An 84443-nucleotide genomic window follows, 5' to 3' on the forward strand; every position below is an offset into this window, starting at 1 on the left:
CTCCTCGCCGCCGCGATGCTCACCCTGGTGCTGCCGCTCGTGCTCGGCGGGGACCTGGGCTGGCCCGGGTGGGTCCGGGCCGCCGCGGTCGCCGCCGGCGCCGCCGGGCTGCGGCTCTTCCTCGGGTACGAGGTCCGGCGCGCCCGTCGCGACGCGGCCCCGCTGCTGGACGTGACGGTGCTGCGCCACCCCGGTGTGCCGGCCGGGCTGCTCGCCTGCTGCGCGGTGATGGGCTGCTACGCGGGTTTCCTGTTCGTGCTCACCCTGCGGCTCCAGGACGGGCTGGGCTTCACGGCCCTGGCGGCGGGGCTGGCCTTCGTCCCGTACGCCGCGGGTTTCGCCCTGTGCGGCCTGGCGGTGGCGCGGCTGCCGGAGCGGATCCGGGCGGTGCTGCCGGTCGCCGGCCCGCCGGTGCTCGCGGCGGTGGTGGTGGCGGTGGCCGGTCTCTCCGCCGCGGGCTGGCCGTGGCCGCCGGGGAGCGCGCTGCTGGTGGCCGGTGGGGCGGCGCACGCGGCCGCGTTCAGCCCGCTCGTCACCCGGCTCACCGGCGTCGTGCCGGCGGGCGCGGCCGCGGCGCTCTCCGCGGTCGTCTCCACCGGCACGCTGCTCGCGGCCGTGCTCGGGGTGACGCTGGTCGGTGGCCTGCACCTCGCCCTCGCCGCGACCGGCCGGCACGGCCCGGCGCTCGCCCTGCCCCCGGCGCTCCTGACCGCCGTGCTGCTGCTGGCCGGCGCCGGCGCCGCCCGGCGGGCCATCCGGCCGGCGCCGGACCGGCGGCCGGTCCCGGGCGGCTCGGAGGTCGTCGGCTCGCGGCCGTGACGCGGGCTGCCTGACCTGCGCACGTACGATGTGGGACATGGCGCAGTCCACCGTCCCCGACCGCTCCGGCCTGGCCGGGGACGCGGTGCGCCGGATCATGCACATCGCCTCGGCCATGCGGCACTACCAGGACGAGGAGATCGCCGCGCTGGGGCTCACCCCGGCCGCCGCCCGCGCCCTGCACGAGCTGGACCCCGACCACCCGCTGCCCGCCCGGGACCTCGCCGAGCAGTTGCGCTGCGACCGCTCCAACGTCACCGCGCTGGTCGACAAGCTGGAGCAGGCGGGGCTGGTGGAGCGGCGGGTCGACCCGGCCGACCGGCGGCAGAAGACGCTGGTGGTGACCACGGAGGGCCGGCGGGTCCGGGACCGGGTCCGGCTCGTGATGTCCGACTCCCGACTCCTCGGCGGGCTCACCACCGACGAGCTGGCCACCCTGCGTGAGCTGGTCTGGAAGGTCTCCGACGGCGGCTGCCCGGAGCAGTGCGGGGAGGCCTGACCGGGGCCGGGCGGAACGTGTCCGACTGGGCGAGGTGCCCTCCGGTCGGTAATGCTGTCCGTCGTGACCACCCCGCAAGATCTCGACGACCGGTTCCGGGCGGCCCTCACCGCGCTCGGCGCCCCCGCCCAGCGGCGTGACCTGGGTGAACCGCTGCCCGGCGACGCGTCGCTGACCGGGGCGCAGGCGCTGGCCCTGTTCGACGCCCAGCTGACCAGCCGGCTGCTCGACCTGGCCGGGCGGTGGCTGCGCAGCTTCGGCGAGGGGTACTACACGATCGGTTCCGCCGGCCACGAGGGCAACGCGGCCGTGGCCGCCGCGCTGCGGCCGACCGACCCCGCCCTGCTCCACTACCGCTCCGGGGCGTTCTACTGCCTGCGTGCCGCCCAGGCGGCGGGCGGCTTCCCGGCCGGCGCGCCGGTGCCGGACGCCGGCGCGCCGGTGCCGACCGGGGAAGCCCGGGCCGCCCGGATTCCGGACCCGCGTACCCCCGCCGCCGGTGAGGTCGACGCGGACGCCGACCGGCCGGACGGATCGCCGGAGTCCGGAGAGCTGGCCGGCGACCCGGCCGCTGCCCCGGCGGCGCTGCCGCTGGACGGCCCCGCGGCGCCCGACGGCGCTGGAGCATCCGACGGCTCTGGGGCGTCCGACGGCTCTGGGGCGTCCGGCGGCGCTGCGGCGCCCGGCGGCGCTGGGGCCTCCGACGGCGCTGGGGCCTCCGACGGCACGGCGGCGCCCGACGGCGCTGGGGCGCCCACCAGCCCGGCCGAGCCCGCCGGCCCTGCGGCGCCGCCGGCCGGTGACGGGGCCGGGGCGGCGAGCTTGCCGTCCGGGGCGGGGGTGGCCGTGGACACGGTCGGCGCCGCGACAGTCGGCGTACCCGACCTGCCCCTGCCCGACCCCGACGACGCCTACGCGGAGGCGGCCCGCGACGTGCTGCGCGGGATGGTCGCCTCCGCCGCGGAGCCGATCGCCGGGGGCCGGCACAAGGTCTTCGGCCGGGCCGACCTGGCGGTCATCCCGACCACCTCCACCATCGCCTCGCACCTGCCCCGGGCCGTCGGCCTGGGCCTGGCTCTGGAACGGCTGCGCCGCGGCGGCCGGCGGGCCGACGGGGACTCCGGCGCCGCGCCCTGGCCCCCGGACGCCATCGTGGTCTGCTCGTTCGGCGACGCCTCGGTCAACCACGCCACCGCGACGGCGGCGTTCAACACCGCCGGCTGGTACGACCACACCGGGCTGCGTATCCCCGTCCTGTTCGTCTGCGAGGACAACGGGCTCGGCATCAGCGTGCGCTCGCCGCGGGGCTGGGTGGCCGAGACCCTGCGGGCCAGGCCGGGGATCCGCTACTTCGCCGCCGACGGCACCGACGTGGCCGAGGCGTACCGGGTGGCGGCGGAGGCGGCGGCCTGGGTGCGCCGGCACCGGCGGCCGGCCGTGCTGCACCTGGCCACCGTGCGGCTCATGGGGCACGCCGGGGCGGACGCGGAGACCGCGTACCGGAGCCCGGCGGAGATCGCGGCGGACGTGGCGCGGGACCCGCTGCTGGCGACCGCCCGGCGGCTGGTCGAGGCCGGCTACGCCACCGGCGAGGAGCTGCTGGCCCGGTACGACGAGCGCGGCTGGCAGGTCCGCCGGCTCGCCGAGGAGGTGCTGGACGAGCCGAAGCTCGCCTCCCCGGTCGATGTGGTGGCCGAGCTGGCCCCGCGCCGGCCGGTCCGCATCTCCCGGGCGGTCGCCGACGCGGCGGCCCGGGCGGCCGGCCCGGACTCCGGCGCCCGGGCCGAGGCGTTCGGCGGCAGGCTGCCGGAGCTGGCCGGGCCGCTCACGCTGGCGCAGAGCATCAACGCGGCCCTGGCCGACGGGATGCTCGACCACCCCGGGATGGCCGTCTTCGGCGAGGACGTGGCCGCCAAGGGCGGGGTCTACGGGGTGACCAAGGGGCTGCGGGACAGGTTCGGGGCGGCGCGGGTGTTCGACACCCTGCTCGACGAGACCTCGATCCTCGGGCTCGCGCTGGGCGCGGGGGTGGCCGGGATGCTGCCGGTGCCGGAGATCCAGTACCTGGCGTACCTGCACAACGCCGAGGACCAGCTGCGGGGCGAGGCGGCGACCATGCGGTTCTTCTCCCGCGGGGCGTTCCGCAACCCGGCGGTGGTGCGGGTGGCCGGGCTGGCCTACCAGGAGGGGTTCGGTGGGCACTTCCACAACGACAACTCGGTGGCCGTGCTCCGCGACGTGCCGGGGCTGGTCATCGCGGTGCCGGCCCGCCCGGACGACGCCGCGCCGATGCTGCGTACCTGCCTGGCCGCCGCCGCGGTGGACGGCGCCGTGAGCGTCTTCCTGGAGCCGATCGCGCTCTACCACACCCGCGACCTCTACACCGAGGGCGACGGTGAGTGGCTGGCGGAGTACGCCGAGCCCAGCGCCTGGGCCGCCCGCCACGTGCCGATCGGCCGTGCCCGGGTGTACGGGGTCGGCTCGGCCGAGGATCTCACCATCATCACTTTCGGTAACGGTGTCCGGATGTCGCTGCGCGCGGCCGCCGCCCTGGCCGACGAGGGGGTCGGCAGCCGGGTGGTCGACCTGCGCTGGCTGGCCCCGCTGCCGGTGGCGGACATCATCCGGGAGGCCTCGGCCACCGGCCGGGTGCTGGTGGTGGACGAGACCCGCCGCTCGGGCGGGGTGGGCGAGGGTGTGATCGCCGCGCTGGTCGACGCCGGGTACGTCGGCACGGCGCGGCGGGTGGCCGGACTTGACTCGTTTGTACCATTAGGTCCGGCAGCGCGTCAGGTTCTGGTCTCCGAGGAAGCCATTACCGAGGGTGCCCGTACGCTGCTGGCACGGTAAATTCCGTTCCACCCGGTGCGCCACTTGCGCGGGAAGCCACAACTGTGTGGACTGGGCGCGACGGCGTCGGACGACGCCACGAGCAGGGATGAGATGAGGAGGCACGCGACAGTGAGCGCGACCGCTGGTCAGGCCGCCGACGGGGTACGCAGCCTGGCGGACCGGTTCGGGATCGAGCCGGGGATGGTCGTCATGGAGATGGGTTACGACGATGACGTCGACCAGGATCTCCGGGACGCCCTGACCGACCGCTGTGGAGATCTGGTCGACGAGGACACCGACGAGGTGGTCGACTCGGTTCTCGTCTGGTACCGCGACGGCGACGGCGACCTCTTCGAGCTCCTCGTCGACGCCCTCGGACCGCTGGCCGACAACGGCGTGGTCTGGCTCCTGACGCCCAAGGCCGGCCGGGACGGCCACGTCGAGCCGAGCGAGGTCGCGGAGAGCGCGCAGACCGCCGGCCTCCAGCAGACCTCCACCATCAACGCGGGCCGCGACTGGAGTGGCGCCCGCCTCGTGCTCCGACGCGGGTCGAAGAGCAAGAAGTAGGCCGGGCTCCGCGCCCGGCGGCCGGTGTCGCCCGGTGTGGCAGGCTGATCATCTCCAGACCCGATCCAAGGAGCTCCCATGCCCATCGAGGTTGGCGCCGAGGCGCCGGACTTCGTGCTCAAGGACCAGAACAACCAGGAGGTCCGGCTCGCCGACTTCCGCGGCCGGCGCACCGTCCTGCTGGTCTTCTACCCGCTCGCCTTCACCGGCATCTGCCAGGGCGAGCTGTGCGAGGTGCGGGACAACCTCAACGAGTACGTCAACGACGACGTCCAGGTGCTGACGGTCAGCGTCGACTCGGTCTACGCCCACAAGATCTGGGCCGACCGGGAGGGCTACCAGTTCCCGCTGCTGGCCGACTTCTGGCCGCACGGCGCGGTCGCCCAGGCGTACGGCGTCTTCAACGACGTCGCGGGCATCGCCAACCGGGGCACCTTCGTCATCGACAAGGCCGGCGTGGTCCGGTTCGCCGAGATGAACATGCCCGGCGAGGCGCGGGACCAGCAGGGCTGGCGCAAGGCCCTCGCCGAGGCCGCCGCCGCCTGATCCCACCCGGGCACGTCGTTCGACCGGGCCGGAGGCCGGCAGGTAAGCTTGCCGCTCCGGCCCGCCGTACGGGCGTTCCGGGCGCGTAGCTCAGCGGGAGAGCACTCGCCTTACAAGCGAGGGGTCGCAGGTTCGAAACCTGCCGCGCCCACCCAGCATCACCAGCAGAAGCCGCCCCGAGAAGATCAGATCCCGGTGCGATGACAGCCGCGAGACTACGAGAGCCGACCGTCGAGCTGGCCGAGCGCCTGCCGCGTGACGTCAACGTTGGCGTGCGAGTAGATCTTGAACGTGATGTTCACGTCTGGCAGGTTCGCCACTGACCCCGGCATGGCGGCGTGGTCGTTGTCCGGGCCGCAAGGAGTCTGCCGGGGCACACAGGAGGCACAAGACACTGCGCCTCAGGTGACCGTGGCGGCGGTGAGGAAGAACGTGACTGCGTACGTGAACCGGTGTGTAACGACGGCGTCGTCGAACTGGTCTTCGAACGCACGAGCTTCGGCCGGGTCGAGTGCGCCGCGTTGAGCAGCTGTGGCAGCCCAACTGCGGAGGCCGAGGACGTTGTCGACGGCGGTCGGGTTCCGGACCAGCAACGCTCGGGGTTCGGTGGTGACGTCGACCAGGCCGTGTGCGGCGAGAAGGCCGGCATGTTGATGCGCCAGGGTGCCGTTGCGGAGGAGGACATCGGCCCGAAATCTCAGCACACGCCGGGCCAAGCTTTGGTCGGCGATGTCGAGTACCTGAGTGTCGTAGTCGGGGTCTGCGAGGACGATGCGGCCATTCGGCCGGACAACCCTGATGAGTTCCTCGATCGCGGCGTGGGGATCAGCGAGGTGTTGCAGGGTGCGATCGGCCCAGGCCCCATCGAATGAGTTGCTGAGGAACGGCAGGTGCTGGGCGTCGGCGACGGTGCTCTGGGTCAAGCCGCGGGCCTGCATGGCAGCAGCCATGGTCAGCGCGTAGTCCACGGTTGCCACGCTGACACCGTGTTCATCTTTCAACTGGGCTGCGCTTGCCCCTGTGCCAGCGCCAACATCAACGTAGCGACGGCCAGGCGCCGGATGGAGCAGCTGACGGACCCGCTGCTGGTATGCCTGGTAGAAGGGCTCCTCGGTGAGGCGGTCCAGTACGTCGACCCACGAGTCTGGGTCTGACTGGCGGTCGACGTCGGTGAACCCATGCATGACTCGACAGCCTATTTCGGCGATTGCGGCGGCGCTGCTGCCTTCGACAGCAACGCTGACGGCAACCGTGCTGGACGGTGGCGTACCAGCAAGCGCGGAGTGGGATGCTTCGCCGAGCTGACGGCCTTCCCCTGACAGGGACGGACGTGCCGCACAGAGCTTGTCAGCGAGCAGTCCGCCGGAGTCACAAGATCCAGGCAGCGGTCAACACCGGCCAACAGCGGGTCGGCCCCGATGCGCGGAGGTGCGTGTCGGACTCGGTGCTGCTCAAGCGCGGTCCACCGAGAGGTCGGAATCGTGGTTCGAGCTGGCCTGCTTAGCTGCGGACAGGGTCATCACGTGACTGATCGAGGCCAGCAGCAGCCCGAGGACCAGGCCGGTGAAGGCTATTGAGAGATCGGTGTCTGCCGCGTTGATCGGTGGATTGTCAGCCAGGGAGGTCATCGCGCTGCCGACCGCCGATCCTGCGATGTAGAGGACGATCATCGCCGGAAGTTGAGCCAGACAGCATGCGACCGCGACCGGAAGCAGCCGGATCAGGTTGACCTCTCGCGCGGCGGCCACGGCGAGCGTTGCGGCGACGGTCATGCCGATCAGGCCAATAGGCATGAGCGGCCCGGAGCTGGCAGTAGCGAACCAGGACGCCAGTGCGGCGACCCCGATGAAAGCAGCCACCCGGCGGGTGCGGACAGCGGTGAGCTGTACCGCGACAAGGCCGATCGCGGTAGCGATGAACATCGCGACCAGTCCTGCTTTGAGCATCGACAGTGCGTTCTCGACCTGGACCTGGTCTGGGTTGGTGACCGGCTCATCCCAGGGGGTCGTGACCAGCAACGTGGCAACCGCGAGTACGGCGATGACGGCAGCGGAAACATGCCGGGCGAGAGGAGGTCCACCTTGACCCGCCGAAACCCGGACAGCGACGACGGCGGTTGCCGAGAACATGGCGATACCACCGACCGCGAGCCAGGTCACGGTAGAGGCCCCGACCACGTCGATCCGGTCGAACCATATGTCCACGCCCAGCCACCCGGTCATGGCGATCGCGCCGGTCACGACGCCCCGGAGGTTCGCGCGGCAGATCAGGATCACTCCACCGAAGGCCAGCAAGATCGCCAACTGGCGGATGTCACGGGGCCAGTAGGTGTTGTTACCCCCTACCTCTGGAAAGACCTGCCCGGTGCTGCTGTCGGTCCAGAAGCCATCGGGTTGCATGAACGGCTGATAGATCGCTGTGGCTAACGCCCAGGCCACCACTCCGATGACACCCGACAGCGCACCAACGACAGTCTGCCAATTCCTCTGCATGCTGCATCCTCTCGTTCGGTCGCCGCGATGGGAAGCAGCAACCGTAGAGGCCAGCCCGCCCCGGCTTGCCGCAGACCAGGCCAGGACCGCAGACGGCAGGGAGAAAGGAGGAGCCATGCCCAGCAGCACGAAGCTGCCAAGGCCAGAGGCAGCGCCGAAGGCGCAGCAGACGACTCTTTGAGCGGCATGTTGCAGGGGCGGCCGAAATCCAGGCTGTCGACAGCGACGGTGACAGCAACCGGCCGGGACGAGAACAGCCGGCAGCGGCCCGGCGCGGATAATCGCCCGAGGTCGCGGACGCGGACGGACCCGCCGGGCGACGCGCCCAGAACTGACAAGCGAGGGGTCGCAGGTTCGAAACCTGCCGCGCCCACCACACACCACCAGCGAAAACCGCTCCGAAAAGATCACTCCCCGGCGCGCTGCTAAAGTCCGCTGTCGCCCGGCTCCGTGTCCGCCGGGCAGGACGGAGCCTGCGATGGGAAGGGTCCCGCGAATCGCCGCGGCCCTGGCGTTCAGCTTGCTCGTGCCGATGACCACCGCGGGATGCAGCCGGTTTTTCGGGTGCGCACCCCAGCCCGCCGAGGACATCACGGAGTCGGATCTGGCAGGGGTCTACACCAGTCCTGAGGGTGGACGAATCGAGCTGGGCGAAGATGGGCGCTACAGCACCAGCAATCTTCCCGGGGCCAACGAAGAGGGCACGTGGACTCTCGACCTCGATTCGGAGAGCACCGAGGATCTGAGGCTTGAGGACCTTCAGCTGTGGATTTCCGGCAGCCGAGGAAAGCCCTGGCTGTACCGATTCGACGGCGACCCCGACAATTGCGACCTCATCGAGTTCCACCGGGCCCGCTGAATCACCCGCCAGGGAGATCCGCCGGCGCTAGCGCGGGCCGAGGCCGGTGCGACCGTCGAGGAGCTCGCGCGCGGCGTCGAGGTGCCCGAGATGCCGGGCGGTCTCCTCGATCATGTGCAGAACGATCCCGCGCAGGTCGGCGACCTCGTCGTCCAGGCCATCGGGCCAGGGAGCGTCGGCCGCGAACACATGTCCGACGTGGCTCCAGCGGGTGGGCCGCGGTGGCTAGGGTGAGCCCCGTGGAGGAACGGTTGCTTCTCAGCTCGTCGTTCGGTGCGGCGGCGGCCGCGTATGCCGAGCACCGCCCGGACTACGCGCAGGCCGCGGTGCGCTGGGCACTTGAGCCCGCGCCCGGCCCGCGAGTGCTCGACCTGGGCGCCGGGACCGGCAAGTTGACCGCGACGCTGGTCGCGCTGGGCGTCGAGGTGGTCGCGGTCGAACCCGATCCGGCGATGCTGACCGAGCTACGCCGTGCGCTGCCGACCGTCCGGGCCCTGCCGGGCAGCGCCGAGGCGGTCCCGCTGCCGGACGCGTCCGTCGACGCCGTGCTGGCCGGCAACGCCCTGCACTGGTTCGACATGGCCGTGGCCGGCCCGGAGATCGCCAGGGTGCTCGCGCCCGGAGGCATCCTGGCCGGCCTGTGGAACGTCATGGACGACCGGGTCGACTGGGTGGCCGGGCTCGAACGGGTCAGCGGGAGCGCGGCGATCGGCCCGCGCGACACGCTGAGCAGTTGGCGCGCCGCGACGGCGGGCCTGTGCTCTCCGGGCAACGGCTTGGTCGCCCGGTTCGGCTCGCCGGAGCAGGCCGAGTTCCCGCACGGGCAGCGCCGGAGCGCCGAGTCCCTCGTCGCGACACTTGCGACCCGCGCGGGGATGCTGGTCATGCCAGAACCGGACCGGGAGGCCAGGCTCGACCGGATCCGCGCCTTCCTCGGGAGCCGCCCCGAAACCGCCGACGGCGAGTTCACCCTGCCGATGCTGACGGGCGTGCTGCGCGTCCGGCGGTGACGCCGCCGAGAGCGCAGCGTTGGTCAGGCGAAGCCGCCGTCGCTGTGCAGGAGCTGACCGTTGATCCAGCCCCCGTCGGTTGAGCACAGGAACGCGACGAGGTTCGCGCAGTCCTGCGGGAGCCCGAGGCGTCCGAGCGGCGTGGACCGGAGGACGGCATCCTTGACCTCTGCCGTCATCCAGCCGGTGTCGGTGGGGCCCGGATTGACGGCGTTGGCCGTCACGCCGAGGTGGGCCAGTTCCCGGGCGGCGGCCAGGGTGATCCGGTCGAGAGCGCCTTTGCTGGCTCCGTAGGGGAGGTTCCCGGCGGTGTGGTCGCTGGTCAGGCTGATGATGCGTTCGGTGCCGTGAGCCCCCTGGAACCGTTGGGCGTACTCGCGGATGAGGAGCCAGCTCGCCCGGGCGTTGACCGCGAAGTGACGGTCGAAGCTCTCGACGGTGGTGTCGAGCAGGCCCGAGTCGACACTCTCGCAGTGGGCGAGGACGAGCGCGGTGACCGGGCCCAGCTCCCGCTCCACGGTCCCGAACACCGCAGCCGCGGCGTCAGGATCACTGAGGTCCGCCTCGGTGGCGGCAGTCGCCGCCCCGTGCTCGCCGGCCCGGTCGCGGAGTTGCCTCACGGCCTCGGGATCGGCGCCCCAGGGCATCCGCTCGTCGTACGGGGTCCAGTAGGTGAACCCGACATCCCAGCCGGTCTGCGCCAGCTTCACCACCACCGACGCGGCGATGCCCGCGCTGCGGCCGGCGCCGGTCACCAGGGCGACGGGCCGCTGCTGTCGATCCCTGCCGGCCATGAACGCCATCCGTCTGGTCACGCCTGCTCGTCGTGCTGTCGGCGCACCATCTCGGCGATCCAGACGGGCGCGTACGGCGACGTGCAGCCCGGGGGAGTCGGGTAGTCCTTGAGCACCTCCAGGCGCTCGCCGATGTCGATCGCACGGGCCCGGAGCGCGGCATCCTCGATCCCGATCTGCGCCAGGCAGTGGTTCATCGCCCACTGGAGGCGATCCGGGGCGTCCTTCATCTCCGCCTCGATGACGTCGAGCAGCCCGGCGAGGTCGAGGCCCTCGGGCTTCTTCGCCACCCGTTCCGTGGTCAGCGCCCAGCCGGCGCTCGCGACCACGGGATCCGGGTCGGCGAACCAGGCCACGCGCAGCTCGTCCCCGTGCGGGTTCTTCTTCACCACGTAGTTCACGAGCCAGTCGTGCACCTTGGGGGTGCGCGCCTCGCGCAGCATGACGTCCAGCTCGTCACGCGCGAACGCCCTGGGGCGGCAGATCAGGATCGCCAGCAGTCTCGCCGCGCTGTCACCCGTCTCCCAGAGCTGGCGCGCGAGGTCCTGCTGCGTCTTCAGCCGCTTCGCGAGCGCGCGCAGCCTGCCGAGGTTCACACCGTGGTCGTCACCGTGCCGCTCGTTCACCGCGCGTGCCTTGGGGTCCTCCAGCTCGGCCAGCTCGGCCATGACCCCGGCCACCGTCGTCTCGGCCACCTCAGCCTCCCGCCCGTCAGGTGCGAGATGCAGCCTACGACGGACCGCTAGCCGGGAGGTGACGGCGACTCGGCCGGGCCGCGGATCGCGCGGACCGTGTCGGCGACGGCGACCCCGACGAGCACCGCGGCGGCGGCGACGGCGGCCACCAGCGGCGGCGCCAGGAGCATCGGGGGTACGAGCGCGCCCAGCACCAGGATGCCGATCGGCCGGTCCCGGGACACCCGGGCGAAGACGGCGTACTCGAAGGCGGCGCGACCGGCCAGGAACAGCGCGGGTCCGCCGAGGATGACGGCGACCCAGGAGGGTCGCGTGTGGCCGAGTGGATGGGTGATGGCGAGTTCGTCGCCCACCGCGGTGGCGACGATGCCCGCGAGCATCACCAGATGGGCGATCGCCGCAAACCGGGCGAGGGGATCCGGCCGGCGGGCCGCCGAAATGGCGGCGGGCAGCAGTTCCCCGGCCCGGTGCACGTAGATCCGCCAGAACATCACCGTGGCGACGAACGACACCACGAACGCCGCCGTCCGGTCGGCGGCGAAGCCGCTCGCACTAAGGGTCAACGTGCCGACCAGGATCAACTCGCCGAGCGCGATGATGAAGAGCTGCCGGTACCGCTCGGCCAGGTGCTCGGCCACGATCGGGTACTCCGCTTCGGGCGAGCGTCCCAGCCGTGGGGTCGGGAAGCGCAGGACGCCGCCCGCGAAGTCCACCGCCACCGCCAGCGTCCACAGGACGACGCGGGCCGACACCGGCGCCAGCGCCCCGACGATCCAGGGCACCGCCGACACGCCGAACCAGGTCAGCACCCGCATGCTTCGGCGCTGCAGATCCTGGCCGCGCAGGGCGAGGACCAGGAAGAGTTGACGGCCGACATGGATGGCGACGTACGCGCCCGCGAAGGCCAGGCCGCGCTCGCCGAACGCGTCCGGGAGCGCCACGACCATCACCAGGCTGCCGAGCATGGTCCCGGTGACCACCAGCTGCACCGACATCTGTTGCGGGTCGTACAGGTTGGTGGTCCAGGCGGTGATGCTCCAGACCCACCAGGCGGCCAACAGCAGCACCAGCGTCCGGAAGGCGCCTGACCAGGTGAGGTCCTGCATCAGCTCGTGCGAGAGCTGGATGAGCACCACGACGAACACCAGGTCGAAGAACAGCTCCAGGAAGTTGGCCCGGTGCGGTCCCTCGGGCATGCGCAACAGCTTGGCGCCGCTCGCCGTCCTCATCGCCTGGCCCGCACGGCGGTCTAGCCGAAGGTGAACACGTACGCCTCGGCGCCGGGCTCGAGGAACCTGATCTCCAGGGTCCGCTCCCGGACCCCGTCCCGTTGGCGGACGAGCTGGTACAGCCGGCCCTCCCGCAGCAGGCCGCTGCCGTCCTCGTCCACGTCGTAGCCGTGTGCCGGGCCCGGAGCCGCCCCGTCGAGGAGCAGGCGGAAGGGGATCGGGTCCCGCCTTCCGGCCGACAGCACGAGATGCGCGTCGCGGGCCTGGAACCGGAAGGCGAGGGTGGCGCCGGCCCGGTCGGACACGACGTACTCCGAGCCGATCGTCCACTCGCCGCCGAGCGCCCAGTGGTCGGCGGGCAGGCTCGCGGGGAGTTCGTAGGCGCGGGTGGCGTCGTAGGTGGCGTCGTCCGGTGACGCGAACTGCTCGGAGCGCGCGTAGCCGAGATACGTCTCGGGCGTACGCAGGTGGTCCCAGTCGGCGTCGGCCTCCACACCGCGCCCCTCGACGGGGACGAGGTCCCGGTCGACGCCGAGCAGCCGCTGGATCACCCGTTCGGACTGCTCGTAGCGGCCCTCGCCGAAGTGGTGGTCGCGGATGACGCCGTCCGCGTCGACGAAGTAGAGCGCCGGCCAGTAGTGGTTGTCGAAGGCGCTCCAGACCCCGTAGTCGTTGTCGAGCGCGACCGGGTAGTCGATCCCCCGTGCCGTGACCGCCTGGCGCACCCCGTCGATGTCGTGCTCGAACGAGAACTCCGGCGTGTGCACCCCGAGGACCACGAGCCCGTCGTCCCCGTAGGCCCGCGACCACGCCCGGACGTACGGCTCCTGGCGCAGCCAGTTGATGCAGGTCAGCGTCCAGAAGTTCACGACGACGGGGCGTCCCCGCAGCTCGGCGGGACCGAGTGGCTCGGTGTTGAGCCACCCGGTCGCCCCGTCGAGCGCGGGCAGGCGCAGCCGCTCGGAGACGGCCATCTAGCGAACCGACCGGAAGGCGGTGCGGAGCTCGTCGCACAGCAGTTGCGGCTGCTCCCACGCCGCGAAGTGCCCACCCCGGTCGAGCTGGTTGTAGTGGATGAGGTTCGGATAGGCCTGCTCGGCCCAGCTCCGCGGCGCCTGGTAGAGCTCGTCCGGGAAGACGCTGACGGCGGCCGGCACGGAGACGTCCTTGGCGCCGAGGAAGGAGTACTTGTTCTCCCAGTAGATGCGGGCGGAGGAGACGCCGGTGTTCGTCAACCAGGTGAGCGTGATGTTGTCGAGGATGTCGTCGCGGCTGAGGCCGCCGGGGTTCCCGGCGAACGCCCGGCAGATCAGCTCCAGGCTGGCCGCGTCGTGGTCGCACATGAAGGCCGCCAGCGCGACGGGCGAGTCCGCGAGGCCGATCAGTGTCTCGGGGCGGGTGGCCATGATCAGCGCGTAGGCGGAGTGCTTCCAGAAGAAGTCCTGCTGCTCGGTGGCCCGCCGTTCCTCGTCGGAGAGGTTGGCCGGCAGCTTCGAGAGCGCGCCGTTGATTCCGGTGATGTCGGACTGGACCAGCGCGTCGATCTCGAACGGAACCGTGCTCGGCATGTTGGTGTGGATGGCGGCCAGTTCCGGCGGCGCCTGCACGCCCATGAGGTTGGTGATCAGGGCGCCCCAGTCGCCGCCCTGGGCGACGAACCGGTCGTAGCCGAGGCGCTTCATCAGCTCGGTCCAGGCCCTCGCAACGTGATCGGGGCCCCAGCCGGGTTCGGTCGGCTTGCCCGAGAAGCCGTAGCCGGGCATCGACGGGATCACCACGTGGAAGGCGTCCGACGCGGCCCCGCCGTGGGCCGTGGGATCGGTCAGCGGCTCGATGATCTTCAGCTGTTCGATGATGGAGCCGGGCCAGCCGTGCGTGACGATGAGCGGCAGCGCGTCCTCGTGCTTGGACCGGACGTGGATGAAGTGGATGTCCAGGCCGTCGATCTCGGTGATGAAGTTCGGCAGGGAGTTCAATCTCGCCTCGACCTTGCGCCAGTCGTACTCCTTCTCCCAGTAGCGGGCGAGGGCCTGGCTTGTTTCGAGCGGCACGCCCTGCGACTGGTCGCTGACGGTCTGCTTCTCCGGCCACCGGGTGGCCGCGATGCGCCGGCGCATCTCCTGGAGGTCCGCCTCGGGGATCTCCACGGTGAACGGCTTGATGTCGGTGGCGCGTGCGAGCGTCTGGGTCCTGGCGGCCACGTCGGGCTCCCTTCCTCGTTGGTCACTCGGCTGCGTGCGGTCAGCTCTGGTTCTCGCCCCGGCGGGGCAGCTTCCAGTCGGGCCGGGGGAAGTGGCAGGTGTAGCCGCCGGGATGCTTCTCCAGGTAGTCCTGGTGCTCCGGCTCCGCCTCCCAGAAGGGGCCGGCCGGGGTGACCTCGGTGACGACCTTGCCCGGCCACAGGCCGGAGGCGTCGACGTCGGCGATGGTGTCCTCGGCGACCTTCCGCTGCTGGTCGTCGCAGTAGAAGATCGCGGACCGGTAGCTGCTGCCGACGTCGCCGCCCTGCCGGTTCTTCGTGGTCGGGTCGTGGACCTGGAAGAAGAACTCGAGAAGGTCCCGGTACGAGAGCTTGTCCGGGTCGTAGGCGATCTCGATCGCCTCGGCGTGCCCCTCGTGGTTGTAGTAGGTCGCGTTGGGCACGTCCCCGCCGGTGTAGCCGACCCGGGTGGAGACCACGCCGGGGCGTTTCCGGATGAGGTCCTGCATCCCCCAGAAGCAGCCGCCGGCCAGGACGGCCTTCTCAGTCGTGTCGGTCATCGCTTCGCCCCCCGTCCGGGTGCTCGAACAGTGCGCGGTACTCGCCGTACCCTTCCCGTTCCAGGTCGTCGCGCCGGATGAACCGGAGCGCGGCGGAGTTCATGCAGTAGCGCAGCCCGCCGGTCGCCACCGGGCCGTCGTCGAACACGTGCCCGAGGTGGCTGTCGCCGTGCGCGGACCGGACCTCGGTGCGGACCATGCCGAGGGTGGAGTCCCGCACCTCGACCACGTTCTTCGGCTCGACGGGTTTGGTGAAGGAGGGCCAGCCGGTGCCGCTGTCGTATTTGTCGGCGGACGCGAACAGTGGTTCGCCGGACACGACGTCGACGTAGATGCCCTGCTCCTTGCTGTCCCAGTACGGGTTGGCGAAGGGCGGTTCGGTCCCGCCTTCCTGGGTGACCCGGTACTGCTCGGGCGACAACCGGGAAACTGCCTCCGGGTTCTTCGTGTACTCGTGTGACACCGTCGTTCCTCTCGGCTGGGGTTCGTCGGCAAGGAAGGCCGGTTCAACGGGCTGCACAAGCAGCGCGTGTGGCTACCCGGCCTGCCGTCGACTAACCCCGCACGCGGTCGGGAGGAGTCACCGCCGCTGCCGGGACTGGGCCTCGGCATCGAGCATCTCGTTCAGCGCCAGCGCCGTGTTGATCAGCGCGAGGTGGCTGAAGGCCTGCGGGTAGTTGCCGATCTGCTCACCGGTCGAGGCGATCTCCTCGGCGTACAGGCCGAGGTGGTTGCTGAAGGTGAACATCTTCTCGAAGGTGAGCCGGGCGTCGTCCAGGCGGCCGGAGCGCGCCAGCGCCTCCGCGTACCAGAAGGTGCACATGTTGAAGGTGCCCTCGTGGCCGGGGAGCCCGTCGGGGGAGTGGACCGGGTCGTACCGGTGGACCAGGCTGTCGGAGACCAGCTCCCGCTCGATGGCGTCGAGGGTGCGGCACCACATCGGGTCCGACGGCGTCACGAAGCCGACCGCCGGCATCGAGAGCAGCGCGGCGTCCAGGACGTTCTCGCCGTAGGCCTGCACGAAGGACCCGCGGCCCCGGTGGTAACCGCGCGCCATCACCTGGTCGTAGATCAGGTTCCGCTGGCTGGTCCAGCAGGCGACGTCCCCGGGCCGGCCGGTGCGGCCGGCGAGCCGGATGGCCCGGTCCAGGGCTACCCAGGACATCACCCGGCCGAAGGTGTAGTCCCGGGGATGGTGGCGGCTCTCCCAGATGCCGGCGTCCGGCTGGTCCCAGTTGTGGCACAGCCAGTCGACGAGCCGCACGGTGCTCTTCCACACCTGGTGGGAGACCCGGATGCCCTGTTCGTCGGCGACGTGCATGGCGTAGAGCGCCTCGCCGTGGATGTCGAGCTGGAGCTGGTCGGCGGCGCCGTTGCCGATCCGGACCGGCCGGGAGCCGCGGTAGCCCTCCAGGTGGTCGAGGATCTCCTCGTGCAGGTCGGACGATCCGTCGACCCGGTACATGATCTTCAGCGGGGCCTGGTGGTCGCCGGCCTCGCGGATCCGCTCGTCGAGCCAGTCCATGTACCGGCCGACCTCCTCGGTGAAGCCGAGGCCGAGCAGCGCGTGCACCGAGAAGGACGTGTCCCGGACCCAGGTGTAGCGGTAGTCCCAGTTGCGTGTGCCGCCGACCAGTTCGGGCAACGCCGCCGTCGGCGCGGCGATCATCGCCCCGGTCGGCGCGTACGTCATCAGCTTCAACGTGATCGCCGACCGCTCCACCATCTCCCGCCACCGCCCGGTGTACCGGGACCGCTCGACCCACCGTCGCCAGTAGTCCCGGGTCCACTCGAACATGCCCTGCACCTCTTCGAGCGGGACGGCCCGGGGTTCCATCTCCGAGTTCGTCTCCAGCACCACCCCGCCGGTGTCGCCCTGGTTCAGGGTGCCGAACCCGATCAGGTCGCCGTCCCCCAGGTGCATGTCCTCCTTGGCGATGAGTTGGCGGATCGGCTGGACCGGGTTGAAGGTGAGCGACGCCGACGAGCCGCGGAAGACGAAACCGCTCCGGTGCCGCTCCAGTTGCGGCTTCTCGCGCCCGTAGTCGAACCGGGGCCGGCACTCCAGCCGGAACCGCATGCTGCCCCGGACCATGGTGACCATGCGCACCAGGCGGTGCACGTCGGTGACGCGCTCGCCGGTGACCGGCATGAAGTCCTGGACCTCGGCGACCCCGTCGGCGCTGATGAACCGCGTGATCAGGATCGGGGTGCCGGGCAGGTAGAGCTGTTTGGTGACGTAGGTGGCCTCGTGGGGGGCGATGCGGAAGTAGCCGCCCCGCTCCTTGTCGAGCAGGGCGGCGAAGATGCTGGGCGAGTCGAAACGCGGCGCGCAGAACCAGTCGATCGTCCCGTCGCAGGTCACCAGGGCGGCGGTTTGAAGATCACCGATGAGCCCGTGATCCTCGATCGGCGGATACTCGTCCACGTCGCCCCCCGGTCTCGACTGCACCCTCGGGCAGTAACCTAAAGGGCAATTTTGGCCATGTAAGTCGTATTCGTGAATGCCACCCCTCCGCGTGCTCAGCCGCGCCGCCGCGCCTCGACCGCCCGGCGGGTCTCCTCGGCGACCAGGTCGCCGTTGATGGCGGCGGCCGCCAGGGCGCCCGCCGCCGCTGCCGCGCCGACCTGCGCGGCCGGGTCGGTCACGTTGCCCGCGACCCACACCCCGGGCACCTCGGTACGCCCCGTCGGGTCGGCGGGGACGTGCTCGCCGACCCCGGCCGGATGCTCCACGGCCCGCAGACCGAGCGCCGCCAGGAACCCGGCCCGCGCCACCATCCGGGGCGCGGCGACCAGCACCTCGCGCGCGACCAGCCGGCCGTCGCGCAGGCGTACCCCGACCAGCCGGTCCGCCACGACCTCCACCGACGCGACCTCGCCCTCGACCACGGTGACGCCCCGCGCGGCCAGCTGTTCGGCCTGCTCGTCGCCGAGCGGCGGCGCGGTGTGGCGGAGGAGGACCACGTCGTCGCTCCACTGGCGGAACAGCAGCGCCTGGTGCACCGACAGCGGCCCGGTGGCCAGCACCCCGATCGGCCGGTCGCGCACCTCCCACCCGTGGCAGTACGGGCAGTGCACCACGTCCCGGCCCCACCGCTCGCGCAGTCCGGGCAGCTCGGGCAGTTCGTCGACCAGGCCGGTGGCCACCAGCAGCCGGCCGGCCCGGACCCGGCGGCCGTCGGCCAGCGCCACCGTGAACCCCGCACCGTCGCGGGTCACCGTGTCGACCTCGCCGTCCACCAGGTGCCCGCCGTACCGGCGCACCTCGTCCCGGCCGCGCGCCAGCAGCTCGGCCGGGGGCATGCCGTCACGGGCCAGCAGCCCGTGCACCCCCTCGGCCGGGGCGTTGCGCGGGCGGCCCCCGTCGATCACCAGGACCGACCGGCACGCCCGGGCCAGCATCAGCGCCCCGTTCAACCCGGCGGCGCCGCCGCCGATCACCACCACGTCGTAACCTTCGGTCACCCTGACCACCTCCTGCGGCAACGATGCGGCGGCGGTGGCCGAACCCGCAAACTTTGTTGCTGATCTGGCAAACTGGGGGGATGGACGACGACCTCGACCGGGCGCTCGACGCGGTGGGCCCCCGGCTACGCGCGCTGCGCCGCGAACGGGAGACCACCCTGGCCGACCTGTCGGCCGCCACCGGCGTCTCGGTGAGCACCCTGTCCCGGCTGGAGTCGGGCAGCCGCCGGCCCACCCTGGAGCTGCTGCTGCCCCTGGCCCGGGCGCACGGCGTGTCGCTCGACGAGCTGGTCGGCGCCCCACCCACCGGCGACCCGCGCATCCACCTGCGGCCGGTCACCCGGCACGGCATGACCATGCTGCCGCTCACCCGCCGGGCCGGCGGCATCCAGGCGTACAAGCTGGTCATCCCCGCCGGCGGGCGGCCCGCCGAGCCCACCCCGCAGACCCACGAGGGGTACGAGTGGGTCTACGTGCTCAACGGGCGGCTGCGGCTGGTCCTCGGCGAGCACGACCTGGTGCTCGCCCCCGGCGAGGCGGCCGAGTTCGACACCCGGGTGCCGCACTGGTTCGGCCGGGCCGACGACGAGGCGGTCGAGTTCCTCAGCCTCTTCGGCTCCCAGGGCGAACGCGCCCACCTCCGCGCCCGCCCCCGTCCCGCCTCTTGAAGATCTTGGTACGAACTGGCCCCCCGAGGGGCGGTTCCGTCCCAAGATCTCGGCGGTCGGTAAGTTGCGGCGGAACTCGTCACGAACTGGCGCGCCGGATGGTGCTCCACCGCCGCGGCTAGCCCGGGTGTCGGCTCCCCGCCCGCCCGATATCGGTTGACGTGATTCGGGCCGCTCCGCTTGGTTGGCGGAGTGACCGGCGTCGACACGTACCTCATCTGCGCGGTGCCCCGGACGGGCAGCTCGCTGCTCTGCGGTCTGCTGGCGTCGACCGGCGTGGCGGGCCGGCCGGAGGCGTACTTCCGGGAGCCCGACGAACCGCTGTGGGCCCGCCGCTGGGGCCTGCCGGCCGGGCAGTGGCGCTACGGCGACTACGTCCGGGCGGCCCTCGCCGCGGGCCGGACCGGCAACGGCGTGTTCGGGGCGAAGGTCATGTGGGGCACGCTGGACCGCATGGTCGACGGGCTGGCCGGCGACCACCCGGACCTTGCCGGCGCGGACGACGCGCTGCTGCGCCGGGCGTTCGGCCGGACCTCCTTCGTGCACCTGCGCCGCGACGACGTGCTCGCGCAGGCGGTCTCGTGGCTGCGCGCCGAGCAGACCGGCCGGTGGACCGACACGGGCCCGGACGCCGTCGACGCGTCCGGCCCGCCGACCGGCGAGCCGCGCTACGACCCGGACGGCATCGACGAGCTGCTGCGCACCATCGCGGAGCACCAGGGCGCCTGGGACGCGTGGTTCGCCCGGCACGGGATCACCCCGCACCGGGTGCGCTACGAGGACCTGGCGGCCGACCCGGGCGGCGTGACCCGGGGCGTCCTCGACGCGCTCGGGCTGCCGTCGGCCGGGGTCCCGGTCCGGCCCCGCCACTCGCGGCAGGCCGACGAGATCAACGCCGAATGGATCGCCCGGCACCGGGTCCGGGCGTGACCTTGGCCACCCCCGCGCCGGATCCCCGCTCAGGGGCAGGTCATCTGCCGTTACCCGGCGGTTAAGGTGGGCCTCGCGAAGTCGCTTCCCCGGACCCGGGGCGCGGCTTCGTAGTGCTTCACGGGATCCGTGGAGCCCAGCCGTCCCGACGTTCTCCGGGCCAACCGCAACGGGACGGCTGCACCCCCACCGCCCGGCCGGCGTGACCGGCTGGGCCAACCCGGAACGGAGTAAGCCACGCCATGAGCGTGACTACGCAGGATCCTGCTGCCCCGGTCGAGCCGGCGGAACCCGCCGCGCAGAGCCGCCTCGACCGCTTCTTCGAGATCACCCGCCGAGGCTCGACGGTCCGGCGCGAAGTGCTCGCCGGGCTCACCACCTTCGCGACGATGGCCTACATCGTCGTACTCAACCCCCTGATCATCGGCACCGCGCCGGACGCCGACGGCAGGACGCTGGGCATCCCGGCGGTCGCCGGGGTCACCGCCCTGGTCGCCGCGGTCATGACGATCATGATGGGCGTCGTCGGCCGGGTGCCGTTCGCGGTGGCCACCGGCCTCGGGCTGAACGCCTTCGTGGCGTACGCGGTCGCGTCCCAGATGAGCTGGGCCGAGGCCATGGGCCTGGTCGTCATCGAGGGTCTGATCATCACCGTGCTGGTGCTGACCGGTTTCCGGAAGGCCGTGTTCCGGGCCATCCCGGCCGAGCTGAAGGCGGCCATCGCGGCCGGCATCGGCCTGTTCATCGCGCTGATCGGCTTCGTCGACGGCGGTCTGGTCCGGGCGGGCACCGGCGTGCCGCTGCAGCTCGGCTCGGGCAGCAACGGGACGCTGCGGGGCTGGCCCACGGTCGTCTTCCTGATCGGCCTGCTGGTCACCGGCATCCTGGTCGCCCGCAAGGTGAAGGCCGGCGTCCTCATCGGCATCGTGGCCACCACGGCCGTCGCGGTGATCGTCAACGCGTTCGCCAAGCCCGGTCCGGCTCTCGTCGACGGCAAGCCCAACCCGGACGGGTGGCGGCTCAACGTGCCGACCCTGCCGGACCCGCTGGTCCAGAAGCCCGATCTGCACCTGCTCGGCAACGTGTCGTTCGGCGCGTTCGCCCACGTCGGCCTGATGACCGCGCTGCTGCTGGTCTTCACCCTGGTGCTGGCCGACTTCTTCGACGTCATGGGGACCACGGTCGGCCTGGCCAAGCAGGCCAACCTGGCCACCGAGGACGGTACCGACATGCCGCGGCTCGGCAAGGTGCTCTTCGTCGACGGTGTCGCCGCGGTCGCCGGCGGCGCGGGCAGCGCCTCGTCGGCCACCACGTACGTGGAGTCCTCCTCGGGCATCGCGGACGGTGGGCGGACCGGCCTGACCAGCGTGGTCACCGGCCTGCTCTTCCTGGGTGCGCTGCTGCTCACCCCGCTGGTGTCGCTGGTGCCGAGCGAGGCCGCCGGCCCGGCGCTGGTGGTGGTCGGCGCGCTGATGATCCGCCAGGTCAAGGACATCGACTTCACCGACGTGGGCGTCGCCGTCCCGGCCTTCCTGACCATGACGCTCATGCCGTTCACCTACTCGATCACCAACGGCATCGGCGCCGGCTTCGTGAGCTGGGTGGCGATCCGGGTGGCGCAGGGCAAGGCGCGGCAGATCCACCCGCTGATGTGGGCGGTGGCCGCCGCGTTCGTGATCTACTTCGCCATCAACCTGGTCAAGGCCGTCACCGGCGTCAGCTGACCGGTCCTCCGCCGCGCCCCCGTTGCCCGTTGGCCCGAGGCAACGGGGGCGCGACGTATCCGGATCATGGGCTAGAGTGCCGGTGCGCGGACACGCGACCGTCGTGGGCGCAGGGGGATGAGGCCATGGATTGCCATGAGCTTCCCCTGCCATGCCTTCTTCCGGGTCGCGCGCGCTGACCGACCGCGACCCGGGTCACTCCACGACCTTGGAGAATCGCGTTGTTCATCTCTGAACTGACCACCGAACGACTCGTGCTGCGCCCCTGGCCGGCCGAGGAGGCCGCCGCCGTCGTCGCCGGGGAGCGGCGCCCGCACTGGGCGGCGGACTTCCCCGCCGGCGGCGACCGGGTGATCGCCGGGATCATCGCCGGCGACCCGGACCGGCCGCACGGCCACCGGCTCATCGTCGAGCGGGAGACCGGCCTCACCGTGGGCGCCATCGGGCTGAAGTGGCCGCCCACCGACGGTGCGGTCGAGTTCGGCTACGGCATCGCCCCATCTCGACGCTGCCGGGGCTACACCACCGAGGCCGTCCGGGCGCTGGTCGCCTTCGCCCGCACCGTACCCGGGGTGGCCGAGGTCTTCGCCACTGTCGACCCGGCCAACGTGCCGTCCGTCCGGGTGCTGGAGAAGGCCGGCCTGCGCCGGGCCGGCACGGTCGACAGCGACGAGGGGCTGCTGCACCGGTACGTCGCCGAGTAACGCCGAGCCGGACGGCCCGGTGGCGGGGCGACCCGCCGCCGGGCCGTCCGTCGTTGAAGGGGCGTGAGCTACGCGGACGTCAACGGGCTGCGCCTGTGGTACGAGGTCCAGGGCGCGGGGAAGCCGCTCGTCCTGCTGCACGGCGGCTACGGGTCGACGGAGATGTTCGCCCCGATCCTGCCCGACCTGACCAGGCGGCGGCGGGTCGTCGCCGTCGACCTCCAGGGCCACGGCCGCACCGCCGACGTGGACCGGCCGCTGCGCTACGAGTCGATGGCCGACGACGTCGCCGCCCTGCTGCGGCACCTCGACCTGCCGCCGGCCGACGTGCTGGGCTACTCCCTCGGCGGCGGGGTGGCCCTGCGCGCCGCGATCCAGCACCCGGCCCGGGTCCGGCGCCTCGTGCTGGTCTCCACGCCGTGCCGACGGCAGGGCTGGTACCCGGAGGTGCTGGCCGCGATGGCCGCCCAGGACGAGCGGGTCGCCGAGCGGATGCGCGGCACCCCGCCGCACCAGCTCTACGAGCGGGTAGCGCCCCGCCCGCAGGACTGGCCGACCCTGTGGGCCAGGACCGGCGAGCTGCTGCGCCGGGAGTACGACTGGTCGGCCGAGGTGGCCGCCCTGCCCATGCCGGTGCTGCTGGTCTTCGCCGACGCCGACTCGATCCCGGTGCACCACGTGGCCGAGTTCTTCGGGCTGCTCGGCGGCGGCCACCGCGACGCCGGCTGGGACGGCACCGGCCGGCCCGCGTCCCGGTTGGCCGTCCTGCCCGGGCTGACCCACTACGACATCGTCGGCTCACCCGCCCTGCCCGCGGCGGTGCTGCCCTTCCTCACCCACGAGGTGCGTGCCCCCGAGTGAGCCGGCGTCGCCGCCGGAGCAGCCGCCCGGCCAGCAGGCCGCCGAGCACCAGCGCCACCGCCCCGGCCCCCCACCAGAACCGGCCGCCCGGTCCCGCCGGTGGATCCGCCGCCCGGACCCGGCCGGCGCGCACCACGGCGTCCGCCACGTCGATGGCGAGCACCTCGTCCGGCGCGGTGAGCAGCGTGGTCGGCGAGGCCGCCCCCGGGGCCAGGCCCAGCACCCGGACCGTCTGCACGTTGGGATACACGGTCCGCTGGTCCATGTCGACGGGCCCGTCGAAGCGCTCCGGCGAGTCCGGATCGGGCCGGTAGCCGACCACCAGCGCGGATCCGTCCGGCCACCAGCCCAGCAGCCGGATGGTGGTGACGCCGTCGACCGCGGGCAGCGCCAGCACGCCGAGGTCCCGGCCGCTGGCCGGGTCGATCCGGCGTAGCCGCCAGCGGGTGGTGTCCGGGTCGCGGCTCACCAGGGCCAGCGTCCCGTCCGGCAGCCAGGCCCCCTTGCCGGCCAGCCCGCTCTCCGGCGGCAGCGGGAACGACGTGATCGACTGCCCGTCGGCGCCGGTCACGAGCACCTTGTCGCCGACCTGGTAGGCCAGCCGGGACCCGTCGGCCGTGAACGCGACCGGGGTGCCGAAGACCGGCAGCTGCTCGGTTTCGAGGAGGCGTACCGCCCGGCCGGTGTCGAGCCGCACCAGGCTGAGCGTGTTGACGTATGCGCTGCCCTCCGGGTTGGCCGGCGTGGTGTCCCGGACCACCAGTGCCGTCCCGTCGGGCGCCCAGCCGGCCGGCTCGGTCCGGCGGCTGCCCTGCCGCGGGCTGGGCAGCCGCCGGACCGTCCCGTCCACCAGGTCGACCAGGTCGATCCGGGGGTGCTCCGACGACCCGCCCGGCACGGCGAGCAGCCGCCCGTCGGGGGAGAGCAGCACCTGCTCACCGGCCGGCGCCTCGTAGCCGACCGTCCAGGTCCGGTAGCGGTCGGCCTCGGCGCCGACGATGCCGACGGTGCCGTCCTCGTCGATCAGCCCGGTGAGCCCCCGCGCCTGCCCGCTGAACACCACCGACGCCGGGCCGAGCCGGGGTCGGTCGGTGGCGCGCAACGAGCCGAACGCCGGCAGCCCGATCCGGTCGGGCAGCGCGGGGCCGTCCACACCGGCCGGCGCGACGGTGGCCGGCCCGCCGCCGCGTACCGCCAGCGGCACGAGCGCCACCAGCACCAGCACCGCCGCGACCGCCGCCGCCATCCGCCGCCGGGTGCGCCGCGCGGTCCGCACCGCACGCTCGTGCACCGGGTACGCGGGCACCTCGGCCGCCGCCTCCCGCAGCGCCTCCCGCAGCCGTACGCTCATCGCCCGCTCCTCTCCGGCGTCGGCTCCCACAGGTCGGGGACAAGGTCGCGGAGCCGGCGTACGGCGTCGTGCCCGTGCCGCTTCACCGTGCCCACCGAGCAGCCGAGCACCTCGGCCACCTGCGCCTCGGTCAGGTCCTCGTAGTAGCGGAGCACCACCACGGCCCGCTGCCGCGCGGTGAGCCGGCGCAGCGCCGCCACCACGCTGAGCCGCAGCGCGGTGTCCTCGCTGTGGTCGCCGCCGCCCCGCTCGACCGGCGACGCGTCCAGCCGTTCCGCCAGCCGCCGGCGGCGCCACCACGACACCTGCTGGTGGTACATGACCCGGCGCACGTACGCCTCCGGGTCCCCGTCGCGGATCCGGCGCCAGTGCCGGTACGTCCGGGCCAGCGCGCTCTGCAACAGATCCTCGGCGTGCTGGTGGTCCCCGGTCAGCAGGTACGCGGTCCGCGACAGCGCGGGCGACCGCTGCACCACGAACTCGTGGAACGTCTCCGACATGCCCACCCCCTCGCTCCCTAGGAACGCGCGCCACCCGGCGGATGGTTGAGGCCGTCATTCGACCACGCCCCGCCGGTACGGCCCCCAGGCCACGAACCGCTCGAACAGCTCGCGCGGCGTGGGCCCGTCGTCCGGGTTGAGCCGGAACAGGTCGTGGGCTGCCTCGTGGTAGAGCCCGGACAGGTAGACCGCCAGGTCGACCGGGTGATCCGCGTACTCGACCTTGAGCAGCAGCCGGGCCTGGGCGCACGGCCACGGCGACCCGCAGGCCCGGCACAGCCACAGGGGCCGGAGCGGCAGGTGCGGCGGCCGGTCCGGCGGGTAGGCGCGCGGCCGGTCCGGGTGCGGCCCGAGCCGGGGTACGGGAAGCATGGCGCCGCTCATCACGACCTTCCTTGTCACGGAGGCTGAGGTCGGGGCCGCCCCCGGCATCGGGGGAATCGGGGGCGGCCCCGCGGCGGGCCGGACGGGAAGCGGCCCACCGGTGACAGTCTGTTGAGGACGGCACTACTCTCGGAATCCGTCGAGGCTGATCGTGGACACGTCGGGTCGGCCGATGCCGAAACGTGGCGACGCCGGGAAGGTCGCCGAGAAACCGGGGAGGAAGCGTGGAAAGCGAGCCGACCGCCGACCTGATCCGTGCCCAGCTACGGCGCTTGCGGGTGAAGGCCGAGTTGAGCCAGGAGGAGTTCGGGAAGCTGGTTCACTTCTCGGGTTCCCAGGTGTCCGCGGTCGAGCTGGGCCAACGGCCGCTTGACCGGTTCTTCCTTCAACGTGCGGACGAGGTGCTGGCCACCGGCGGCCTGCTGACGTCGCTGCTCAAGCTCGCTGACCGCGACGGCCAGCCGAGTTGGCTACGGCCCTGGCTGGAAGCGGAACGGCAGGCACAACAGCTCCGCTGTTACCAGCCGACCCTGATTCCAGGGCTGCTGCAGACGCAGAACTACGCCCGCGCCGTCATCCGCTCAGCAGACACCCTGACGGACGACGAGGTCGAGCAGCGGCTCAACGTCAGGCTGGACCGGCAGGCCATCCTCTCGCAGCCGAATCCGCCGCAGTTCATTGCGGTGATCGAGGAAGCCGTCCTGCGACGTGCCGACGAGAGTTTCAAGGGCATCATGGCCGAGCAGACGGCGCACCTGATCGCCTGCGCCGCCAAGCCGCACATCAGCGTGCAGGTCATCCCTGTGGAGGTGAGTGTGCACGTGGGACTGATCGGGCCGTTCGTCCTGGGTAGAGACGCGAACGGCGGCTGGGTCGGCCACCTGGAGACTCAGCTCGGCGGCGACGTGGTCGACAGAGATGAGGACCTGGCTATCCTGCTGTCGAGGTGGGAGAGCGTCCGCAACGAGGCGCTGTCCCGTCGCCAGTCGATCGAGCTGATGAAGGAAGCGGTGACATCGTGGAGCTGATCGGCGCGCAGTGGCGGAAGTCAAGCCGTAGCGGCCAGGGTGAGTGCGTCGAGGTGGCCGACAACCTGCCGGGCGTGGTCGGCGTCCGGGACAGCAAGGATCCGGCCGGTCCTGCCCTCGCCTTCGCCCCGGACACCTGGCGCGCCTTCCTCACCTTCGCGAAGCGAGGCTGATCCCGAAAACCGTCAGCCCAGCCGGCGGGCGAGCCAGGGAAGCAGAGCGTCGCCCTGCAACCGCTGGAACGCCCGGACCGTCGGGATGCCGGGCGGGGGCGCCTGGCGGGCGCCGTCCAGGAAGAAGCCGGTGAACCCGGCCAGCACCCCGGTCAGGTCGGCCGCGTCCACCCCGGCGGTGAGCGGCCGGGCGGCCAGCAGCGCCTCCGAGTCGTGACCGCCGTGCACCTGCACGTTGATCAGGGTCAGCAGGCTGTCCAGCCAGGCCGGCCCGCGGCAGGCCCACGGCCAGTCGACAACGGTCACCGTGCCGTCCAGGCCGAGCAGCACGTTGTCGGCCCGGATGTCGACGTGGCAGAGGGTGTCGCCGGCCAGCGCGGCCAGCCCCCGGTCGGCGGCCGCGCACAGCTCGGGCAGCCGGGCCCGCGCCCACGGGTCCAGGTCGGCCGGTGGGTCGGCGGCGAGCCGCCGCCAGCCGCCGAAGTCGTACCCCAGTTGCTCGGTCGCGGTGGTGACCACCGCGGCGGGCGCCGGGGTGAGCACCCCGGCCATCGCCTCCAGGGTGGACAGCACGGCGGACAGCTCGCCGGCGTCCCACGGGGTGACCGGGTGCCGGCCCTCGACGTCGGTGAAGACCAGCGCGATCCAGTCGCCGTCGTCGTGGCTGCCGAGCAGCCGGGGCGCCGGCGCGGCCGGCGGAAGCGCGGCGGCGATCCGCGCCTCCGCCCGGTGCAGGGTGGGGCTGCGGTCGTTCTGCGCCGGGCTGACCGCCTTGACGAAGGCCCGCCCGCCACCGGCCGTGCGGACCCGGTCGGCGGTGCCGGGGGAGAAGCCGCCGTGCTGCGACTCCGCCGCCACCACCCGGTCGCCGAGGATCTCCTCGACGGCGGCGCGGACGGTCCCGGGCAGGTCGGTCCAGCGGATCCGGCTCTTCGTCAGGCTTGTCACCGACCCACCGTGCGCGACGCCGCCCGGCCGCGGCAACCGATTACCGCGCCCCGGCGGTGTAGCGGAGGACCACCACGCCGCTGTCGAACGGCCGGGTCCCGGCCAGGGTGAACCGGGTCGGCGTGAACCCGCGGTCGGCCAGCGGGATGCCGCTGCCGACCACGATCGGGTTGAGCTTGACCACCAGCTCGTCGACCTCGTCGAGGAGCTGCCCGGCGAGCTGCCCGCCGCCGCAGAGCCAGATGTCGCCGCCGGGCTGCGCCTTCAGCTCGCGGACGAAGGCCACCGGGTCGCCGCTGACGATCTCGACCTGGGGGTCGTCGGACGCGGGCAGCGAGCGGCTGAAGACGTACTGCTTGAGGTGCGCGTAGGGGCTGGCAACGCCGAGCTTCAGCGCCGGGTCGTAGGTGGCCCGGCCCATGAGCACGGCGTCGAAGCGGCCGGCCGGCGGCGAGGCGATGCCGAGCTGGGCGTGGGCGAGCGTGGGGAAGGTCTGGGGCCACTCGGCGGTCAGGTGGGCCGCCACGTCCGGCTCCGGCACCAGCGGGAAGAAGTCGTAGGACCCGTCGGGGGCGGCGATGAAGCCGTCGAGGGTGCTGGCGACGTAGTACACGAGCTTGCGCAAACCGACTCCGATGTCCGGGCTCAACCACGACGGCTGTCGTGGTCGAGAGAGAATGTACAACACCTGTCGTGGTTATTGCTAGGGTGCTGGCATGGTCAGAAATCCGGAACGCCGTACCCTGCTCGCCGACGCCGGGCTGCGGGTGCTCGCCGCCGCCGGCGCGCGCGGGCTGACCCACCGCGCCGTGGACGCCGAGGCGGGCGTGCCGACCGGCACCGCCTCCAACTACTTCCCGTCCCGGGCCGCGCTGCTCGCCGCGCTGGGTGAACGGATCTTCGACCGGATGGCGCCCGACCCCGCGGTGCTGGCCGACCTCGGCCGGCGCGAGCCCTCGCTCGCGCTGGTCACCGACTACCTGCGCTACATCGTCGAGCGCACCACCCGCGAGCCCGACCTCACCCGGGCCCTGTTCGAACTGCGGCTGGAGGCCTCCCGCCGCCCCGAGCTGCGGGCCGCGCTCGGCGACGTGCTGCGCCGGGGGTACGCCGACGACGTCGCCTTCCACGTCGCCGCCGGGCTGCCCGGCGGCGCCTTCGAGATCGCCCTGCTGCACTACGCGGTCGACGGGCTCCTGCTCGACCTGCTCACCACCTCGATCGACGCCGGGTTCGACGCCGATCAGGTGGTGTCCGCCCTGGTCTCCCGTCTGGTCGCCGCCGGCTGACCCGCTCCCCGGCCAGGTATGTCCCCGCGACCAGCGGGAACGCTGACCGGGACGCACCTGGGGAGGAGCGACGATGACGGATGGCACCGGACTGACCATCGGTGTGCTGGGCTCGTACGGCGGTCGCAACCTCGGTGACGAGGCGATCCTCACGGGCCTCCTGGCCGACCTGCGTGAGCAGGAGCCGAACGCCCGGATCATCGTCTTCTCGCGGAACCCCGCACACACCGCCCTGGAGCACCCGGACGTGGAGGCGGTGCCCTGGGAGGGCGTGAGCCGGGTCGACTCGGCGGCGGTCCTGGCCCAGCTCGACCTGCTCGTCCTCGGCGGCGGCGGGATCCTCTACGACAAGGAGGCCCGGCGCTACCTGCGGGTGGTCCGGGTCGCCCAGGAGCGCGGGCTGCCGCTGCTCACGTACGCGGTCGGGGTCGGCCCGCTCAGCGAAGGGGTGGACACCGGGATGGTGCGGGAGACCCTGGGCAAGGCCACCGAGGTGACCGTGCGGGACCAGGAGTCCCGGATGGTGCTGGAGGAGGCCGGGCTGCTGAACCCGATCACCGTCACCGCGGACCCGGCGTTCCTGCTCACGCCCGAGGAGTTCCCGGAGAGCTGGCTGCGCGAGGAGGGCGTACCGGCCGGCAAGCAGCTGGTCGGGCTGAGCGTCCGCGAACCGGGCCGGGCGGCCGAACGCCTCGACGTCGACGGCTACCACCGCCTGCTCGCCCAGATCAGCGACTTCCTGGTGCACCGGATCGACGCGTACGTGCTCTTCGTGCCGATGGAACGCGACGACATCCGGCACTCGCACGGGGTGATGTCGCACATGGTCGCCGCCGAGCGGGGCCGGATCCTGCACAACGACTACTCGCCCCGGCAGGTGCTCGGCCTCATGAGGCACTTCGACCTCGCGGTCGGCATGCGCCTGCACTTCCTGATCTTCGCGGCCATGATGGGCACCCCGTTCCTGCCCCTGCCGTACGCCGGAAAGGTCTTCGACCTGGCCCAGCGGCTCGGGGTGCCGGCGCTGCGCGGCGTGGAGCGCGAGGTGGAAGGCCCGCTGCTGGCCGAGGTGGACCGGTTGTGGGACGAGCGCGACGCGCGGGCCGACGAGACCGCCCGGCTGGTGGCCGCCGTGTGCGAGCAGGCCCACGGCACCTCCCAGGTCACCCGCGGGGTGCTGGAGAGCATCCGGTCGCGGACGCTGACCCGGGTGACGGCCTGAGCGGCCGTCAGGCCGCCGGCCCCCGGAACGTGTAGACCCACGAGCCGTCCTGCTTGTCGTCCGACTGCAGTTCGTAGATCTGGGCGTGCGCCAGCCCCTCCGGACCGATGTGGTGGTGGGTCAGCGGCGGGCGGCCGTTGCTGTCCAGCTCGACGGTGACCACCTCGCCATCGGCCGTGCCGCCCATCAGGGGGATCTGCACCGTGGATGCCATGCGCCCATCCTGCCCCGCCGATCGTCGGCCCGCAGCGGGATGAGGGGCAGCGCGCCGGCGGGCCGGGCGACTAGGTTCCGGGAATGGCGGAACCGACGATCGACCCCACCCTCGGTCCGGTCCTTGCCCGCACGGGCGACGAACGGGCGATCCTCGAATCGTTCCTCGACTTCCACCGGGCCACGGTGCTGCGCAAGGCGCGCGGTCTCTCCGACGCCGAGGCCACCCGACGTCTGGTGCCCTCCCGCACCACCCTCGCCGGGCTGCTCAAACACCTCGCCCTGGTGGAGCGGAACTGGCTGCCCTGCCTGTTCGCCCCCGGCCCGGGCGACGTCTATCTCACGAGCGAGGCCGACGCCGAGGCCAGTTTCACGCTCGACCCGGGCGAGACGGTGGACGGGCTGGCCGCCGCCTACCGGGCCGCCTGCGCCCGGTCCCGGGCCGTCGCCGCCCGGTTCGACCTCGACCACGTGGTGCCGCACCCGCAGCTCGGCGAGGTGTCGCTGCGCTGGGTGCTCGTGCACCTCATCGAGGAGACCGCCCGGCATGCCGGGCACGCCGACATCGTGCGCGAGCTGACCGACGGCGAGACCGGGGCGATCTGACCGGGTTCAGACCTGAGGCAGCAGGCCGGCCGGATACTCCATGCCGTCGTGGGTGCAGGCGGCCGCGGCCACCCGGGCCGCGTAGCGGGCCGCGTCGAGCGGGGTGGCCCCGCGCAGCCGGGCGGCGATCAGGCCGGCGGCGAACGCGTCGCCCGCGCCGTTGGTGTCGACCACGGCTGCCGGCGGGGTGGTCGCGGGCACGTGGACCGGCGGCGAGTCCGTGCCGTGCAGGGTGGCGCCCGCCGCCCCGCCGGTCACCAGCACCGTCCGTGGCGCCAGCCCGGCCGCCACCTTGCCGGCCCGGTCGCCCAGCTGGACGTCGCTGACGAAGACCAGGTCGGCCGCGTCGGCGAAGGGCCGGTGGTAGTCGTTCTCGCCGTCCCAGTCGTGCAGGTCGGTGGAGAGCGACACCCCGGCGCCGAGGGCGGACCGCAGGGCCGGCAGCGCGTCCCGGGCCCAATCCATGATCGACACGTGCACGTGCGCGGCCTCCCGCACCAGCCCGGCCAGCTCCGCCTCCGCGAACGGCGCGGGGCCGGACCACGGGCGCGGGTCGTAGAGCGACATCCGCCGGCCCGCCGGGTCGACCATGTTCACCGAGCGGCGGGTGCCGGCCGGCGCGTCGGCCAGCACGGCGCGCACCGAGGTGCGGGCCAGCGCCGCCCGGACCACGTCACCGGCCGGGTCGGCGCCGAGCACGTCGACCAGCGCCACCCGCAGGCCGAGCGCGTGGGCGGCCAGCGCCACCCCGGCCCCGGTGTTGCCGACCCGCAACTCGATCGGAGGCACCGCCAGCGAGTCGGCGGCCGGCAACGGCAGGGCGGGCACCCGGGCGCGGATGTCCACGCCCAACCCGCCGACCACGAGCAGATCGACCATGGCGCCGACAGTAGTCCGCGCCGGCCGCCTATCCTGGCCCCGGGCGTCGTCGAGGGGGAGTGCGTGCTGGTCATCCACGGGCTGTGGCTGTCCGGGCAGGGGCTCGCCGTCTGGGCCGAGGACAGCACCTGCCCGGCGCGCGCGCCCCGCCGGCCGGGCCGCGCCCCGCGCGAGCGGCCGCACCCCTTCGCCGCCGACCACGCCACCCTGGCCGCCGCGCTCGGCGGCCCGCCGGGCGTGCCGGCCGCCGTGCTGCTGGACCTGCCCACCCGGGCCGGCTCGCCGCTGGACTCACCCGAGCTGGTCCGGGCCGCCGTCGGGGAGCCGGTCCGCGGCCCGGTCACCCGCGCCGGCTGGCGGGCCCCCGCCCTGGTGTACGCCCCGGACGCCGCATTCGCCCTGCTCCGGGCACTCGAACCGGAGGAGGCGGTGGCCGGGGCGAGCCTGCGTCACCTGGCCGAGCTGGCCGACTTCGCCGCCGACCTGGTCACCCGCGGCCGCGTCCTGCCCGGACTCGCCGATCCCACCCCGACCGTCGCCGCCGTCCGCGCCGCCGGTGGGCGACGGGGCCTGCGTGTGGTGGACGACTCGGACGTGGTGACCGCGTCGGCCGTCTGGCGTCCGCTGCTCACCGGCACGGACGCGGCCTGGGCCCGCTCGCTGGCCCTCGCCCTGCCCCCGGCCGCCCGTGCCGCCCGCGAGTGGCACCCCGTGGCCGTGGATCCGGGTGCGTCTGTTGTCGCCCGGGCGACCACAGATGCACCCACAGCGGCGGACGTCCCGCCCTCGCCGGCACCAGGCCGCGTCGAAGGGGCCGCGTCGGGGTCGGGAGCCGGGGCGCCGGCCGGGTCGACGTCCCAGCCCGCTGCCGGGGCAGCGCGGCACGGCGCGGCGGGTGGGGTCGAGCTCGGGGAACTGGTGGCCGAGGCGCTGGACGCGCTGGTCGACGCCGCGGCCCGGGCCGCTCTCGCCGACACCCGGTTGCCCCGGGGCATGCGCCCGGGCGGGCCGGTGCCGGCCTGGTTGGCCGCGCTCACCGGCCCGGAGCGTGCCTTCGCCGCCGACCCGGCCGCCCTGGACACGCTTCGGCACGAGCTGGACGCCTGGCAGCGCGACGCCGCCGGCGGTCCGGTGCGGGCCGCGTTCCGCCTGGTCGAGCCGGCCGCCGATCCGGTGGCCGAACTGGTCGAGGGCGGCGCCTGGCGGGTCGAGTTCGGCCTGCACCCGACCGACGAGCCGGGGCTGGTGGTCGACGCCGCGCACATCTGGCAGCGGCCCACGCCCGCGCTCGCCGCCCGCGGCGTCGACCCGCAGGAGACCCTGCTGGCCGAGCTGGGCCGGGCCAGCCGGCTCTGGCCGGAGCTGGACGCCGCGCTGCGGACCGCCGCGCCGGACGGGATGGAGCTGGACGCCGACGGCGCGCACCGGTTCCTCCGGGAGGGGGCGCCCGTGCTGCACGCGGCGGGCTTCGGCGTGCTGCTGCCCTCCTGGTGGCGGCGCTCCTCCGCCCGCCTCGGTGCGCGGCTGCGGGCGCGCAGCCGGACCGCGCCCGGCACGGTGGCCGTCGCCGCCGGTGGGCTCGGGATGGACGCCCTGGTCGACTACCGCTGGGAGGTGGCCCTCGGCGACCAGCCGCTGACCGCCGAGGAGCTGGCCTCGCTGGCCGACCTGAAGTCGCCGCTGGTCCGGCTGCGCGGCCGCTGGGTCGAGCTCGATCCGCAGCGGCTCGAAGCCGGGCTGCGGCTGCTCCGCTCCTCCGGCGAGCTGACCGTGGCCGACCTGCTGCGGATGGGACTGGCCGGGGCCGACCGCCCCGGCGAGCTGCCGGTGCTGGAGGTGGCCGCGGACGGCGCGCTGGGCGAGCTGCTGGCCGGGGAGGCGGAGCGGCGGCTCACCCCGGCCGACCCGCCGCCCGGGTTCGTCGGGACGCTGCGGCCGTACCAGCGGCGGGGGCTGGCCTGGCTGGGCTTCCTCCAGTCGCTCGGGCTGGGCGGGATCCTCGCCGACGACATGGGGCTGGGCAAGACCGTGCAGTTGCTCGCGCTGCTCGCCGGTGACCCGCCGGACGCCGGGCCTACGCTGCTGGTCTGTCCCATGTCGCTGGTCGGCAACTGGCAGCGGGAGGCGGCGAAGTTCGCACCGGAGCTACGGGTCCACGTGCACCACGGCGCCGAACGGGCCCGGGGCGAGGCGTTCGCGGCGGCCGTGCACGCCGCCGACCTCGTGCTGACCACCTATTCGGTGGCCGCGCGGGACGCGTACGAGCTGGCCGGGATCGACTGGCACCGGGTGGTGGTGGACGAGGCGCAGGCGATCAAGAACGCCTCCACCCGGCAGGCCGAGGCGGTGCGGTCGCTGCCCGCGCGGCACCGCGTCGCGGTCACCGGCACGCCGGTGGAGAACCGGCTCGCCGACCTCTGGTCCATCATGCAGTTCGCCAACCCGGGCCTGCTCGGGCCGGCCGCCACCTTCAAGAAGAAGTTCGCCGAGCCGATCGAGCGGCACGGCGACGCCGACGTGGCCGAGCGGCTGCGCCGGATCACCGGCCCGTTCGTGCTGCGCCGGCTCAAGACCGACCCGTCGATCATCACCGACCTGCCGGAGAAGCTGGAGATGGAGGTGCTCTGCAACCTCACCGCCGAGCAGGCGGCGCTCTACCGGGCCGTGGTCGACGACATGATGGCGAAGATCGAGTCCAGCGACGGCATCGAGCGGCGCGGGCTGGTGCTGGCCACCATGACCCGGCTCAAGCAGGTCTGCAACCATCCCGCCCAGCTGCTGCACGACGGCTCCGCGTTGCCCGGCCGTTCCGGCAAGCTGGAACGGCTGGAGGAGATCGTCGACGAGGTGCTGGCGGCGGGGGAGAAGGCCCTGCTCTTCACCCAGTACGCCGAGTTCGGCGGGATGCTGCGCGGCCACCTGTCGGCGCGTACGGGCCGGGAGGTCCTGCTCCTGCACGGTGGGGTGGGCAAGGCCGAACGGGACGCCATGGTGACCCGCTTCCAGTCCCCGGCCGGCCCGCCGCTCTTCGTGCTCTCCCTCAAGGCGGGCGGCACCGGGCTCACCCTGACCGCGGCGAACCACGTGGTGCACGTGGACCGCTGGTGGAACCCGGCCGTCGAGGACCAGGCGACCGACCGGGCGTTCCGGATCGGCCAGCGCCGCCGGGTGCAGGTCCGCAAGTTCGTCTGCGCCGGCACGGTCGAGGAGAAGGTCGCCGCGATGATCGCGGACAAGCGGAGCCTGGCCCAGCGGGTGGTGGGCAGCGGCGAGCAGTGGGTCACCGAGCTGTCCACCGACACCCTGCGTGAGCTGTTCGCGCTGGAGTCCGGGGCGGTGGTGGAGTGACCACACCGGACGGAGGATCGCGTTTCGCCGAGTTCGGCCCGCCCCGGCGGGTGGAGGGCGGGCTGAGGGCGCGCAGCACGAAGGGCGCCATCGGGCGCTCCTGGTGGTCCCGCCGCTTCCTGGAGGTGCTGGAGTCCTTCGCGCTCGGCACCCGGCTCACCCGGGGCCGGGCGTACGCGCGCCGGGGGCAGGTGCTCCGGCTCGACATCGCGCCCGGGCTGGTCACCGCCAGCGTGCAGGGGTCCCGGCCGGATCCCTACCCGGTGCGGATCGGGCTGGCCGCGTACCCGGACGGGGTGTGGGAGCGGATCGAGGCGGAGCTGGCCGGGCAGGCGTTCTTCAGCGCCCGGCTGCTCGCCGGTGACCTGCCGGCCGAGCTGGAGGAGCTGTTCGACGCGGCGGGCGCGCCGCTCTTCCCGGCCACGGTCGGCGAGCTGGGCCAGCACTGCGGCTGCCCCGACTTCGCGGTGCCGTGCAAGCACCTCGCGGCGACCTTCTACCTGCTCGCGGAGGCGTTCGACGCCGACCCGTTCCAGCTCCTGCACTGGCGGGGGCGGTCCCGGGGCGAGCTGCTCGACCGGCTGCGTACGCTCCGCGGCGCCGCCACCCCCGGCGCCGCTCCGGCCGGCCCGGCGGCGGTCCCGGACGGGCCGGTCGCGCCGGTGGACGCGGACTCCGGGCCGGCGCGGCCCGTGGCCGGTGCGGGACGGGTGCTGGTGGGCCTGCCGGCGGTCCCGCCGGACGACGAGGTCGACCGGTTCTGGGTGTCCCCGGTGGCGCTGCCGGACCGGCCGCCCGCCCTGGCCACCGGACCGGAGCTGCTGTTGCGCCAGCTCGGCCCGCCGGGCGCCGCGATCGGCGGCCCGGGCCTCGCGGAGCGGCTCCGCCGGGCGTACCGGGAGTTCGGCCGTGGTGAGGCCGGGTCGGACGACCCGGGCTGACCGTCTCCGGCGGTGTCGCGGTCATAGCCAGCGTCGGCGGAACCGCCACATGAGGCCGGCGTTGGCGAGCAGCACCACGGCGCAGATCGCGCCGGCCAGCCGCCCGGCCAGTACGGTCATCGCCGGCAGCGAGGCCCACAGCACGATCGTCAACAGCATCAGGTACCGGCCTCGGCGGCCCCGGGCCCGGTGGTCGAGCCGGGCGAAGAACTGCGGGTCACTTTCCCGTAGCTGGCGGGTGATCTGTTCGAACCTGCGCTGATCCTCTTTGCTGAGCATGGCGGTGCCTTCCCCTCACGGCTTCAGCGGTTCGGCGGCATACCCGGATCGGAGGCGGGTCACGCGCTGCTCCCACCGCTACTTTCGGCGGGGTCGGACAGGCCCGCACGCACCGCGCGGACACCTCAGCGCAGGCTTATCCGTGCCTTAAGTTTCCCTCAGTGGTTGAACGCCGCCAGCAGCGTCGCGGCGGGCGAAAACGTCACGTCCGGGCCGGGACCGCCCGGGTCGGCCCTGCTCCGGAGGTCGCCGGGCCGGGCCGGTGGCACCGGCCGCCGGGCAGCCGGCCTGAGCACCGTCTTAAGTGCCCTCGCGTTCGCCGCCGGCGCGTCTTGAGCCCCCCGAAGCGCCTGGTTACTTTCCCGTAGCAACTCCTCCGGCAACCGTCGCCGCCCCTCCGCCCACCCCCTGGGTGGCAGGCGTGCCGGCGCTCGAAGAAAACGGGAAGCTACATGGCCGACCTGAACGTGCCACCGCGTCGACCCCGGGACGACCGCGGCTGGGACGGATTCCAGCACCCCCATCCGGACGGGTACCGCGACAACGCCATGCCGTACGCCGGTCCCGCCGGTCACGCCGCCCCGGCGGCGCCGGCGTCCGGCCCGCAGTGGGTCGGGCCCGACGGCTTCGCCGGTGGCTACCCCCAGCCGTCCGGCGGGTACGCCCCGCCGCCCACCCCGGGACTGCCCAACCTGGACGACGACGAGCCGCGCCGCGGCCGGCGGCGCGCCCTCGCCGCGCTCGGCGGCGCCGCGGTGGTCGCCGGTGGCGCCGCCCTCCTGTCGCCGCAGGTCCGGGGCCTGTTCTCCGACGACCCGGTGGCCGGCGACGCGACCGGCACGGTGGCCACCGACGGCACCGCCGCCCGCCCCAGCGGCCAGCAGCCCAGCACGGTGCGCACCTACACCGAGCAGAACGAGAGCTACATGGGCTCGCGGGCCGGCGCGGCGCTCAAGCGCAACGCGCCGTCCGGTGGCCGGGTCTTCGCCAGCCCGGCGGCCGCCGCGGCGGCCACCCAGGTGACCGTCAAGACGGTGCTCGCCAAGGACCCGATCCGCCACCTGGCCAGCCGGACCACGTTCGGCCCGACGCCGAAGGTGCTCGCCGACATCAAGCGGCTCGGCATCGACGACTGGCTGCGCCAGCAGCTCCAGCCGGAGAAGATCGCGCCGACGAAGGCCGAGCTGAAGCTGGCCGAGCTGCCCACCCTCAAGCTGACCCCGACCCAGCTGCGCGACCAGCGGGACCAGCTCAACGAGCGGGGCGCCCAACCCGAGCGGGAGACGGTGGACGCCACCATCGCCCGGCAGATCTGGTCGGACCGCCAGCTCTTCGAGGTGATGGTCGACTTCTGGAACGACTTCCTGCACGTGGCGGCCGACTTCGACGGCGGCGAGATCTACCGCAACTCCTTCGACCAGGACGTGATCCGCAAGCACGCGCTGGGCAGCTACCCGGAGATGCTGGTGGCCGCCAACAAGCACCCGGCGCTGCTCATCTACCTGAACCAGACCGACTCGCGCAAGGACGCGGTCAACGAGAACCTGGCTCGGGAGAACCTGGAGCTCTACTCGGTCGGCGTCGACGGCGGCTACACCGAGAAGGACGTCCGCCAGGCCGCGATGCTGCAGACCGGACGCGGCGTGGCCGACGGGAAGTACGTCTTCCACGCCGACCGCCACTACCTCGGCAAGGTGAAGATCCTCGGGTTCAGCCACGCGAACAACTCGGCCGACCCGAAGGTCGCCGACAAGGTGATCGACCAGTACATCACCTACATCGCGATGCACGCGTCGACCGCCCGGTACGTGGCGAGCAGCCTGGCCACCCGGTTCGTCTCGGACACCCCGCCGAAGTCGCTGGTGGACCGGCTGGCCAAGGCGTACACCACCAACAAGGGGCAGATCCGGCCGGTGCTGGCCACCCTGTTCAGCTCGTCGGAGTTCTGGGCCTCGGTCGGCCAGAAGGTCCGCCGCCCGATGGAGTACCTGGTCGCCACCTACCGGTCGCTGGGCGTCGGGCCGGAGGCGTCGGCGGGCTTCGACGGCGACAAGCGGCGCACCCCGTTCGCCCAAGGGCTGCGGCAGATCCAGGACAAGATGCGCGAGCTGGGCCAGTATCCGATGGGCAAGCCCACCCCGGACGGCTACGCCGACGTCTACGTGGCCTGGACCTCCGCCGGCACCATGGTCGACGGCTGGAACGAGGCCGGCGACCTGATCGCCGCCTACCGCAAGCAGTTCACCTATGTCCGGCCGGAGAAGCTGGTGGCGAAGCCGCCGGCGACCGCCGGGGCGTACGTGGACGCGCTGGCCCTGCGGCTCGTGCACCAGAAGCTGAGCGCCAAGGAGAAGGCCCTCGTGCTCGGTGTCGCCGGCGTGTCGGCGGGCACCAAGGTCGACGCCACCTTCAACGGGGCCATCGCCGCGGTCGCGCGGACGATCCTCGCGTCCCCCCAGCACCACCTCCGGTGAGGCATTCGATGGAGATGACCGTGAACCCGTACCCCCTGCACCCCGAATGCCCCGACCTGCGGCGGCTGGCCGACAACCCGGCCGAGGCGCTGCTGCGCGCGGAGGCCGACATCGTCGCGGCCGAGAACGCCGCCGAGGCCGACCGGTACCGCCGGCTGGAGGAGGTGGAGGAGGCCCAGCAGGACGGCCGGGGCGTCACCCGGCGTACCTTCGTCGCCGGCGCCGCGGCCACCGCGACGGCCCTGGCCACCGCCCAGTTCGTCACCACCTCGGCGTCCTTCGCGGCGACGAAGACCGGCACCCTCATCCACGTCTTCCTCTACGGCGGGCTGGACGGGCTGAGCCTGGTCGCCCCGGCCGACGACCCGGTGCTCAGCAAGTCCCGCCCCGACCTGCTGCTCGGCAACGACTCGCTGGCCCTCGGTCGCGGCTTCAAGCTGACCAGCGCGTTCGCCCCGCTGGACAAGTGGCTCAAGGCCGGCCAGCTCGGCTTCGTGCCGGCGGTCTCCGACCCGCGGCTGTCGCGCAGCCACTTCCAGGCCGCCGACGCCTGCAACCTGGGCGGCCTGCCCGGTGAGACCGGCGGCCGGGGCTGGCTGGACAGCCTGGTCGACACCCTCGGCAAGGGCACCGCGTTCCGCAGCGTCGGCATCGGCAGCACGCTGCCCCGCTCGCTGGTCGGCGTGAACGGCGCGATCTCCCTCAACAACGTCGGGGAGCTGCGGCTCAACGGCGACGCCAAATACCGCGCCGCGACCGAGAAGGCGATCCGCGGCCTCTTCACCGGGATCAACCACCCGGTGGAGGAGGCGGTGAGCGAGGGGATGGGCGCGCTGGCCACCGCGCAGAAGCTGGCCGCGAAGCCGTACGCGGCCGCCGCCGGGGTGAAGTACGAGGGCGTCGGGTACGCCTTCCAGCAGCTCGCGCAGCTCATCAAGGGCGGGGCGAACGTCCGGGTGGCGACGGTCGGCATGGGCGGCTACGACACCCACGAGAACCAGGGCACCCGCGAGGGCGGCCAGCTCTGGCGCCGGCTCAACGAGCTGGCCAACGCCATGGCGGCGTTCTTCACCGACCTCGGTGACCGGGCCGCCGACGTGACGGTCATGGTGTCCAGCGAGTTCGGCCGGCGGGTCGCCTCGAACCAGGGCGGCACCGACCACGGGCACGGCGGGGTGGTCACCATCCTGTCCGGGCGCAAGCTCGCCGGCTCGCTCCTCGGCACCTGGAACGGGTTGAACGATCTCGACAGTGGAGACGTACCTGAGTACAACAACATGTTCAACGTCTACGGCTCGGTCGCGCAGGGACGGTTCGGACTGACGACCGCGCAGGTGGACAAGGTCTTCCCCCGGCAGAAATACACCCCCGTGAAGCTGTACGCGTGACATATCAGGACACCTTCGCCGCCGGCCGCCGCACCGGGGCATCCGCCCCGTACGGCGGCCGTCCGGCTGCCCCCGTACCCCCGGGCCGGCCGCGTCGCGGGCCCGGCGGGCGGCGGGTGCTGGCCGCCGCCTTCTGGCTCGGCCTGGTCGCCGCGGTGCTGCCCTGGTGGCTCGCCACCCCGCCCGGCTCGCTGGCCGGCACCACCGACGTGCTCACGGCGGCGGGCCGGATCACCGGCCTGGTCGCCGGCTACCTGCTGCTGGTGCAGGTGTTGATGATGAGCCGGCTCGGCGTGCTGGAGCGCTGGCTCGGCGGCGAGCGGCTGTCCCGGGTGCACCGGGACCTCGGCGCCACCCTGCTGGTGGCGGTCCTCGCCCACCTGGCGCTGCTGGTGGTCGGCTACGCCCGGCTGGAGCGCAACTCGATCCTCGGCCAGGTCGGCGCCCTGCTGACCCACTACGAGGACATGGTCTCCGCCTTCGTGGCCGCCGGGATCATGGTGGCGGTCGGCCTCACCGCGGTCCGGGGCGTCCGCCGGCGGCTGCCCTACGAACTCTGGTACCACCTGCACCTGACCAGCTACCTCGCCCTGCTGCTCGGCTACGGGCACCAGTTCAGCAACGGCGCCCAGCTCTACGAGCCCGGCCCGGTGCGCACCGGCTGGATCGCCGCGTACCTGCTGGTGGTGGCCGCGCTGGTGTGGGGGCGGCTGATCGCCCCGCTGCGCTTCAACCTGCGGCACCGGCTGCGCGTCGCCGACGTGGTGGCGGAGAGCCGGGACACCATCTCGATCTACCTGACCGGGCACCGGCTCAACCAGATCGACCTGCTCGGCGGCCAGTACTTCCGCTGGCGGTTCCTCAACCCCGGCTGCTGGTGGCAGTCGCACCCGTTCTCGCTCTCCGCGGCGGGCAACGGCCGCTGGCTGCGGCTCACCGTGAAGGTCGTCGGCCGGCACACCGCCGACCTGCGGGATCTCACCCCGGGCACCCGGGCCTGGGCCGAGGGGCCGTCCGGCACCTTCACCGCGGCCCACCGGACCCGGGAACGCGCCCTGCTGATCGCCGGGGGCAGCGGCATCGCCCCGCTGCGGGCCATGCTGGAGGAGCTGCCGCCCGGGGCGGCGCTGATCTACCGCGCCCGCACCCCGGCCGACGTGCTGCTGCACAACGAGCTGGACTGGCTCGCCCAGGCCCGGCACACCTCGGTCTGGTACGTGGTCGGCTCCCGCGACGACCCCGGCCCCCGCCAGGTGATGAGCCCCGAGGGGCTGCGCCGGCTGGTGCCCGACCTGACCCGGCGCGACGTCTACCTGTGCGGCCCGGGCGGCCTGGTCGAGGAGGCGGTCCGGGCGCTGCGCCGGGCCGGGGTGCCGCGCCGGCAGATCCACCTCGCCACCTTCGAGCTGTAGAGAGGCCCGCCCATGCGTCGCGCGCTCCTCGCGATCACCGGCCTGGCCGCCAGCACCACCGTGCTGGTGGTGCTCAAGGGCGCCCCGGGCGCCGGCCAGGCCGCCCAGGACCGGCCGGTCGCCGAAGCGCCGGTCGCCCCCGGCGGCTCGGCGGCCCCCGAGCCGACCCCGGGCGGCGTCACCCCCTCCGCCCGGCCGAGCGCCTCGGCGAAGCCGACCGCCAAGGCGGGTGCCAGCCGCACCCCCGGCACCCGGAGCAGCGCCACCACCAGGAGCACCCCCGCCGCGCCGCGGACCACCACGAGCGCGCCGAAGGTCACCACCCGGACGGTCACCGGGCCGGTGGTCAGCTACCGGTACGGCTCGCTCCAGGTGCGGATCACGTTGAGCGGGAGCAGGATCGTCGACGCCACCGGTCTCGGCCTGCCGCTGGACGGGCAGTCCGGGCTGCGCAGCGACGACGTGCAGGCTCGCTACAGCGGCAGCTCCGGCGAGGTCGTCGCCAAGCAGAGCGCCAACCTGAACACGGTCTCGGGGGCCACCTACACCAGCACGGCCTACAAGCAGTCGCTCCAGGCCGCGCTCGACAAGGCGTGAGCGCGAGGAGTGAGCCAGGTTTGCGAGCCCCGCGGGTCGCGCACGAAGATCGGCACGGCATGAGGCCGGGCCTGCGCCGGGTCGAGCAGATCATGGGTACGGCGATCAGCCTCGACCTGGCCGACGAGCTGCCCGCCGCCACCCTGCGCGAGCTGGCCGAGGACACCTTCGCCTGGCTGCGTGAGGTGGACGCGCGGTTCAGCACCTACCGGACGGACAGCGAGGTGTGCCGCCTGGACCGGGGCGAGCTGCCGCTGGGCGAGGCGTCCGCCGACCTGCGGGCGGTGCTGGCGCGCTGCGCCGACCTGTGGACCGGCACCGACGGCTTCTTCGACGCGTACGCCACCGGGCGGCTGGACCCGTCGGGTTACGTCAAGGGCTGGGCCGCGCAGGTGGCCTCGGACCGGCTGGTCGAGGCCGGCGCCCCGAACCACTGCCTGAACGCCGGCGGTGACCTCCGGGTACGCGGTCACGCGGTCGGCGGCGACCCGTGGCGGATCGGCGTCCGGCACCCCTGGGACCCGGCCGCCACCTGCCTCGTGCTGACCGGCACCGACCTGGCGGTCGCCACCTCCGGTGTCTACGAGCGCGGCCACCACGTCGTCGACCCGCGCCGGGGCGCCCCGGCCGCCGGCCTGCGCTCGGTCACCGTGCTCGGTCCCGACCTGGGCGTCGCCGACGCCTACGCCACCGCCGCCGTGGCCATGGGCGGGGCCGGCATCGGCTGGCTGGACGGCCTGCCCGCCCCCTGGCTGCACGCCGTGGTGACGGACGACGGCCGCCTCCTGCACTCCCGCGCCCTCCCGCTGGCGACCTGACGCCGCCCGGCGGGTGTCAGCGGAGCGGGCGGTGGGTGGTGGCGGGGCGGGAACCGCGGGGGCGGGAGCCGCGGGGCCGGGTGCCCCACGGGCGGGTGAAGGCCCACCGGTAGGGGCGGCGCCGGTGCGGCGGTGGCTCGGTGCCGCCGCTGTGGCGGGCCGCGTCGTCCCCGGACATCCTCCACCCCCGCTCCGGCGCCTCTGCGCCCTCAGCAGGAACAACGAGTGCGACGCCGGGGAGGTCGCTGCCCGGGCGCCGGCGGTCAGCAGCCGCGCCGGGGGAGGGGCAGCTGGCCGGGGAGCAGCTCGGGGGTGAGCGTGATCCCGGCCGCCCGTAACGCCGCGATCAGCGCGTTCTGCACCAGGTACGAGTCGGGCAGCCGCCAGCGCGCCTGCTCGGGGGCGACCGCCCAGCGGACCGTCCCCTCGGGCAGCCGGGTCGGCGGGGCCGGGATCCACGAGCCGGGACCGTGCCGGACCACGTGGAAGCAGTGCTCCAGTTCCGGGCGCAGCGGGTCGCCGGGGCGGACCAGGAACATCCAGCGGCCGGTGGGGGTGACCAGCACGGGCCCGCGTACGCCGAAGCCGGCCGGATGGGTGGCGACCGTGTCGAGCACCCGCCGGCCCAGGTGGGCCGCGACCTCCAGCACGTCGAACGCGCGCCCGGTGGGCAGCAGCACCCCGTGCGGGCGGCTGCGCCACCAGGTGGCCACCCGGGCCGGGTCGGCGCTCGCCGCGTGCTCCCAGTTCTCCAGGGCGGGGTGGCAGCCGATCGTGGGGCAGCCGGCCCGGCCGCAGACGAAGCGGCTGTTGGCGAGGCAGGCGCCGGGGGTCACCGCCCAGCCGTGCGCGGCGTACCGGACGGCGACCCGGCGCAGCCGGACCCGTTCCAGCGGCGACAGGTGAGCCACGCGCGGTCCGACATTCCCCCACATGTGTCCCATCCCCTCTCGCCCGCCCGGAACCGTCCACACACCACACGTCGAACGCCGTCACTGCCGTAACCCACACTCGTTGAGCTGACGAACGGCTGATGCAACTTGCACGAAAACTACGAGAACTGGCTGTACGGCCGACGTACAGACTGTGCGACCAGCGAAAACCTGAACACCGACGGACCGTCGTGATTGGTCGACCGGGGGGATCAGCCGGACGCGGGCAGGGGGAGGGATGGGGAGATGGACGAGCTACCCATAGGCCGTCGGGTCGCGTACTGGCGCAGCCGGCGCAAGATGTCCCAACAGGTCTTCGCCGACCGGCTCGGCAAATCCAAGAGCTGGGTGGACAAGGTGGAGCGCGGCGTCCGGCGGCTGGACAAGTTCTCCGTGCTCTACGAGATCGCCGACATCCTCCAGGTCGACGTGCAACTGCTCCTCGGCAAGGACCCGGAGCGGCGGAGCGACGCCCTCAACTGCATCGACCAGGTCGAGGTCGAGGAGATCCGGGCCGCGCTGGAGCGCTACGACTCGATGAGCGCGTACTTCGACGCGGCGCCCTACCCCCCGCCGCTGACCGACATGCGCAAGGCCGTCAACCACGCCTGGCTCACCTACCAGTACGGCCGTTACGGCATGCTCACCCGGGCCCTGCCCAAGCTGCTGCGCGACGCCCAGGCGGCCGACGCCGGCTACCGCGGCGACCAGGCCCGGGAGGCCGCCCACCTGCTCGGGCAGGTCTACCAGATCGCCTCCTCGGTGCTGCGCAAGCTCGGCGAGTGCGACCTGTCCTGGCTGGCCGCCGACCGCTCGATGGCGGTCGCCCAGCGGGCCGACGACCCCCTGCTCGCCGGCATCGCCACCACCCGGGTCTGCAACGCCCTCGTCGCGATGGGCCGCCCCCGCCCCGCGCTCGAACTCAACGTGCGGATCGCCAACCGGCTGGCCCCCGGCGGCGAGAACGACGTCCGGCCGGAACGCCTCTCGGTCTACGGCATGCTGCTGCTCCAGGGCGCGATGGCCGCCGCCCGGATCGGCGACTCGGCGACCGTGGACGACCTGCTGACCGGGGCCGCCGAGGCGGCCACCCTGCTCGGTGGGGACCACAACCACTACTGGACCTCGTTCGGCCCGACCAACCTGGAACTGCACCGGGCCGCCGCCGCCGTCGAGCTGGGCGACGGCGGCCGGGCGGTGGAAACCCACCACCGCCTGGCCGAGCCCGCGTTCAACGCGCTGCTGCCCGAGCGGCGCGCGCACCACCTGCTGGACATCGCCCGCGGCTTCGCCCAGATCGGCGACGTCGCCAACGCCGGGGACATGCTGCTCCGCGGCGACCGGCTCGCGCCTTCCGAGATCCGTTGCCGGCCCATCGCCCACGAGGTGATGTCGGACGTGCTCCGTCGCACACGGGGTGCGCCGCCTCCGCCGATCGCGGAGTTGGCTGAGCACATGGGAGTCGGAGTATGAGCGTGGGCCGGGTCGCATGAGCGGTCCGCACACCAGCAACGGGCACCGTCGGGTGCTCTACGTCATCGCCTGCGGTTCGCCGCTGGCCCGTCACGTCGGCCGGCTGGTCGACCTCGCCCAGCAGGACGGCTGGCAGGTCTGCGTGGTGACCACGCCGGACGGCGCGAAGTTCGTCGACCGGACGGCGTTGGCCCGGCAGACCGGCCACCCGGTCCGTACCCACTACAAGAACCCGGGCGACCCGGACGTGCTGCCCCCGGCGGACGCCATGCTGGTCTGCCCGGCGACGGTCAACACCGTCAACAAGTGGGCGCTCGGCATCGCCGACACCCTCGCCCTCGGCCTGCTGGTCGAGGGGCAGGGGATGGGCGTGCCGATCGCGGCCGTGCCGTACACCAACGTGGCCATGGCCGCGCACCCCGCGTTCCGGGCCGGCCTGGCCCGGCTGCGCGAGTGGGGCGTCCGGGTGGTCTTCGGCGACCACGTGGTGCCGCTGCACCCGCCGGGCACCGGCGAGCGGCACCTGGACGCCTTCCCGTGGGGAGCCGGCCTGGCCGCCCTGCGCGCCGCGCCACGCCCGGCCGCCCCGGTCGGCTGAGGTGCGAGCAGGGGCCCCTTGCTGACGGTTCCGTCGGACGAGGGGCCCCTGCTCGCCGCCATCGGGCGTGTGGGCCGCCCGACGCCGGTAAGCTGGCCGGCCGTGAGCACAACCGGATCGCCGCCCACGGTCGCCGACGTGGTGGCCGCGCTCGACCGGCGCTACCCGCCCGCCTGGGCCGAGGAGTGGGACCGGGTCGGGCTGGTGCTCGGTGAGCCCGGCACCCCGGTCCGGCGGGTCGCGTGCGTGGTCGACGTGGTCCCGGAGACGGTGGCCGAGGCGCTCGCCGACGGGGCCGACATGATCGTCGCGCACCACCCGCTGCTGCTGCGCGGGGTCTCCTCGGTGGCCGCCACCACGTACAAGGGGCGGATCGTGCACCGGCTGATCAAGGCCGACGTGGCGCTCTATGTGGCCCACACGAACGCCGACGTGGCCGACCCCGGTGTGTCCGACGCCCTGGCCGCCCGGTTCGGGCTCACCGGGCTGCGCCCCCTGCACCCGCCCCCCGCCGGCTCGCCCGCCGCCGGCCCCGGCCGGGGCATCGGCCGGATCGGCGAGCTGCCCACCCCGCTCACCCTGGCCGAGCTGACCCGGCACGCCGCCGCCGTGCTCCCCGTCACCGCCTGGGGAGTTCGCGCCGCCGGGGATCCCGGGCGTATGGTTCGTACCCTCGCCGTCAGCGGCGGCGCGGGGGACAGTTTCCTGGCCGAGGCGACCGCGGCCGGGGTGGACGCGTTCCTCACCGCCGACCTGCGCCACCACCCCGCCGGCGAGCACCTCGCCGCCGGCGGCCCGGCCCTGCTGGACGCCGCCCACTGGGCGACCGAGCGACCCTGGCTGGACGACCTGGCCGCCCAGCTGCGGGACGAGCTGGGCGTCGAGACCACGGTGTCCGACCTGGACACCGACCCGTGGACCGTGCACGCCGCCGCGCCCCGACCGGACGACAAGGAGCCCCGACCGTGAAGGCTGACCCGAAGGTGCAGCGCCGCCTGCTCGACCTGCAGGCGATCGACACCGCGCTCGCCCAGCTCGCCCATCGCCGCCGGACGCTGCCGGAGCTGGCCGAGCTGGAGGCCCTGGCGCGCGAACTCTCCGCGCTGGAGGACGAGCGGGTCCGCGCCCAGGTGGCCGTGGACGACCTGGACCGGGACATCGCCCGGCTGGAGAAGGACGTCGACCAGGTCCGCGCCCGCAAGACCAAGGACGAGAACCGGCTGGCCGCGGGCACCGGCCCGGCCCGCGAGCTGGAGGCGCTCCAGCACGAGCTGGCCTCGCTGAACCGCCGGCAGAGCGACCTGGAGGACGCCGAGCTGGAGCTGATGGAGCAGCGGGAGACCGCGCAGGGCGTGCTGGACGGCGTCGAGCGGCGCATCGCCGAGGCCCGGGACCGGCGCGTCGCGGCCGAGCAGCGCCGCGACGACAGCCTCGCCGAGATCGCCAAGGAGGAGGAGTTCAAGCGCGGCGCCCGCCAGCCGCTGGCCGGCGACCTGCCGGGCGACCTGGTCACCCTCTACGACAAGATCCGCACGGACACCGGCCTCGGCGCGGCGCTGCTCACCGGCGCCCGCTGCGGGGGCTGCCGCCTGGAGCTCTCCGGCGCCGACCTGGCCCGGATCCGCAAGGCCGACCCGGACGACGTGGTCCGCTGCGAGGAGTGCCGGCGGATCATGGTCCGGACCAACGAGTCGGGGCTGTAGCCGTCGTGGCGGTGCGCGCGGTCCTGATCGAGGCCGACGGCGGGTCCCGGGGCAACCCGGGGCCGGCCGGTTACGGCGCGGTGGTCCGGGACCCGGCGACCGGCGAGGTGCTGGCCGAACGCGCCGAGGCGATCGGCACGGCCACCAACAACGTCGCCGAGTACCGGGGCCTCATCGCCGGGCTGGAGGCCGCCGCCGAGCTGGGCGCGGCCGAGGTGGAGGCCCGGATGGACTCCAAGCTGGTGGTCGAGCAGATGTGCGGCCGCTGGCAGATCAAGAACCCCGGGCTGCGGCCGCTCGCCGCGCAGGCCGCCGCGCTGGTCGGGCGGTTCGAGAGCGTACGGTTCGGCTGGGTCCCCCGGGAGCGCAACAAGCACGCCGACGCGCTGGCCAACGCCGCCATGGACGCGGCCGCCGGCCTGGCCCCGGCCGGGCCCGTCGTGGGGCCACCGCGCGAGGCCGCGCCCCCCGAGCCGGCTGTGCGCGAGGTGGCCGCCCGGGCCGCGACCGGCCGGGCCACCGGCACCGACCCGGCCACCACGCCGGCGTCCTGGGAGCCGCGCCCGACCGAGGAGGCCACCCGGCTGATCCTGGTCCGGCACGGCGAGACCGAGCGGACCGTGCAGAAGCGTTACTCGGGGCGCGGCGACGTGCCGCTGACCGACCGGGGGCGGGCCCAGGCCCGCGCCACGGCCGCCCGGGTGGCCGCCCTCGCGCCGTCGGTCGCGGCCGTGGTCAGCTCCCCGCTCGCGCGCTGCGTGGCCACCGCCGAGGCCGTCGCCGCACTGGTCGGCAACCCGCCGGTACGCCCCGACGACGACCTGATCGAGTGCGACTTCGGGGTCTGGGAGGGCCGCACCTTCGCCGAGGTGCGCGCGGGCTGGGCCGGGGAACTGGACGCCTGGCTGGCCTCCACGAGTGTCGCCCCGCCCGAGGGCGAGTCGTTCACCGCGGTCGCCGAGCGGACGGGCCGGGCGGTCGACCGGCTCCGGACGGCGTACCCGGGGGAGACCGTCGTGGTGGTCTCCCACGTCTCGCCCATCAAGCTGGTGCTGCGCGACGCCCTCGCGGCCGGCGACGCCTTCCTGCACCGGCTCTACCTGGACACCGCGGGCGTCTCGGTGCTCGACCTCTACCCGGACGGCGGCGTCGCGGTCCGCTCGGTCAACGACACCGCCCACCTGTCCGACCTCTGAGCTGCCGCCCGCACCTACGGCGACTCCGGCCCGGCGCGCCCGACGCGTGCCGCGACCTGGAGCCACCGCCGTTCGGCGCATGCGGGCGGCCGTTTGGCGCATCGCCGTCCTCCGGCAGAACGTGACCGCGCTCACAGGGTCGTAGCCTCCGGCCGTCACATGGCAAGTTACGACTTCCCGGAGGTGTGTCACATGGCAGCACCAGAACCGGAGGCGCCGACAACGGCGCGATCCAGGGCGAAGGACCACAGCCCCTGGAACTGGTTGCTCTTCATACCGATCGTGGTGCCGCTGATCCCGGCCTTCTTCAACGCCGACTCGCCGCGGCTGTTCGGCTTCCCGCGTTTCTACTGGCTGCAACTGGCCTGGATCATCCTCGGCGTGGCCACCACCACGCTGGTCTACCAGATGACGAAGAAGCGGGGAGGTGACCGCTGATGTGGCGCGACCACCTCACCGAGATCATCGTCTTCAGCCTCCTCTTCCTGCTGGTCAGCGCCATGGGCTTCGTGGCGGCCCGGTGGCGGGCGCCGCGCGACATGGCCCACCTGGACGAGTGGGGGCTGGGCGGGCGCAGCTTCGGCGGCTGGATCACCTGGTTCCTGGTCGGCGGTGACCTCTACACCGCCTACACCTTCGTGGCGGTGCCGGCGCTGATCTTCGGCGCCGGGGCGGCGGGCTTCTTCGCCGTGCCGTACACGATCGTCATCTACCCGCTGGTGTTCCTGGTGCTGTGCCGGCTCTGGTCGGTCTCGCACCGGCACGGCTTCGTCACCCCGGCGGACTTCGTCCGCAACCGGTTCGACTCGCCGATCCTCGCGCTGCTGATCGCGATCACCGGCATCGTGGCGACCATGCCGTACATCGCCCTGCAGCTGGTCGGCATCGAGGCGGTGCTCAAGACGATGGGCGTGACCGGGGACAGCGCGCTGGCCCGGCACCTGCCGATCATCATCGCCTTCGCGATCCTGGCGGCCTACACCTACCAGTCCGGGCTGCGCGCGCCGGCGCTGATCGCCTTCGTCAAGGACTCGCTGATCTACATCGTGATCCTGGTGGCGGTCGTCTACCTGCCGTACAAGCTGGGCGGCTGGGGCGACATCTTCGACGCGGCCGACGCGAAGTTCAAGGCGACGGCGAACAATCCGAATGACGGCATCCTGCTCAACGCCAACAACCAGCTCCAGTACGTCACGCTGGCGTTCGGGTCGGCGCTGGCGCTGTTCCTCTACCCGCACAGCATCACCGGCGTGCTGGCCAGTAAGAACCGGGACGTGATCAAGCGGAACATGTCCGCGCTGCCGGCGTACAGCCTGCTGCTCGGGCTGATCGCGCTGCTCGGCTACATGGCCATCGCGGCGGGCGTGAAGCCGCTGCCCGGCGCCAAGGCCGGCAGCGTCGACGGCAACACGGTGGTGCCGCTGCTGTTCGACAGCCAGTTCCCGGACTGGTTCGCGGGCGTGGCGTACGCGGCCATCGGCATCGGCGCGCTGGTGCCGGCGGCGATCATGTCGATCGCGGCGGCGAACCTGTTCACCCGCAACATCTACAAGGAGTACCTGAAGCGGGACGCCAGCCCGGCGCAGGAGGCGAACGTCTCGAAGATCACCTCGCTGGTGGTGAAGGTCGGCGCGGTGGCCTGCATCGTCTTCCTCGACCCGCAGTTCTCCATCGACCTCCAGCTCATCGGCGGCGTGATCATCCTGCAGACGCTGCCGGCGGTGGCGCTGGGCCTCTACACCCGCTGGTTCCACCGGGGCGCGCTGATCGCCGGCTGGGTGGCCGGCATGGGGCTCGGCATGTGGATGCTCTACGAGGTCGAGAACAAGACGGCCGGGAAGAAGCACTTCGCCGGTTCGGCCTTCCCGCTGGAGAAGTTCGGCTTCGACACCACCAAGACGATCTACGTGGGCATCGTGGCGGTGCTGGTCAACCTGGCGGTGGCCGCGCTGCTCACGCTCGTGCTGCGGGCCGCGAAGGTGGCCGACGGGGTGGACGGCACCACCCCGGACGACTACTTCGCCGACGAGGGCGACCCGCGGGTCACCCCCGGCACGGAGCGCGACGCGGACTCCGCCCGGGAGCCGGTGGCCTGAGCCGCCCGAGGCCCCGGTCGCCAGGACGGCGGCCGGGGCCTCGCCGTGCGCTCGCCGGGTCTCGCCCTGCGCTCGCCGGGTCTCGCCCTGCGGTCAGCGGCGGCGGGTGCGCGATTCGAGGGCCTCGTTGAGCCGGTGCAGCAGGTCGGCGAGGCTCTCCCGGTCGTCGGGGGACCAGGCGGCCAGGATGTCGCCGTACAGCCGGGTGCGGGCCGCCCGCACCGCGGCCATCCGCTGAAGGCCGGCCGGGGTCGGCGAGATCACCGTGCCGCGCCCGTCGGCCGGGTCCGGGGTACGCGCGATCAGCCCGTCCCGCTGCATGGCGGAGACCTGGCGGGTGACCGTGGAGCCGTCCAGGTTCAGCTTCGTGGCCAGCGCCGAGACGTTCTGCGGTCCGGCGCCGGCCAGGTGCCGCAGGATCACGTACGCCGCCCGGTCGAGCACCCGGTGCTCGGCCGTGCCGCTGGCCCGCCGGGTCGCCTCGCCGAGCCGCATGAGCAGCGCGACCTCGGTCTCGATCCGGCCGAGTGTGACATCTTCCGCGTGGGCGTCGTCCCTCATAGCTGTATGATACAACTGATTTACCTGTAACATACAGCTATCTGTCTGGAGGCGCGGAGTGGATCGGCGATCCGAACCCAACCGCAGTGCCATCTACGCCACCACGCTGGTGGCCTTCCTCGCCATCGCCGGCATCGCCGTGGTGGACCCGATCCTGCCCGCCATCGGCGAGGCGATCGGCGTCACCGCCTGGCAGGTCGAGCTGCTCTTCACCGCGTACATCGCGGTGATGGCGGTCGGCATGATCCCGGCGACCCTCGCCAGCGGGAAGTTCGGCTTCAAGCCGGTGCTCATCACCGGCGTCTCGGTGGTCGGCCTGGCCGCCATCCTCGCGTCGTTCAGCAACGACATCGTGCAGCTCTCGGTGCTGCGCGGCGTCTGGGGGCTGGGCAACGCCATGTTCTTCGCCACCGCCATGGTGGTGCTGGTCAACCTCGCCAACGACCGGGAGTGGGTGGTGGGCCTCTTCGAGACCGCGCTCGGTCTCGGCTTCGCCGTCGGCCCGCTGATCGGCGGCCTGCTCGGCGAGGTGTCCTGGCGGCTGCCCTTCTTCGTGTGCGGCGTGTTCATGGTGCTGGCGCTGGCCGTCGCCTCGCGCAAGCTCCGCGAACCCGCCAACAGGCAGGCCCCCGTACGCCTCGGCGCGATCTTCTCGACCTACCGCAAGCCGGCGTTCATCACCCTCTGCGTGGTCACCGCCGCCTACAACTTCGTCTTCTTCGTGGTGCTCGGCTACACGCCGCTCTACCTGCACCTCGACGTCATCCCGCTGGGCCTGGCCTTCACCGGCTGGGGCCTCGGCCTGGCCGCCGGCATCCTGCTCGTCGGCCACCGGCTGGCCCACCGGATCGGCGCGGTGCAGACCGTCGGCGTCGCCATCGCCGGCCTGCTGGTCTGCATGGTCCTCTTCGCCACCTCCACCGGCACCGCCATGTCGCTGGTGGTCCTGGTCCTCGCCGGCCTGTTCATGGGCCTGGCCAACGCCAACCTCACCGACCTGGCCCTGGGCCTCGGCTCCAGCGACCGGCGGGTCGCCACCGGCGCGTTCAACCTGGTCCGCTGGGGCGCCGCCGCGCCGGCTCCGATCCTCTCCGGCAAGCTCGCCGAGCACGGGCTCGCCCTGCCGTTCTGGGTCGGGTTCGGGGTCCTCGCCGTCGGCGTGCTGGTCTACCTCGCTTTCGCGCACGTGATGGCCGCCGGCTACGGCGAGCGGGTGCTCTGGTCCCGGTGGAACTCCGCCGCCCGGCGCAACGAGCACGCCCCGGAGGAACCGGTCGGCGAGGCGTACTGACCGACGCAACCCTGGCCGACCGTCGCACTCCGGGCCCGGACCGCTCCGACGTCGCGTCGGGGCGGTCCGGCCGTCTGCGGTCAGCCCAGGGCGCGGTAGAGCAGGTAGAGGCCGATCACCGTGCCGAAGACCACGATGAGGGTCCGCAGCACCACCGGCGGGAGCCGGCGGACCAGCCGGGCGCCGGCGTACCCGCCGACCAGGGTGGCCGGCGCGACCACCGCGACCGCGGCCCAGTCGACCGGGCCGAAGAGGGCGAACACCACCAGCGTGGTCAGGCCCACGACGGCCGAGAGCAGATTCTTGATGGCCGACACCCGGGCCAGCGTGGCGTCCAGCACCAGGGCCAGGCCGGCCACCAGCATCACGCCGAGCGCCGCGCCGAAGTAACCGCCGTACACTGTGCCCAGCGCGACCATGGCCTGCACGGTGACGGTGCGGCGGCGCGGGCTGAGGTCGGCCGGATGGCCGACCAGCCGGCGCAGCGGATCCTGGAAGGCCAGCACGGCGGTCGCACCCAGCACCAGGAACGGCACCACCAGCTCGAACGCGCGCGCCGGGGTGGCCAGCAGCAGCACGCAGCCGACGACCGTGCCGGCCACGGCCGTGGGCAGCAGCGGCCAGAGCGCCCGGCCGCGGGGCAGGTCCATCCGGCTGCCCGCCACGCTGGCCACGTAGCCGGGAAAGACCGACACCGAGTTGCTGACGTTGGCCGGCACCGGGGGCAGGCCGATCGCGATCAGGGCCGGGAAGGTGATGAGGGAACCGCCTCCGGCCACCGCGTTCACCGTGCCCGCGGCGAGGCCGGCGGCGACCAGCAGCGCGATGTCGGAGAGCTCCATGATCCCGCAGGCTAGCCCGCTCCCCGCCCGGGCGCAGAACCGCCTCCACCGTGCCCCCGCACCACCCCCGCGCCGCCCCCGCCGTGCCCCCCGCGTTGATCAAGAAGTTGGCGTCAGAATTCGGCCTCTCCGCGACGCGAACTTCTTGATCAACGCCGGCCGGGGGTGCGTGCCGGGGTGGAAATGGAGGCGGGGGTGTTGTCGTTAGGATTAGGGCGCGACGGACGAGTCGACCGGGCGGTCGCGTCGGCGGGCTGCGGCCCGCCGCCGAGGAACGTCCGGACTCCACAGGGCAGGGTGGTTGCTAACGGCAACCCGGGGTGACCCGCGGGACAGTGCCACAGAAAACAGACCGCCGGCCCGACACGGGACGGTAAGGGTGAAACGGTGGGGTAAGAGCCCACCAGCATCCCGGGTGACCGGGATGGCTCGGTAAACCCCACCCGGAGCAAGGCCAAGAAAGGGTCGTCACCGCAAGATGACGGCCCGCGCAGACGATTGAGGGCGGCCCGCCCGATGTCTGCGGGTAGGCCGCTGGAGCCTGCCGGCAACGGTAGGCCGAGATGGATGGCCGCCGCCGGCCCGCCCTCCGGGGCGTGCCGGTCACAGAATCCGGCGTACAGGTCGACTCGTCCGTCGCCCACCAGGCCAGTCGCCGTCATATGGCGGGTGGCCTGGTGTTTCTTCGGCGCTACCGGTCGTCGTTGGTCATCTTTGGTCAGCGTTCAACCGGCCCAGCGACGGCCCCGGCGGCCCAATAGAGGCTGGCCAAGCCGGGTCGCAAGCCCAGGGAGGAGGAGCGATGAGGCGCATGGATTGCTGAGATCATGCAACGCATGCAGTACGAAGACCTCGTGGGACTGTGGGACAGCGGCCCGTATCACCCACCCGTGTGTGTCCCAGTCGTCACCCAGATAGTCACCCAGGGCGTAGGACTCAGGTGTAGACGCCACGCCAGTACTCATCGCGGGAGACCGTGAAGTCATCGGGCCTGGTCCGCTGCAGAAACTCGTACCGCTCTGCGACGAGATCGATCGCTCGGTGGAGGCTGCACCCCTCCGCCTCGCGGATTGCCTGCATCGCCGGGATGATTCGCCGTTGCACAACCAGGTCGTCGATCGACTGCCAAGCGTCCACGCGGCCATCTTGCAGCACGACCGTCAGCTTGGGAATCGTGTTGATCTGCACGCTGCGTAAGTAGCATCCTGGACTGACACTGACCGAGCGTAGACATGCTCGGTATCGAACGACTGTTGTTGACCGCTCTACCGGGCATGGATCGGGCATGGACCTCGACCATCCGGTTGCGGGGCAGCGCGTCCTCGATTCGAGGGGCGAGTATGACGTCTGAGCTGTCGCCAGATGATCTCGAGGGTCTAGTCTGCGCAGCCAACTCTCCGTTGTGGGAGGAGCGGGTGGCCGCCGGGCGACAACTGGCCCGGTTGGCGGGTGATCCTGAAGTCGATGTCATCCTCAGCCGTCTGCTCCTTGATCCGCAGGATACGGCGGTTACCTACGAGACTGGTTGTGCTGTCCTTCAACGCGGTGACCTGCACTCTTTGCGACTTGTCCTGCATGCGCTGGGTGCCGCCGACGCCGATCACGCCGACGAACTGACGGGCGTGATCCTGGAGGTGTGGGGGGAGAGTCATCAGGTGTGGACCCAAGGATGGGAACGGTGCGCGGTATTGGCGACGGACAGCGACGAGGCGGTGCAGATCGGCGCGAATGAGGTGCTTTGCTGGCAGCCGTCATCAAAGAAGCGGCCAACATAATCAGTCCGAGGACGCTCTGCCGGTTCCGGATTCACCCGCACTGTGTTCCACTCGCCACCCTGCCATCCCGTTCGCCGTCGACCCGCCCGTTGGGGAGTGGGCCGTCGCCCGGGCCCCCACGTCAAGCGGGCCTTGACGCGCGTACGGACGCTGGCGGCTCGGGCGGTGGTCTGCTCGGCTTGCCCGGGACGACGGCGAACGGGATGGCTCCCGCAACCACCCACCCACGGTGAGCCGCGTACGGTCCTCCTCCATCCCGGGGCCCGAGCGCCCCCGCCGGAGGCGTCCACCGCGGCGAGTAACCCGCGCTATGGCGCGGCGTGGCTGCCGCGCCGCGCCCAAGTTCCGCCCGGCCGACTGCCGGCCTATCTCGATCATGTGCCCTCGGCGCTGTCGTCTCGGCGGCCTCGGGGCTTTCTCGCTATCTGCGCCAGCCCGATGGGCGTTGGCGTGACGACGCAGAGCGACAGCGGCAGCGTCGGCGCGCGCCCGATCGGCGGCGCGTGCGGCCCGGTTCGGGCCGCCTTGAAGACGTACAGAAACTTTGAACCGCCCCGCCGGCAGCTGGCTTGTCCCGTCACGGGAGATGCTTGACACTCGCGTCCCACCAGATGCTTGACATGATCGATATTCGGCTTCCTCATCGCGTGATGGTTGCGGGCATCGCGGGCTGGGGAGGCCGGGATTGGCGCTGGTGGAGTTGTCGATCGTGGAACAGCGGTATCGGGCGGTGTTGGCGGTTCAGGCGGGAGAACCCGTGGTCGAGGTGGCAGCCCGGATCGGGGTGTCCCGGCAGACCATCCATTCCTGGCTCGCCCGCTATGCCGAAGGGGGACTCGCCGGGCTGGAAGACCGATCCCGCCGACCTCAGGGGTGTGCTCATCAGGCATCGGCGGAGGTGGAGGCGTTGGTGTGTGAGCTGCGTCGGCTTCATCCGCGGTGGGGTTCCCGGCGGATCGCGTTCGAGTTGGGCCGGCATGGATGCCCTGATCCGGTGCCGTCGCGGATGACGGTGTATCGGGTCCTGGTCCGCCACGGTCTGATCGAACCGGCCAAGCGTCGCCGGGGCCGCAGGGACTATGTGCGGTGGCAGCGGGCTCGGCCGATGGAGTTGTGGCAGATGGACATCGTCGGCGGGATCATGCTCGCCGATGGCACCGAAGCCAAGGTCGTCACCGGGGTCGACGACCATTCCCGGTTCTGCGTCATCGCCCAGGTCGTCCGCCGGGCCACCGGCCGCGCGGTGTGCCTGGCCTTCGCCGACGGGTTGCAGCGGTTCGGGGTGCCCGAGGAAGTCCTGACGGACAACGGCAAGCAGTTCACTGACCGGTTCGGCAAGGGTGGTGAGGTGATGTTCGACCGGATCTGCCGGGAGAACGGCATCATCCACCGGCTCACCCAGCCCGCCTCCCCAACCACGACCGGGAAGGTGGAACGGTTCCACCAGACCCTGCGCCGGGAACTCCTCGACGAGGTGCCCGTCTGGCCGGACCTGGACACCGTCCAAGCGGCCGTCGACGCTTTCCGGTACGAATACAACACCGACCGGCCGCACCAGTCCCTGGACATGGCCTTCCCCGCGGACCGGTTCACCCCCGCCCTCGCTGCGGAGGAGGTGGTACCGGACCGTCAGCCGGGCCGGTCATGTGTCCCTGGGCCAGCACATCGTCCTGGCCGCCGAAATCCTCGGCGGGCAACGCGTCGGCATCCGCATCGACGACAAGACGCTGAGCTTCTTCGACCTCGACACCCGCCAGCTGCTCCGCACCCGCCCCAACCCCCTCACCCCGGCCGAGGTCGCCCGGCTGCGCGGCGCCCGACCCGCCGGACCACCGCCACGACCTGCGGCCGGACCCGTGCAGGTGCAGCGGCGAGCCTCCAACAGCGGAGTCGTCATGGTCGTCGGGCAGAAAGTCGCCCTCGGCCGCGTCCACGCCGGCAAGACCGTCACCATCCACGTCACCGACACCGAACTGGCCATCGCCTGCGACGACGGCACCCGCATCGTCCGACGCACCACCGACCAGCCCGTCCGCAACCTCAAAGCCAGCCGACCTCGCAAGGTGGCTGCCGGTGTCTAGGGCATCCGTAGTGCGCGGGCCACCTTCCGCTGCACCACCCGCAGGAGCTTGATCGTCTCCTCATCGGAAAGGCCAGTGGTGATCGACCAGTCCCAGCCAGAACCCACCACGTCGCTCGCGAAGACGATCTCGGTGGCCAGCACCGCCTTTCGCCACTGCGACCTCGTCAACGGCTCCCCGCCGTCCAGCGCCTCTCGCAGTCTGCGTCCCTCGCCTCGCCACAGGTCCTCCGTGCTGACGAAACCCATAGCCCGGGCGAGGTCATCCGTTGGACTCGCAGGTCCGCCCCACTCACCCAGGCCCCGGCTCAACAGGAACCGCTCGTCCGAGGTGAGATCGACCGCTACAACGTCAGAAGCGCTCATGGGCGCGATTCTGACCTACAGCCGCTACAGGGGGTTCACCCCGCCGGGCCACATCCAGCAGTCACGCCCCGCACCGTGACCGGCCCGACGCTTTCACGGAACCTAGGCCAACCGTCAAACATGTGCTGGGACGGATTCGTCAAGCATGTGGTGGGACTAGACACGCCGGCAGCTGGCTGTCGGGTCTCAGGATGTGCGTGACAGATCGGTATCAGGACTTGCGTGACACTCCTGCTGGTCTGCGGGTAGGCGGATCAGTAGCTGTCGGAGCTGATCTCGTGCATCGTTCCGTCCGGTCCCACGCGGTACATCCGTGGCGGTCCCATGGTCTGTAGTGCCTCCGCGTATGCGGCCTCACGGGCGGCCTGTTCCTCGCCGGACGGGTCGGTCACGCGAAAGCCGTGTAGGTGAACAGAGTCGGCGTCGATGTCGTCGGGGGAAGGAAGGCCCTCGATGATGAAGCCGAACAGCGCACGCAACGCTTCCTCGCCGAGGTCGAGGGGATGGAACGGCAGCGGGTAGGGGTCCTGGTTGTGCCAGCCTGGTACGGGCTCGACGGGATGCTCACCGGCCCAGTACGGCAACTCGAAGTCGTACGGCTTGCCGATGTTCTCCTGGATGCCGCCGTCGGGCGACAGGCTCAGCGATCGGATCAGTACGCCGTCCTCCCAAACCGCGAAGCCGAGCCAGTCCATGGCCGAGTGCATCCCGTGCATGATGATTCGCCGGCCCGCTCCAGCTCGGCGCAAGTGCTCCGGTAGCTCAGACGGGCGATCGAGGATGAGCCGTTGGTCGCAGTACAGCTCTGCCCCGGCCAGCACCGTGGCGTACGTGTGGTCATCTGGCGGGTAGGTGCCGTCGAGCAACGTGTTGTCATCGGCGGGTTCGACGACGTAGCCGGGGTGGACTTGACGTACCAACGCCTCGGTCTCGGCTCGCTCCGACCGCGTGGCGCCACGCAGCGCCGGCCGGATGTCGCCGTCGGTGAACGCCAGTAGGGCTGTCTTCGCGCCCACGTCGCTCCTTACCAGTTCTGCGGCAGGCCACCTCCCGCACGCCACCTGGAGGACATGATCGTCTAGCCGAAGGTGTCACAGACGTCCTGAGACCGATCTGTGACCGAGGTCCTGACACCCGACACCGCCGGCAGCTGGCTGTCCGGTCTCGGGACCTGCGTGACACGGCGGTGTCGGTTGATGGTTGACATGGTCATCTGGGATGCGTTCCGAGCGTGCAGATCCCTTGGGCTAGCCGCTGTGCGGGACGAGGATTTCGGCGAGCGTCCGCTCAAAGTGCTCGTGCAGGTACACCTGCTCATAACTGCCGGCAAGGTCGATGGCGAGCGCTTCGGCGGCGGTCAGACCACGCAGGTGACCGCTGGCAGTCTCTCCTGACCCGAACTCGCCGACGGCGGGCAAGCCGGCAATCGGTGGTTCGGGCCGGTGGTAGATCTCCGGGTCGGCGGGAAAGCAGCTGAGCACTTGGCTGTCCTGCCCGACTATGCGCCACCGCCCAGTCGAGATCGCCTCCTCGTCGCAGTACCTGACGATCCCGGTGGCTGCCGCAGCGAGGCTGGCTGTCGGATTCCGCACCGGATATCGGCCGCAGATCAATCCGAACGCTGCGCCGAACCTGTTCCGGCAGACGAACACGACCAGGTGGTAGTCGTGGTTCCCGGTGGGCACGGCGATGATGTCACCGATGCGGGCGCGGGCCTTTGCCCGCCTTCGCTTCGGCGTAATCGCGGTGAGCCGGGCGGCCTCCGAAGAGTCGAGCAGGGCTGGGCCGACATAGCGAAGCGCCTCATGCACTACGGCGGCGAGGTCGACGAGGGTGATAGGCATACCCGGGCCGCTCTGCCACCAGTGGTTGAAGGCGGCTGCGGCGGCGACGTACGGGCCATCGTTGAGGCCGGCGAGGACGTCGGTGTTACGGGCGCGTGCGCGTGGCCGCTCGACGAAACCCACAATCTCGTCCGGGTGGGCGTCGGCCAACGCATCATCAGGCAGTGTTCGGGAGCCCTCCCGCAGGATCTCCAGCAGTTCCACCAGATGCGGAGCGCGGCCCGCATCTTCCTCGAAGGCGTCGAGCACCTCCCGGAAGCCCTCGGCCAGCACAGGAGCCGGCGGCACACGGGCATCGGGCGAGGTCGCATTCACAGACGGCACCCTATCTCTGGCTACCTCGGCCACTCCGACCCCGGATTCACCCTTCGGGTGTACACGCACCCTCGTGCCCGCTCATGACCGCGGCCGCCGCGGCTACTGGCCCGTGGATGGCTCGGAGGGGTGGGCGAGGAACACCACTCGGTCGTCGGCCGGCTCGTACGCCATCATCGGCGGGTAGCTGTGATCGCCTTCGGGGCCGTGGTCGCCTTCGGCGTACACGAGCACACGCTTGTCGAGGGTCCTGCCCAGTGTCCGAAGGAATCCGCAGAAGACGTCCAGGCGTTCCTGCCCCTGGATCTCGAACAGGCTGACGTCGCTGTCAATCTCATCCGGGCTCGGCAGCCGAACGGTCCACTCCATGGCAGGGTCGGGCCAGACGTGCAGGGTCCGCAACCATTCGGGGTCGGCGGTGAACAGACCGGCTGCTGACGCGGGCGGCGGAAGGGTCTGCTCCCGGAAGTCGAATTCACACCGCCAACCCTGGGACCGGATCAGCCGGAGCACGGTCTCCCAGTCGGTCAGAGTCATGCCAGGCACGATGACGTCGGGCAGGCTGCCGTTCTCGTACGGGTCGAACCACTCTCTGACGTCGTCCCACCGGAGATCGCGCATCCGGCCATTGTCTTGGTCCGCGCCGAGATCTCGCACGCCCGGGCTCACGCTTCGCGGATCTCCTCGCTGGGCCCACCGCGCCGTCGTCCGGGGTTGCATCCGGTACCCAGGTACAGGCTTACCGTCGGCGTATGAGCGACGACCACATCACGGCGAGCGGTTCCTGGGTGCCGGACGCGTGCACCCTGCCGACGGCCGAGCAGCCGCTGCGGCTGGCGGAGTTCGACCAGTTCTTCCGCACGGCGGTCCGGGGAGCCGACCGGCTGTCGGCGGAGCACCTGCGGTTGCGGCTTGACGGCGCGGAGCGGGTCGAGGAGACCGCGCGGGAGCTGGCGGCCCGAGAATCGTCCTGCTGCTCGTTCTTCGCCTTCGACATCGCGCGATCCGGCGCGGATCTGCTGACGCTGGACGTCCGGGTGCCCGCGGCACACGTCGACGTGCTCGACGCCCTCGCCGAGCGGGTGGCATCGGCCCGGGGCCGGCGATGACCGACTCGGGGCTGCGCAGCGGCGAGCTGGCCGACGCGGCCGGGGTCAACGTGCAGACGCTGCGCTACTACGAACGCCGGGGACTGCTCGTCTCTCCGCGGCGGTCGCCGGGCGGTCACCGGCTGTACCCGTCCGACACGGTCACCCTGCTGCGGGTCATCAAGACCGCGCAGCGCCTCGGTTTCACCCTCAACGAGGTGGCCGACCTGCTCGCCGCCGGCCGGCACCGGCATCGCCGAACCGACAACGGTCTCCAGGCACGAGCCACGGAGAAGCTCGCCGAGGTGGAGCGGAAGATGGCGGACCTGACGGTCATCCGCGACACCCTGCGCGCCGCCATCTCCGCCGGCTGTGACGACCTGGTCGCCTGCGCGGGCAGTGCCTGCTGCCCGCTGCCCTTCACCGAACTCGCCGAGGGGAACGACCATGCCGACCAGTGCTGACCGGCTGCGCCGACTGCTTCCCTCCGGCCTGACCGGACTCGCCGGTGGCGCCTGCGCCGCCTGCTGTGTGCTGCCGCTGCTGCTGGCCGCCGGGGTCGTCGGTGGCGGTGGCTGGGCCGCGGTCAACCGATTCCTTCCCGGGGTCGCCGTCGTCCTGGCCGTGCTCGCCGGACTGGCCTGGTGGTGGGCCGCCAAACGCCGCCACACCACCGGTTGCGCCGGCGGCGACTGCTCCTGCGGGCAGGGCGACGAGCGTGCGCGCCAGGTGGTCAGGTTACGGTCCGACGTATGACCGTTGCCCGCTCGATCCTGCTGTTCCTGCTCGCCGCGCTCGCCGAGATCGGTGGCGCCTGGCTGGTCTGGCAGGGCTGGCGGGAAAACCGCGGGCTGCTCTGGATCGCGGCCGGCGTCGTCGCGCTCGGTCTCTACGGCTTCGTCGCCACCTTCCAACCGGACGCGAACTTCGGCCGCATCCTCGCCGCCTACGGCGGCGTCTTCGTCGCCGGCTCCCTCGCCTGGGCCATGGTCGTCGACAAGTTCCGCCCCGACCGCTACGACATCGTCGGCGCCGCCATCTGCCTCGTCGGAGTCGCCGTCATCATGTACGCGCCCCGCGCCAGCTAGCGACCGCCGCCCCACCGCGACGTCCGGCGGGGTCACCGTCTCCGATCCGGAACCGGGATGGCGAGCGGACAAGAACCCGGTCGAGCTGGACGCCAGCGACCGCTACGAGAGCTCGTTCCACTCACCCGGAGAGTGCCGGCAGGCTTCCGTGCGCATTCCAGGCCAGGGCGCGGGGCGGCCGGCTGACGGAAGCAGCAGCGGCGCTCTCCCAGCTCAACGACTAGAATCCGGGGTACCGGTCGATTCGTCCGTGGCCCAACGCGCCGGATGTCCGGTTCCCACCAGCTGCTGGGACGGCCGTCTCAACGGTTGCCGGAAGCGAAATTTGTCAGGGCGCAACTAGGATCGTGGGGTGGTTCGGGCGGAGGTCCTGCGGGACGACCAGTGGTTGCGCCGTGTCGAGGCGGTGACCGACGCGACGCTGTCCCGACTCGATGTGGCGGACCTGTTCGACGAGCTGCTCGACCGGGTGCGTGATCTGCTGCGGGTCGACACGGCCGCGATTCTCCTGCTCGACGTGCGCGCCCAGCAGTTGGTGGCCACCGCCGCCCGGGGTCTGGAGGAGGAGGTCCGGCAGGGCTTCCGGGTCTCCATCGGCCGCGGGTTCGCCGGCCAGGTCGCGCTCACCCGGCGGCCGGTGATCGTCCAGACCGTCACCTCCGACAACGTCGTCAACCCGGTGCTGCTGGAGATCGGCCTGCAGTCCCTCCTGGGCGTGCCGATCATGGCCCGGGGCGAGCTCGTCGGCGTGCTGCACGTGGGCACCCTGTCGCCCCGTCAGTTCAACCTCGAAGACGTTCGCCTGCTCGAACTGGTCGCCGACCGGGTGAGCCTGGCCAGCAGCGCCCGGGCGAACACCCTCGACCAGACCGCCGCGCTGGCCCTGCAACGGAGCCTGATCCCCGCAGAGCTGCCCCAGCTGCCCGACCTGGAACTGGCCGGCCGTTACGTGCCGGGCCACGCCTCCGGCGTCGGCGGCGACTGGTACGACGTCTTCAACCTGCCGTCCGGCTGGCTGGGCGTGGTCGTCGGCGACGTCTCCGGGCACGGCCTCCAGTCCGCCGTGGTGATGGGTCGGGTCCGCAGCGCGCTGCGCGCCTACGCGCTGGTCTCCGACGATCCGGCGGAGGCGCTCACCCTGCTCGACCGGAAGGTGGTCCACTTCGAGGCCGGCAGCCTGACCACCGCGTTGTACGCGATGATCTCCCCCGACCGGGAGACGCTGCACGTCTCCGTGGCCGGCCATCCGCGTCCGGTGCTGGCCCTGCCCGGCCGACCGAACGCCCTGCTCGACGCGCGCATCGATCCGCCGCTCGGCACCGGCGGGCGGAGCCGGGTGCGGCACACCACGAGGGTCGACTTCCCGCCCGGCTCGGTCCTGGTCGCCTACACCGACGGGCTGGTCGAGCGGCGTGGGGAGCTGTTCGACGCCGGTGTGGCCCGGCTGACCGCGGCCGTCCCGCTGGCTCCCGTCGACACGGTGACCGCCACCGTCATGGCCGCCCTGGACACCGAGCACCCGACCGACGACATCGCCCTGCTGGCCGTCCGCCGGCTGCCCCGCTGACCCGCCCTCACTGCGGCGGCCAGTTCCGCAGCAGGGCGTCGAGGGCGTCGAGGGTGCGGGACCAGGTGGCGTCCGTCGTACGCGGGGTGTGGCGGAAGCCGCCCGCCCGTTCCAGCGTCACGTATCCGTGGAAGGTGCTGCCCAGCAGGCGTACGGCGTCCGTCTGGTCGGGCTCGGCCAGCTGGTAGCCGCGCAGGATCGCCCGGGTCATCTCCGCGTGCCGCCGGGCCGCGCTCGCCTCGGCCGTCTCCCGGTCGAGTTGCAGCTGCGCGGCGGCGTACCGGCCGGGGTGCTGGGTGGCGTAGTCGCGGTAGGCGTTGGCGAAGGCGACCAGCGCGTCCTTGCCCGCCCGTCCGGCGAGCGCGTCGGCGGCCGCGTCGGCCATCTCCTGCAAGGCCAGCATCGCCACCTGGACGCGCAGCTCCCGAGCGTTTCTCAGGTGGAAGTACAGGCTCGCGTCCTTCACCCCGAACCGGCGGGCGAGCGCCGAGACGGTCACGTTCTCGAAGCCGACCTCGTCGGCCATCTCCGCGGCAGCCTGGATCAGGCGTTCGACCGTCAACCCCGTACGGGCCATGTGTCCCACCCCACGTCTAGTTCCCCTAGCCTTTTACCTAGGGGGTCTAGACTAGCGCCTATGACACCCCTGTTCGAGCCCGCCATTCGGGCCTCCTTCGTCAATTGCACCAAGGGTGAGGCGAAGCGCCTGGCCCTGCCCCGGGATCTGGCCGAGCGCCCCTGGACGGACCTCGACTTCCTGGGCTGGCGCGACCCGGCCGGGGCCGACCGGGCCTACCTGGTCGCCGAGTCCGGCGCCGGGCTGCTCGGGGTGGCCCTACGGGTGGCGTCGCAGGCCGGGCGGGCCCGGCGCAGCATGTGCTCGCTCTGCCTGACCACACACACCGGGGACGGCGTCTCGCTGATGACCGCCCGCAAGGCCGGGCCGGACGGGCGGGCGGGCAACTCGGTCGGCAGCTACCTCTGCACCGACCTCGCCTGCTCGCTCTACCTGCGAGGAAGGAAGAACGCTGGGCGGCGCCTCGACGAGTCCATCACGCTGGCCGAGAAGATCGACCGGACCACCGCCAACCTGGCCGCCTTCCTCCAGCAGGTCGTGGGGCACACCCCTATGTAGGGTTCCGATACAGTCACCCTCATGCGGTTGACGATCCCGGTGGCGAAGGTGCTCTCCGCGCTCCTCGCCGAGCCCGAGGCCCCGCGCTACGGGCTCGACCTCATGAAGCTCACCGGCCTGCCCAGCGGCACCCTCTATCCCGTCCTGCACCGGCTCCGGTCGGCCGGCTGGCTGTCCGCCGACTGGGAGGAGGTCGACCCGGTCGCCGCCGGCCGGCCCGCGCGCCGCTACTACCGGCTCACCGGCGAGGGGGTGCGTGCGGCCCGGCTCGCGCTGGCCGAGCTGCGCGCCCTCGCCCCGGAGGGCGGGACGTCCCGGGGCGGGGCCGAGCCGACCGGAGCCCCGGCGTGGTGACCCGCCGGCTGGCCGGTCTCCTGCTGGGTGCGGCGGCGCGGCGCTGGCCGGCCGAGCTGCGCGCCGAGCTGATCCGCGAGTGGGACGCCGAGCTGCACGTCCTGGCCGGGCGCGGGGAGCGGTGGCGGATGCTGCGCTTCGCGGCCAGCCTCGCCACCAGCCGGGCCGGGTCGCCGGTGGTCGACCGGGCCGTGCTGCAGCGGAGGTTGTGGCGCACCGCCCGGCTGCTGCTGCTCGCCCCGCCGGCGTGCGTCGCGGTCGTCGGGGTCGCCGCCGTGGTGATGAGCCTGGCGTACGCCATGCTCGGCTTCCGCGTCGCCTGGGCCGCCGCGGCGCAGCTGCCGCTCTGGTCCGGCCTCACGGCCGGGGCCGGCGCGGGGCTCGCCCTCCTCGTCACCCGCGCCGCGCGACGGACCGTACGCACCGTGCCGCTCGCCACCGCGCTCGGCGTCGTGCTGCCGATCGGGTTGACCGTGGCGGTGGTGCTCGCCGCGTTCGGCCGCCGGGGTGAGCAGGGCCTGCCGGGCACCGTTCCCGGGCTGCTGCTCTGGCTCGCCCTGCTGGTGCCGGCCCTCTGGGGTGCGGGGCTCCTGGCCCGCCGGGGGAGGACCCGGTTGGCCTGGGCCGTCGGGGTGCTGGGCGCGTTGGTCGCGGCCGACGCCGCGGTCGTCCTGGCGGTGGTCTCCGCCATCCCGGCGGCACCCGTGGGGCCGGTCGCCGACGGGACGCCGCAGGACACCGTGGACCGGGTCTCCGCCCCGCTGTGGCTGCTCACCTGCTGGACCGACTCGTCGCTCGGGCTGCCCCGCCCGACCGCCTGGGAACGGTTCCTCATCACCGACCGGGTGCTCATCGAGCCCGTCTTCTACCTGGCCTGCACCCCGTACGCGGTGGCCTACACCGTCGCCGCCGCCCGCCCGGCGCCGGCCGCCGAACCCGTGCCGGAGCCCGTGCCGGCACCCACCTGACACCACCGGCCGGCCCGCCACGCGACGGACCGGCCCGGGTCGACGTCAGCCGGCCACCACCGGAACCGGCCGGCTCCCGGCGAGGTCAGCCGGCCCAGCTCACGATCCGGCCGGCCCGCTCGTAGTGCCGGGCCAGCTCGGCGTCGATCCGCTCGGCCCGGGCGTCGGTGAGCACCACGGCGGGGTCCTGCCAGGACCGCGCCGTGAGCATCCGGTGGCGCAGGCCGGCAGGGGGATGGGTGGCGAACAGCGACATCTCCTCCCGCACGGAGAGCTGGCGCACCAGCGGCAGCCGGTCGTTCGCGGCGGCCAGCGAGCGGGCCGTCCCGGCCCGCCAGGCCGCCGGCCCGTGTCCGCCCCGGGCGGCCTGGCGCACCACCAGCGCCACCGACTCGGTGCTGAGCAGCACGTCGAGCAGGCGGGTCGCGCCCGCCGTGCCGGCCGCCCGGGCGGCCATCTCGTCGGCCAGGTACTCGGCCCGTTGGCTGCCGCGCAGCGCGGTGGCGGCCAGGGCCAGGTGGCCGACGAAGAGCAGCCGGGACAGCGTCCCGGACAGGATCCGGCCCAGCCACTCGCCGATCAGCGCCAGCAGCCCGACGCCGTACGTGCCGGGCGCCGGCCGGAACAGGTCGGCGGCGATGCCGAGCATGTTCAGCGCGGGTTGGGTGAGCGGCCCGCGCCGCACGTCGCCGTTGACGAAATGGCCCAGCTCGTGACCGAGCAACGCCACGCGCGCCGGCCCGTCGAGAGCGCCCCACAGCGGCAGCCCGAGGCACAGCAGCCGCCGCCGGCGCGGGCCCACGGCGGTCGCGTACGCGTTGAGGTCGCTGTCGACCCCCAGCACGTGCGGCACCGGGGCGCCGATGCTGCTCGCCACCTCCTCGACGAGGGCGTGCAGTTCAGGCGCCTCGGCGCGGGTGAGCACGTCCACGTCCGGCGGGACCCGGCCGAAGCGCGGGCGCAGCACCAGCGCCAGCCCGATCAGCGCCAGCCCCACGACGATGGCGAAGTTCGGGAACGGGAACGCGAACAGCAGCCACACCCCGAGCGCCGCGAGGGCCAGCACCCCGACCAGGAGCAGGATCGAGATGCCGACGGTCAGCGCGCCGGCCAGGCTCCACCCGGTCGACTTCAGCGGCCGGCCGGCCAGTGCCGCGTACTGCTGGCGGGTCAGCCGGGCGGCCAGCCGGTGGGTCCGGCGGTCGATCCAGGACCAGCCCAGCTCGGGCGCCTGGCGGGCCCGGTCGTATCCGTCGAGGTTCCACTCGCAACCGGCGCACCAGGGCAGCGCCTCGCGGATCGACACGGTCGCCGCCCCGCACTCCGGACACGCCCCCGTGCCGGCCATTGTGGTGATCATGAGCGGTGATCCTGTCCGGACCCGGCCGCCGGTGGTACCGGCCGTTCGGGGGAGGGCGCCGGTCAGCCCGGACAGGGCAGCCGTTCCAGCGGGGCGGGGGCGGCCCCCGGGCGCACCGACTGGGCGAAACAGGCGGCGGCCTCGGCCCGCTGCCAGCCGAACACGGACGCGGCGGTCTTCGCCACGCGTACCCGGAAGACCAGCCGGACCTCGGCGGCGCCCACGGCCGCCGAGAGGACCTCGACGCCGTCCACCGTGTCGGCGGCGACCCGCAGGTCGGCCTCCCGCGCCGCCGGCTCGGCCAGCAGAACGGCCCGGGTGCGTTGGGCGGTGGCCGTCACCTCCCGGTCGGCCCGGCGTTCCAGCCGGTGCTGGGACCGGTCACGCAGCAGCGGGACCCCCACCGTCAGCCCGACCGCCACGAGCCCCGCCAGCGCCACGCCGGCCACCAGGCCCCGCCGGCGTGCCGACCGTCCTCCCCCGAACCGCACCCCGGGATTGTGCGCCCTCGACCCGGCACCCGGCTGCCCCGTCTTCGGCCGTTCCGGCCCGGAACCGCCCTGACCAGGTCTACTGTGGAGGACATCGGCGACTATTTACGGCGTTCCGGTGGCGGCCGGGCGCTTCGCGGTGCACAGTGATCGCATGAGCGACGACGGACGTGGTGGCGGGCACTACTACTGGTGCACCCGTCACCACCGGGTCGAGACCGATGCCGACGTGTGTCCCGCGAAGCACGTTCTCGGACCGTACGCCTCAGCCGCCGACGCGGAGAACGCCCTGCAGCAGGTGCGGCAGCGCAACGAAGCGTGGGAGGCCGAGGACGCCCGTTGGGCCGGGGAGGACAGGTAGACGGCGCGGGACGGCCCGCGTCGAGGTGATCCGTGCTCCGCGAGGGCGAGAGCACGTCCCCAGGAAAGGGAACCGAGATGGCCGAAGCACAGCAGGCCACCCGCCCGGCCGCGAAACGGACGACCGCGAAGAGGACCACCGCGGGCAGGACGACGGCCACCAAGGCGTCCCCGAACGCCTCCGGCGCCGGCGCCGGCCGGGTGCCGGCGAAGAAGGCCACCGCGAAGAAGGCGACCGCCCGGAAGGCCGTGTCAGCGGCGCGGAAGGCGCCCGCCAAGAAGGCGCCGGCCACGAAGACCACCGCCAAGAAGGCGCCGGCCAAGAAGGCCACCGCCAAGAAGGCCGCCGCGAAGAAGACCACCGCGGCGAAGAAGGCGCCAGCCAAGAAGACCACCGCGGCGAGGAAGACGACGACCGCGGCGAAGCGGACCACCGTGGCGAAGAAGGCCCCGGCCAAGAAGACCACGGCCGCGAAGAAGACCACCGCCGCCAAGAAGGCGCCGGCCAAGAAGACCACCGCCTCGACGCGCCCCGCGGCGCGCAAGACGGCGGCGAAGAAGGCGCCCGCCAAGAAGGCCACCGCGAAGAAGACCACCGCGGCGAAGAAGGCGCCGGCCAAGAAGACCACGGCCGCCAAGAAGACCACCGCGCGCAAGGCGCCGGCCCGCAGGTCCGCCGCCTGACGGCGGGCGTCCGCCGCTGACCGGCGCGCGCCGGTCAGCGGATCACGCGGGGCGCTGTCAGGATTGACCCCGTGGTGATCCGACGCGTACTGGCGCCCCGCATCGACTTCGGCGCGCTGCGCCGCGAGCTGGGACTTCCCGAAGACTTCCCGGCCGCGGCGCAGCGCGAGGCCGACGCGGCCGCCGCCGCGCCGCTGCCCGCCGTGGCCGACCGGACCGACGTCCCCTTCGTCACCGTCGATCCGGCGACCTCGCGCGACCTCGACCAGGCCATGCACCTTGCCCGCCGTCCCGGTGGCGGTTTCCGCATCCGGTACGCGATCGCCGACGTGTTCACCCACGTCCGCCCCGGCGGGGCGCTCGAGGCGGAGACCTGGCGCCGGGGGCAGACCGTCTACCTGCCCGACGGGAACGTGCCGCTGCACCCGCACACGCTCAGCGAGGGGGCGGCCAGCCTGCTGCCCGACGCCGACCGGGCGGCGGTGCTGTGGACCATCGACCTCGACGCCGACGGCGGCACGGTCGCCGTCAACCTGGAACGGGCCCGGGTGCGCAGCCGGGCCAAGCTGGACTACTCCGGGGTGCAGCGCGACGCCGACGCCGGCCGGCTGCCCGAGCCGATCGCCCTACTGCCCGAGATCGGCGCCCTGCTCACCGCCCGTGGGCTGCGCCGGGGGGCGATCAACCTGCCGCTGCCCGAGCAGGACGTCGAGCCGGACGGCGACGGCTGGCGGCTGGTGCTGCGCGGGCCCGGTCCCATGGAGGAGCACAACGCCCAGATCTCCCTGCTGACCGGGATGGCCGCCGCCGACCTCATGCTGGCCGGCCGGGTCGGCCTGCTGCGCACGATGCCACCGCCCCGGCCGGAGGCGGTCGACCGGTTGCGGCTGGCCGCCGGGCCGCTCGGCGTGCCCTGGCCGGCCGGCGCCACGGTCGGCGCGGTGCTCGCCGGGCTGGACGCCTCGCAGGCCCGGGCGGCCGCCTTCGTCGACCAGGCCGCCGAGCTGATGCGCGGTGCCGCGTACACGGCGTTCGACGGGGAGCTGCCCGAGCAGCCGGAACACGGCGGGGTGGCCGCCGCGTACGCCCACGTGACGGCGCCGCTGCGCCGGCTCGCCGACCGGTACGCCACCGAGGTCTGCCTGGCCCTGCACGAGGGCCGGGAGGTGCCCGAGCACGTCCGCGCCGCGCTGCCGAAGCTGCCCGAGGTGATGGCGACCACCGACCGGACCGCGTCCGCGGCCACCCGGGGCGCGGTGGAGCTGGCCGAGGCGGTGCTGCTGGCGCACCGGGTGGGCGAGACCTTCGAGGCGGCGGTGGTGGACGTCGACGAGCCGCGCCCGGCGGGCAACGGCCGTCCGGGGCGCCCGCCCGGCGGCACCGTCGCCCTGGACGAGCCGCCGGTACGGGCCCGCTGCACCGGCGACCTGCCGCTCGGCGAGCGCGTCCGGGTCCGCCTGACCGTCGCCGACCCGGACCAGCGCAAGGTCGCCTTCGAGAAGGCGTGAGCCCGCGGAGCGCGGGGATTGTCACAGCGCCCGGCCGCGCCGCCGTGCGGTGACCTTTGCGAGGATGACCCGTATGGCTTACGACGCGACCACGCTGCCCGACGTCTCCGGGCTGACCGTCGGCATCATCGGTGGCACCGGCGACCAGGGGCGGGGTCTCGCCTACCGGTTCGCCCGGGCCGGGCAGACCGTGCTGATCGGCTCCCGCGCCGCCGACCGGGCCGCCCAGGCCGCCGCCGAGATCGCCGCCCTGCCCGGCGTGCCGGCCGGCGCCGCCGTGTCCGGCGCGGACAACGACGAGGTCGCCCGCCGCAGCGACGTGGTGATCGTGGCGGTGCCGTGGGACGGGCACGCCGCCGTCGTCGGTGCGCTGGCCGGCCCGCTCGCCGGCAAGATCGTCATCGACTGCGTCAACCCGCTCGGCTTCGACAAGCAGGGCCCGTACGCGCTGACCGTAGCCGAGGGCAGCGCCGTCCAGCAGGCCGCCGCGCTGCTGCCCGACTCCCGCGTCTGCGCCGCCTTCAACCACGTCAGCGCGCCCCTGCTGGCCGACCCGGAGGTCGACCGGATCGACCTGGACGTGCTGATCTGCACCGAGGACCGGGAGCTGGTCGGCGTGGTCGCCGCGCTGGCCGCCCGGATCCCCGGGATGCGGGGCATCTACGCCGGCCGGCTGCGCAACGCCCACCAGATCGAGGCGTTCACCGCCAACCTCATCGCGATCAACAAGCGCTACAAGGCGCACGCCGGCATCCGCGTCACCGACCTGTGACGTCGTACCCGTGCGGCACCATCGCCGCATGGAATGGCAACTGGTGATCGACTGTCGGGAGCCGTCGCGGCTCGTCGCGTTCTGGGCCGAGGCGCTGCGCTACCGGCCGCAGCCGCCGCCCGACGGGCAGCCGACCTGGCGGGACTGGTACCTGTCGGTCGGCATCCCGGCTGAGGAGCTCGGCGAGGGCGACTGCGCCGACCGCCTGGAGGACCCGACCGGCGCGGGCCCGCGCATCTGGTTCCAGCCCGTCCCCGAGGCCAAGACGATCAAGAACCGGCTGCACATCGACCTGAAGGTCGGCGGCGGACGTGGGGTGCCGGTGGCCGAGCGGCGGCTCCGGGTCGACGCCGAGGTGGCCCGGCTGACCGCCCTGGGCGCGCGGGTGCTCGGGTCGATGGACGACCTCGACAACGGCTACTACTCGGCGCAGCTGGCCGACCCGGAGGGCAACGAGTTCTGCGTGGTCTGACGCGGCCAGGCGGCGCGGCCCGCGAGCCGCGCCGCCCATCTTCCGGTCAGAAGGTGTGCTCGGCGGCCGGGAACTGACCGCCGCGCACCTCCTCGGCGTAGCGGCGGGTGGCGTCGGTCAGCGCGCCGGCCAGGTCGGCGTAGCGCTTCACGAAGCGCGGGGCCTTGCCGGTCCGCAGCCCGGCCATGTCCTGCCAGACCAGCACCTGCCCGTCGGTGTCCGGGCCGGCGCCGATGCCCACCGTGGGGATGGGCAGCTCGGCGGTGATCCGCTTCGCCACCTCGCCGGGCACCATCTCCAGCACCACGGCGAAGGCGCCCGCCTCGGCCACCGCACGGGCGTCGGCGATCACCTCCTCGGCGGTGTCGCCGCGGCCCTGCACCCGGTAGCCGCCCAGGGTGTGCTCGCTCTGCGGGGTGAAGCCGATGTGCGCCATCACCGGGATGCCCGCACCCACGATCGCCTCGATCTGGGCGGCGCAGCGCCGGCCGCCCTCCAGCTTCACGGCGTGGCAGCCGCCCTCCTTCATGAACCGCACCGCGGTCCGCAGCGCCTGCGTCGGCCCCTCCTCGTAGGAGCCGAAGGGCAGGTCACCGACGATCAGCGCCTGCCGGGTCGCCCGCACCACCGCGCGGACCAGGGGGAGCAGCTCCTCGGCGGTCACCGGCAGGGTGGTCTCGTAGCCGAAGACGTTGTTCGCCGCCGAGTCGCCGACCAGCAGCACCGGGATCCCCGCCTGGTCGAAGATCGAGGCGGTGTACTGGTCGTACGAGGTGAGCATCGCCCAGCGCTCGCCGCGCTCCTTGGCGGCGATCAGGTCGCGGGTGCGGACCCGTCGGGTGGCCGGCCCGCCGTAGAGGGCGGTCACCTCGGTCGGGGTGGACTCCACCATGACTCTCTCCTTCCTCGAGGCCGCGTTCGCGGTCCCCGGGTTCCGCCGCGATCGTCGCACCGGGGCACTGGCCGGGGGCAGGGCGGAGTGGAGGATTTCACTCCCGGCGGCGGGCCCGCCGGGCGCGGATCAGCCGTCCTCGCGCCAGCGGTTGGTGACCGGCAGCCGCCGGTCCCGGCCGAACGCCTTCATGGAGATCTTGGTGCCGGGGGCGGACTGCCGGCGCTTGTACTCGGCGGTATCCACCATCCGCAGCACCCGGTCGACGATGGCCGGGTCGTGGCCGGACGCGACCAGGCCCTCCCGCCCCAGGTCGCCGTCGACGTAGCCGATCAGGATCGGGTCGAGCACGTCGTATTCCGGCAGGCTGTCGCTGTCGAGCTGGCCCGGGCTCAGCTCGGCCGACGGCGGCTTGCCGATCGAGTTCTCCGGGATCGGCGGCGTCTCACCGCGCCGCTCGGCATCGGCGTTGCGCCACCTGGCCAGCCGCCAGATCAGCGTCTTCCAGACGTCCTTGACCGGGTTGTAGCCGCCCACCGAGTCGCCGTACAGGGTGGAGTAGCCCACCGCCAGCTCGCTTTTGTTGCCGGTGGTGAGGACCAGGTGGCCCTCCTGGTTCGACAGCGCCATGAGGATCACGCCACGGACGCGAGCCTGGAGGTTCTCCACGGCCACGCCGGAGAGCGACAGGTTGGCCAGGAAGGTGTCCACCATGGGCTGGATCGGCTCGATCCGGAAGTCGAGGCCCGTGCGCTTCGCCAGCTCCTCGGCGTCGGCGCGGGAGTGCTCGGAGGAGTGCTGGCTGGGCAGCGACACCCCGACCACCCGCTTCGCGCCGAGCGCGTCGACGGCCAGCGCCGCCACCACCGCCGAGTCGATGCCGCCGGACAGGCCGAGCACCACCGAGGGGAACCGGTTCTTGTTGACGTAGTCGCGCAGGCCCAGCACCAGCGCCTGCCAGACCTCCGCCTCGTCGGCGACCGGCGCGAAGATCCCGCCGACCGCGACATCGCCCGCGGGCGCCGCCGGGAGCATGTCGCTGACCTTGACCCGGACGATCCGCATGTCGTCGGCGATCTCCTCGCCGCCGACCGGCTCCCCGGCCCGCGGCAGCTCCACGTCGTGCACCAGCAGGTGCTCGACGAACTGGGGCGCCCGGGCGAGCAGCGTGCCGTTCGCGTCGACGATCATCGAGTCGCCGTCGTAGACCAGCTCGTCCTGGCCGCCGACCATGTTCACGTATGCGATGGTGGCGCCCGCCTCGGCCGCCCGGCGGCGGACCAGCGGCAGCCGGATGTCGTCCTTGTTCAGCTCGTAGGGCGAGCCGTTGATGTTGAGCACCAGCCCGACGCCCGCCTGCCGGGCCACCGCGAACGGGCCGCCGGCCTGCCAGAGGTCCTCGCAGATGGTGAGCGCGACGTCCACCCCGCCGATCCGGACCACGGTGAGCGCGTCACCGGAGACGAAGTAGCGGTCCTCGTCGAACACGCCGTAGTTGGGCAGGTGGTGCTTGAAGTAGGTGGCGGCCACCGCCCCGCCGTGCAGCAGCGCGGCCGCGTTGCGGGCCCCCCGGCCCGGCTCGGCGTCGGCGCTCACCTGCGGCGGGCCGTCCGCGTCCAGGTAGCCGACCAGGACCGGCAGGTCACCGAGGCCGTCGGCGGCCAGGTCGGCGGCGAGCCGGTGCAGCGCGGCCCGGGAGGCGGCGACGAAGGACCGGCGGAAGACCAGGTCCTCGACCGGGTAGCCGGTCAGCATCAGCTCGGGGAAGAGAGCCAGCTGGGCGCCGGCGTCGGCGGCCCTGCGGGTCCAGTCGCGGACCATGCCGGCGTTGCCGGCGATGTCGCCGACCGTCGGGTCGACCTGGCACAGGGCGAGACGCAGGGTGGGCATGACCTCATCTTGCCCCAGCCGGAGGGCCCGAATCCGACCGGACGCGGGAGACGCCGGGGGCGTAACGTCGGCGTAACGAGCCCGGTGGAGACTGGGCGGTCAGGCCCGGCCGGCCGACCGGCGCGGACGTACGTGTCACGAGGGGTGGAAGTGGACCGTCAGCAGGAGTTCGTCCTCCGTACGCTGGAAGAGCGGGACATCCGGTTCGTCCGGCTGTGGTTCACCGACGTGCTCGGCACGCTCAAGAGCGTGTCGGTGGCCCCCGCGGAGCTGGAGGCGGCCTTCGAGGAGGGCATCGGCTTCGACGGCTCGGCCATCGAGGGCTTCGCCCGGGTCTTCGAGTCGGACATGGTCGCCATGCCCGACCCGACCACCTTCCAGGTCTTCCCCTTCGAGGGCGGGGTCAGCGGCGAGAGCGCCCGGATGTTCTGCGACATCCTGCTCCCCGACGGCAGCCCGTCCTGGGCCGACCCGCGGCACGTGCTGCGCCGGGCGCTCTCCCGGGCCGCCGAGAAGGGCTTCACCTTCTACACCCACCCCGAGATCGAGTTCTTCCTGCTGGAGAACGGCCCGCAGGACGGCTCGCTGCCGATCCCCGTGGACACCGGCGGCTACTTCGAGCACACCACCCACGCGGTGGCCCGCGACTTCCGGCGGCAGGCGGTGCTGGCGCTGGAGCGGATCGGCATCTCGGTGGAGTTCAGCCACCACGAGGTGGCCCCCGGCCAGCAGGAGATCGACCTGCGCTACGCCGACGCGCTCACCACCGCCGACAACATCATGACCTTCCGGCACGTGGTGAAGGAGGTCGCCCTCTCCACCGGGGTGCAGGCCAGCTTCATGCCGAAGCCCTTCACCGACCAGCCGGGCAGCGGCATGCACACCCACCTCTCGCTGTTCGAGGGGGAGCGCAACGCGTTCCACGACGCGGGCGACCCGATGAAGCTCTCCAAGGTGGCCAAGTCGTTCATCGCCGGGCTGCTCACCCATGCCCGGGAATACACCGCCGTCACCAACCAGTGGGTCAACTCCTACAAGCGGCTCTTCCCGCAGGCGCTGCCGGACCGGATCACCGAGAGCCCGGCGTACGTCTGCTGGGGTCACCTGAACCGGTCCGCGCTGGTCCGGGTGCCCGCCTACGGCAAGCCGAACTCGGCCCGGGTCGAGGTCCGCTCGCTGGACTCGGCGACCAACCCCTACCTGGCGTTCGCGGTCATGCTCGGCGCCGGCCTCAAGGGCATCGAGGAGGGTTACGAACTGCCGCCGGGCGCTGAGGACGACGTCTGGTCGCTGAGCACCGCCGAGCGCCGCGCCATGGGCTACCCGGCACTGCCGGAGAACCTGGCCGAGGCGATCGACGTGATGGCCGGTTCCGAACTGGTCGCCGAGGTGCTCGGCGAGCACGTCTTCGACTTCTTCCTGCGCAACAAGCGGGCCGAGTGGGAGCAGTACCGCCGCGAGGTCACCCCCTACGAGCGGCAGCGTTACCTGTCGCTCTAGATCAGGGCGGGGGAGGCGCTTTCGCCCGTGGCACCACGCGCCTGAGCGTGTCGTACCGGGGGCATAGCCTCCGGGCGTGAACCGCACCGACCGTCTCTACGCCCTCGTGGAGGAGCTGCGGGCGGTGTCGCCGCGGCCCCGCAGCGCCCGGTGGCTGGCCGGCCGCTTCGAGGTCAGCACCCGCACCATCGAGCGGGACATCACCGCGTTGCAGGGTGCCGGGGTGCCGATCTGGGCCGAGCCGGGCCGCACGGGTGGCTACGTGGTCGACCGCGCGCGCACCCTGCCGCCGGTCAACCTGACCCCCGGCGAGGCGGTGGCCATGGCCGTCGCGCTGCACCGGCTGGGCGGCACGCCGTTCGCCCCGGCCGCCGCCGCGGCGCTGCGCAAGCTCGTCGCCGTGATGCCGCCCGCCGACGCCGCCGAGGCGCACCGCCTCGCCGGCCGGGTGCACCTGATCGGCGGCGGTCCGGCCGTGCCCGTCCCGGCCGCCGTCGCCGACGCGGTCGCCGCCGGCCGCGTGCTCCGGCTGCGCTACGTGGACCGCGCCGGCGCGACGTCGGCCCGTGACGTGGAGCCGCTGGCCTACCTGGGGAACGCGACGCACTGGTACCTGGTGGGCTGGTGCCGGCTGCGCGACGGGCTGCGCTGCTTCCGCACCGACCGGATCGTCGGGGTGCACCCGCTGGCCGAGCCGGTGACCCGCGAGCTGAGCCCCGACGACCTGGACATCCCCGCCGGGCGGGTGCGTCCACTGAGCCTGGTCTGATTCCCGGATTCCCGGGAAACACCGACAGGACGGTGTCGCGCCGGTCGCCGAGGCTGATTCCTGACGACGCCGACCGACCGGCCGGCACGAACCTCAGGAGGAAGCATGTCCAGCACGCCCGTGACCTGGTTCGAGATCGGCTCCGACCGTCCGGCGGAGGTCCAGCGCTTCTACGCCGACCTGTTCGGCTGGACCTTCGAGGAGCAGGGCGGCCCGGGGGCGTCGTACCGGCAGACGGCCGCCGGCGGGGAGCGCGGCATCGGGGGCGCGATCCGGGCCACCGACGGCAGCTCGCCGAACTACGCGATCTTCTACGCCGAGGTCGCCGACGTGGCGGACACCTGCCGGCGGGCCGAGGCGGCCGGCGGCAAGGTGCTGGTGCCGCCGCGCAGCGCGCCGAGCGGCCTGACCCACGCCCAGCTGCTCGACCCGTCGGGGAACCACCTCGGCGTCTTCACCCCGCCCGCCGGCGGATGAGCGTTCGGGTGCGTTTGTTGTCGACCCGACGACAACAAACGCACCCGAAGCTTCACGTCAGTGGGTGGCCCCGCCGGGGATCCGAAGCCGGCCGGGAGGGAGGTGCGGCCGGTGAGGAGTCGGCGGGGCCACCCGGGTCACCTGCCCCAGCGGCCGTCCCCGCCGCGGTGGCCGTGACCGCCCGGGCCCGGGAAGACGCCGGCCTCGGCGGCCTTCAGCACCGCGTCGGCCTGCTCCTGGGTGAGCTTGCCGTCCTTGACGGCCTGGTCCAGCCGGTCCTTCAGGGCGGCCTGCCGGTCCTCGGTCGACGGCCGCTCGGGCCGGTCGGCCTGGCGCTGCTCGCGCAGCTTCTCCAGCGCCGCGGTGACCTTGTCGGCCGGGACGCCCAGTTCCTTGGCGAGCGCCTCGGCGAAGTCGGCCTGCCGGTCGGCCCGCTGCTGCTGTCGGTCGGTGCCCTGGTCGGTGCTCGTGCTGGCGCTCGGGCTCGGGCTCTTGTCGTCGGCGAGCGCCACCGTCGGGGCGGCGATCCCGACGCCGAGCACGCCGGCGGCGGCCAGGCCGGCCAGCAGGTGCTTCTTCGACATCCTGCGGATCATGCGGTTCTCCTGTTCGGTGGTGGTGCGATGACGTCACCGACAGTGACCGGCGTAGCTGGGGGCAACCCGTGGCGAACCTGTCAGCGCGCTGGCAATCGACCCCGAGAACCGGGACAAACCAGTTGCGACGGGCTGCTTCGGCCGGGAGGGTGGGCCGGTCACCGACGGAAGGCGAAGCCGCATGACGAACCCCTCCATCCGTGAGATCGAGCTGCCGGAACCAGGCTCCGGGCCGTACGGGATCACCACCGGCCCGGACGGTGCCCTCTGGCTGACGCTGGCCGGGACGGGCGGCGTCGCCCGGGTGGGCCCGGACGCGGAGGTGCGCACCTACCTGGCCGACCCGGCGGAGAGCCGCCCGCTGATCATCACCACCGGCCCGGACGGCGCGCTCTGGTACACCCGCTCCGGCGACGACCGGCTGGGCCGGATCACGGTCGACGGGACGACCAGCGCCGTCGCGCTCCCGCCGGGGACCGCGCCGTGCGGCCTCGCCGTCGGCCCGGACGACGCCCTCTGGTACGCCGGCATGGGCGACGACACCGTCGGCCGGGTCACCGTCGACGGGGCGGTCACCACCTTCGGACTGCCGGTGGACAAGGGCTTCCCGTCGATGCTGGCCGCCGGGCCGGACGGCGCCCTCTGGCTCACCCTCAACCAGGCGAACGCGATCGCCCGGGTCGCCCTCGACGGTCAGGTGGCCCTGCATCCCCTGCCCACGGAGGCCGCCGGGCCGGTCGGCATCACCTGCGGCGGCGACGGTGCGCTCTGGTTCGTCGAGATCGCCGCCGGCCAGCTCGGCCGGATCACCCCGGACGGCCGGATCGACGAGTTCCCGCTGCCGGACCGCACGGCCCGCCCGCACGCCATCGTCGCCGACCCGGCCGGCGGCTGCTGGTTCACCGAGTGGGCCGCCAACCGCATCGGCCACATCGACAAGGCCGGCCACATCACCGGCTACGACCTGCCCACCCCGGGTTCGGAACCCCACGGCCTCACGGTGACCCCCGACGGAGCGGTCTGGATCGCCCTGGAAACCGGCGCGGTGGCCCACCTCACCCCCTGATCGACGCGGGGTCGGGGGCCGGGGCCCGGGGGGTGGGGGTGGGTCAGCGGACGGCGGGGGTGACCGTGAGGGTGCCGGTGGTGGCGTCGAGGACTGCCGGGGTGCCTACCGGGACCGTCAGTTGGTCGGGGCCGTGGCCGACGGGGAGGCCGCCCAGGACGGGGACGCCGAGGTCGCCCAGGCGCTCGGTGAGCACGTCCGTGATCGTGGTGTCCCAGCCGTCGGCGCACTCGGTGAACTGGCCCACCGCCACCCCGGCGATCCCGTCCAGGGCGCCGCAGCGGCGCAGGTGCGTGAGCATCCGATCGACCTTGTACGGCGGCTCCTGCACCTCCTCGACCAGCAGCACCGCCCCGGTCAGGTCCGGCATGTCCGGGGTGCCGATCGACGCGGTGATCAGGCACAGGTTGCCGCCGAGCAGCCGCCCCTCCGCCCGCCCGGGCACCCGGACCGCGAACGTCTCCTCCTCCTTCACCGCCTCGATCGTCACCGGCTCGGTGGCCATCAGCGCGGCGTGCAGCGACTCCGCCGAGCGGAGCGGGGTGCGGTCGTCCCGCCACGCCGCCCCGGGGCCGTGCACGCCGGCCAGGCGGGCGCCCCGCCAGAGCGCGAACTGCAGCGCGGTGATGTCGGAGAAGCCCGCCACCACCTTCGGGTCGCGGCGGACCGCCGCCATGTCGATGAGGTCCACCACCCGCTGCGCGCCGTAGCCGCCCCGGGTGCAGATCACGCCGCGGATCTCCGGGTCGGCGAAGGCGGTGTTCAGGTCGGCGGCCCGCAGCTCGTCGGCGCCGGCCAGGTAGCCCTGGCGGGCGTACGCGTGCGGCGCGGGCACGGGGCGCAGCCCCCAGCCGGTGAGCAGCTCGATGCCGCGGGCCACCCGCTCCGGCCGGGTCGGGCCGGAGGGCGAGACCAGCATCACCTGGTCGCCGGGACGCAGGGCCGGTGGGCGCAGGCAGTCGTCGGTGGGCACGACGGGAGCCTAGTGCGGCCGAGCCGGACCGGCCGTCGTCGGGCGTACCGGATAGCCTCGACGTCGTGGCGACCGCGCTGGTGATCGAGAACGACCCGACCGACGACCTCCGCCGCCTGGGGGAGTGGCTCACCGAGGGGGGCCTGGACCTGTGGGTCCTGCGCCCGCACGCCGGTGACGAGCTCCCGGCCGACCTCGACGGATACGTCGCGCTCGTGGTGCTCGGCGGCGAGCAGCAGGCCTACCCGCTGGCCGACGGGAGCCCCGGCGCGCCCTGGTTCCCGGCGCTGGAGGGGCTGCTGCGCAAGGCGGTCCGGCAGCGGATCCCGACCCTCGGGGTCTGCCTCGGCGGGCAGCTGCTGGCCGCCGCCCACGCCGGGCAGGTCGAGCGCAGCCCGTCCGGGCCCGAGGTCGGGCCCGGGGTGGTGGGCAAGCGGGACGCGGCCGAGAACGACCCGCTCTTCCGGTACGTACCGCTGATGCCCGACGTGCTCCAGTGGCACAGCGACGAGATCACCCAGCTGCCGCACGGTGCCACCCTGCTGGCCGCCTCGACCCGCTACCCGCACCAGGCGTTCCGCCTCGGCGACCGGGCCTGGGGGCTCCAGTTCCACATCGAGTGCGACACCGCGATGATCGCCGACTGGGCCCGCGACTCCGAGCTGCTGGCCGAGCTGGGCTACGACCCGGAGCTGGTGGTGGCCGCCTGCGACCGGGTGATGGCCGACGTGGAGGACGTCTGGCAGCCGTTCGCGGTCCGGTTCGCCGCCCTCGCCCTCGGTGAGCTGGAGGACGCGACCATCCGCCCCACCCTGCCGCTGCTCGGGCACTGAGATGACCCGACCGGCGCGGGGTCGCCTGGCCCGCTACGGGTTCGCCGAGGGCGACGGTGGGCCGCGTGCCGCCGACCTGCTCGGTCCGGACGGGTTGGGGCTGTGGCGGGTCGAGGAGCAGGAACCCGCCGACGAGGCGGCCGGTGAGCTGCTCGCCGCCCTGTCCCGGGCCGCCGACCCCGATCTGGCGCTGCGCCAGCTGCACCGCGTCGTCGAGGCGGAACGGCGCACCGGGGAGAAGCCGGCCGTGCTGGACGCGCTCGCCGCCGACCCGGGGCTGCGCCGCCGCCTGGTCGCGGTCCTCGGCGCCTCCTCGGCGCTCGGCGACCACCTGGTGGCCAACCCCGACCAGTGGCCCGTGCTGGCCACCGAGGCGGACGGGCTGGCGCCCTCCGCCGACGGCCGGCTCGACCTGGCCGCCGCCGCGCGGCTGACCGTCGCCACCGGCCCGATCCCGGCGCTGCGGCAGGCGTACCGGTTGGCGCTGCTGCGGATCGCGGCGGCCGACCTGACCGGCGGTCGTGGCCTGGAGCAGACCATGGCGGCGCTCTCCGGGCTCGCCGACGCCACCCTGGGCGCCGCCTACGACATCGCCGTCGACGAGCTGCCGGAGGGCACGGCCCGGCCCCGGCTGGCCGTGGTGGCGATGGGCAAGTGCGGGGGTGACGAGCTCAACTACGTCTCCGACGTCGACGTCATCTTCGCCGCCGCCACCGACGACGACCTGGCCGCCGCGACCCAGGTGGCCACCCGGCTCATCCACATCTGCGGGCTGGTCGCCTGGCCGGTCGACGCCGCGCTGCGTCCCGAGGGCAACCGGGGGCCGCTGGTCCGCACCCTCGCCAGCCACCTGGCCTACTACCGCCGCTGGGCGCGCACCTGGGAGTTCCAGGCGCTGCTGAAGGCCCGGCCGGCGGCCGGCGACCTGCCGCTGGCCCGCGAGTGGATCGACGCGCTCGCCCCGCTGGTCTGGACCGCCGCCGAGCGGCCGGAGGCCGTCGAGGACGTCCGGGCGATGCGCCGGAAGATCATCGACCACGTCCCGCCGAAGGAGCTGGAACGCGAGATCAAGCGCGGCCCGGGCGGGCTGCGCGACATCGAGTTCGCCGTCCAGCTGCTCCAGCTCGTGCACGGCCGCGTCGACGAGTCGCTGCGCCCGCCGGGCACCATCCCCGCGCTGCGCGCCCTGGTCGCCGGCGGCTACGTCGGCCGCGCCGACGGGGAGGCGCTGCTGCGCGGCTACCGCTTCCTGCGCGGCGTCGAGCACCGCCTCCAGCTCCAGGGCCTGCGCCGCACCCACACCGTGCCGACCGAGCCGGCCGCGCTGCGCTGGCTGGCCGCCGCGCTCGGCTACGCGGCCACCCCGGGCCGCAGCGCCGTCGAGGAGTTCCGCGCCGAGTGGGTCACCCACGCCACCGAGGTACGCCGGCTGCACGCCAAACTGCTCTACCGGCCGCTGCTGGAGTCGGTCGCCCGGGTGCCGGCCGAGGGGCTGCGGCTCACCCCGGAGGCGGCCCGGCACCGGCTGGAGATCCTCGGTTTCGCCGACCCGGCCGGGGCGCTGCGGCACCTCCAGGCCCTCACCGGCGGGGTGAGCCGCACCGCCGCCATCCAGCGCACGCTGCTTCCGGTGCTGCTCAGCGAGTTCGCCGACGCGCCCGAACCGGACCGGGGGCTGCTCAACTACCGGCAGGTCTCCGACAAGCTGGGCAGCACCCCCTGGTACCTGCGCCTGCTGCGCGACTCCGGCCCGGTGGCCCGCCGGCTGGCCCGGGTGCTGTCCTCCTCCCGGTACGCCGCCGACCTGCTGGCCCGGGAGCCGGAGGCGCTGCGACTGCTGGCCGAGGACACCGAGCTGACCCCACGCCCGCGCGAGGTGCTCGGCGAGGGCTTCACCGCCGCCGCGGCCCGGCACGACGACCCGGTCGAGGCCACCCGTGCCGTACGCGCGCTGCGCCGCCGCGAGCTGGTCCGGCTCGCCTGCGCCGACGTGCTCAGCCGGGCCGGTGCGCTGGCCCCGCTCACCCCGCGGTCGCCGGACGGCGGTGGCCGGGTGCCCACCCTGGCGGACGTCACGGCGGTCGGGGCCGCCCTCTCCGACGTCGCCGACGCCACCCTGGCCGCCGCGCTGCGGACCGCCCGGGCCGCCCAGCCGGGACCGCCCGGCCTGCGCTTCGCGGTGATCGGCATGGGCCGGCTCGGCGGGCGCGAGTCGAACTACCTCTCCGACGCCGACGTGCTCTTCGTCTACGACCCACCGCCGGGCGCGGACGAGCAGGGCGCGGCCGCCGCCGCCCACGCCGTCGCCGAGGAGCTGCGCCGGCTGCTCTCCGCGCCCGCCCCCGACCCGCCGCTCGGGGTCGACGCCGACCTGCGCCCCGAGGGCCGGCAGGGCCCGCTGGTGCGCAGCCTCGCCGCGTACGCCCAGTACTACGCCCGCTGGTCCAAGGTGTGGGAGGCGCAGGCGCTGCTGCGGGCCCGGTTCGTCTGCGGCGACGCCGACCTGGGCGCCGAGTTCGAGGCGATGATCGACCCGGTGCGCCACCCGGCCGACGGCCTGACCCGTGAGCAGGTGGTGGAGATCCGGCGGATCAAGGCCCGGGTGGAGACCGAGCGGCTGCCCCGGGGCGCCGACCCGGCCACCCACACGAAGCTGGGGCGGGGCGGGCTCGCCGACGTGGAGTGGGCGGTGCAGCTGCTCCAGCTCCGGCACGCCGGCCGGCTGCCCGCGCTGCGCGGCACGAGCACCCTGGCCGCGCTCGCCGCGGCCCGCGACGCCGGGCTTGTCGACCCCGAGGACGCGGCCGAGATGGCGGCCGGCTGGACGCTCGCCGCCCAGGTCCGCAACGCGCTCATGCTGGTCCGCGGCCGGGCCGGTGACCAGCTGCCCCGGCACGGGGTGGAGCTGGCCGGCGTGGTGCGGCTGCTCGGCGGGGACGACCCGGGGGAGTTCCTCGACGAGTACCTGCGCACCGGCCGTCGCGCCCGGGCCGCCATGGAGCGGGTGCTCGACGCGCCGGCCTGACCCGCCGGCCCGCCGTCGGCGACAGTGGCCGTGCTGGTCCGGGCCTTCGCCGGGGTGCCAGTGCCGGGCCCGGCCGTCGACGGGTTGGCCGTGCTGGCCCCGGCCGTGAGTTGGTCCTGCGGGCCTTTCGAGCTGATGCCGCGAACGACTCGACGTGGGCGCCACTCGCGCGCCCGTCGGCCCTGTGGGTCGGTCG

General features: G+C 73.2%; 89 protein-coding genes, 1 tRNA gene, 1 other RNA gene and 1 pseudogene (1 of these 92 only partly in view). 56 read left to right on the top strand and 36 right to left on the bottom strand.

Annotated elements, in window-relative coordinates; translation table 11 throughout:
* From ABZ452_RS06195 to ABZ452_RS06220, 6 genes are all read left to right on the top strand, one after another.
* Positions 1-819, top strand: the 3' portion of a protein-coding gene (locus ABZ452_RS06195; protein ID WP_357939478.1) for an MFS transporter. It extends 624 nt beyond the left edge of the window; the window shows 819 of its 1443 coding nt (coding positions 625-1443); its start codon lies beyond the left edge, outside the window; its stop codon occupies positions 817-819.
* A gap of 37 nt (positions 820-856) precedes the next feature.
* Entirely contained in the window at positions 857-1318 is a 462-nt protein-coding gene (locus ABZ452_RS06200) for a MarR family winged helix-turn-helix transcriptional regulator (protein WP_357939480.1), read from the top strand.
* Between the two features lie 51 nt (positions 1319-1369).
* The gene (locus ABZ452_RS06205; RefSeq protein WP_357939482.1) at positions 1370-4168 is read left to right on the top strand and encodes a thiamine pyrophosphate-dependent enzyme; all 2799 of its coding nucleotides are present in this window, start codon (positions 1370-1372) and stop codon (positions 4166-4168) included.
* A 111-nt stretch (positions 4169-4279) separates the two neighbouring features.
* A complete protein-coding gene (locus ABZ452_RS06210) occupies positions 4280-4717 on the top strand; it encodes a DUF3052 domain-containing protein (RefSeq protein ID WP_148794571.1) in 438 nt (145 codons plus the stop codon).
* Between the two features lie 78 nt (positions 4718-4795).
* On the top strand, positions 4796-5263 hold the full coding sequence (locus tag ABZ452_RS06215) for a peroxiredoxin (protein WP_357939485.1): 468 nt from the start codon (positions 4796-4798) through the stop codon (positions 5261-5263).
* 79 nt (positions 5264-5342) lie between these two features.
* Positions 5343-5414: transfer RNA gene (locus tag ABZ452_RS06220), tRNA-Val, on the top strand.
* A 250-nt stretch (positions 5415-5664) separates the two neighbouring features.
* Here the strand turns inward: ABZ452_RS06220 and ABZ452_RS06225 are convergent.
* Together ABZ452_RS06225 and ABZ452_RS06230 are read right to left on the bottom strand one after the other, a co-directional pair.
* The gene (locus ABZ452_RS06225; protein ID WP_357939487.1) at positions 5665-6447 is read right to left on the bottom strand and encodes a methyltransferase domain-containing protein; all 783 of its coding nucleotides are present in this window, start codon (positions 6445-6447) and stop codon (positions 5665-5667) included.
* Between the two features lie 267 nt (positions 6448-6714).
* Entirely contained in the window at positions 6715-7755 is a 1041-nt protein-coding gene (locus ABZ452_RS06230) for a hypothetical protein (RefSeq protein ID WP_357939489.1), read from the bottom strand.
* Positions 7756-8233: 478 nt separating this feature from the next.
* On the opposite strand from ABZ452_RS06230, the gene ABZ452_RS06235 reads away from it, so the two are divergent.
* Positions 8234-8614, top strand: a complete 381-nt coding sequence (locus tag ABZ452_RS06235) for a hypothetical protein (protein ID WP_357939491.1) — start codon at positions 8234-8236, stop codon at positions 8612-8614.
* A 27-nt stretch (positions 8615-8641) separates the two neighbouring features.
* Here the strand turns inward: ABZ452_RS06235 and ABZ452_RS06240 are convergent, their stop codons facing one another.
* The gene (locus ABZ452_RS06240) at positions 8642-8803 is read right to left on the bottom strand and encodes a DUF664 domain-containing protein (protein WP_357939493.1); all 162 of its coding nucleotides are present in this window, start codon (positions 8801-8803) and stop codon (positions 8642-8644) included.
* A gap of 50 nt (positions 8804-8853) precedes the next feature.
* Between ABZ452_RS06240 and ABZ452_RS06245 the strand changes: the two genes are divergently transcribed.
* Positions 8854-9624 (top strand): class I SAM-dependent methyltransferase, encoded by a 771-nt coding sequence (locus tag ABZ452_RS06245; protein ID WP_357939495.1) that lies wholly within the window; start codon positions 8854-8856, stop codon positions 9622-9624.
* Positions 9625-9647: 23 nt separating this feature from the next.
* On the opposite strand, the gene ABZ452_RS06250 is transcribed toward ABZ452_RS06245, so the two are convergent.
* From ABZ452_RS06250 to ABZ452_RS06290, 9 genes are all read right to left on the bottom strand, one after another.
* The gene (locus ABZ452_RS06250) at positions 9648-10439 is read right to left on the bottom strand and encodes an SDR family oxidoreductase (protein WP_357939497.1); all 792 of its coding nucleotides are present in this window, start codon (positions 10437-10439) and stop codon (positions 9648-9650) included.
* Positions 10436-11113 (bottom strand): DNA alkylation repair protein, encoded by a 678-nt coding sequence (locus ABZ452_RS06255; RefSeq protein ID WP_357939499.1) that lies wholly within the window; start codon positions 11111-11113, stop codon positions 10436-10438. Before ABZ452_RS06255 ends, ABZ452_RS06250 begins: the two co-directional genes overlap by 4 nt.
* A gap of 47 nt (positions 11114-11160) precedes the next feature.
* Positions 11161-12309, bottom strand: a complete 1149-nt coding sequence (locus ABZ452_RS06260) for a low temperature requirement protein A (protein ID WP_357939501.1) — start codon at positions 12307-12309, stop codon at positions 11161-11163.
* Positions 12310-12362: 53 nt separating this feature from the next.
* A complete protein-coding gene (locus tag ABZ452_RS06265) occupies positions 12363-13316 on the bottom strand; it encodes a redoxin domain-containing protein (RefSeq protein ID WP_357939503.1) in 954 nt (317 codons plus the stop codon).
* Positions 13317-14543 (bottom strand): epoxide hydrolase family protein, encoded by a 1227-nt coding sequence (locus tag ABZ452_RS06270; RefSeq protein ID WP_357939505.1) that lies wholly within the window; start codon positions 14541-14543, stop codon positions 13317-13319.
* A 40-nt stretch (positions 14544-14583) separates the two neighbouring features.
* Positions 14584-15102: a peptide-methionine (S)-S-oxide reductase MsrA gene (gene msrA / locus ABZ452_RS06275; RefSeq protein ID WP_357939507.1), complete on the bottom strand. Its 519-nt coding sequence runs from the start codon at positions 15100-15102 to the stop codon at positions 14584-14586.
* Positions 15086-15565 (bottom strand): peptide-methionine (R)-S-oxide reductase MsrB, encoded by a 480-nt coding sequence (gene msrB / locus ABZ452_RS06280; RefSeq protein WP_357939509.1) that lies wholly within the window; start codon positions 15563-15565, stop codon positions 15086-15088. Before msrB ends, msrA begins: the two co-directional genes overlap by 17 nt.
* 117 nt (positions 15566-15682) lie before the next feature.
* Positions 15683-17530 carry a glycoside hydrolase family 15 protein gene (locus ABZ452_RS06285; protein ID WP_357940044.1) on the bottom strand — a complete coding sequence of 616 codons (1848 nt, stop codon included), beginning with the start codon at positions 17528-17530 and terminating at the stop codon, positions 15683-15685.
* Positions 17531-17625: 95 nt separating this feature from the next.
* Positions 17626-18579, bottom strand: a complete 954-nt coding sequence (locus ABZ452_RS06290) for an NAD(P)/FAD-dependent oxidoreductase (protein ID WP_357939511.1) — start codon at positions 18577-18579, stop codon at positions 17626-17628.
* Between the two features lie 71 nt (positions 18580-18650).
* Here ABZ452_RS06290 and ABZ452_RS06295 point away from each other — a divergent pair, with 71 nt between their 5' ends.
* From ABZ452_RS06295 to ABZ452_RS06315, 5 genes are all read left to right on the top strand, one after another.
* A complete protein-coding gene (locus tag ABZ452_RS06295; protein WP_357939513.1) occupies positions 18651-19238 on the top strand; it encodes an XRE family transcriptional regulator in 588 nt (195 codons plus the stop codon).
* A 192-nt stretch (positions 19239-19430) separates the two neighbouring features.
* On the top strand, positions 19431-20168 hold the full coding sequence (locus tag ABZ452_RS06300) for a Stf0 family sulfotransferase (protein WP_357939515.1): 738 nt from the start codon (positions 19431-19433) through the stop codon (positions 20166-20168).
* A 242-nt stretch (positions 20169-20410) separates the two neighbouring features.
* Positions 20411-21892 carry an NCS2 family permease gene (locus ABZ452_RS06305; protein WP_357939517.1) on the top strand — a complete coding sequence of 494 codons (1482 nt, stop codon included), beginning with the start codon at positions 20411-20413 and terminating at the stop codon, positions 21890-21892.
* A gap of 221 nt (positions 21893-22113) precedes the next feature.
* The gene (locus ABZ452_RS06310; protein WP_357939519.1) at positions 22114-22596 is read left to right on the top strand and encodes a GNAT family N-acetyltransferase; all 483 of its coding nucleotides are present in this window, start codon (positions 22114-22116) and stop codon (positions 22594-22596) included.
* 63 nt (positions 22597-22659) lie between these two features.
* Positions 22660-23457: an alpha/beta fold hydrolase gene (locus ABZ452_RS06315; protein ID WP_357939521.1), complete on the top strand. Its 798-nt coding sequence runs from the start codon at positions 22660-22662 to the stop codon at positions 23455-23457.
* Here the strand turns inward: ABZ452_RS06315 and ABZ452_RS06320 are convergent.
* The 3 genes from ABZ452_RS06320 to ABZ452_RS06330 are packed head-to-tail and all read right to left on the bottom strand — an operon-like array spanning position 23429 to position 25692.
* On the bottom strand, positions 23429-24808 hold the full coding sequence (locus tag ABZ452_RS06320) for a hypothetical protein (protein ID WP_357939523.1): 1380 nt from the start codon (positions 24806-24808) through the stop codon (positions 23429-23431). The two genes, ABZ452_RS06315 and ABZ452_RS06320, sit on opposite strands and share 29 nt — an antisense overlap.
* Positions 24805-25308, bottom strand: a complete 504-nt coding sequence (locus ABZ452_RS06325) for a SigE family RNA polymerase sigma factor (RefSeq protein ID WP_357939525.1) — start codon at positions 25306-25308, stop codon at positions 24805-24807. The genes ABZ452_RS06320 and ABZ452_RS06325 overlap by 4 nt, the downstream gene beginning before the upstream one ends.
* Positions 25309-25362: 54 nt before the next feature.
* Positions 25363-25692 carry a hypothetical protein gene (locus tag ABZ452_RS06330; protein ID WP_357939527.1) on the bottom strand — a complete coding sequence of 110 codons (330 nt, stop codon included), beginning with the start codon at positions 25690-25692 and terminating at the stop codon, positions 25363-25365.
* Between the two features lie 224 nt (positions 25693-25916).
* Between ABZ452_RS06330 and ABZ452_RS06335 the strand changes: the two genes are divergently transcribed.
* Both ABZ452_RS06335 and ABZ452_RS06340 read left to right on the top strand, forming a co-directional pair.
* Entirely contained in the window at positions 25917-26720 is an 804-nt protein-coding gene (locus tag ABZ452_RS06335; RefSeq protein ID WP_357939529.1) for a helix-turn-helix transcriptional regulator, read from the top strand.
* The gene (locus ABZ452_RS06340) at positions 26708-26893 is read left to right on the top strand and encodes a DUF397 domain-containing protein (RefSeq protein WP_357940046.1); all 186 of its coding nucleotides are present in this window, start codon (positions 26708-26710) and stop codon (positions 26891-26893) included. The genes ABZ452_RS06335 and ABZ452_RS06340 overlap by 13 nt, the downstream gene beginning before the upstream one ends.
* A gap of 12 nt (positions 26894-26905) precedes the next feature.
* Here the strand turns inward: ABZ452_RS06340 and ABZ452_RS06345 are convergent, their stop codons facing one another.
* A complete protein-coding gene (locus tag ABZ452_RS06345; RefSeq protein WP_357939531.1) occupies positions 26906-27841 on the bottom strand; it encodes a phosphotransferase in 936 nt (311 codons plus the stop codon).
* A gap of 40 nt (positions 27842-27881) precedes the next feature.
* Entirely contained in the window at positions 27882-28466 is a 585-nt protein-coding gene (locus ABZ452_RS06350) for a dihydrofolate reductase family protein (protein WP_357939533.1), read from the bottom strand.
* A 91-nt stretch (positions 28467-28557) separates the two neighbouring features.
* Between ABZ452_RS06350 and ABZ452_RS06355 the strand changes: the two genes are divergently transcribed.
* Positions 28558-29130: a TetR family transcriptional regulator gene (locus ABZ452_RS06355; protein ID WP_357939535.1), complete on the top strand. Its 573-nt coding sequence runs from the start codon at positions 28558-28560 to the stop codon at positions 29128-29130.
* Positions 29131-29203: 73 nt separating this feature from the next.
* A complete protein-coding gene (locus tag ABZ452_RS06360) occupies positions 29204-30352 on the top strand; it encodes a polysaccharide pyruvyl transferase family protein (RefSeq protein WP_357939537.1) in 1149 nt (382 codons plus the stop codon).
* A gap of 7 nt (positions 30353-30359) precedes the next feature.
* Here ABZ452_RS06360 and ABZ452_RS06365 read toward each other — a convergent pair whose 3' ends face one another.
* Positions 30360-30566: a hypothetical protein gene (locus ABZ452_RS06365; protein WP_357939539.1), complete on the bottom strand. Its 207-nt coding sequence runs from the start codon at positions 30564-30566 to the stop codon at positions 30360-30362.
* A gap of 83 nt (positions 30567-30649) precedes the next feature.
* Here ABZ452_RS06365 and ABZ452_RS06370 point away from each other — a divergent pair, with 83 nt between their 5' ends.
* Positions 30650-31171, top strand: a complete 522-nt coding sequence (locus ABZ452_RS06370) for a DinB family protein (protein ID WP_357939541.1) — start codon at positions 30650-30652, stop codon at positions 31169-31171.
* Between the two features lie 6 nt (positions 31172-31177).
* Here the strand turns inward: ABZ452_RS06370 and ABZ452_RS06375 are convergent, their stop codons facing one another.
* A complete protein-coding gene (locus tag ABZ452_RS06375; protein WP_357939543.1) occupies positions 31178-32050 on the bottom strand; it encodes a carbohydrate kinase family protein in 873 nt (290 codons plus the stop codon).
* 63 nt (positions 32051-32113) lie between these two features.
* On the opposite strand from ABZ452_RS06375, the gene ABZ452_RS06380 reads away from it, so the two are divergent.
* Both ABZ452_RS06380 and ABZ452_RS06385 read left to right on the top strand, forming a co-directional pair.
* The gene (locus ABZ452_RS06380) at positions 32114-35398 is read left to right on the top strand and encodes a DEAD/DEAH box helicase (protein ID WP_357939545.1); all 3285 of its coding nucleotides are present in this window, start codon (positions 32114-32116) and stop codon (positions 35396-35398) included.
* On the top strand, positions 35395-36339 hold the full coding sequence (locus ABZ452_RS06385) for a hypothetical protein (RefSeq protein ID WP_357939547.1): 945 nt from the start codon (positions 35395-35397) through the stop codon (positions 36337-36339). Before ABZ452_RS06380 ends, ABZ452_RS06385 begins: the two co-directional genes overlap by 4 nt.
* Before the next feature lie 21 nt (positions 36340-36360).
* Here the strand turns inward: ABZ452_RS06385 and ABZ452_RS06390 are convergent, their stop codons facing one another.
* Positions 36361-36618, bottom strand: coding sequence for a DUF3040 domain-containing protein (locus tag ABZ452_RS06390; protein ID WP_355349829.1), 258 nt, complete (start codon positions 36616-36618; stop codon positions 36361-36363).
* 452 nt (positions 36619-37070) lie between these two features.
* Here ABZ452_RS06390 and ABZ452_RS06395 point away from each other — a divergent pair, with 452 nt between their 5' ends.
* From ABZ452_RS06395 to ABZ452_RS06415, 5 genes are all read left to right on the top strand, one after another.
* Complete coding sequence (locus tag ABZ452_RS06395; RefSeq protein WP_357939549.1) at positions 37071-39092, top strand: DUF1800 domain-containing protein; 2022 nt, start codon at positions 37071-37073, stop codon at positions 39090-39092.
* A 14-nt stretch (positions 39093-39106) separates the two neighbouring features.
* Positions 39107-40480, top strand: a complete 1374-nt coding sequence (locus ABZ452_RS06400; protein WP_357940048.1) for a DUF1501 domain-containing protein — start codon at positions 39107-39109, stop codon at positions 40478-40480.
* Positions 40477-41892, top strand: a complete 1416-nt coding sequence (locus ABZ452_RS06405; RefSeq protein WP_357939551.1) for a ferredoxin reductase family protein — start codon at positions 40477-40479, stop codon at positions 41890-41892. The genes ABZ452_RS06400 and ABZ452_RS06405 overlap by 4 nt, the downstream gene beginning before the upstream one ends.
* Before the next feature lie 12 nt (positions 41893-41904).
* Positions 41905-42489, top strand: a complete 585-nt coding sequence (locus ABZ452_RS06410; RefSeq protein WP_357939553.1) for an FMN-binding protein — start codon at positions 41905-41907, stop codon at positions 42487-42489.
* Between the two features lie 92 nt (positions 42490-42581).
* A complete protein-coding gene (locus tag ABZ452_RS06415) occupies positions 42582-43307 on the top strand; it encodes an FAD:protein FMN transferase (RefSeq protein WP_357940050.1) in 726 nt (241 codons plus the stop codon).
* A 16-nt stretch (positions 43308-43323) separates the two neighbouring features.
* Here ABZ452_RS06415 and ABZ452_RS06420 read toward each other — a convergent pair whose 3' ends face one another.
* Together ABZ452_RS06420 and ABZ452_RS06425 are read right to left on the bottom strand one after the other, a co-directional pair.
* Positions 43324-43485: a hypothetical protein gene (locus tag ABZ452_RS06420; RefSeq protein WP_357939555.1), complete on the bottom strand. Its 162-nt coding sequence runs from the start codon at positions 43483-43485 to the stop codon at positions 43324-43326.
* 85 nt (positions 43486-43570) lie between these two features.
* On the bottom strand, positions 43571-44251 hold the full coding sequence (locus ABZ452_RS06425; protein ID WP_357939557.1) for a bifunctional DNA primase/polymerase: 681 nt from the start codon (positions 44249-44251) through the stop codon (positions 43571-43573).
* Between the two features lie 234 nt (positions 44252-44485).
* Here ABZ452_RS06425 and ABZ452_RS06430 point away from each other — a divergent pair, with 234 nt between their 5' ends.
* From ABZ452_RS06430 to mctP, 7 genes are all read left to right on the top strand, one after another.
* Positions 44486-45712, top strand: a complete 1227-nt coding sequence (locus ABZ452_RS06430) for a helix-turn-helix domain-containing protein (RefSeq protein WP_357939559.1) — start codon at positions 44486-44488, stop codon at positions 45710-45712.
* Between the two features lie 16 nt (positions 45713-45728).
* Complete coding sequence (locus tag ABZ452_RS06435) at positions 45729-46310, top strand: flavoprotein (protein WP_357939561.1); 582 nt, start codon at positions 45729-45731, stop codon at positions 46308-46310.
* A 138-nt stretch (positions 46311-46448) separates the two neighbouring features.
* Positions 46449-47279: a Nif3-like dinuclear metal center hexameric protein gene (locus ABZ452_RS06440; protein ID WP_357940052.1), complete on the top strand. Its 831-nt coding sequence runs from the start codon at positions 46449-46451 to the stop codon at positions 47277-47279.
* Positions 47276-48013: a C4-type zinc ribbon domain-containing protein gene (locus ABZ452_RS06445; RefSeq protein ID WP_357939563.1), complete on the top strand. Its 738-nt coding sequence runs from the start codon at positions 47276-47278 to the stop codon at positions 48011-48013. Before ABZ452_RS06440 ends, ABZ452_RS06445 begins: the two co-directional genes overlap by 4 nt.
* A 5-nt stretch (positions 48014-48018) precedes the next feature.
* Entirely contained in the window at positions 48019-49209 is a 1191-nt protein-coding gene (locus ABZ452_RS06450; RefSeq protein ID WP_357939565.1) for a bifunctional RNase H/acid phosphatase, read from the top strand.
* Positions 49210-49401: 192 nt separating this feature from the next.
* Complete coding sequence (locus ABZ452_RS06455) at positions 49402-49647, top strand: DUF3311 domain-containing protein (protein WP_091269096.1); 246 nt, start codon at positions 49402-49404, stop codon at positions 49645-49647.
* Complete coding sequence (mctP, locus tag ABZ452_RS06460) at positions 49647-51305, top strand: monocarboxylate uptake permease MctP (protein ID WP_357939567.1); 1659 nt, start codon at positions 49647-49649, stop codon at positions 51303-51305. Before ABZ452_RS06455 ends, mctP begins: the two co-directional genes overlap by 1 nt.
* Positions 51306-51398: 93 nt before the next feature.
* On the opposite strand, the gene ABZ452_RS06465 is transcribed toward mctP, so the two are convergent.
* A complete protein-coding gene (locus ABZ452_RS06465) occupies positions 51399-51866 on the bottom strand; it encodes a MarR family transcriptional regulator (protein ID WP_357939569.1) in 468 nt (155 codons plus the stop codon).
* A 58-nt stretch (positions 51867-51924) separates the two neighbouring features.
* On the opposite strand from ABZ452_RS06465, the gene ABZ452_RS06470 reads away from it, so the two are divergent.
* Positions 51925-53157: an MFS transporter gene (locus ABZ452_RS06470; RefSeq protein ID WP_357939571.1), complete on the top strand. Its 1233-nt coding sequence runs from the start codon at positions 51925-51927 to the stop codon at positions 53155-53157.
* Positions 53158-53237: 80 nt separating this feature from the next.
* Here ABZ452_RS06470 and ABZ452_RS06475 read toward each other — a convergent pair whose 3' ends face one another.
* On the bottom strand, positions 53238-53999 hold the full coding sequence (locus tag ABZ452_RS06475; RefSeq protein ID WP_357939573.1) for a sulfite exporter TauE/SafE family protein: 762 nt from the start codon (positions 53997-53999) through the stop codon (positions 53238-53240).
* Between the two features lie 225 nt (positions 54000-54224).
* Between ABZ452_RS06475 and rnpB the strand changes: the two genes are divergently transcribed.
* Positions 54225-54635, top strand: an RNA gene (gene rnpB / locus ABZ452_RS06480) — RNase P RNA component class A.
* 300 nt (positions 54636-54935) lie between these two features.
* Here rnpB and ABZ452_RS06485 read toward each other — a convergent pair.
* Entirely contained in the window at positions 54936-55187 is a 252-nt protein-coding gene (locus tag ABZ452_RS06485; protein WP_357939575.1) for a hypothetical protein, read from the bottom strand.
* A gap of 152 nt (positions 55188-55339) precedes the next feature.
* Between ABZ452_RS06485 and ABZ452_RS06490 the strand changes: the two genes are divergently transcribed.
* The 3 genes and pseudogenes from ABZ452_RS06490 (at position 55340) to ABZ452_RS06500 (ending at position 57855) form a co-directional block, all read left to right on the top strand.
* Positions 55340-55774 (top strand): hypothetical protein, encoded by a 435-nt coding sequence (locus tag ABZ452_RS06490; protein ID WP_357939577.1) that lies wholly within the window; start codon positions 55340-55342, stop codon positions 55772-55774.
* 700 nt (positions 55775-56474) lie between these two features.
* Positions 56475-57383 (top strand): annotated as a pseudogene (locus ABZ452_RS06495) (IS481 family transposase); the annotation flags it as partial.
* Between the two features lie 37 nt (positions 57384-57420).
* Positions 57421-57855, top strand: a complete 435-nt coding sequence (locus tag ABZ452_RS06500; protein ID WP_357940088.1) for a hypothetical protein — start codon at positions 57421-57423, stop codon at positions 57853-57855.
* Here the strand turns inward: ABZ452_RS06500 and ABZ452_RS06505 are convergent.
* The 4 genes from ABZ452_RS06505 to ABZ452_RS06520 form a co-directional block, all read right to left on the bottom strand.
* Positions 57852-58220, bottom strand: a complete 369-nt coding sequence (locus ABZ452_RS06505) for a hypothetical protein (protein WP_357939579.1) — start codon at positions 58218-58220, stop codon at positions 57852-57854. The genes ABZ452_RS06500 and ABZ452_RS06505 overlap by 4 nt on opposite strands.
* A 254-nt stretch (positions 58221-58474) precedes the next feature.
* Entirely contained in the window at positions 58475-59236 is a 762-nt protein-coding gene (locus ABZ452_RS06510) for a hypothetical protein (protein ID WP_357939581.1), read from the bottom strand.
* Positions 59237-59467: 231 nt separating this feature from the next.
* Entirely contained in the window at positions 59468-60379 is a 912-nt protein-coding gene (locus ABZ452_RS06515; RefSeq protein ID WP_357939583.1) for a hypothetical protein, read from the bottom strand.
* A gap of 102 nt (positions 60380-60481) precedes the next feature.
* A complete protein-coding gene (locus ABZ452_RS06520) occupies positions 60482-61048 on the bottom strand; it encodes a hypothetical protein (protein ID WP_357939585.1) in 567 nt (188 codons plus the stop codon).
* An 83-nt stretch (positions 61049-61131) separates the two neighbouring features.
* On the opposite strand from ABZ452_RS06520, the gene ABZ452_RS06525 reads away from it, so the two are divergent.
* The 5 genes from ABZ452_RS06525 to ABZ452_RS06545 all read left to right on the top strand — a co-directional run bounded on the left by ABZ452_RS06525 (position 61132) and on the right by ABZ452_RS06545 (position 64122).
* Positions 61132-61488 carry a hypothetical protein gene (locus ABZ452_RS06525; RefSeq protein ID WP_357939587.1) on the top strand — a complete coding sequence of 119 codons (357 nt, stop codon included), beginning with the start codon at positions 61132-61134 and terminating at the stop codon, positions 61486-61488.
* The gene (locus ABZ452_RS06530; protein ID WP_357939589.1) at positions 61485-61931 is read left to right on the top strand and encodes a MerR family transcriptional regulator; all 447 of its coding nucleotides are present in this window, start codon (positions 61485-61487) and stop codon (positions 61929-61931) included. The genes ABZ452_RS06525 and ABZ452_RS06530 overlap by 4 nt, the downstream gene beginning before the upstream one ends.
* A complete protein-coding gene (locus ABZ452_RS06535) occupies positions 61915-62223 on the top strand; it encodes a hypothetical protein (protein ID WP_357939591.1) in 309 nt (102 codons plus the stop codon). The genes ABZ452_RS06530 and ABZ452_RS06535 overlap by 17 nt, the downstream gene beginning before the upstream one ends.
* Positions 62220-62555: a YnfA family protein gene (locus ABZ452_RS06540; protein WP_357939593.1), complete on the top strand. Its 336-nt coding sequence runs from the start codon at positions 62220-62222 to the stop codon at positions 62553-62555. Before ABZ452_RS06535 ends, ABZ452_RS06540 begins: the two co-directional genes overlap by 4 nt.
* Positions 62556-62907: 352 nt before the next feature.
* Positions 62908-64122, top strand: coding sequence for a GAF domain-containing SpoIIE family protein phosphatase (locus ABZ452_RS06545; protein WP_357939595.1), 1215 nt, complete (start codon positions 62908-62910; stop codon positions 64120-64122).
* A gap of 7 nt (positions 64123-64129) precedes the next feature.
* On the opposite strand, the gene ABZ452_RS06550 is transcribed toward ABZ452_RS06545, so the two are convergent.
* Positions 64130-64699, bottom strand: a complete 570-nt coding sequence (locus ABZ452_RS06550) for a WHG domain-containing protein (protein WP_357939597.1) — start codon at positions 64697-64699, stop codon at positions 64130-64132.
* A gap of 60 nt (positions 64700-64759) precedes the next feature.
* Here ABZ452_RS06550 and ABZ452_RS06555 point away from each other — a divergent pair, with 60 nt between their 5' ends.
* From ABZ452_RS06555 to ABZ452_RS06565, 3 genes are read left to right on the top strand one after another with little or no spacing between them, the layout of a single operon-like run.
* The gene (locus ABZ452_RS06555; RefSeq protein ID WP_357939599.1) at positions 64760-65257 is read left to right on the top strand and encodes an FBP domain-containing protein; all 498 of its coding nucleotides are present in this window, start codon (positions 64760-64762) and stop codon (positions 65255-65257) included.
* Positions 65258-65278: 21 nt separating this feature from the next.
* The gene (locus ABZ452_RS06560) at positions 65279-65611 is read left to right on the top strand and encodes a PadR family transcriptional regulator (protein ID WP_357939601.1); all 333 of its coding nucleotides are present in this window, start codon (positions 65279-65281) and stop codon (positions 65609-65611) included.
* On the top strand, positions 65605-66579 hold the full coding sequence (locus ABZ452_RS06565; protein ID WP_357939603.1) for a hypothetical protein: 975 nt from the start codon (positions 65605-65607) through the stop codon (positions 66577-66579). The genes ABZ452_RS06560 and ABZ452_RS06565 overlap by 7 nt, the downstream gene beginning before the upstream one ends.
* A gap of 85 nt (positions 66580-66664) precedes the next feature.
* Here ABZ452_RS06565 and ABZ452_RS06570 read toward each other — a convergent pair whose 3' ends face one another.
* Together ABZ452_RS06570 and ABZ452_RS06575 are read right to left on the bottom strand one after the other, a co-directional pair.
* The gene (locus ABZ452_RS06570; protein ID WP_357939605.1) at positions 66665-67939 is read right to left on the bottom strand and encodes a M48 family metalloprotease; all 1275 of its coding nucleotides are present in this window, start codon (positions 67937-67939) and stop codon (positions 66665-66667) included.
* A gap of 62 nt (positions 67940-68001) precedes the next feature.
* Positions 68002-68430, bottom strand: a complete 429-nt coding sequence (locus tag ABZ452_RS06575; protein ID WP_357939607.1) for a hypothetical protein — start codon at positions 68428-68430, stop codon at positions 68002-68004.
* A 154-nt stretch (positions 68431-68584) separates the two neighbouring features.
* On the opposite strand from ABZ452_RS06575, the gene ABZ452_RS06580 reads away from it, so the two are divergent.
* From ABZ452_RS06580 to ABZ452_RS06600, 5 genes are all read left to right on the top strand, one after another.
* The gene (locus ABZ452_RS06580) at positions 68585-68791 is read left to right on the top strand and encodes a hypothetical protein (RefSeq protein ID WP_357939609.1); all 207 of its coding nucleotides are present in this window, start codon (positions 68585-68587) and stop codon (positions 68789-68791) included.
* A 77-nt stretch (positions 68792-68868) separates the two neighbouring features.
* Positions 68869-69474: a histone gene (locus tag ABZ452_RS06585; RefSeq protein ID WP_357939611.1), complete on the top strand. Its 606-nt coding sequence runs from the start codon at positions 68869-68871 to the stop codon at positions 69472-69474.
* A 71-nt stretch (positions 69475-69545) separates the two neighbouring features.
* The gene (locus ABZ452_RS06590) at positions 69546-70982 is read left to right on the top strand and encodes an RNB domain-containing ribonuclease (protein WP_357939613.1); all 1437 of its coding nucleotides are present in this window, start codon (positions 69546-69548) and stop codon (positions 70980-70982) included.
* Positions 70983-71055: 73 nt separating this feature from the next.
* Positions 71056-71754, top strand: a complete 699-nt coding sequence (gene npdG / locus ABZ452_RS06595; protein WP_357939615.1) for an NADPH-dependent F420 reductase — start codon at positions 71056-71058, stop codon at positions 71752-71754.
* 28 nt (positions 71755-71782) lie between these two features.
* A complete protein-coding gene (locus ABZ452_RS06600) occupies positions 71783-72226 on the top strand; it encodes a VOC family protein (protein ID WP_357939617.1) in 444 nt (147 codons plus the stop codon).
* A 46-nt stretch (positions 72227-72272) separates the two neighbouring features.
* Here ABZ452_RS06600 and panB read toward each other — a convergent pair whose 3' ends face one another.
* Complete coding sequence (gene panB / locus ABZ452_RS06605; RefSeq protein WP_357939619.1) at positions 72273-73118, bottom strand: 3-methyl-2-oxobutanoate hydroxymethyltransferase; 846 nt, start codon at positions 73116-73118, stop codon at positions 72273-72275.
* A gap of 129 nt (positions 73119-73247) precedes the next feature.
* Positions 73248-75008, bottom strand: a complete 1761-nt coding sequence (locus tag ABZ452_RS06610; protein ID WP_357939621.1) for an NAD+ synthase — start codon at positions 75006-75008, stop codon at positions 73248-73250.
* 150 nt (positions 75009-75158) lie between these two features.
* Between ABZ452_RS06610 and glnA the strand changes: the two genes are divergently transcribed.
* The 3 genes from glnA to ABZ452_RS06625 all read left to right on the top strand — a co-directional run bounded on the left by glnA (position 75159) and on the right by ABZ452_RS06625 (position 77754).
* Positions 75159-76508 carry a type I glutamate--ammonia ligase gene (glnA, locus tag ABZ452_RS06615; RefSeq protein ID WP_357939623.1) on the top strand — a complete coding sequence of 450 codons (1350 nt, stop codon included), beginning with the start codon at positions 75159-75161 and terminating at the stop codon, positions 76506-76508.
* A gap of 76 nt (positions 76509-76584) precedes the next feature.
* Positions 76585-77277 carry a WYL domain-containing protein gene (locus tag ABZ452_RS06620; protein WP_357939625.1) on the top strand — a complete coding sequence of 231 codons (693 nt, stop codon included), beginning with the start codon at positions 76585-76587 and terminating at the stop codon, positions 77275-77277.
* A 105-nt stretch (positions 77278-77382) separates the two neighbouring features.
* The gene (locus tag ABZ452_RS06625) at positions 77383-77754 is read left to right on the top strand and encodes a VOC family protein (RefSeq protein WP_357939627.1); all 372 of its coding nucleotides are present in this window, start codon (positions 77383-77385) and stop codon (positions 77752-77754) included.
* A gap of 137 nt (positions 77755-77891) precedes the next feature.
* Here the strand turns inward: ABZ452_RS06625 and ABZ452_RS06630 are convergent, their stop codons facing one another.
* Positions 77892-78350 carry a hypothetical protein gene (locus ABZ452_RS06630; RefSeq protein ID WP_357939629.1) on the bottom strand — a complete coding sequence of 153 codons (459 nt, stop codon included), beginning with the start codon at positions 78348-78350 and terminating at the stop codon, positions 77892-77894.
* Positions 78351-78531: 181 nt separating this feature from the next.
* Between ABZ452_RS06630 and ABZ452_RS06635 the strand changes: the two genes are divergently transcribed.
* Positions 78532-79416, top strand: a complete 885-nt coding sequence (locus ABZ452_RS06635) for a virginiamycin B lyase (RefSeq protein ID WP_357939631.1) — start codon at positions 78532-78534, stop codon at positions 79414-79416.
* A gap of 43 nt (positions 79417-79459) precedes the next feature.
* Here the strand turns inward: ABZ452_RS06635 and ABZ452_RS06640 are convergent, their stop codons facing one another.
* Positions 79460-80389: an LD-carboxypeptidase gene (locus ABZ452_RS06640; RefSeq protein ID WP_357939633.1), complete on the bottom strand. Its 930-nt coding sequence runs from the start codon at positions 80387-80389 to the stop codon at positions 79460-79462.
* 65 nt (positions 80390-80454) lie between these two features.
* Here ABZ452_RS06640 and ABZ452_RS06645 point away from each other — a divergent pair, with 65 nt between their 5' ends.
* Positions 80455-81222 (top strand): type 1 glutamine amidotransferase, encoded by a 768-nt coding sequence (locus ABZ452_RS06645; protein ID WP_357939635.1) that lies wholly within the window; start codon positions 80455-80457, stop codon positions 81220-81222.
* A gap of 1 nt (position 81223) precedes the next feature.
* On the top strand, positions 81224-84247 hold the full coding sequence (locus ABZ452_RS06650; RefSeq protein WP_357939637.1) for a bifunctional [glutamine synthetase] adenylyltransferase/[glutamine synthetase]-adenylyl-L-tyrosine phosphorylase: 3024 nt from the start codon (positions 81224-81226) through the stop codon (positions 84245-84247).
* Positions 84248-84443: the final 196 nt, after the last annotated feature.

The sequence above is a fragment of the Micromonospora sp. NPDC005707 genome (genome assembly GCF_040631005.1).
Taxonomy (GTDB): Bacteria; Actinomycetota; Actinomycetes; order Mycobacteriales; family Micromonosporaceae; genus Micromonospora.

Bases quoted from the DNA above. Each gene is read 5' to 3' on its own strand.
- ABZ452_RS06365 (WP_357939539.1), bottom strand. From the start codon at position 30,566: ATGGCATCCACGGTGCAGATCCCCCTGATGGGCGGCACGGCCGATGGC.
- ABZ452_RS06420 (WP_357939555.1), bottom strand. From the start codon at position 43,485: ATGTCCGGGGACGACGCGGCCCGCCACAGCGGCGGCACCGAGCCACCG.
- ABZ452_RS06650 (WP_357939637.1), top strand. From the start codon at position 81,224: ATGACCCGACCGGCGCGGGGTCGCCTGGCCCGCTACGGGTTCGCCGAG.
- ABZ452_RS06600 (WP_357939617.1), top strand. From the start codon at position 71,783: ATGGAATGGCAACTGGTGATCGACTGTCGGGAGCCGTCGCGGCTCGTC.
- ABZ452_RS06425 (WP_357939557.1), bottom strand. From the start codon at position 44,251: ATGGGACACATGTGGGGGAATGTCGGACCGCGCGTGGCTCACCTGTCG.
- ABZ452_RS06225 (WP_357939487.1), bottom strand. From the start codon at position 6,447: ATGCATGGGTTCACCGACGTCGACCGCCAGTCAGACCCAGACTCGTGG.
- ABZ452_RS06585 (WP_357939611.1), top strand. From the start codon at position 68,869: ATGGCCGAAGCACAGCAGGCCACCCGCCCGGCCGCGAAACGGACGACC.
- ABZ452_RS06465 (WP_357939569.1), bottom strand. From the start codon at position 51,866: ATGAGGGACGACGCCCACGCGGAAGATGTCACACTCGGCCGGATCGAG.
- ABZ452_RS06635 (WP_357939631.1), top strand. From the start codon at position 78,532: ATGACGAACCCCTCCATCCGTGAGATCGAGCTGCCGGAACCAGGCTCC.
- ABZ452_RS06200 (WP_357939480.1), top strand. From the start codon at position 857: ATGGCGCAGTCCACCGTCCCCGACCGCTCCGGCCTGGCCGGGGACGCG.
- ABZ452_RS06550 (WP_357939597.1), bottom strand. From the start codon at position 64,699: ATGGCCCGTACGGGGTTGACGGTCGAACGCCTGATCCAGGCTGCCGCG.
- npdG (WP_357939615.1), top strand. From the start codon at position 71,056: ATGGCTTACGACGCGACCACGCTGCCCGACGTCTCCGGGCTGACCGTC.
- ABZ452_RS06215 (WP_357939485.1), top strand. From the start codon at position 4,796: ATGCCCATCGAGGTTGGCGCCGAGGCGCCGGACTTCGTGCTCAAGGAC.
- ABZ452_RS06375 (WP_357939543.1), bottom strand. From the start codon at position 32,050: ATGGTCGATCTGCTCGTGGTCGGCGGGTTGGGCGTGGACATCCGCGCC.
- ABZ452_RS06205 (WP_357939482.1), top strand. From the start codon at position 1,370: ATGCTGTCCGTCGTGACCACCCCGCAAGATCTCGACGACCGGTTCCGG.
- ABZ452_RS06400 (WP_357940048.1), top strand. From the start codon at position 39,107: ATGACCGTGAACCCGTACCCCCTGCACCCCGAATGCCCCGACCTGCGG.
- ABZ452_RS06580 (WP_357939609.1), top strand. From the start codon at position 68,585: ATGAGCGACGACGGACGTGGTGGCGGGCACTACTACTGGTGCACCCGT.
- ABZ452_RS06570 (WP_357939605.1), bottom strand. From the start codon at position 67,939: ATGATCACCACAATGGCCGGCACGGGGGCGTGTCCGGAGTGCGGGGCG.
- ABZ452_RS06260 (WP_357939501.1), bottom strand. From the start codon at position 12,309: ATGCCCGAGGGACCGCACCGGGCCAACTTCCTGGAGCTGTTCTTCGAC.
- ABZ452_RS06490 (WP_357939577.1), top strand. From the start codon at position 55,340: ATGACGTCTGAGCTGTCGCCAGATGATCTCGAGGGTCTAGTCTGCGCA.
- ABZ452_RS06320 (WP_357939523.1), bottom strand. From the start codon at position 24,808: ATGAGCGTACGGCTGCGGGAGGCGCTGCGGGAGGCGGCGGCCGAGGTG.
- panB (WP_357939619.1), bottom strand. From the start codon at position 73,118: ATGGTGGAGTCCACCCCGACCGAGGTGACCGCCCTCTACGGCGGGCCG.
- ABZ452_RS06330 (WP_357939527.1), bottom strand. From the start codon at position 25,692: ATGAGCGGCGCCATGCTTCCCGTACCCCGGCTCGGGCCGCACCCGGAC.
- ABZ452_RS06625 (WP_357939627.1), top strand. From the start codon at position 77,383: ATGTCCAGCACGCCCGTGACCTGGTTCGAGATCGGCTCCGACCGTCCG.
- ABZ452_RS06230 (WP_357939489.1), bottom strand. From the start codon at position 7,755: ATGCAGAGGAATTGGCAGACTGTCGTTGGTGCGCTGTCGGGTGTCATC.
- ABZ452_RS06295 (WP_357939513.1), top strand. From the start codon at position 18,651: ATGGACGACGACCTCGACCGGGCGCTCGACGCGGTGGGCCCCCGGCTA.
- msrA (WP_357939507.1), bottom strand. From the start codon at position 15,102: ATGACCGACACGACTGAGAAGGCCGTCCTGGCCGGCGGCTGCTTCTGG.
- ABZ452_RS06435 (WP_357939561.1), top strand. From the start codon at position 45,729: ATGAGCGGTCCGCACACCAGCAACGGGCACCGTCGGGTGCTCTACGTC.
- ABZ452_RS06505 (WP_357939579.1), bottom strand. From the start codon at position 58,220: ATGAGCGCTTCTGACGTTGTAGCGGTCGATCTCACCTCGGACGAGCGG.
- ABZ452_RS06305 (WP_357939517.1), top strand. From the start codon at position 20,411: ATGAGCGTGACTACGCAGGATCCTGCTGCCCCGGTCGAGCCGGCGGAA.
- mctP (WP_357939567.1), top strand. From the start codon at position 49,647: ATGTGGCGCGACCACCTCACCGAGATCATCGTCTTCAGCCTCCTCTTC.
- ABZ452_RS06535 (WP_357939591.1), top strand. From the start codon at position 61,915: ATGCCGACCAGTGCTGACCGGCTGCGCCGACTGCTTCCCTCCGGCCTG.
- ABZ452_RS06360 (WP_357939537.1), top strand. From the start codon at position 29,204: ATGACGGATGGCACCGGACTGACCATCGGTGTGCTGGGCTCGTACGGC.
- ABZ452_RS06265 (WP_357939503.1), bottom strand. From the start codon at position 13,316: ATGGCCGTCTCCGAGCGGCTGCGCCTGCCCGCGCTCGACGGGGCGACC.
- ABZ452_RS06395 (WP_357939549.1), top strand. From the start codon at position 37,071: ATGGCCGACCTGAACGTGCCACCGCGTCGACCCCGGGACGACCGCGGC.
- ABZ452_RS06630 (WP_357939629.1), bottom strand. From the start codon at position 78,350: ATGATCCGCAGGATGTCGAAGAAGCACCTGCTGGCCGGCCTGGCCGCC.
- ABZ452_RS06235 (WP_357939491.1), top strand. From the start codon at position 8,234: ATGGGAAGGGTCCCGCGAATCGCCGCGGCCCTGGCGTTCAGCTTGCTC.
- ABZ452_RS06530 (WP_357939589.1), top strand. From the start codon at position 61,485: ATGACCGACTCGGGGCTGCGCAGCGGCGAGCTGGCCGACGCGGCCGGG.
- ABZ452_RS06610 (WP_357939621.1), bottom strand. From the start codon at position 75,008: ATGCCCACCCTGCGTCTCGCCCTGTGCCAGGTCGACCCGACGGTCGGC.
- ABZ452_RS06390 (WP_355349829.1), bottom strand. From the start codon at position 36,618: ATGCTCAGCAAAGAGGATCAGCGCAGGTTCGAACAGATCACCCGCCAG.
- ABZ452_RS06555 (WP_357939599.1), top strand. From the start codon at position 64,760: ATGACACCCCTGTTCGAGCCCGCCATTCGGGCCTCCTTCGTCAATTGC.
- ABZ452_RS06415 (WP_357940050.1), top strand. From the start codon at position 42,582: ATGGGTACGGCGATCAGCCTCGACCTGGCCGACGAGCTGCCCGCCGCC.
- ABZ452_RS06370 (WP_357939541.1), top strand. From the start codon at position 30,650: ATGGCGGAACCGACGATCGACCCCACCCTCGGTCCGGTCCTTGCCCGC.
- ABZ452_RS06455 (WP_091269096.1), top strand. From the start codon at position 49,402: ATGGCAGCACCAGAACCGGAGGCGCCGACAACGGCGCGATCCAGGGCG.
- ABZ452_RS06325 (WP_357939525.1), bottom strand. From the start codon at position 25,308: ATGTCGGAGACGTTCCACGAGTTCGTGGTGCAGCGGTCGCCCGCGCTG.
- ABZ452_RS06560 (WP_357939601.1), top strand. From the start codon at position 65,279: ATGCGGTTGACGATCCCGGTGGCGAAGGTGCTCTCCGCGCTCCTCGCC.
- ABZ452_RS06355 (WP_357939535.1), top strand. From the start codon at position 28,558: ATGGTCAGAAATCCGGAACGCCGTACCCTGCTCGCCGACGCCGGGCTG.
- ABZ452_RS06525 (WP_357939587.1), top strand. From the start codon at position 61,132: ATGAGCGACGACCACATCACGGCGAGCGGTTCCTGGGTGCCGGACGCG.
- ABZ452_RS06540 (WP_357939593.1), top strand. From the start codon at position 62,220: ATGACCGTTGCCCGCTCGATCCTGCTGTTCCTGCTCGCCGCGCTCGCC.
- ABZ452_RS06430 (WP_357939559.1), top strand. From the start codon at position 44,486: ATGGACGAGCTACCCATAGGCCGTCGGGTCGCGTACTGGCGCAGCCGG.
- ABZ452_RS06475 (WP_357939573.1), bottom strand. From the start codon at position 53,999: ATGGAGCTCTCCGACATCGCGCTGCTGGTCGCCGCCGGCCTCGCCGCG.
- ABZ452_RS06410 (WP_357939553.1), top strand. From the start codon at position 41,905: ATGCGTCGCGCGCTCCTCGCGATCACCGGCCTGGCCGCCAGCACCACC.